General features: G+C 61.0%; 116 protein-coding genes, 1 tRNA gene and 1 pseudogene (1 of these 118 cut by a window edge). 78 read left to right on the top strand and 40 right to left on the bottom strand.

Translation table 11 applies throughout. The features are described 5' to 3' along the window. On the bottom strand, nt 1-363 hold the 5' end (the start) of the coding sequence (locus tag RA24_RS04160; RefSeq protein WP_039190045.1) for an NAD(P)/FAD-dependent oxidoreductase. 987 nt of this gene lie to the left of the window's left edge; only the first 363 of its 1350 coding nucleotides appear in the window; it begins with the start codon at nt 361-363; its stop codon lies beyond the left edge, outside the window. Nucleotides 364-487: 124 nt separating this feature from the next. Here RA24_RS04160 and RA24_RS04155 point away from each other — a divergent pair, with 124 nt between their 5' ends. Continuing rightward, nucleotides 488-1258: a DUF1365 domain-containing protein gene (locus RA24_RS04155; RefSeq protein WP_039151798.1), complete on the top strand. Its 771-nt coding sequence runs from the start codon at nt 488-490 to the stop codon at nt 1256-1258. Continuing rightward, nucleotides 1255-1980: an SDR family NAD(P)-dependent oxidoreductase gene (locus RA24_RS04150; protein ID WP_039190042.1), complete on the top strand. Its 726-nt coding sequence runs from the start codon at nt 1255-1257 to the stop codon at nt 1978-1980. The genes RA24_RS04155 and RA24_RS04150 overlap by 4 nt, the downstream gene beginning before the upstream one ends. Before the next feature lie 25 nt (nt 1981-2005). On the opposite strand, the gene RA24_RS04145 is transcribed toward RA24_RS04150, so the two are convergent. Further along, nucleotides 2006-2641 (bottom strand): ChrR family anti-sigma-E factor, encoded by a 636-nt coding sequence (locus RA24_RS04145; protein ID WP_039190040.1) that lies wholly within the window; start codon nt 2639-2641, stop codon nt 2006-2008. Further along, on the bottom strand, nt 2642-3196 hold the full coding sequence (locus tag RA24_RS04140) for a sigma-70 family RNA polymerase sigma factor (protein ID WP_019295416.1): 555 nt from the start codon (nt 3194-3196) through the stop codon (nt 2642-2644). Between the two features lie 229 nt (nt 3197-3425). On the opposite strand from RA24_RS04140, the gene RA24_RS04135 reads away from it, so the two are divergent. Beyond that, nucleotides 3426-4142, top strand: a complete 717-nt coding sequence (locus RA24_RS04135; protein ID WP_039190038.1) for an SDR family NAD(P)-dependent oxidoreductase — start codon at nt 3426-3428, stop codon at nt 4140-4142. Nucleotides 4143-4226: 84 nt separating this feature from the next. On the opposite strand, the pseudogene RA24_RS04130 reads toward RA24_RS04135, so the two are convergent. After that, nucleotides 4227-5912: pseudogene (locus RA24_RS04130) on the bottom strand (acyl-CoA synthetase). A 302-nt stretch (nt 5913-6214) separates the two neighbouring features. On the opposite strand from RA24_RS04130, the gene dusA reads away from it, so the two are divergent. The 4 genes from dusA (at nt 6215) to RA24_RS04110 (ending at nt 9435) form a co-directional block, all read left to right on the top strand. Then, nucleotides 6215-7210, top strand: a complete 996-nt coding sequence (dusA, locus tag RA24_RS04125) for a tRNA dihydrouridine(20/20a) synthase DusA (RefSeq protein ID WP_446720208.1) — start codon at nt 6215-6217, stop codon at nt 7208-7210. Nucleotides 7211-7297: 87 nt separating this feature from the next. Beyond that, nucleotides 7298-8152 carry a sulfite exporter TauE/SafE family protein gene (locus RA24_RS04120; RefSeq protein WP_039190031.1) on the top strand — a complete coding sequence of 285 codons (855 nt, stop codon included), beginning with the start codon at nt 7298-7300 and terminating at the stop codon, nt 8150-8152. A gap of 3 nt (nt 8153-8155) precedes the next feature. Then, nucleotides 8156-8953: a hypothetical protein gene (locus RA24_RS04115; RefSeq protein WP_039190029.1), complete on the top strand. Its 798-nt coding sequence runs from the start codon at nt 8156-8158 to the stop codon at nt 8951-8953. 41 nt (nt 8954-8994) lie between these two features. After that, a complete protein-coding gene (locus RA24_RS04110) occupies nt 8995-9435 on the top strand; it encodes a DUF4265 domain-containing protein (RefSeq protein WP_039190027.1) in 441 nt (146 codons plus the stop codon). Nucleotides 9436-9608: 173 nt separating this feature from the next. Here the strand turns inward: RA24_RS04110 and RA24_RS04105 are convergent, their stop codons facing one another. From RA24_RS04105 to ccmI, 3 genes are read right to left on the bottom strand one after another with little or no spacing between them, the layout of a single operon-like run. Further along, nucleotides 9609-9842 (bottom strand): DUF1289 domain-containing protein, encoded by a 234-nt coding sequence (locus RA24_RS04105; RefSeq protein ID WP_019295422.1) that lies wholly within the window; start codon nt 9840-9842, stop codon nt 9609-9611. Nucleotides 9843-9846: 4 nt separating this feature from the next. After that, nucleotides 9847-10320, bottom strand: a complete 474-nt coding sequence (ruvX, locus tag RA24_RS04100; protein WP_039190025.1) for a Holliday junction resolvase RuvX — start codon at nt 10318-10320, stop codon at nt 9847-9849. Beyond that, complete coding sequence (ccmI, locus tag RA24_RS04095; RefSeq protein WP_039190019.1) at nt 10317-11555, bottom strand: c-type cytochrome biogenesis protein CcmI; 1239 nt, start codon at nt 11553-11555, stop codon at nt 10317-10319. The genes ruvX and ccmI overlap by 4 nt, the downstream gene beginning before the upstream one ends. Before the next feature lie 188 nt (nt 11556-11743). Here ccmI and RA24_RS04090 point away from each other — a divergent pair, with 188 nt between their 5' ends. The 10 genes from RA24_RS04090 to rarD all read left to right on the top strand — a co-directional run bounded on the left by RA24_RS04090 (nt 11744) and on the right by rarD (nt 20808). Next, a complete protein-coding gene (locus tag RA24_RS04090; RefSeq protein ID WP_019295425.1) occupies nt 11744-12988 on the top strand; it encodes a sarcosine oxidase subunit beta family protein in 1245 nt (414 codons plus the stop codon). Nucleotides 12989-13021: 33 nt separating this feature from the next. Further along, entirely contained in the window at nt 13022-13363 is a 342-nt protein-coding gene (locus tag RA24_RS04085) for a sarcosine oxidase subunit delta (RefSeq protein WP_039190015.1), read from the top strand. 49 nt (nt 13364-13412) lie between these two features. Beyond that, nucleotides 13413-16445: a sarcosine oxidase subunit alpha family protein gene (locus RA24_RS04080; RefSeq protein WP_039190012.1), complete on the top strand. Its 3033-nt coding sequence runs from the start codon at nt 13413-13415 to the stop codon at nt 16443-16445. Continuing rightward, entirely contained in the window at nt 16438-17004 is a 567-nt protein-coding gene (locus tag RA24_RS04075) for a sarcosine oxidase subunit gamma (protein ID WP_039151775.1), read from the top strand. The genes RA24_RS04080 and RA24_RS04075 overlap by 8 nt, the downstream gene beginning before the upstream one ends. Before the next feature lie 185 nt (nt 17005-17189). Next, the gene (locus RA24_RS04070) at nt 17190-17624 is read left to right on the top strand and encodes a hypothetical protein (protein ID WP_039190002.1); all 435 of its coding nucleotides are present in this window, start codon (nt 17190-17192) and stop codon (nt 17622-17624) included. A gap of 81 nt (nt 17625-17705) precedes the next feature. Further along, nucleotides 17706-18182 carry a hypothetical protein gene (locus RA24_RS04065; RefSeq protein WP_152612809.1) on the top strand — a complete coding sequence of 159 codons (477 nt, stop codon included), beginning with the start codon at nt 17706-17708 and terminating at the stop codon, nt 18180-18182. A 260-nt stretch (nt 18183-18442) separates the two neighbouring features. Further along, nucleotides 18443-19042: a superoxide dismutase gene (locus RA24_RS04060; RefSeq protein WP_019295431.1), complete on the top strand. Its 600-nt coding sequence runs from the start codon at nt 18443-18445 to the stop codon at nt 19040-19042. A 137-nt stretch (nt 19043-19179) separates the two neighbouring features. Continuing rightward, entirely contained in the window at nt 19180-19380 is a 201-nt protein-coding gene (locus tag RA24_RS04055) for a hypothetical protein (RefSeq protein ID WP_039190000.1), read from the top strand. Continuing rightward, entirely contained in the window at nt 19380-19835 is a 456-nt protein-coding gene (locus RA24_RS04050; RefSeq protein ID WP_039146387.1) for a host attachment family protein, read from the top strand. Before RA24_RS04055 ends, RA24_RS04050 begins: the two co-directional genes overlap by 1 nt. A gap of 61 nt (nt 19836-19896) precedes the next feature. After that, nucleotides 19897-20808 (top strand): EamA family transporter RarD, encoded by a 912-nt coding sequence (rarD, locus tag RA24_RS04045; RefSeq protein ID WP_039146384.1) that lies wholly within the window; start codon nt 19897-19899, stop codon nt 20806-20808. Here the strand turns inward: rarD and RA24_RS04040 are convergent. Continuing rightward, entirely contained in the window at nt 20745-21296 is a 552-nt protein-coding gene (locus RA24_RS04040) for an LOG family protein (protein ID WP_039169879.1), read from the bottom strand. The two genes, rarD and RA24_RS04040, sit on opposite strands and share 64 nt — an antisense overlap. A 124-nt stretch (nt 21297-21420) precedes the next feature. Here RA24_RS04040 and RA24_RS04035 point away from each other — a divergent pair, with 124 nt between their 5' ends. Together RA24_RS04035 and RA24_RS04030 are read left to right on the top strand one after the other, a co-directional pair. Then, a complete protein-coding gene (locus RA24_RS04035) occupies nt 21421-23055 on the top strand; it encodes a LysM peptidoglycan-binding domain-containing protein (protein ID WP_039189997.1) in 1635 nt (544 codons plus the stop codon). A gap of 96 nt (nt 23056-23151) precedes the next feature. Further along, entirely contained in the window at nt 23152-24981 is a 1830-nt protein-coding gene (locus RA24_RS04030) for an ABCB family ABC transporter ATP-binding protein/permease (protein ID WP_039146376.1), read from the top strand. An 87-nt stretch (nt 24982-25068) separates the two neighbouring features. Here RA24_RS04030 and RA24_RS04025 read toward each other — a convergent pair whose 3' ends face one another. Then, complete coding sequence (locus RA24_RS04025; protein WP_039189994.1) at nt 25069-27243, bottom strand: methyl-accepting chemotaxis protein; 2175 nt, start codon at nt 27241-27243, stop codon at nt 25069-25071. A 520-nt stretch (nt 27244-27763) separates the two neighbouring features. Here RA24_RS04025 and RA24_RS04020 point away from each other — a divergent pair. Continuing rightward, nucleotides 27764-28090, top strand: a complete 327-nt coding sequence (locus tag RA24_RS04020) for a hypothetical protein (protein WP_019295439.1) — start codon at nt 27764-27766, stop codon at nt 28088-28090. 75 nt (nt 28091-28165) lie between these two features. Here the strand turns inward: RA24_RS04020 and RA24_RS04015 are convergent, their stop codons facing one another. Next, nucleotides 28166-32002: an efflux RND transporter permease subunit gene (locus tag RA24_RS04015; protein WP_039189992.1), complete on the bottom strand. Its 3837-nt coding sequence runs from the start codon at nt 32000-32002 to the stop codon at nt 28166-28168. Next, complete coding sequence (locus RA24_RS04010) at nt 31999-33111, bottom strand: efflux RND transporter periplasmic adaptor subunit (protein WP_039169888.1); 1113 nt, start codon at nt 33109-33111, stop codon at nt 31999-32001. Before RA24_RS04010 ends, RA24_RS04015 begins: the two co-directional genes overlap by 4 nt. A gap of 289 nt (nt 33112-33400) precedes the next feature. On the opposite strand from RA24_RS04010, the gene RA24_RS04005 reads away from it, so the two are divergent. The 5 genes from RA24_RS04005 (at nt 33401) to RA24_RS03985 (ending at nt 38782) form a co-directional block, all read left to right on the top strand. Then, nucleotides 33401-34072 carry a hypothetical protein gene (locus tag RA24_RS04005; RefSeq protein WP_039146368.1) on the top strand — a complete coding sequence of 224 codons (672 nt, stop codon included), beginning with the start codon at nt 33401-33403 and terminating at the stop codon, nt 34070-34072. Between the two features lie 53 nt (nt 34073-34125). Beyond that, a complete protein-coding gene (locus RA24_RS04000; RefSeq protein ID WP_039189990.1) occupies nt 34126-35448 on the top strand; it encodes a PQQ-like beta-propeller repeat protein in 1323 nt (440 codons plus the stop codon). A gap of 71 nt (nt 35449-35519) precedes the next feature. Next, nucleotides 35520-36983 (top strand): ribosome biogenesis GTPase Der, encoded by a 1464-nt coding sequence (der, locus tag RA24_RS03995; RefSeq protein ID WP_019295444.1) that lies wholly within the window; start codon nt 35520-35522, stop codon nt 36981-36983. A 317-nt stretch (nt 36984-37300) separates the two neighbouring features. Further along, nucleotides 37301-38254, top strand: coding sequence for a fatty acid desaturase (locus RA24_RS03990; protein ID WP_039189989.1), 954 nt, complete (start codon nt 37301-37303; stop codon nt 38252-38254). Between the two features lie 60 nt (nt 38255-38314). Further along, nucleotides 38315-38782: a helix-hairpin-helix domain-containing protein gene (locus RA24_RS03985; RefSeq protein ID WP_039146363.1), complete on the top strand. Its 468-nt coding sequence runs from the start codon at nt 38315-38317 to the stop codon at nt 38780-38782. Between the two features lie 71 nt (nt 38783-38853). Here RA24_RS03985 and serS read toward each other — a convergent pair whose 3' ends face one another. Next, nucleotides 38854-40146: a serine--tRNA ligase gene (serS, locus tag RA24_RS03980; RefSeq protein WP_039189987.1), complete on the bottom strand. Its 1293-nt coding sequence runs from the start codon at nt 40144-40146 to the stop codon at nt 38854-38856. Between the two features lie 146 nt (nt 40147-40292). Beyond that, nucleotides 40293-40709, bottom strand: a complete 417-nt coding sequence (locus RA24_RS03975) for an SET domain-containing protein (RefSeq protein WP_039189985.1) — start codon at nt 40707-40709, stop codon at nt 40293-40295. A 311-nt stretch (nt 40710-41020) separates the two neighbouring features. Between RA24_RS03975 and yajC the strand changes: the two genes are divergently transcribed. From yajC to RA24_RS03925, 10 genes are all read left to right on the top strand, one after another. Next, nucleotides 41021-41305, top strand: coding sequence for a preprotein translocase subunit YajC (gene yajC, locus RA24_RS03970; RefSeq protein WP_019295449.1), 285 nt, complete (start codon nt 41021-41023; stop codon nt 41303-41305). 33 nt (nt 41306-41338) lie between these two features. Further along, the gene (gene secD, locus RA24_RS03965; protein ID WP_039169903.1) at nt 41339-43000 is read left to right on the top strand and encodes a protein translocase subunit SecD; all 1662 of its coding nucleotides are present in this window, start codon (nt 41339-41341) and stop codon (nt 42998-43000) included. Between the two features lies 1 nt (nt 43001). After that, nucleotides 43002-43970 (top strand): protein translocase subunit SecF, encoded by a 969-nt coding sequence (gene secF / locus RA24_RS03960; RefSeq protein ID WP_019295451.1) that lies wholly within the window; start codon nt 43002-43004, stop codon nt 43968-43970. Continuing rightward, complete coding sequence (locus tag RA24_RS03955; RefSeq protein ID WP_039189984.1) at nt 43963-44715, top strand: TSUP family transporter; 753 nt, start codon at nt 43963-43965, stop codon at nt 44713-44715. The genes secF and RA24_RS03955 overlap by 8 nt, the downstream gene beginning before the upstream one ends. An 11-nt stretch (nt 44716-44726) precedes the next feature. Continuing rightward, nucleotides 44727-45080, top strand: coding sequence for an Mth938-like domain-containing protein (locus RA24_RS03950; protein ID WP_039189982.1), 354 nt, complete (start codon nt 44727-44729; stop codon nt 45078-45080). Between the two features lie 91 nt (nt 45081-45171). Then, nucleotides 45172-45786, top strand: coding sequence for a heme ABC exporter ATP-binding protein CcmA (ccmA, locus tag RA24_RS03945; RefSeq protein ID WP_039146346.1), 615 nt, complete (start codon nt 45172-45174; stop codon nt 45784-45786). Then, nucleotides 45783-46439, top strand: coding sequence for a heme exporter protein CcmB (ccmB, locus tag RA24_RS03940; protein ID WP_039169910.1), 657 nt, complete (start codon nt 45783-45785; stop codon nt 46437-46439). Before ccmA ends, ccmB begins: the two co-directional genes overlap by 4 nt. Nucleotides 46440-46495: 56 nt before the next feature. After that, complete coding sequence (locus tag RA24_RS03935) at nt 46496-47227, top strand: heme ABC transporter permease (RefSeq protein ID WP_039146341.1); 732 nt, start codon at nt 46496-46498, stop codon at nt 47225-47227. Continuing rightward, nucleotides 47227-47382: a heme exporter protein CcmD gene (ccmD, locus tag RA24_RS03930; protein ID WP_020424454.1), complete on the top strand. Its 156-nt coding sequence runs from the start codon at nt 47227-47229 to the stop codon at nt 47380-47382. Before RA24_RS03935 ends, ccmD begins: the two co-directional genes overlap by 1 nt. Next, nucleotides 47375-47914, top strand: a complete 540-nt coding sequence (locus RA24_RS03925) for a DsbE family thiol:disulfide interchange protein (protein WP_039169917.1) — start codon at nt 47375-47377, stop codon at nt 47912-47914. The genes ccmD and RA24_RS03925 overlap by 8 nt, the downstream gene beginning before the upstream one ends. On the opposite strand, the gene RA24_RS03920 is transcribed toward RA24_RS03925, so the two are convergent. The 4 genes from RA24_RS03920 to acnA all read right to left on the bottom strand — a co-directional run bounded on the left by RA24_RS03920 (nt 47908) and on the right by acnA (nt 51927). Then, nucleotides 47908-48222, bottom strand: a complete 315-nt coding sequence (locus RA24_RS03920; protein ID WP_039189980.1) for an antibiotic biosynthesis monooxygenase family protein — start codon at nt 48220-48222, stop codon at nt 47908-47910. The genes RA24_RS03925 and RA24_RS03920 overlap by 7 nt on opposite strands. A gap of 75 nt (nt 48223-48297) precedes the next feature. Beyond that, entirely contained in the window at nt 48298-48636 is a 339-nt protein-coding gene (locus RA24_RS03915; protein WP_039189978.1) for a DOPA 4,5-dioxygenase family protein, read from the bottom strand. A gap of 71 nt (nt 48637-48707) precedes the next feature. Continuing rightward, nucleotides 48708-48992 (bottom strand): antibiotic biosynthesis monooxygenase, encoded by a 285-nt coding sequence (locus RA24_RS03910; RefSeq protein ID WP_039146330.1) that lies wholly within the window; start codon nt 48990-48992, stop codon nt 48708-48710. Between the two features lie 247 nt (nt 48993-49239). Further along, nucleotides 49240-51927 (bottom strand): aconitate hydratase AcnA, encoded by a 2688-nt coding sequence (acnA, locus tag RA24_RS03905; RefSeq protein ID WP_039189976.1) that lies wholly within the window; start codon nt 51925-51927, stop codon nt 49240-49242. A 223-nt stretch (nt 51928-52150) separates the two neighbouring features. Here acnA and RA24_RS03900 point away from each other — a divergent pair, with 223 nt between their 5' ends. After that, nucleotides 52151-52852 (top strand): DUF1223 domain-containing protein, encoded by a 702-nt coding sequence (locus RA24_RS03900; RefSeq protein WP_019295463.1) that lies wholly within the window; start codon nt 52151-52153, stop codon nt 52850-52852. A gap of 9 nt (nt 52853-52861) precedes the next feature. Here RA24_RS03900 and RA24_RS03895 read toward each other — a convergent pair whose 3' ends face one another. The 4 genes from RA24_RS03895 to purB all read right to left on the bottom strand — a co-directional run bounded on the left by RA24_RS03895 (nt 52862) and on the right by purB (nt 57202). Further along, a complete protein-coding gene (locus tag RA24_RS03895; protein WP_019295464.1) occupies nt 52862-53794 on the bottom strand; it encodes a lysophospholipid acyltransferase family protein in 933 nt (310 codons plus the stop codon). A 143-nt stretch (nt 53795-53937) separates the two neighbouring features. Next, nucleotides 53938-55137 carry a flagellar motor switch protein FliG gene (locus RA24_RS03890; RefSeq protein ID WP_029204743.1) on the bottom strand — a complete coding sequence of 400 codons (1200 nt, stop codon included), beginning with the start codon at nt 55135-55137 and terminating at the stop codon, nt 53938-53940. 76 nt (nt 55138-55213) lie between these two features. Further along, nucleotides 55214-55747: a tetratricopeptide repeat protein gene (locus RA24_RS03885; protein ID WP_019295466.1), complete on the bottom strand. Its 534-nt coding sequence runs from the start codon at nt 55745-55747 to the stop codon at nt 55214-55216. Nucleotides 55748-55897: 150 nt separating this feature from the next. Then, nucleotides 55898-57202 (bottom strand): adenylosuccinate lyase, encoded by a 1305-nt coding sequence (gene purB, locus RA24_RS03880; protein ID WP_019295467.1) that lies wholly within the window; start codon nt 57200-57202, stop codon nt 55898-55900. Nucleotides 57203-57288: 86 nt separating this feature from the next. Here purB and RA24_RS03875 point away from each other — a divergent pair, with 86 nt between their 5' ends. Then, nucleotides 57289-57636, top strand: a complete 348-nt coding sequence (locus RA24_RS03875; RefSeq protein ID WP_039189974.1) for a hypothetical protein — start codon at nt 57289-57291, stop codon at nt 57634-57636. Between the two features lie 70 nt (nt 57637-57706). On the opposite strand, the gene RA24_RS03870 is transcribed toward RA24_RS03875, so the two are convergent. Both RA24_RS03870 and RA24_RS03865 read right to left on the bottom strand, forming a co-directional pair. After that, on the bottom strand, nt 57707-57964 hold the full coding sequence (locus tag RA24_RS03870) for a DUF6455 family protein (protein WP_039189973.1): 258 nt from the start codon (nt 57962-57964) through the stop codon (nt 57707-57709). A 246-nt stretch (nt 57965-58210) separates the two neighbouring features. Beyond that, on the bottom strand, nt 58211-59443 hold the full coding sequence (locus tag RA24_RS03865; protein ID WP_039189971.1) for a bifunctional alpha/beta hydrolase/OsmC family protein: 1233 nt from the start codon (nt 59441-59443) through the stop codon (nt 58211-58213). Between the two features lie 95 nt (nt 59444-59538). Here RA24_RS03865 and RA24_RS03860 point away from each other — a divergent pair, with 95 nt between their 5' ends. After that, nucleotides 59539-60087, top strand: a complete 549-nt coding sequence (locus RA24_RS03860; protein WP_039169939.1) for an NUDIX hydrolase — start codon at nt 59539-59541, stop codon at nt 60085-60087. 68 nt (nt 60088-60155) lie between these two features. Here RA24_RS03860 and dddP read toward each other — a convergent pair whose 3' ends face one another. The 6 genes from dddP to RA24_RS03830 form a co-directional block, all read right to left on the bottom strand. Next, nucleotides 60156-61499: a dimethylsulfonioproprionate lyase DddP gene (gene dddP / locus RA24_RS03855; RefSeq protein WP_039189969.1), complete on the bottom strand. Its 1344-nt coding sequence runs from the start codon at nt 61497-61499 to the stop codon at nt 60156-60158. A gap of 155 nt (nt 61500-61654) precedes the next feature. Next, complete coding sequence (locus tag RA24_RS03850) at nt 61655-62503, bottom strand: hypothetical protein (protein ID WP_152612410.1); 849 nt, start codon at nt 62501-62503, stop codon at nt 61655-61657. Nucleotides 62504-62854: 351 nt separating this feature from the next. Continuing rightward, entirely contained in the window at nt 62855-63649 is a 795-nt protein-coding gene (locus tag RA24_RS03845; RefSeq protein WP_019295474.1) for a lytic murein transglycosylase, read from the bottom strand. Nucleotides 63650-63742: 93 nt separating this feature from the next. Next, nucleotides 63743-64990: an Hsp70 family protein gene (locus tag RA24_RS03840; protein ID WP_039189967.1), complete on the bottom strand. Its 1248-nt coding sequence runs from the start codon at nt 64988-64990 to the stop codon at nt 63743-63745. 123 nt (nt 64991-65113) lie between these two features. Further along, nucleotides 65114-66520: a type I glutamate--ammonia ligase gene (gene glnA / locus RA24_RS03835; protein WP_019295476.1), complete on the bottom strand. Its 1407-nt coding sequence runs from the start codon at nt 66518-66520 to the stop codon at nt 65114-65116. A 47-nt stretch (nt 66521-66567) separates the two neighbouring features. Beyond that, the gene (locus RA24_RS03830) at nt 66568-66906 is read right to left on the bottom strand and encodes a P-II family nitrogen regulator (protein WP_008554830.1); all 339 of its coding nucleotides are present in this window, start codon (nt 66904-66906) and stop codon (nt 66568-66570) included. Between the two features lie 169 nt (nt 66907-67075). Here RA24_RS03830 and RA24_RS03825 point away from each other — a divergent pair, with 169 nt between their 5' ends. Beyond that, nucleotides 67076-68707 carry a bifunctional ADP-dependent NAD(P)H-hydrate dehydratase/NAD(P)H-hydrate epimerase gene (locus RA24_RS03825; protein WP_039189966.1) on the top strand — a complete coding sequence of 544 codons (1632 nt, stop codon included), beginning with the start codon at nt 67076-67078 and terminating at the stop codon, nt 68705-68707. A gap of 3 nt (nt 68708-68710) precedes the next feature. Here the strand turns inward: RA24_RS03825 and RA24_RS03820 are convergent, their stop codons facing one another. Then, complete coding sequence (locus RA24_RS03820; protein ID WP_039169950.1) at nt 68711-69238, bottom strand: Hint domain-containing protein; 528 nt, start codon at nt 69236-69238, stop codon at nt 68711-68713. Between the two features lie 219 nt (nt 69239-69457). On the opposite strand from RA24_RS03820, the gene RA24_RS03815 reads away from it, so the two are divergent. Beyond that, nucleotides 69458-69542: transfer RNA gene (locus tag RA24_RS03815), tRNA-Leu, on the top strand. A 96-nt stretch (nt 69543-69638) separates the two neighbouring features. Here RA24_RS03815 and RA24_RS03810 read toward each other — a convergent pair. The 7 genes from RA24_RS03810 to RA24_RS21925 form a co-directional block, all read right to left on the bottom strand. Then, nucleotides 69639-70622, bottom strand: a complete 984-nt coding sequence (locus RA24_RS03810; protein ID WP_241480897.1) for a site-specific integrase — start codon at nt 70620-70622, stop codon at nt 69639-69641. 20 nt (nt 70623-70642) lie between these two features. Next, nucleotides 70643-70846, bottom strand: coding sequence for a helix-turn-helix transcriptional regulator (locus RA24_RS03805; protein ID WP_039190106.1), 204 nt, complete (start codon nt 70844-70846; stop codon nt 70643-70645). Nucleotides 70847-70863: 17 nt separating this feature from the next. Next, complete coding sequence (locus tag RA24_RS03800; RefSeq protein ID WP_039189961.1) at nt 70864-71136, bottom strand: hypothetical protein; 273 nt, start codon at nt 71134-71136, stop codon at nt 70864-70866. Between the two features lie 11 nt (nt 71137-71147). Further along, nucleotides 71148-71426: a hypothetical protein gene (locus RA24_RS03795; RefSeq protein WP_039169960.1), complete on the bottom strand. Its 279-nt coding sequence runs from the start codon at nt 71424-71426 to the stop codon at nt 71148-71150. A 147-nt stretch (nt 71427-71573) separates the two neighbouring features. Continuing rightward, nucleotides 71574-71933 carry a hypothetical protein gene (locus RA24_RS03790; RefSeq protein WP_039189959.1) on the bottom strand — a complete coding sequence of 120 codons (360 nt, stop codon included), beginning with the start codon at nt 71931-71933 and terminating at the stop codon, nt 71574-71576. A 225-nt stretch (nt 71934-72158) separates the two neighbouring features. Next, nucleotides 72159-72428, bottom strand: coding sequence for a hypothetical protein (locus RA24_RS03785; protein WP_039189954.1), 270 nt, complete (start codon nt 72426-72428; stop codon nt 72159-72161). Between the two features lie 322 nt (nt 72429-72750). Next, a complete protein-coding gene (locus RA24_RS21925) occupies nt 72751-73011 on the bottom strand; it encodes a helix-turn-helix transcriptional regulator (RefSeq protein ID WP_082020144.1) in 261 nt (86 codons plus the stop codon). A gap of 319 nt (nt 73012-73330) precedes the next feature. Here RA24_RS21925 and RA24_RS03775 point away from each other — a divergent pair, with 319 nt between their 5' ends. Beyond that, nucleotides 73331-73654 carry a hypothetical protein gene (locus tag RA24_RS03775; RefSeq protein ID WP_039189949.1) on the top strand — a complete coding sequence of 108 codons (324 nt, stop codon included), beginning with the start codon at nt 73331-73333 and terminating at the stop codon, nt 73652-73654. Nucleotides 73655-73755: 101 nt separating this feature from the next. Here the strand turns inward: RA24_RS03775 and RA24_RS03770 are convergent, their stop codons facing one another. Then, nucleotides 73756-73956: a hypothetical protein gene (locus RA24_RS03770; RefSeq protein ID WP_019295488.1), complete on the bottom strand. Its 201-nt coding sequence runs from the start codon at nt 73954-73956 to the stop codon at nt 73756-73758. 280 nt (nt 73957-74236) lie between these two features. On the opposite strand from RA24_RS03770, the gene RA24_RS03765 reads away from it, so the two are divergent. The 5 genes from RA24_RS03765 (at nt 74237) to RA24_RS03745 (ending at nt 78423) form a co-directional block, all read left to right on the top strand. After that, entirely contained in the window at nt 74237-75019 is a 783-nt protein-coding gene (locus RA24_RS03765; protein WP_039189947.1) for a hypothetical protein, read from the top strand. Further along, on the top strand, nt 75016-76152 hold the full coding sequence (locus RA24_RS21690) for a DNA cytosine methyltransferase (protein ID WP_152612808.1): 1137 nt from the start codon (nt 75016-75018) through the stop codon (nt 76150-76152). Before RA24_RS03765 ends, RA24_RS21690 begins: the two co-directional genes overlap by 4 nt. Before the next feature lie 19 nt (nt 76153-76171). Next, nucleotides 76172-76792, top strand: a complete 621-nt coding sequence (locus RA24_RS03755) for a hypothetical protein (protein ID WP_039189944.1) — start codon at nt 76172-76174, stop codon at nt 76790-76792. 249 nt (nt 76793-77041) lie between these two features. Beyond that, nucleotides 77042-77656: a hypothetical protein gene (locus RA24_RS03750; RefSeq protein WP_052269528.1), complete on the top strand. Its 615-nt coding sequence runs from the start codon at nt 77042-77044 to the stop codon at nt 77654-77656. Beyond that, on the top strand, nt 77653-78423 hold the full coding sequence (locus RA24_RS03745; protein ID WP_241480896.1) for a hypothetical protein: 771 nt from the start codon (nt 77653-77655) through the stop codon (nt 78421-78423). Before RA24_RS03750 ends, RA24_RS03745 begins: the two co-directional genes overlap by 4 nt. On the opposite strand, the gene RA24_RS03740 is transcribed toward RA24_RS03745, so the two are convergent. Next, complete coding sequence (locus RA24_RS03740) at nt 78382-79287, bottom strand: hypothetical protein (RefSeq protein WP_039189941.1); 906 nt, start codon at nt 79285-79287, stop codon at nt 78382-78384. The two genes, RA24_RS03745 and RA24_RS03740, sit on opposite strands and share 42 nt — an antisense overlap. Before the next feature lie 197 nt (nt 79288-79484). Between RA24_RS03740 and RA24_RS03735 the strand changes: the two genes are divergently transcribed. The 32 genes from RA24_RS03735 (at nt 79485) to tig (ending at nt 110429) form a co-directional block, all read left to right on the top strand. Next, the gene (locus RA24_RS03735) at nt 79485-79865 is read left to right on the top strand and encodes an HNH endonuclease (protein WP_039189938.1); all 381 of its coding nucleotides are present in this window, start codon (nt 79485-79487) and stop codon (nt 79863-79865) included. Between the two features lie 124 nt (nt 79866-79989). Then, nucleotides 79990-80433, top strand: a complete 444-nt coding sequence (locus RA24_RS03730; protein ID WP_019295495.1) for a P27 family phage terminase small subunit — start codon at nt 79990-79992, stop codon at nt 80431-80433. Beyond that, nucleotides 80420-82087 carry a terminase large subunit gene (locus RA24_RS03725; RefSeq protein ID WP_039189935.1) on the top strand — a complete coding sequence of 556 codons (1668 nt, stop codon included), beginning with the start codon at nt 80420-80422 and terminating at the stop codon, nt 82085-82087. Before RA24_RS03730 ends, RA24_RS03725 begins: the two co-directional genes overlap by 14 nt. Continuing rightward, nucleotides 82084-83367 carry a phage portal protein gene (locus tag RA24_RS03720; RefSeq protein ID WP_039189932.1) on the top strand — a complete coding sequence of 428 codons (1284 nt, stop codon included), beginning with the start codon at nt 82084-82086 and terminating at the stop codon, nt 83365-83367. Before RA24_RS03725 ends, RA24_RS03720 begins: the two co-directional genes overlap by 4 nt. After that, nucleotides 83364-84287, top strand: coding sequence for a S49 family peptidase (locus tag RA24_RS03715; RefSeq protein ID WP_052269527.1), 924 nt, complete (start codon nt 83364-83366; stop codon nt 84285-84287). Before RA24_RS03720 ends, RA24_RS03715 begins: the two co-directional genes overlap by 4 nt. A gap of 95 nt (nt 84288-84382) precedes the next feature. After that, nucleotides 84383-85699: a phage major capsid protein gene (locus tag RA24_RS03710; RefSeq protein ID WP_152610473.1), complete on the top strand. Its 1317-nt coding sequence runs from the start codon at nt 84383-84385 to the stop codon at nt 85697-85699. A gap of 71 nt (nt 85700-85770) precedes the next feature. Next, a complete protein-coding gene (locus RA24_RS03705; RefSeq protein ID WP_019295500.1) occupies nt 85771-86133 on the top strand; it encodes a hypothetical protein in 363 nt (120 codons plus the stop codon). A 12-nt stretch (nt 86134-86145) separates the two neighbouring features. After that, nucleotides 86146-86721, top strand: coding sequence for a hypothetical protein (locus RA24_RS03700; RefSeq protein WP_052269526.1), 576 nt, complete (start codon nt 86146-86148; stop codon nt 86719-86721). Nucleotide 86722: 1 nt separating this feature from the next. Continuing rightward, the gene (locus RA24_RS21685) at nt 86723-87058 is read left to right on the top strand and encodes a phage head closure protein (RefSeq protein WP_052269525.1); all 336 of its coding nucleotides are present in this window, start codon (nt 86723-86725) and stop codon (nt 87056-87058) included. A gap of 1 nt (nt 87059) precedes the next feature. Next, nucleotides 87060-87524 carry a hypothetical protein gene (locus RA24_RS03690; protein WP_039189929.1) on the top strand — a complete coding sequence of 155 codons (465 nt, stop codon included), beginning with the start codon at nt 87060-87062 and terminating at the stop codon, nt 87522-87524. After that, on the top strand, nt 87524-87880 hold the full coding sequence (locus tag RA24_RS03685; RefSeq protein ID WP_039189926.1) for a DUF3168 domain-containing protein: 357 nt from the start codon (nt 87524-87526) through the stop codon (nt 87878-87880). Before RA24_RS03690 ends, RA24_RS03685 begins: the two co-directional genes overlap by 1 nt. Before the next feature lie 48 nt (nt 87881-87928). Further along, entirely contained in the window at nt 87929-88384 is a 456-nt protein-coding gene (locus RA24_RS03680; protein WP_039189923.1) for a hypothetical protein, read from the top strand. Further along, nucleotides 88384-88761, top strand: coding sequence for a hypothetical protein (locus tag RA24_RS03675; RefSeq protein ID WP_039189920.1), 378 nt, complete (start codon nt 88384-88386; stop codon nt 88759-88761). The genes RA24_RS03680 and RA24_RS03675 overlap by 1 nt, the downstream gene beginning before the upstream one ends. Before the next feature lie 116 nt (nt 88762-88877). Then, entirely contained in the window at nt 88878-89069 is a 192-nt protein-coding gene (locus RA24_RS03670; protein WP_152612807.1) for a hypothetical protein, read from the top strand. An 8-nt stretch (nt 89070-89077) separates the two neighbouring features. Further along, nucleotides 89078-93763 carry a hypothetical protein gene (locus RA24_RS21680; protein ID WP_052269524.1) on the top strand — a complete coding sequence of 1562 codons (4686 nt, stop codon included), beginning with the start codon at nt 89078-89080 and terminating at the stop codon, nt 93761-93763. Beyond that, nucleotides 93763-94668, top strand: coding sequence for a hypothetical protein (locus tag RA24_RS03660; protein ID WP_039146275.1), 906 nt, complete (start codon nt 93763-93765; stop codon nt 94666-94668). The genes RA24_RS21680 and RA24_RS03660 overlap by 1 nt, the downstream gene beginning before the upstream one ends. Before the next feature lie 10 nt (nt 94669-94678). Continuing rightward, the gene (locus RA24_RS03655) at nt 94679-95890 is read left to right on the top strand and encodes a hypothetical protein (RefSeq protein ID WP_039189914.1); all 1212 of its coding nucleotides are present in this window, start codon (nt 94679-94681) and stop codon (nt 95888-95890) included. Nucleotides 95891-95918: 28 nt separating this feature from the next. Then, on the top strand, nt 95919-96284 hold the full coding sequence (locus RA24_RS03650; protein WP_039189910.1) for a hypothetical protein: 366 nt from the start codon (nt 95919-95921) through the stop codon (nt 96282-96284). Between the two features lie 158 nt (nt 96285-96442). Then, complete coding sequence (locus tag RA24_RS03645; RefSeq protein WP_052269523.1) at nt 96443-97216, top strand: glycoside hydrolase family 19 protein; 774 nt, start codon at nt 96443-96445, stop codon at nt 97214-97216. Nucleotides 97217-97253: 37 nt separating this feature from the next. Next, nucleotides 97254-97601 carry a hypothetical protein gene (locus RA24_RS03640; protein ID WP_039189907.1) on the top strand — a complete coding sequence of 116 codons (348 nt, stop codon included), beginning with the start codon at nt 97254-97256 and terminating at the stop codon, nt 97599-97601. A 73-nt stretch (nt 97602-97674) separates the two neighbouring features. After that, the gene (locus RA24_RS03635) at nt 97675-97938 is read left to right on the top strand and encodes a spike base protein, RCAP_Rcc01079 family (RefSeq protein WP_019295515.1); all 264 of its coding nucleotides are present in this window, start codon (nt 97675-97677) and stop codon (nt 97936-97938) included. Between the two features lie 131 nt (nt 97939-98069). After that, complete coding sequence (locus RA24_RS03630; protein ID WP_241480895.1) at nt 98070-98639, top strand: hypothetical protein; 570 nt, start codon at nt 98070-98072, stop codon at nt 98637-98639. A 187-nt stretch (nt 98640-98826) separates the two neighbouring features. Beyond that, nucleotides 98827-99855, top strand: a complete 1029-nt coding sequence (locus tag RA24_RS03625; RefSeq protein ID WP_039189902.1) for a hypothetical protein — start codon at nt 98827-98829, stop codon at nt 99853-99855. Nucleotides 99856-100032: 177 nt separating this feature from the next. Continuing rightward, entirely contained in the window at nt 100033-100680 is a 648-nt protein-coding gene (locus tag RA24_RS03620; protein ID WP_039189900.1) for a recombinase family protein, read from the top strand. Between the two features lie 30 nt (nt 100681-100710). Further along, a complete protein-coding gene (locus RA24_RS03615; RefSeq protein ID WP_152612806.1) occupies nt 100711-101253 on the top strand; it encodes a hypothetical protein in 543 nt (180 codons plus the stop codon). A gap of 1394 nt (nt 101254-102647) precedes the next feature. Then, entirely contained in the window at nt 102648-103097 is a 450-nt protein-coding gene (locus tag RA24_RS03610; RefSeq protein ID WP_206540659.1) for a hypothetical protein, read from the top strand. A 35-nt stretch (nt 103098-103132) separates the two neighbouring features. Beyond that, on the top strand, nt 103133-103774 hold the full coding sequence (locus RA24_RS03605) for a hypothetical protein (protein ID WP_039189892.1): 642 nt from the start codon (nt 103133-103135) through the stop codon (nt 103772-103774). A 23-nt stretch (nt 103775-103797) separates the two neighbouring features. After that, nucleotides 103798-104199 (top strand): 4-fold beta flower protein, encoded by a 402-nt coding sequence (locus tag RA24_RS22950; protein ID WP_446720207.1) that lies wholly within the window; start codon nt 103798-103800, stop codon nt 104197-104199. Between the two features lie 545 nt (nt 104200-104744). Continuing rightward, nucleotides 104745-105557: a hypothetical protein gene (locus RA24_RS03595; RefSeq protein ID WP_039189886.1), complete on the top strand. Its 813-nt coding sequence runs from the start codon at nt 104745-104747 to the stop codon at nt 105555-105557. A 753-nt stretch (nt 105558-106310) separates the two neighbouring features. Continuing rightward, nucleotides 106311-107429, top strand: a complete 1119-nt coding sequence (locus tag RA24_RS03590; RefSeq protein ID WP_241480894.1) for a porin — start codon at nt 106311-106313, stop codon at nt 107427-107429. A 353-nt stretch (nt 107430-107782) separates the two neighbouring features. Then, a complete protein-coding gene (locus RA24_RS03585) occupies nt 107783-108901 on the top strand; it encodes a hypothetical protein (protein ID WP_039189884.1) in 1119 nt (372 codons plus the stop codon). 196 nt (nt 108902-109097) lie between these two features. Further along, on the top strand, nt 109098-110429 hold the full coding sequence (gene tig, locus RA24_RS03580) for a trigger factor (protein ID WP_039189883.1): 1332 nt from the start codon (nt 109098-109100) through the stop codon (nt 110427-110429). 93 nt (nt 110430-110522) lie between these two features. Here tig and RA24_RS03575 read toward each other — a convergent pair whose 3' ends face one another. After that, the gene (locus tag RA24_RS03575) at nt 110523-110966 is read right to left on the bottom strand and encodes a hypothetical protein (protein ID WP_241480893.1); all 444 of its coding nucleotides are present in this window, start codon (nt 110964-110966) and stop codon (nt 110523-110525) included. Nucleotides 110967-111247 lie beyond the last annotated feature (281 nt).

The raw sequence follows: 111247 nt of genomic DNA, 5'->3' as shown, positions 1-111247 counted from the left end.
CCGCACCAGATTGCGTTTCTGTGCCGCCAGCATTCGCAGATTGTTCAGCCCGTATTCCAGACGGCCGTCGTCGATGCTGGCGCAAAAGCTCATCTCGCTTTTGATCACAGGCACATCCAGCTCGCGGAACAGCCGGGTCAGGTAGGGGTAGGTGGCATAGTTGAACACGATGAAGCCGGTATCCACCGGCTGATCGCCATTCTTGCCCGCCAGCACGGTGCGCGCGTGGCCGCCCAGTCGGGGGGCGGCCTCAAACAAGGTAACGTCATGTCTTTCAGACAGGTAATACGCCGCGGAGAGCCCGGAAATACCGCCTCCCACGATGGCGATCTTGCGGCGCGGTCCCTGAGTTTGATCCAGCATGCGTCGGTTTTCCCTTGCTGATGTTTGGACCTGATACGCCGGGAGCAAGAATGCGGATCACTTCTTTCCCGATAAAACTGTGCTTGCGGGTGATCCGGGGCGGCAGCGGCTGCGTAACCACTGCATGATCGAACATGTTGCAGCACAGACCTTTCATGCGCGCCGGGGCCGCTTGAAGAATGCCTTCCGCTACGGCGTGGACTTCATTCTGACCGACATGACTGATGGCGCGCCGCCGCTGCTGTCGCGCAACTGCTTCAACCTGTTCTCGATCCACGACCGCCGCCACGGCGGCCCCCTCGGCAACGGGCGCGGCGCCGCCTGGTTCCGAGAGGAGCTGGAGCGGCGCGGGTTTCCCTTGCAAGGCGCTCAGCTGCTGCTGCTGACCCAGCCGAGTTTCCTGTGGTTTCATTTCAACCCTGTCAGCTTCTGGATCGCGGTCAAGGATGGCAGCCCGCGGGCCTTTATAGCCGAGGTGAACAACACCTTCGGCGACCGCCATTGTTATTTTGCGGCCCATCCTGATTTCCGTCCGATCCAGCGCAGCGAGGTGATCGAAGCGGAGAAGCTGATGCATGTCTCGCCGTTTCAACAGGTGGCGGGGCGCTACCGGTTCAATTTCGAGATGACGGAGCGGGCGTTCAACATCCGGATTTCCTACACCAATGGACGCGAGGGCGTGCTGGCGACGCTGAATGGCCTGCGCCGTCCGGTGACCACCGGCGGGCTGCTGCGCGCCGCCCTGCGCAGGCCGCTGGGAGCTGCCCGTGTGGTGGCGTTGATCTACTGGCAGGCGCTTAAGCTTTGGGTAAAGCGCGCGCCGTTTCTGAAGAAGCCGGAGCCGCCGGAACCGTTGATCTCCGACAGCTCGACCTTCTCGGGCGGCAAGGCGTGACGCAGTTTGAAGGCAAGACCTTCTGGCTGGTCGGGGCGAGCCACGGGCTGGGGCGCGAGATTGCCCGGCAGCTGGACCGGACCGGCGCCCGGCTGATCCTTTCGGCGCGGTCAGAGGATGCGCTGGAAGCGCTGGCACATGAGCTGTGCCGGGCAAAGCCGGTGCCTGTGGATGTGACCGATATGCACTCGGTCAGAAAGGCTGCCCGTCTTGCCGGGCCGCTGGATGGCGTCATCTACAACGCAGGCGCCTATGAGCCGATGCGCACTCAGGACTGGGATAGCGAGGCTGCGCTGGGGATGAGCGATGTGAATTTCACAGGCGCGCTGCGGGTTCTGGGACAAGTGGTGCCTGAATTTGTGAAGGCGGGCCGGGGCGATATCACGCTGGTCGGCTCCTTGGCCGGATACCGGGGGCTGCCCGCCTCCATCGGCTATGGCGCCAGCAAATCTGCGCTGATCAGCCTTGCGGAAACCATGCGGCATGATCTGAAGGACAGCGGCGTCACCGTGCGCGTGGTCAACCCGGGTTTCATCAAAACCCGGCTGACGGACAAGAACAGTTTCAAGATGCCGCAGCTGATGGAACCGGAGGACGCCGCCGGACATTTGGTGGCCGCCATGCAATCGCGCCGGTTCAGAACGGACTTCCCCCGGCCTTTTTCTTACGCAATCAAGGCGTTCAACCTTTTGCCCGACTGGCTGGTTTACCGCGGCAAGTGAGGCTGGCAGCCCTCGGCCGCATGCTTCAAATCCGGAACAGGGGCTGCAGCAGACGCGGCATGAACGCCTTGAAACGCAGCGGCGCATCGGTGGCGGCCAGGCAAATGCAGGGATCGCCGGCATCCGCAACTGGCGTGTGCTCCAGGGTTTCATCGCCGATTTCGACATCCCCGACACCAAACCGCCCGGTCTCGTCGCTGAAACTGCCCTGCAGCACCAGCGTCAGCTCCAGCCCGTTGTGGCTGTGATCCGGCACCGCCTGGCCCGCAGGGATATACAGCAGCCGGGCAGATCCGCCCTGACCCTCAAACAGAATGTTCTGCTTGACCCCCATGCCCAGCGTTTTCCAGCGTAGCGGCTGCCCCTTCAGGGACTGCATCACCGGCCCCGGGTAGATCCCCTTGGCGTCATAGAGCGGCTCCGGCGCGGCAGGCTCATCCAGCTGCGCCATGAGGTTTGATTTCGCGTCCTGCGACACCGCCACGCAAGAAGCCTCTTCCAGCAGCGCACCGCCGACGGCTTGATGCGCGCCAAGCGCTGCCTGGCAGTCGTGGCACAGCGACAGGTGGCTTGCAACAACCATGGAAAAGGCGTGCGGCAGGCTGCCCGAGGCATAGGCCGCGATCATCGGGGCGGGGATGTGATGTGTGATTGCAGGCATTCAACGCAATCCTTTTAGTTCCTTGCGCAGCCGCCCGAGGCCAAGGCGGATACGTGACTTTACTGTACCCAGCGGCAAGCCTGTCTGGGTGCTGATCTCTTGATGGGTCAAATCCCCGATATAGGCCTTCTCGATCATTTCTTTCTGATCGGGGTGCAGTTGCTCGATGGCCTGTTTCAATTGCAGGGTTTCCTGCTCCAGGGCCAGGATCTGGCTGGCATCGGGTTCCGTTCCGGGGTCCTCGCCCAATTCATCGGGGACGGGCCGGTTTTCCTTGCGGACGATATCGATATGGCGGTTGCGGGCGATCTGGTAAATCCAGGCCGACGCCTGCGCCTTGTGCGGATCGAACATCCCCGCCTTGCGCCAGATGGTGAGCATGACGTCCTGAACAATCTCTTCAGCCAGCGCCGGCTGCGCGCCGCAGCGGATGACAAATCCCTTCAGGCGCGGTGCCAGGTAGTCAAACATGTCACCGAACGCCGCGCGGTCACGGTGATCACGCACCGCCAGCAGCCAGACGGTGAGCTGCGAATAGGTTTGCTCGTTTGACACTACTGCTTTGCCCTCAGGGGAAGCCCGAAGCACGGTGAAATTATCGGGCGGCCTGTCCAAGTTTAGTGTCAGCATAGTCCGGATACGGACTGGTGTGGAAGTTGGATCATGGGCCGCCGCAATTTTTGCACGCCCGGAAACCCCGCTGGGCGGCCAGGGCACCAAGACCTGATCCGCCTCCGGCTGCGCGGCGTAACACATGAAACCTTCTGCAAGAAAGTGTTCAGCGATGCGCAATGTAGTTGTCAGCGGCGGGTCCGGAGCGATCGGGTCGGCCTTCCTCAACGAACTGGCCCGGAAATACCCGCAGGCCAGCATTCACAGCCTGTCCCGTCGCCCGAAAGCCTCAGCGCCGCCCGGCGTGCAGACTTTGCAGGTGGACTACCTGGATGAAGACAGCCTGCAAGCCGCAGCGGGGCAGGCCGCGGGGAAAGGCGCAGTTGACCTGATAATCTTGGCCGGCGGGATCCTGCACCAAGGGGATATCACGCCGGAGAAAACCCTGAGAGAGCTGAGCGCCGAGAAACTCCTGGAGCTCTTCTCGGCCAACACGGTGGCCCCGGCCCTGACCGCAAAGCACTTTCTGCCCTTGCTGCCGCGTGACAGGCGCGGGGTCTTTGCCGCTCTGTCCGCCCGCGTCGGCAGCATCTCCGACAATCATCTGGGCGGCTGGTATTCCTACCGGGCGTCCAAGGCAGCCCTGAACATGTTCATCCGCAATGCCGCGATAGAAATCCGCCGCCGCAATCCAGAGGCCATTGCCGTCGGGCTGCATCCCGGCACGGTGGAAAGCGGCCTGTCCCAGCCGTTTCTGCGCAACGTTGCCCCGGACAAGCGCTTTTCACCGCAATACTCGGTTTCCCGGATGATGGCTGTAGTCCAGACTCTGACGCCATCGCAGAGCGGACACTGCTTCGCTTGGGACGGAAGCTGCATCGATCCCTGAACCGAAATGTGGAGCAAGAAGGCGGCGTAAGTGGAAGCCGCACCTCTGTAGCGTATCGAATGCACACGCCCCGTGCTTGAGTGGTCAGGTCGTGATTTCCCCTGCCTGCTCGCGCAGCGCAAATTTCTGGATCTTGCCGGTCGAGGTTCTTGGAATATTCATGAACACGAACCTGCCCGGAACCTTGTAGGGCGCCAGACGGTCGCGGCACCAGCTGCGCGGGACCTCCGCGTCGGCCTCCTGGCCCTGAACCAGTTCGACAAAGGCGCAGGGAGTTTCGCCCCATTTTTTGTGCGGCATTGCCACCACGGCAGCCTCCACAACAGCCGGGTGGCAGTAAAGTGCTTCCTCGACCTCGATCGAGGAGATGTTCTCACCACCCGAGATAATGATGTCTTTCGACCTATCCTTGAGCTGGATGTAGCCGTCAGGGTGCATGACACCCAGATCGCCGGAGTGGAACCAGCCGCCGGCAAAGGCTTCCTCGGTGGCCTTGGGATTGCGGAAATAGCCCTTCATCACGACGTTGCCGCGGAACATGACCTCACCCATGGTCTGGCCGTCGCGCGGCACCGGCTGCATGGTCTCCGGGTCCAGTACGTCCAGCTGCTCCAGCGGCAGGTAGCGCACGCCCTGGCGCGCTTTCAGCGCGGCCTGTTCGGCAGGCGGCAGGTCCGACCAGCTGTGGTGCCAGTCATTGACCACCGCAGGACCGTAGGTTTCCGTCGGCCATAAAGGTGGGTCACCTCAAAGCCTGCGGCCTTCATGTCCGCCAGCAGGCTTGCCGGCGGCGGCGCGGCGGCGGTAAAGAACTGCACCGGCTGGGAAAGTTCACGCTTGGCTTCTGCGGGTGCCGAGATCAGCAGCGACATCACGATGGGGGCGCCGCACAGGTGGGTCACGCCCTCGTCCGCCAGGGCGTTCCAGATCGGTTCGGCCCGCACCTGCCGCAAGCACACATGGGTGCCTGCGATGGCGGACAGTGTCCATGGGAAGCACCAGCCGTTGCAGTGGAACATCGGCAGGGTCCAGAGATAGACCGCGTGTTTCTGCATCGACGTGGTCAGCGCGTTGCCCTGCGCCAGCAGATAGGCGCCCCGGTGGTGCGAAACCACGCCCTTGGGGTCGCCGGTGGTGCCGGAGGTGTAGTTGATCGAGATCGCATCCCATTTGTCCTCCGGCATCAGCCAGGCGAATTCCGGGTTGCCGCGGGTCAGAAACACCTCGTAGTCGGCGGCCTCCGAATCTGCCGGCACACCGTCATACTCTGGGTCATCATACTGGATCAGAACCGGCGAGACTGTGGCAAGCGCCAGCGCCTCTTGCATCAGCGGCATGAATTCCCGGTCCACGATTACCAATTTCGACATCGCGTAGTCGAGCTGGAACGCAATCACCGCTGCATCCAGCCTTGTCTTGATCGAATGCAGCACCGCGCCGCACATAGACACGCCGTAATGGCACTCAAGCATCGCCGGGGTATTTGGTAGCAGCGCCGACACGGTATCGCCGCGGCGGATGCCGTTCTTGGCCAAGGCCGAGGCCAGCCGCCGCGACCGCGCAAAAAACTCCGCGTAGCTGCGCCGCAGGGACTCATGCAAAATCGCCGTGCGGTCCGGAAAGGCGCTGGCTGCGCGTTCCAGGAAGGTCAGCGGCGTCAGCGGCTGATAGTTTGCGGGGGGGGCGGTCCAGACCGGTGTTGTACGGGTTGTCCGTCCTTATCTTATAGCTCCTGCCATTGGGCAAGTTCTGCAACAAAGCCGAGCACATCCATCGAGCTGTTCTTGCTACTGGTCATGGAATTCATCCCATCTTGATTTCGATGATAAGGAATTCGGTTCGCGCGCACGAAAAGTTTTTGGGGTTTGATAGCCGAATTCCGAAGGAAACACGGAAGATGGAACCGGAGGTGCCCGGGCCAGGAACCAGCTGCATTGGCGCCGCTGTTTGTAAGCCTCGGATGTGCTACACCGTAGCACGCTCGAATCGAGAACTCCCGAAAATCCGCGGAAAACCGGCGAAATCGGGGGAATAGTGCTACGGGGCCAAAAAAGTCATATGGAGTTAACGTGTTGAAAAATAATGCACAAAAATCAGCGCGTTTGAGCGTGGCACCCATGATGGACTGGACCGACCGGCACTGTCGCTATCTGCACCGGCTGTTGAGCCGGGAGACGCTGCTGTATACCGAGATGGTTACGGCGCCGGCGCTGGTCCGGGGCCAGGCGCTGCATTTGCTGGAGTTCAACCCTGAGGAGCATCCTGTGGCGCTGCAGCTGGGCGGCTCCGATCCGCAGGAACTGGCAGAGGCGGCGCGGCTGGGGGCTGATGCGGGGTATGACGAAATCAACCTCAACTGCGGCTGCCCTAGCGACCGGGTGCAATCCGGGGCCTTTGGTGCGGTGCTGATGCAGACGCCGGAACTGGTGGCCGATTGTGTGGCTGCCATGCGCGAAGCGGTGGATGTGGAAGTCACCGTCAAATGCCGTATTGGCGTGGATGAGCAGGAGCCGGAACAGGTATTGCCGGATTTCCTGGAGAAGATCCGCGCGGCGGGCTGCCAGCGCGTGACCATCCATGCCCGCAAGGCCTGGCTGCAGGGGTTGTCGCCGAAGGAGAACCGGGACATCCCGCCGTTGGACTATGATCTGGTGCACCGGATGAAGGCGGCGTTTCCGGACCTGCATATCTCGATCAACGGCGGCATTGCCACGTTGGCTGAGGCCAAGGCGCATCTGGAGCGCGGGTTGGACGGGGTGATGGTAGGCCGTGCGGCCTATCACCAGCCTGCGGGTGTATTGTGCGCGGCAGATCCTGAGATTTACGGCACCGGTGCAGTAAGCGATGCGGGCGAGGCGGTGCGGCAGATGCTGCCCTATATCGAGGCGCGGCTGAGTGAAGGCGCCAAGCTGAACCAGATCACCCGGCACATGCTGGGGCTGTTTGCTGGCAAGCCCGGGGCACGGCAGTGGCGGCGGATGCTGTCCGAGGGTGCCTGCCGGGCGGATGCCGGGCCGGAGCTGGTGATGGACGCGCTGGCGCAAGTGGAGAACCGCGCCGCAGCGTGACGGAACGCCTCACGCGTGAGTGTCTTGTGCATTCCGGGTCCGGCGGCTAACCCTTTGCCGCAAACGCAAAAGCCCGAGGTGCCCCGCATGACCGATCCTGCCATGACCGCCGCCCTGTGGCCTGAGCCCGCGTTGCTGATACAGATGGCTGGGCTTTTGGTGGTGATCGGTGCCTTTGCCGGCGTGCTGGCGGGGCTGTTGGGCGTGGGCGGCGGCATCGTGCTGGTGCCTGCGTTTTTCTATGCTTTCCAGACCCTTGGCTATGGCGGCGACCAGCTGATGCAGATTTGCCTGGCGACCTCTTTGGCGACCATCATCGTGACCTCGCTGCGTTCTGTCATGAGCCACAACAAGAAGGGCGCGGTGGATTGGGAGATCTTGCGCAGCTGGGGGATTGGCATTGCGCTTGGCGCCATTGTCGGCGTGCTGGCGGCCTCCGCCCTGCGCTCCACCGTGCTGCAAGGCGTCTTTGGCGGACTGGCGCTGGTGATTGGCTGCTATCTGGGGCTGGGCCGGTCGGAGTGGAGGCTGGCCGAGGAAATGCCCAAAGGGGGCAAGCGCGCTGTGCTGTCTCCGGCATTGGGTTTCCTGTCGGTGCTGATGGGGATTGGCGGCGGCAGCTTCGGGGTGCCGCTGATGACGCTGCACGGGGTTGCCGTGCACCGGGCGGTGGCGACCGCCGCTGGCTTTGGCGTGATCATCGCGGTACCTTCTGTGGCGGGCTTTCTGCTGCTGAACGTCGACCCTGCAACCAAGCCGCCCTTCACCATCGGCGCGGTCAATCTGGTGGCGTTCTTCATCGTTATCGCCATGACGCTGATTACAGCGCCGTGGGGCGTGAAACTGGCCCATGCGATGGATCCCAAGCCGTTGAAGCGGGTGTTCGGGGCGTTTCTGGTGCTGGTGGCACTGAACATGCTGCGCAAAGCTTTCGGGTACTAGAAAATGAATGAGCAGTTCGAACAGTTTCAGGACAGGGGCTGGGTGCGTTTTGCCCATGACCCGCAGGTGGCCGCCTGGGCGGCGGATGCATTGCGTCACGGCATCCGGTCGCTGGACGACCCGGCCTGCGCCGAGTGGTTCCAGTGCGAACGGACCTGGTTCATTGGCGTCGACGCGCTGCCCAACGATGCCGCCGGGCGTTTGCCGGACGGGCCGCCGCTGGCGGGGGCGCCGGTGGAGTTCATCACGCAGAACCTTGGCCCGATCCCCGAGTTGCACCGGGCGCAGGTGTCCTCGGTCTTTCCCGGCTATCCGCGTCCGCGCCCGGGCGAGGGCGAGGCCGCCTTCCGCTACCGCGTCAAACGCGATGCGGCGCATGTGGATGGGGTCAAGATGTACGGTGAGCACCGCCGCCGCAAGGTGGAGGAGCCGCATGCCTGGGTGCTGGGCCTCCCGCTGAATGAAAGCAGCCCCGATGCCTCGCCGCTGGTGATCTGGGAGGGCAGCCACCGGATCATGCGCCGCGCCTTTGCCGCTGCCTTTGAGGGGGTGCCGCAGTCGGGCTGGGCGGATGTGGATGTGACCGATGCCTACACGGCAGCCCGCGCCGAAGTGTTCGAGACCTGCCCGCGGATCACGGTGCATGCCAAACCCGGCGAGTCCTATCTGATGCACCGGCTGTGCCTGCACGGGGTTGCACCCTGGGGCGAGGAGGCAAGCGCGCCGGAAGAGGGCCGGATGATTGCGTACTTCCGGCCAGAGCTCGCGGATTGGACCAAGGGATGGCTGGCGGAGGGCTAGGTGTCGGCTTGTCCGAAACTTGGATGCGGATGGAGTAATCGTTGGAAAAGGCAACCATTGAACTCGATCAAGACGACTGGCACAGCCATTCCACGGAGAGCGTTTGGCTGTCCGAGGTTTCCGCGGGAAAATACAGAGTCGAGAATATCCCCTTTTTTGCGAGAGGGCTGAGTTTCCGTGACATCGTTTCAGTGAGAGAGATAGACGGCCAGCTTGTCATTACGAAACGTCTTAGAAGCGCAAAAGGCTCGACTTACCGTATCATTCCGGCCAAAGGCGGCTCTAAGAACGTTCTGAACCAGTTCTTAACCGCATTGAACGAAGCCGGGTGTTCCTATGAGCACGGTGATTTTGGATTCGACCTTTATGCTCTGAACGTTCCCGCGGGTGTGGATGTGCATAAGGTTTATGCGTTGCTCGAAGACGGCGAACAAAGCAAGGTCTGGGACTTTGAAGAAGGTGATTGTTCCCACGACATCTGAAGTCAATTGTGTCCCCGATTACTCATTCGCACTTGGGGTACCTTCTGCCGAGGAAGGTGAACAGCGCTTCTTCAAGAAAGGTCAGCAGTTCTGCCTAAATGTTTCGCGCGCGAAACATTGGGTCAGTGCTTATTCCGCATGATTGACAAGCGGTTACCTCACCGCGCGCCGCGTTAGCTGCGTTTTAACCTCGCGCCGCGGCCGCCGCGGCGCTTGACCAGTTTGCTGGCGCGCTCCGGCAAGTCGTTCATGATACCGGCGCGCTCCTCGTTGGTCATTTTCGACCAGTCGCGGATTTCGTCGATGGAGCGGTAGCATCCGGTGCAGATGCGGGCCTCGGGGTGGACGACGCAGATCTTGATGCAGGGGGACTGGATTTCGTCCCGTTTCCAAACGTCGTCAGTCATCAGTTCACCTGTTCTTCAAATGCCGCATCCGGTCCAATGCGCCTTGCAAGATATAGGAGGCCGCGACGTGGTCGATAACCTCTGCGCGGCGTTTGCGTGTCGTATCTGCTTCAAGAAGCGCTTTTTCTGCTGCCACAGTGCTGAGGCGCTCATCCCAGAAGGAGATTGGCAGATCGGTGAGCTGGCCCAGATTGCGGGCAAAGGCGCGGGTGGATTGGCAGCGCGGCCCCTCTGTGCCGTCCATGTTGCGGGGCAGGCCGAGGAGGATGCCGCTGATGTCGCGGGCTTGGATGATTTCCAGCAGGCGGGCAGCGTCTGCCGAGAACTTCTTGCGCTTCACGGTTTCCAAAGGTGTTGCGACCGCGCCGATGCGGTCGGAGACAGCGACGCCGATGGTCTTGGTGCCCAGATCAAGCCCCATCAGCGCGTGCATCGGCGGCAGGGCGGCGGCAAAATCTTCAAAGGCGTCGTGGATCATTCTGTCAGTCCTGCCTGGGCGGCGATGGTTTCCAAGAGCGCCAGCGCCTCTGCGTCGGCCTCAAAGGCGCCGCGGGCCTCGTCATAGACGGTGCGGGCGCGCTCGGTTTCGCCCAGCACCGACAGGGCGCCGATCAGGCGAGCCCATTCCTCGGCACTGCCGCCTTCGGTTGCCAGCCGTTCCGACAGGCGGGTGACCATGCCGCGGATCATTTCCTGCTGCTCTTCAGGGCTGAGTTCGCTGGCGCCGGCCATGTCTTCAGCACTGGGGCCGGGCAGGGCGGGGGAAGTTCCTCCGCCGGGGGTGATCGGACGGTATTCGACACCGGCGCGGAAGGCCATTTCCTCGATCTGGCCCTGAATTCCTTTGACCCACAGGGCATCCGCAGGGCCGTCGCGCAGGGTTGCGGCCCATTCGCGGTAGGCAAGGTCCGGGCGGCCGATCTGGCCCAGCATCAGGCCCCAGTAATAGCGGGCAGGCCCGTGGCTGGGATCAATGGCGCGGGCTTTTTGCAAGTCTGTCTGCGCCTCTGGCGACACGTAGCCGCCGGCCGCCATGATCTTCAATTCGGCCAGTTCGGTGAAGTCGCGGGCGTTCACTTTGCCTTCGGCGAGGCGGATGTAGTTGGTCTTGGCCTCGTAAGCGGCTTTGAAGTTTCCGAGGTTGGCCTCGTGCTGGGCCAGCAGGGCCTGGCCGCGGGCGTCATCTTCGCGCTCGCCTGCGGTTTTGCGCAGCTGTTCGACCAGCTTGAGGTAACCCTCTTCCACTTCAGGGCGCTCGATTGCCGGCACATCGGCCTCCGCCTCAGCCTGAGAGGTACGGTTTTCGGCGCGCTCGCCTGCCAGACGGATACGGTCCTGCAGGCCGAGGTCAGCGTAGCCCGGCGCGCCCAGCTGCCAGTAAAGGCCCAGGGTGCCGCCGGTGATCAGCAGTGCTGTGGCGATGGCAAAGCCCAGCGACAGGGCGCGGGGCTGGGCGGGGCCGGACTTGCGCTTTTGCAGCTGCGTGTCAGCGGCCAGAATGCGGCGCGATATCTCGGTGCGGATGCGCTCTGCGTCACTTTCGGCGATGACGCCGCGGGCCAGATCCTTGTCAACCTCGCGCAATTGCTGGCGGTAGACACGCAGGTCGTAAGCCGCGGCAGGTTCGCCTTGCTCACGGGCGCGAATGATGATCATTGCCAGCAGCAGCGCGGCCGCAAAGGCGATGAGGGCGGTGACTGTCCAGAAAATCATGCCGTCTCCGAAGTTTGGTTTTCATCTATATGCGGGGCGGGGCGAACAAAAGAGCCAATCTGCCGCGGGATGCTGCAATGCGTCATTTCGATATGTCGCAATAACGCAGAAACAGGGCGATAAACGGCACTGGTCAGCCATGCGTTTCGGGCATACCCGCTATCAGACACGAACCATCGGATTCGCTCATGAAACGCTATTCAGTCTTTGCTGTCGCGCGGGAAGCCCTGCGCTATCACACCGGATGGGAGCGCGCCTGGCGCTCGCCGGAACCCAAACGCCACTACGATGTCGTCATCGTGGGCGCGGGCGGGCATGGCCTCGCCACTGCCTACTACCTGGGTAAAAACTTCGGCATTACCAATGTCGCAATCATCGAGAAAGGCTGGCTGGGTGGCGGCAATACGGGCCGGAACACCACCATCATCCGCTCGAACTACCTGCAGGATCCCTCGGCTGCGATCTATGAAAAGGCGCGCAGCCTGTATGAGACCATGTCGCAGGACCTGAACTACAACGTGATGTTCAGCCCGCGCGGCGTGATCATGCTGGCCCAGACCGAGCATGAGATCCGCGGCTACAAGCGCACCGCGCATGCCAACCAGCAGCAGGGCGTTCAGACCGAGTGGATCACCCCGGAGCGGGTGAAAGAGATCGTGCCGATCATCAACCTGCACGGCCCGCGTTACCCCGTGCTGGGCGGCCTCTATCAGGAACGCGGCGGCACTGCCCGTCACGATGCCGTGGCCTGGGGCTATGCGCGTGCGTGCTCCGACATGGGCATGGACATCATCCAGAAATGCGAAGTCACCGGTGTGCGCACCGAGAACGGCCGCACCGTGGGTGTCGATACAACCAAAGGCCCGATCGACTGCGACAAGATCGGCATGATCGTTGCCGGCAACGCCTCTGTTCTGTCGGAAATGGCGGGCTTCCGTCTGCCGATGGAATCCGTGGCCCTGCAGGCGATGGTGTCCGAGCCGATCAAACCCTGCATGGACGTGGTTGTGATGGCCAACACCGTGCACGGCTACATGTCCCAGTCCGACAAAGGCGAGATGGTCATCGGCGGCGGCACCGACGGGTTCAACAACTACACCCAGCGCGGTTCGTTCCACCATATCGAGGAAACCGTGCGCGCCCTGGTCGAAACCTTCCCGATGGTCAGCCGCCTGAAGATGCTGCGCCAGTGGGGCGGTATCGTGGATGTGACCGGCGACCGCTCGCCGATCATCTCCAAGACCCCGGTTCAGAACTGCTTCATCAACTGCGGCTGGGGCACCGGCGGCTTTAAGTCGATCCCGGGCTCGGGCTGGGCGATGGCAGAGCTGATGGCCACCGGCCACTCGCCGCTGACCGAGGAGTTCTCGATCAACCGCTTCAAAGAAGGCAAGTTCATCGACGAGAGCGTCGCCGCCGGTGTGGCGCACTAACGCCGCAAAATTCAATACTGTGGAGCAAGCACAATGCTGATCCTTGAATGCCCCTATTGCGGCGTCAAAGCCGAAGAAACCGAACTGGCCGCGGGCGGCGAAGCGCATCTGAAGCGCTATGGCCCCGGCTCCTCGGACGATGAGTTCCATGACTACCTGTTCATGCGCGAAAACCCCAAAGGCGTTCATTTTGAACGCTGGCGCCATGCCAACGGCTGCGGCAAGTGGTTCCACGCCGCCCGCTGCACCATGACGCTGGAGGTCTTTGGCACCTATACCGCACAGACCAGCGTTCCGACGCAGGAGATCCTGGAAAAGATCGCTGCCAAACGCCCGGGCTGGACCTGGCGCGAATTTGCGGACGGCAAGAAATGAACCGCCGCCTGACTGAAACACCCGCTTTTCTCTTGAAAGGTCTGCGCCCATGAGCACGCGTCTTGCCAAACACGGCCGGCTGATCGACCGCTCCAAACAGATCGCCTTCACCTTCAACGGTAAATCCATGCAGGGTTTTGCCGGCGATACCCTGGCGTCCGCACTGCTGGCCAACGGCCAGGTTATGATGGGCCGCTCGTTCAAATACCACCGCCCGCGCGGCGTTGTCGCATCCGGCTCGGAAGAACCCAATGCGCTGATGCAGCTGGGTGTGGGCGACCGTTACGAGCCGAACCAGCGCGCCACCACCACCGAGCTGTTCTCGGGCCTGACCGCGCAGTCGCAGAACCACTGGCCGAGCCTGGAGTTCGACGTCCTGGCGGTGAACAACAAGCTCAGCCGTTTCCTGACCGCCGGTTTCTACTACAAGATGTTCATCCACCCGCGTCCGCTGTGGAAACACGTCTATGAGCCGATCATCCGCAAGTCCGCAGGCCTGGGCGCAGCCCCAGACAAGGAACTGAAAGACGCCGACACTTACGAGCACTTCTACTTCTTTGCAGATGTGCTGGTCATCGGCGGCGGCGTTGCCGGCATGCAGGCGGCCAAGGCGGCTGCGGCCTCCGGCGCCAAGGTTCTGGTGCTGGAGCAGAACAGCCACTGGGGCGGCCGTGCGCCGGTTGACGGCGGCACCATCGACGGCGAAGCGCCCGAGGTCTGGATCGAAAAGACCCTGGAAGAGCTGCGCGGCATGGACAACGTTACGCTCCGCGACCGCTGCATGGGTTCCGGCGTCTATGACCACGGCTATGCCCTGGGCTATGAGCGCCTGACCGACCACGCACCGGGCCAGGGCGGCCCGCGCCACCGTCTGTGGCGGATCCGCGCCTCTCAGATCGTCACCGCAACCGGTGCGATCGAGCGTCCGCTGTCCTTTGCCGGCAACGATGTTCCCGGCGTGATGCTGGCGGCCTCAATGCGCGACTATGTGGTGAACTGGGGCATCAACCCGGGCCAGAAGGTGGTGGTTGCCACCAACAACGACGACGCCTACCGCACCGCGCTGGTGCTGCATGACGCCGGCGTCGAAGTGGTCCGCGTGGTCGACACCCGCGAAACCGGCGGCGGCGCGCTGATGGAAGCTGTCCGCGAAAGGGGCATCCGGGTCGAACTGGGCCGTGCCATCGCCAAGGTGAAGGACGGCAAATGCGTGACTGAGGTCGCCATCTGCGCCCAGAACGGCGAAGGCGGCGCGCGCGAGACCGTGCAGGCCGATGCAGTTGCCATGTCCGGCGGCTGGTCTCCTGTGGTCCACCTGTGGTCCCATTGCGGCGGCAAGCTGATCTGGGACGAAGTGAACGCCAATTTCCGCCCCGATGCCTCCCGTCCGCCGCTGGGCCACGACGGCAACGGCTTTGTGGTGCCTGCTGGTGCCGCAAACGGCGAGTTCGGCCTGGGCGCGCTGCTGGAAGATGCAGCTGCGGCTGGCGCGAAAGCAGCTGAAGCGGCCGGATTCCCGGCGAAATCCGTGGCAGCTGCCAAAGGCGAGTCCGAGGCGGAAGCGCAAATGGAAGCAGTCTGGCTGATGCCTGCCAAGGCAGATATCAAGCTGCGCATGAAGTCCTGGCTGGACTATCAGAACGACGTGAAAGTGTCGGACGTGCAGCTGGCGGCCCGCGAAGGCTATGAAAGCGTCGAGCACACCAAGCGTTACACCACGCTGGGCATGGCCACCGACCAGGGCAAACTGTCCAACATCAACGGCCTGGCCATTCTGGCCGACAGCCTGAACTCGGAAATCCCGCAGGTGGGCACCACCACCTTCCGTCCGCCGTACCACCCGATCTCGCTGGGCGCGATCGCTGGTGAGGCACGGGCCGAGATCTTCCAGCCTGTGCGCAAGACACCGATTGCCGACTGGCTGGAGAAGAACGGCGCGGATTGGGAACCGGTTGGCCAGTGGCGCCGCCCGTTTGCCATCACCAAACCCGGTGAGGACCGTCATGCCGCGGTGAACCGCGAGGTGAAGAACACCCGCGAGAACCTCGGTCTGCTGGATGCCTCGACCCTGGGCAAGCTGGTGGTCAAAGGCCCCGACGCAGGCAAGTTCCTGGACATGATGTACACCAACATGATGTCCACGCTGAAGGTCGGCAAATGCCGTTATGGCCTGATGTGCACCGAAAACGGTTTCCTGATGGACGACGGTGTGGTTGCCCGCATCGACGAGGACACTTTCCTGTGCCACACCACCACCGGCGGCGCCGAGCGCATCCACGGCTGGATGGAAGAGTGGCTGCAGACCGAATGGTGGGACATGAAGGTCTATGTCGCCAACGTGACCGAACAGTACGCCCAGATCGCTGTGGTCGGCCCCAACGCCCGCAAGGTGCTGGAGAAGCTGAATGCGGCAGCAGGCGGCGGCATGGATGTCTCGAAAGAGGCGCTGCCGTTCATGGAATGGCGTGACGGCAAGATCGGCGAGTTTGACGCCCGGGCTTACCGGATCTCCTTCTCGGGTGAGCTGTCCTACGAGATCGCGGTTGCGGCCTCCGAAGGCCAGGCGTTCTGGGATGCGCTGATGGAAGCAGGCAAGGAATTCGGCGTCATGCCGTACGGCACCGAGACCCTGCACATCCTGCGCGCCGAGAAGGGCTTCATCATGATCGGCGACGAGACCGATGGCACCGTGATCCCGCAGGATCTGGGTTTGCACTGGGCGCTGTCGAAGAAGAAGGAAGACTACCTGGGCAAACGCGCGCAGCAGCGTTCGCACATGGTCGATCCGGAGCGCTGGCAGCTGGTTGGCCTGGAAACCGTTGACGGTTCGGTGCTGCCTGATGGCGCCTATGCACTGGGTGAAGGCGTCAACGCCAACGGCCAGCGCAACATGATCGGCCGGGTGACCTCGACCTACCACTCCGCGACCCTGGGCCGCGGCATCGCCATGGGCCTGGTCAAGCATGGTCCCAAGCGGATGGGCGAAGTGATCGAGTTCCCCGGCACTGACGGCAAGACCTACAAAGCCAAGATCGTTGATCCGGTCTTCTACGATAAGGATGGAGAGAAGCAGAATGTCTAAGGCTGTTTCCGTACTAAGCGGCGCCCGTTTCTCGGGTCTGGCCACCGTCGAGGATGCCGGTCTGCAGGGTATGATCACCCTGCGCGGCGATCTGGGTTCATCGGCGCTGAAGGCGGCTGTCAAAGCCGCCACCGGCGCCGAGGTTCCGGCACAGGGCTCCATCTCGGTTGCCGAAAACGGCGCCGCTGCGTGGATGTCCCCGGACGAACTGCTGCTGCTGGTTCCCTATGAGGATGCAGTTGCCAAGACCGCGGAAGTGGCCGAGGCGCTGAAAGGCGAGCATGCTCTGGCTGTAAACGTCTCCGACGCCCGTGCCTTCTTCCGCCTGTCGGGCGAGGGTGCGCGCGAGGTTCTGGGCAAGGTGAGCCCGGTGGACTTTGACGCTGCGGCCTTCAAACCGGGCCAGTTCCGCCGCTCGCGCCTGGCCCAGGTGGCAGGCGCCTTCTGGTTGAACGACGACGGCAACTTCTACATCGTCTGCTTCCGCTCGGTTGGTGAATATGTGTTCAAACTGCTGAGCGCAGGGGCGCATCCGCAAAGTAAAGTGGGTGTTTACTAAAATTATCACTCGCTTTCTGCTTGTGACGCCTTTGCGCGTCATTTACGGTGTCCTGGAGACCTTCCAGGGCACCTTTTTTTTGCCCGTTCCCGGAATGTCTCCTTTTGCGCATTTTGCAAGCGGTTGAACTCTGGCTGTTTCCTTGGGGGGAGGTGGCTGCGTGACGATGTTTCGGGGGGCTGCCCATGGGTCTGCGGTTTTGCGGGTTCTTTGCACTTGTACTAACGCTTGGAGGTGCCGCGGCTATCGCGGGGCCCGGCTTTCGCTGCAGCCTGAAACCGATTTCCGGAACAGAGTGGATTCCCAGCCGTTTCAGCCTGAAGTTCGCGGATGACTTCAGCGGCGCTGTGATCACCGATATGGTCTTTGGCGTGACGGTCAATGCCAGGGTGATGCAGCACAGTGAAACCTCTTATATGCTGAATTGGGCGTTGCCGAAACTGGCTGTCGGTGGAGACGCTGGACGGCCCAAGCCTCGATTCCGGGCGATTTTGAACACTGCGAACCACAAAATGAGCATCAAGGCAGAGCGCAGCGGTCAGGATGGGGTACTGCCACGTGGACAGGGTCAGTGCGAAATGGTCCGCAGCCTGTCTTTGCTGGCTCAGAACGAAGGCTGACCTGCTGGCTTAGCTGGCACGCATGTATTGCGTCGCATTGAAATCGCAATAGTAGAAAACGTGTTCTTTTGACGTTGGAATTTGCTTGCCTTTCTTTTCTTCGGCTGCAAACAACTCCGGGATGAATTTGGAGAAAAACAGATGCTACGTTTTGCACTTTCCGGGATAGCAGCTTCCGTCAGCTTCGCGGGGCAGGTGGCCTTTGCCGAGACGGTTTATGATTGTGAGATCAAAGCCTTCACCAACAATGGCTGGATTGCACCTAGGGTCATCGTGATGTGGAACGATGAGGATGAGTCGGCAAAGATTTATGATGGTTTCATTCACGAACTTGTTGGTGAGCCTCTTGAGGCACGCGTTGAACGGCGCAATGAGATTTCCTACAACTTGGACTGGCGTGTAAATGATATCCCGGTCGGCAACGCCAGAACCAAAGTGGATGGTTTGTACACCGGGGTTCTCAATATGAAGCAGAACACCCTGTCGATCCGTGGCGTGATCACCGGCTACGAAAACCTGCCGCGCGGGCGGGGTAAGTGCAAGGTCAAGAAGGGCTGAACAGTTCGGAACCAGAGTTGCAAGGTCCGCGGATAGTGTTGCACGGCAATGCGAGCTCATCCTTTGGTGGTCAATATGCGCACTAACAAGGTCTGTTGCTGCTTGAAGACTGTTCAGCATTGAGACCTGGAATTCTTGGTAACCACTAGTTTTTTGCACATGGGTCCTGCGGTGTTTTCACGCCTAGGCCCCTTGACCTGATAGCGCGCACACCGCATGTATCTGCGCAGGAACGCAAACTTATTTCACAGGGGGCCAAAATGGCTTTTGAACTTCCCGATCTTCCTTATGCACACGACGCCCTGGCCGCCAAAGGCATGTCGGCGGAAACCCTGGAATACCACCACGATCTGCACCACAAGGCCTATGTCGACAACGGCAACAAGCTGATTGCCGGCACTGAGTGGGACGGCAAGTCGATGGAAGAGATCATCAAAGGCACTTATGACGCCGGCGCGGTTGCCCAGAACGGCATCTTCAACAACATCTCCCAGCTGTGGAACCACAACCAGTTCTGGGAAATGATGGGCCCGGGTGAAAGCAAAATGCCGGGTGAACTGGAGAAAGCTCTGGTGGAATCCTTCGGCTCGGTCGATGAGTTCAAATCGCAGTTCTCCGCCGCTGGCGCGGGCCAGTTCGGCTCCGGCTGGGCCTGGCTGGTCAAGAACGCTGACGGCTCGCTGGCAGTGACCAAGACCGAAAACGGCGTCAACCCGCTGTGCTTCAACCAGACCGCGCTGCTGGGCTGCGATGTGTGGGAGCACTCCTACTACATCGATTTCCGCAACAAGCGCCCGGCTTATCTGTCGAACTTCCTCGACAACCTGGTGAACTGGGAAAACGTCGCCTCGCGCATGTAAGGCACATGCCGCATATTGGCTTATTCAGGCCCGCCGGAGATCTCCGGCGGGCTTTTTCGTGTGGCTTCGACGCGTTTTTTACCCGGAACGCGGGCGGGGTTTCGTGCGTTGGTCCGGTGTACGAGAGGAGGACCATTATGGCTGAACGCAAGAGGTCCATGGACGGACACCAGGAAACCAAAGGCATACTGGGCGAAAAGGGCAGCGTCTCTCATGGCGGGCGCACCGGCGGGCGGCTGGCCCGGGAAATTGGCAGCGAAGACGAGGAAAAGCGCGCCAAGGAGCGTCCGGCAGGGGCGACACGGGTGTGTAAGTCCAATGAGCAGGAGGAGAAGTAATGACCCGGCTTTCCTACGGCACCTATGTCCTGGTGGCTGACAGTGAGAAGGCGCTGTTCCTGGAAAACACCGTCGATGGTGACGACCCCTTCCTGCAGGTGCGCCGCAAGGATGAGCAGGAAAACCCGCCGGACCGGGAGCAATCCGCCAACCGTCCGGGACGGTTCAACGACGGCCCTAGCGTCCACCGCTCTGCCGTGGACGACACCGATTGGCACCAATTGGCCAAGGAGCGGTTTGCAAAGGATCTGTCGGACAAGCTGTATGAGATGGCCCGCCGCGGTGAATTCGCGAAGCTGGTTCTGGTCGCCGCACCGGAAGTTCTGGGCGAACTGCGCAAGACCCTGCACAAGGAAGTTTCCGACCGCGTGATCGGGGAGATCAGCAAGAACCTGACCGGACATGAGATCACCAGGATCGAAGAATTGGTGAAAGATGCGCTGCGTAACAGCTGAGCAGGGTTGACCCGCGCTTCTGCCCGGTGTCTGTGAAACGGCAGCCGGGCGGGAGCATGTCATGGGAGAGGCACAAAAAGGGGTTCTGGCACTCTGTGCCTCCTGCACCGTTTGGGGGCTTTCCGGTATTTATTACAAGGCATTGTCGCATGTGCCGCCGGAGCAGGTGCTGTCGCACCGGGCGCTGTGGTCGTTTGTGTTTTTTGCCATCGTGCTGCTGTGTCAGGGGCGTATCAGCGCGCTGGGGACGGCGTTGTCCACCCGCCGCAGTGCCTTGCTGCTGGTGTTTGCCTCGGCAATGATTTCATTGAATTGGTTTATCTTCATCACTGCGGTGCAGGTGGGCTATGCGACCGAAGCGAGCCTTGGCTATTACATTTTTCCGCTGCTGAGCGTTCTGCTGGGGAGGCTTGCCTTCGGTGAGCAGCTGACGCGGGCCCAAGGCGCCGCGGTAGGGCTGGCGGCGCTGGCTGTGGCGGTGCTGTCGTTCGGGCTGGGGGCCGCGCCCTGGATTCCGCTGGCGCTGAGCTTCAGCTTTGCCCTGTATGGTGTTGTTAAGAAACAACTGCCATTGGGGCCGGTGGTATCTGTCACTGCGGAAGTTGCTCTGCTGTTGCCGGTTGCGTTGGCGATCATCTGGATGACCGGTGGGGCTGGTTTTCTGGGAGGGTTCCAGGATGCGCTGATGCTGATGTTCTCCGGCATCCTGACCGGGCTGCCGCTGATCCTGTTTGCCTATGCGGCCCGCCGGGTGCGGCTGGGAACAGTCGGGGTACTGCAATACCTGAACCCGACGCTGCAATTCCTGGTCGCGGTGCTGGTCTTTGCCGAGCCGTTCACCCCCTGGCATGGCACCGCCTTTGCGCTGATCTGGAGCGCGGTGGCGGTGTTTTCGGTCTCGGCGCTGCGTCAGGAACGGGCGTCGCGCAGGGCGGCGATTGCAGCCACCGGGGTGTCGGCCCAAATCAGGTGATCTGCGGTTTCCCGACCGGCAAATCCCTGGCTGACCACTTGCTCCAGCAGATCGCGCAGCTTGTCCCAGTAGCCTTCGGTATTGAGGATCACAATCGGCTTGGAATGCAGGCCCAGCTGGCGCCAGGTGAGGGCTTCGAAAAGTTCGTCAAGCGATCCCGCTCCGCCGGGCAGCACAACCACCGCATCGGCGTTCCACAGCATCACCTTTTTGCGCTCGTGCATGGTCTCGGTGACAACATAGGTTGTGAGGTCTGATTTCCCCACCTCGCGCCGTTCCAGGTGGCCGGGGATAACCCCGAAGGTTTTGCCGCCGGCCTTTTGCGCTGCGCGCGCCACTTCGCCCATCAGGCCGACATCGCCGGCGCCATAGACCAGCCGCATGCCGTTATCGGCCAGCGCGGTGCCGAATGCGCGGGCAGCCTCGGCGTAGGCGGGCAGAACACCCGCGCGCGATCCGCAGTAGACACAGACGGATTTGATGCTCATCGGCCAGCCTTTCCGTGGAATATCAAGGTGAAAACCAATTGGTGTTTTGACCCGTGATAGCGGGGTTGTTAGATTCCCTCAACTAAGCGGAAGGTCACATTCCGCAATTGCCGAAGGGAAAGACATGGCGGATGCATCTGGAAGCGGGGGTCTGGGGGCCCTCACACTTGGCGGTATTGCCGGCACGGTTGTGGTCGTGGGCGGCGTGGTGCTGTACCAGCTTGGGATGTTTGGCACGGTTGCGCCCGATGGCGCGGTGGTGAGCGAACAGGCGGCCGGGCAGGCTGCTGACGGCGGCGGCGCGTTTTCCGGCGAGGGTCAGGAATCGGGACAGCCGCTGCAGAACCGGGCCATTGAGGAGGCTGCGGGCAATCAGGTTGAAGCGGTTGAAGCTGTTGACGGTGTTCAGCAGCCGGAGGACTTGATTGCGGAAGATGCCAGCGGTGCGGAACCGGAGGTTTCAGATCAGGTTGCAGCCGCAACTGACGCGCCTGATACAGAAACTTCTGTAGAGGCAGCCGCCGTTGCGGAGACTGGCACCGGTGAAGGTGCAGAGGAAGCATCAGATCAGACCACCGAATTGGCAGTGCTGTCCGAGCCTGAGGGGATTGCGGAGCAATCCCAACCGGCACCCGAAACATCCAAAGAAGATGTCTTTGTCCTGCAGGCGCCGGAGCTGGATCTGGTGCGTGTGGATAGCGACGGGGCCGCGGTGATTGCCGGCCGGGCACAGGAAGGCGTGCAGGTTTCGGTGCTGCTGGACGGCGTGGTGCTGGAACAGCTGGAGGTGCCGGCGGGTGGCGAGTTTGTTGCACTAACCTCCATTGCGTCGAGTTCGGAGGCCCGAGTTGTGTCGTTGTTGGCAGAACATGAGGGCGCGCAAAGCACCTCTGGCGCGTCCTTTATTCTGGCGCCAGTCGCCCCTGCGGAAACTGCAACGGAGCGTGCGGTTGAGCAAACTGAAGAGCAGGTAGCGTCACTGATTCCAGACGAACCGGCTGCAGACGAGCAGCTGACTGGACAAGCAGATGAAACTGAGGCCGCGGCTGAGCCGGCAGCGGTTGAGCAGGGCGGCCAGGACGCGGAAAGCACTGCGGCAACCGGGCAAGGTGATCAAAACACTGTTGAGACCGCGGCAGCGGAACCTGTTCCGGCAGAGACAGAGCCTGGGGCCGAACCCGAGCCGCCTCAGCCGCAAGGGCAGGCTGTGGCCGTGCTGCGTGCCGATCAGGACGGGGTAGAAGTGGTGCAGCCCGCAGTTCCCGCCGATCCGGACCTGAACAAGGAAGTGGCGCTGGACGCCATCAGCTACAATGGCACTGGCGGGGTTGAACTGTCCGGGCGCGCGCGCCCGAAGTCGCGGGTCAGGGTTTATGTGGACAATCAGGTGGTCGCGGAACTGGACGCAGCCCAGGACGGCCGCTGGAACGGTCGGCTGGCGGATGTGGCACCGGGTGTCTACACCCTGCGCCTGGATGAGATCGAAACCTCCTCAGGCAAGGTGGTGAGCCGTCTGGAAACCCCCTTCAAACGGGAATCGCCGGAGGTGCTGCCGCAGCCGGAGCGCGATGCGGACCCGGACCTGCCAGCGCCGCTTGTGCGCGCAGTGACGATCCAGAAGGGCGATACGCTTTGGGCCATCTCGCAAGAGAAATATGGCAGTGGTTTCCTCTATGTGAGGCTTTTCGAGGCCAACAAGGACGCGATCCGCAACCCGGATCTGATCTACCCGGGGCAAGTCTTCACCATCCCCGAATAACCCTGGGAAACGCGCCCTTGCGGCGCGTTTTTTCTGTTCGCCCCTCGCAAAACCGTGAACAGGTGAATATCTGGAGGTGTCTAGCCAGGAACAGCCATGACCCAGACTGATCAGGCCGCCGCGCCGCCGCAAGCAGACATCGCACAGGACGAACGCCGCTCCGGCCTGCGCACTTTGCGCAAGGTGGGCCCGTATCTGTGGCCCGAGGGCAATCGCGCGGTGAAAGTGCGGGTGGTGCTGGCTCTGGCAGTTCTGGTTTTGGCCAAATTTATCGCGGTCTATACCCCGATGCTCTACAAGGGCGCGGTGGACAGCCTGGCGGGCGAAGGCGTGCCGCCGCTGGCGCTTGGGGCTGTGGGACTGACGGTGGCCTATGGTATGGCGCGGATCCTGACCATCGGCTTCCAGCAGCTGCGGGATGCGGTCTTTGCGCCTGTGGGGCAACGCGCCCTGCGGCGGCTGGCTCTGGAGACTTTCACCCACATTCACCGCCTGTCGATGCGCTATCACATCACCCGCAAGACCGGCGGCCTCAGCCGGATCATCGAGCGCGGGGTGAAGGGCGTCGAGTTCCTTTTGCGCTTCATGCTGTTTTCCATCGGCCCGCTGATCCTGGAGCTGACCCTGGTCGCGGTGATCCTGACGGTGCTGTTCGACGCCTGGTACCTGGTCGTCGTGGCCGTCACCATCGGGCTTTATGTCTGGTTCACCTTCGCAGTCACAGAATGGCGGGTGAAGCTGCGCCGGGAGATGAACAAGCAGGACACCGACGCCAACCAGAAGGCCATTGACAGCCTGCTGAACTTTGAAACCGTCAAGTATTTCGTTGCCGAGGAACGCGAGGCAGAACGTTATGACGGCGCCATGCGGGGGTATGCGCAGGCGGCGCTCAAGACAGCCTATTCGCTGGCGGCGCTGAATTTCGGCCAGAGCGTGATCATCACCGCAGGTCTGGTCGGGGTGATGGTGATGGCCGCCATCGGGGTGGAGCAGGGCAACCTAACCGTGGGCGATTTTGTCATGGTCAACGCTTACATGATTCAGATCACTGTGCCGTTGAACTTCCTTGGCACCGTCTACCGAGAAATCCGCCAGAGCCTGGTAGACATGGGAGAGATGTTCGACCTTCTCGAACAGCCCGCTGATGTGAGCGACAGGCCGGGCGCCGGCGAGCTGAAGGTCAATGGCGGGCGCATCACGCTCGAGAATGTGCAGTTTTCATACGATGCCGGGCGCGAGATCCTGAAGGGCATCTCGCTGGAGGCGGAGCCGGGCCAGACCGTGGCGATTGTCGGCTCCACCGGCTCGGGGAAATCGACCATCGGCCGGCTGCTGTTTCGTTTTTATGATGTGACCGGCGGGGCGCTGAAGATCGACGGTCAGGACGTGCGGGAGGTGACTCAGCAAAGTCTGCATCACGCCATCGGCGTAGTGCCGCAGGACACTGTGCTGTTCAACGACACGATCCGCTACAACATCGCCTATGGCCGCGACGGGGCCACCCAGGAGGATGTCGAACAGGCGGCGCGGGACGCACAGATCCACGACTTCATCATGGCGCTGCCGGAGGGCTATGACACCCAGGTCGGTGAACGAGGGCTGAAACTTTCCGGCGGTGAGAAGCAGCGGGTGGGGATTGCCCGGACACTGTTGAAGAACCCGCCGGTGCTCTTGCTGGATGAGGCAACTTCGGCGCTGGACACCGACACAGAGCAGGAGATCAAAGAGGCGCTGGCACGGGCCGGGCAGGGGCGAACGGTGATCACCATTGCCCACCGTCTGTCGACCATCGCCGAGGCTGACAGGATCGTGGTGCTGGAGCAGGGCGAGATTGCGGAGACCGGCACCCATGAGGACCTGCTGGCGCAGGATGGCCGTTACGCCCGGTTGTGGCAACGCCAGCAGGCGGATCAGGACGCAGCCTGACAGCAGACGCCAAGGTTACGGCGGGGTTTCCGGCAGAAAAGGCCAGTTCGTGGAACTGGCCTTTTCCAATTGTAATACGGTGCGGCTTCAGAAGTCTTCCCACCCCCCGTTGGCCGCTTTGGCAGGAACCGGAACCACGTCGCCAAAGTCTATGTCAACGCCGTGGGCGGTGGCGGAGGCCGGTGCAGCGGCCGCCGCAGGTTTGCTGGGGACGGCGCTCCCGGCGGAACCTGAGATTTTGAATTTGGCCATCAGCTCTGCCAGTTTGCCTGCATCGCTGTGCAGCATGTGGCCTGCGGCTGTGGCCTCCTCCACCATGGCAGCGTTTTGCTGGGTGACCTGATCCAGCTGGCCGACGCCGGTGTTGATCTCGGTCAGCCCAGTGGACTGTTCCGCGGCGCCTTCGGCGATGCTGGAAACCAGCTGCGAGATGTCGTTGACCCTGCCGACGATACTGGTCAGCGCCTCGCCTGTTTCACCGACCAGATCGACGCCCTGCTTCACATGTTTGGAGCTGTCGCCAATCAGCGCCTTGATCTCGGTTGCGGCGTCGGCAGAACGCTGCGCCAGCGCCCGCACTTCGCTGGCAACCACGGCGAATCCCTTGCCGGCTTCTCCGGCCCGCGCAGCTTCCACTCCGGCGTTGAGCGCCAGCAGGTTGGTCTGAAAGGCGATGTCGTCAATCACGGAGATGATCTGCGAGATCCTGACCGAAGATTGCTCAATCTCATTCATCGCGGTCACCGCTTTGCGGACAACCTCGCCGCTGGCCTCGGCCTCGCTGCGGGCTTCCTGCATCGTCTGCTCCACACCGCGGGCGCCGTCTGCAGAAGATTTGACTGATGCCGTCAGCTGCTCAAGCGCAGCGGCGGTCTCTTCAAGGGTGGCAGCCTGGCTTTCGGTTCGGCTCGACAGGTCGTCGGAGGCGGTGCTGATTTCGGTTGCGCCGTTGTGGATGCTGCTGGCCGCGGAAATCACCTGTTCAATGGTTTCCTTCAGGGTTGCCACCGTGGTGTTGAAGCTTTGCCGGAGCTGCTCGTATTCCTCCGGAAAGGCCTCATCAATGGTGCATTCCAGATCGCGGCCGGACAGTCGGGCGAGGTGGTCGTCCAGCTTGCCTACAACCGCTCCGCGGTCGGCGATCCGGCTCGCCTCGATATTCGCGAGCTTCTCGTCAGCGGCTGCCAGAGCGGCGCGGGTTTTCTCCATCGCGCGGCTGAGCTTGCCGATTTCCGTTTTCGCCTCCAGATGTGCCGGTTCGAAATCGAATTCCTTGCGGGCCAGCCGGTCCAGGTCCGTCTGCAGCGCGCCGAACTGGCGGGTGAAGGCGGTGATCAGGCGCAGGCCGATGGCACCGCTGACAATCAGCGAAGCGGCGACCGCTGCCAGCGTCACAATAAGGGCCTGCCGGGATTGGGCGGCCTCAAACGCGGAGATTGCAATCATTTGATCCGTTACGGTCATTTCCGAGTCGCGAAGCGAACCGACCCATTGGGTTGCCCGGTCAAACCACTCCTTGGCGGCATAGCCCGGCGCCAGTGCGCCTGGGCCCGCTTCCAGCACCTCGTCGCGTATGCCGGGCAGACCCGCAGGCGCGAGCCCTGCGCGCAGGTCCTGGCCAGCCAGCACTTCTCGTAAGGCAAGGCCCGCAATATCCAGCAACTGGTGTTCCACTGCGCCGGTACGGGTGAACCAGCGGTATAGGGTCAGGTTGAAGCTGCCCAGGCCGAACCCGGCTGCGCCTGCCGCCCGCTGCTGGCCTGCGGCCTCCTTGGCGTAGGCAAGACTGACAAGCCCGGCGCCGAGCTGTGCAAGGCGGGCATCCTTCTGGTGCAGCAACTGCAGGCTAGCGTCCTTTAGCAAAGCGCCGATCATTGCGGAGTAGCGCGCGCCCATCTGGCCGGGTTCGAGAGCCAGATCGCTGACTGCCTGCCGAAGGCTGGTCAGCTCGGACAGATGCTGCAGTGAGGCGCCCGCAGTGTCCGGTACCCTCTGCATGGCGGTGTCCACTTTGATCCGGGTATCGTTCAGCCCGGCAGCGGCGGAATTGCCGCCGGAGGACAGGAAGGCAGCTGACAGGCCTCGTTCAACCTGCAGATGGTGGATAGCTTCCATCAGCGCGACAGAGCTTCGGGTTTCGGCCTGCGTGGCCCGCGCGTTTTGAAAGCGCTCCCAGTCTGCGGCAGCCTTTAGTCCGCCAATCGCTGCCAGGGCGATGAAGGGGACCGTGATCAGCGCCAGGATTTGCGCGCGTAGTGACATCGTCTTCTTCCTTAAACAAAAAACACGCCAAGCGGGAAAAGTCCCGTTGCTATTGCTGATAAGCATGTAAAGAATAACGGTTTGTGAATGGAACAATTGGACAGTCTTGAGAAAATTTGACCGGGCGGCCGAGCCATCCGCCACATGCGGCAAGGTCCGGCTGCTCGTGACGCATTTGCCCAAAAAAATGCGCCTTCCATGCATGATTTTGACTGGAAATAATCAAGTTGCCGTGTGAAAAATGTAGCAATAACAATAATTTGCGATGATTTTCCATTGCTGCATTGCCGCCGCGTAAGACTATTTAAGATTCAATCTTACTGGCCGTCTGCCCCAGAGGGTTTTCTTGCTTTTGCAATGAACCCTGCAAAGCAGTTGACTGAAACGCCCGCAACTGAGGCCCCGAAGGGGAGCGTTGTGACTCATTTCCCGTTGACCGATGTTACTGCTGGCTTAATGTTCGCGCACTTCGGGCTGAGGCAGCGCTAACGACTGCCTGCCCGCATACAAGGACATGTAGATGAAGACCTTTCTGACCGCAGCCTCCGCGGCTGCACTGCTTGCCTTTCAGGCGCCCGCCCATGCTGAAGACCTTGAGTTCCTGCTGGTAAACGACAGCAGTGCTGATCTTGTGGAGTTCAATGTGTCGCCCGCGTCTTCCGACGATTGGGAAGGAAACCTGATGGAAGGCGGCTATCTGGCGCCGGGCTATGAGATCGGCGTGCTGATTGCCGATGGCGCAACCACCTGCGTCTACGACATCCGAGGCAGTTTCGCTGATGGCTCCGAGGCAGAGGATTATGGCCTCGATCTGTGTGATCTGGGTGAGTACACCTTTACCGACTGATCTTTGCGGAGCGTCTGAAACGGCGGCACGCAGAATTGAAAAGCCCCGCCGGAGCGGGGCTTTTTGTTTGTCTTGTTATTCCGCTGCGCGCAGGCGGCCGCGCGGGGCAGGCGGCTGCGGTTCGTCCTCTTCGGTATCCGCTTGGCCTTCGCTTGTCTCTGGCGCTGCATCTTCCACCCATTGGATCTCAGTGGTCGGCAGCTGACGCGCCTTCTTGAACAGCTTGGAGTCCTGCGCGATGCGGCTGGAGCGGCCGCGGGTGATCCGCGACAACATCCGGCCAAGCGCATGCATATAGGTGGAGAACCACACCCGGATCGACAGCAGTGACGGCGTGACCACCAGGGTCAGCACGGTGGCGATCCCCAGGCCAAAGACCACGGCGGTCGCCAGTTGCTTCCACCACAGCGCGGTGGGGCTGTCGATAGAGTAGCCGCCGTTGATGAAGTCCAGGCTGACGCCGAACATCATCGGCGTCAGGCCCGCCATCGTGGTGATGGTGGTCAGCAGCACCGGGCGGATACGCGCCTCGGCGGTGCGGATGATCGCCTCAATCCGCGGCATCTGCTGGCTGAACTCCTGATAGGTGTCGATCAGCACGATGTTGTTGTTCACCACGATACCCGCCAGCGCCACGATGCCGGTGCCGGTCATGATGATCGAGAACGGCTGCTGCATCACCATCATGCCGATCAGCACGCCGGTGGTGGACAGCACGACGGCCAGCAGCACCAGCACCGAGTTGTAGAAGCTGTTGAACTGGGCCAGCAGGATCACGAACATCAGCGCCAGCGCGCCGGCAAAGGCCTTGGACAGGAAGGCACCGGATTCCTCCTGCTCCTCCTGGTCGCCGGTCCACTCCCAGCCGATGCTGCGCGGCAGCGGGTCACTTTCCAGCCATTCGGTGAGGATGGCGATCCGCTCGTTCGGGTTCACCGGGCTGATCTTGGCGCCGTCGTCCAGCGCAGCCAGCACCGCGTCAAAGCTCTCAGCACCCGTCAGCTGCAGCAGCTGCATGGTCTTGCCATTGGGCGCAATCAACGTTTCACCAGTTGCGGCGGCACCTTCCGGCAGTTCCTTCAGGACTGCCAGGCGAGTCAGATCGCCGCTGTCCGCATCCTCGATCACCACCTTGTTCAGGCCCGGTTCCACGTCTGCCTTGACATCATAGAACCGTTCCTGGCCGATGCGGTTGATCTGGGCGAGTTTCGGCACCGGCTGGCGGGTCACGAAGTTCGACAGCGGCACCAGCCCGTCCGAGGTGCGGACCTTGAGGTTGTCGAGCGTTGACAGCACCCGGTCCTGTTCCGGCAGACGGACGCGGATCTCGATCTCCTCGTCGGAGCTGTCGACCCGCATGGTATCCAGCAGGATGCCGCGGGTGACCAGCTGCACCATCGCGCCCACGGTCGCCACATCGGCGCCGTAGCGGCCGGCCTTCTCGACGTCCACGTCGATCTGCCAGTCGATGCCGGGCAGGGGCAGGCTGTCCTCAATCAGGATCAGGCCGGGGGTGTTCTCGAACTGCTCCCGTGCGGTCAACGCTGCTGCGGTCAGGTCTTCCCAGCCATCGCCGCGCAGGCGCAGATGCACCGGCTTGCCGGAGGCGGGGCCCTGCGCTAGTGCGCGGACTTCCACCTCAAAGCCGGGCAGTTTGCCGAGAATGGCATTCAACTCGTCGATCACGGTGTTGCCGTCGTATTCCTCGGCGATCACCTTTTTCTCAAAGCCCAGGTATTTGCTCAGCAGTCCGCCGAACCAGCCGTCCAGCGGCTCGCTCTCGGTGGGGCGTTCCTCCCAGGGGATGATCTCAAACTGAACCTGGCCGATCGTGTCCGGCGGCAGCTGGGCGCCGGAACTGTCGGTGTTGAGGCCGCCGTCGCCAGCAAAGGAGAACACGTTGATCACTGCGTGGTGGTCCAGAATGACCTCCTCGGCCGCGCGCACCATCTCGTCCTTTTCATGCAGAGAGATGTTGCCGCGGGCGCGGATATAGGCGGTGGCCTGTTCCGGTTCCGAGTCAACGAAGAATTCAACGCCGTAGTTGTTCTCGCTGAACGTCGAGAAGACGGTCATGATGGCAAAGCCTACGGCGGCGATGGTCACCACCGGCATTACCGGGTTGCCCGCGATGAACTTAATCACATGGCCGAACGGGGTGTGATGGTAGCCGGGGGCAACTTCCTGCTCCTCGCGCTCTACTTTGACTGAGCTAAGCGTGATCGAGGCGGCAAAGGACGCCAGCGTAAACACCAGCCCGCCGAACAGCACGCCTGCCATCGGTCCGGTGTCCTCACCCAGCAGGTAGGAGGGGTTCAGCATCTGCATGGCGCCTGCAAACATGCCCCACATGGCGACCGGCACCAGCACCGCACGCAGCCACCAGGGTGCAACCATCCGCAGCGCGCGCGAAGCGCCCTCAAACGTGCGGCTGATGCGGCCGGTGACGCCGCCCATGACGGGCAGGTAGATCAGCGCCACCACCAGCGAGGCGGACAGCACGAAGATCAGGGTCACGGGCAGCATGCCCATGAACTCACCCGGAACGCCGGGCCAGAACAGCATCGGCAGGAAGGCGCAAAGCGTGGTCGCGGTGGACGACACAATCGGCCAGAACATCCGCTGCGCCGCCTCGACATAGGCGTGCATCGGGCCGGTGCCTTCCTTGATCCGCTTGTCGGCGTATTCCACCACCACAATGGCGCCATCAACCAGCATCCCCACGGCGAGGATCAGGCCGAACATCACGATATTGGAGATAGAGATGCCCATCAGCGCCAGCAGCGCAAAGCACAAGAGGAAGGATGTCGGGATCGCAAAACCAACGAGCAGCGCGGCCCGGCTGCCAAGCGCCGACAGCACCACGATCATCACAAGCGCGATGGCGGTCAGCACCGAGCCTTCCAGCTGGCTGACCATGGAGCCGACCACGCGGCTCTGGTCGTTGGAGGTGCCGACCTCGACAGCGGCCTGCAGTTCCGGCGGCCATTTGGATTTGGAGACCTCGATGGTTTCCTTCACCAGGTTCACGGTGTCGATCAGGTTGTAGCCCTTGCGCTTGACCACCTGGAGGGCAACCGTGTCCTCGCCGTTGAAGCGGGCGGTGCCTTCGCGGTCCTCGAAGGTGAAGTTGATCTGTGCAAGTTCGCCCAGCTTGACCACCCGGTCGCCGTTGGTCTTGACCGGCAGCTGATAGATGTCCTTCACATCGTCAAAGGAAGAGGGGATCTTGACTGAGAACGCGCCCTGGGTGGTTTCGACCTCACCGGCCGCAATCAGCTGGTTGTTGTTTTGCACAACATTGATCAGCTCCAGCGCGGTGACGTTATAGGCTTCCAGCCGCAGCGGGTCGATCAGTACCTCGACCATCTCGTCGCGGTTGCCGGCGATCCCGGCTTCCAACACCGCATCCAGTGCCTCAAGGTCGTCCTGCAAGTCCTTGGCTATGCGCGCCATCGTGCGTTCCGGCACCGCGCCGGTCAGGTTCACGATGACAATCGGGAATTCGGAGAAGTTGATCTCTGTGATCGAGTATTTCTCGGCGCCTTCCGGGAATTCCGCCTCGGCCTTGTCCATTGCGTCGCGGACGTCGGCCATGATGGCGGTCTTGTCCCAGCCGAATTCGAACTCCAGCGCCACCCCGGCATAGCCCTCGGCCGCGGTGGAGGTCATCTTGTCGAGCCCGTCAAGGTCGGCAAGCTCGGTCTCCATCACCTTGACCATCAGGGATTCGGCGTCCTCGGCAGAGATGCCGGGGAAGGGGACGGAGATGAACAGGGCCGGAATTTCGATGTCCGGCTCGCCCTCCTTGGGCAGCATCGAATAGGCAAATCCGCCGACAAGCAGAGAGATTGCGATGAACGCTAGGACCATCCGGGCGCGGCCGGCGGCCCAATCGACGATGCCAATCACTGTTCAGTCTCCCGGTAGGTGGCCGCCACTGCGACGCCTTCGGTTACGAAATCCTGTCCCACCACGATCACATCCGCGTTCTCAGGCAGGCCGCCAAGCCAGACGCCATCCGCCTCATCCCGCAGAAGCTGCACGGGGTAGAATACCACGGTGCTGTCGGGTCCGACAACGCGCACACCCAGCTGGCCTTCGTTGTTCAGCGTCAGTGCCGATTGCGGCAGCTTGTGCGCCAGCGAGCCGGCTGAGGAAATTGCGATATCTGCGGTCTGGCCGTCACGGATGCTCAAGTCCGGGTTCGGCACCGTAATCTCGACCTCAAAGGTGCGGGTGGTCGGATCGGCAGAGCGGCTGAGGAAGGTGACCTCGCCCTGGACCTGCTGGCCGGTGGAGAGTTCTGCGCCGGCAATGGCGCCCAGTTCCACTTTGTTGACTTCCGCTTCCGGCACATAGCCAACCAGTTTGATGGTATCGAGCTGGATCACCGTGCTGCACAGGCTGCCGGGTTGCAGCAGGCTGCCCAGTTCCGCGGTGTCGCTTTCGAGCAGGCCGTCAAAGGGCGCGGTGATGGTCAGGTGACCGATTTCCCGCTCTGCCGCGGCCACTGCGGCCTGCGCGGACCGCTCCGCAGCCTCAGCTGAGGCCAGACGGGTTTCAGAGGCATAGCCGCCCTCTGACAGTTTGGCGGCGGCGGTCAGGTTAATCTTGGCTTCCTTCAGCTGCGCCTGCGCCTGCAGCAGCGATGCGGGCCGTGTGCCGGGATCCAGCTCGCACAACAGATCGCCCTTCTTGACATGGGCGCCCTTGCGCAGCGGCTCAGAAATCACGGTGGAGGTGGTTTCGGCCCGTACTTCCACCTGTCGGATAGCCTGGGTCTGGCCGCGCAGGATCACTGCGTTGCCAATGGTCCGTGCTTTGCTTTGGATGGCGACAACGCCGACGCGCGAATCTTCCGCCTCCGTCAGCTTCTGGCCTTCGGCGGCAGTTTCGGCCCCGGCCGCCTCATTTGCGTCTTCCCCGCGGGCAAAGGCCATCAGATCGTCACGCTCGAAAACCACCAGATAGAGGCTGGCGGATACCGCCACTGCAGTCAGTATCGGTACAATGCGCATGTCGGGCCTTTCCTATTCTCTGTCTTCTTCCACGTGCACCTTACCTATGTCCGTCGGACGGCAGGGCCGGTTCACAGGGGAGTCGCGCGTATGTGATAGGGCTGATATAGGAGATGTCCATTCTAAACTAAGTGGTTTAGTTCACATTTCTTGCTTTTCTGGCCCATTTGCCGAAGTTTCTGGTGCAAACGGGCCACTTGGCTTGGCCTTTGAGCCGGGGTAAGAGGGGCGCAACGCATTCAATACAGGTGCGGGCGCCAGCCCGGGCCGCGCATATCAGGGGCTTTTCATGAGCGACACCGACAGCTTTATCGACGAAGTGACAGAAGAGGTCCGCCGTGACCGGCTTTTCCTGATGCTGAAACGCTATGGCTGGATCGGCGGCGCAGCCGTGGTGCTGATCGTCGGCGGTGCCGCGTTCCGCGAATACAACAAGGCCAAGGAACAGGCAGCAGCTGAAACGCTGGGGGACGATATTACCGCGGCGCTGAAAATCGACGGCAGTGAAAAACAGGCAGAGGCATTGGCTGCCGTGCCGGCAGAGAGCGCCGGCGGTGCAGCCATTCTGAACATGCTTGAAGCTGCGGCGCTGTCAGAGGCCGGCAAGACTGCCGAAGCAGTGGCGCAGCTTGAGGCGGTGGCCGTGGATGGCGATCTGCCGCTGATCTACCGGCACGTCGCCAGCTTCAAGGCGCTGGCGCTGCAGGCCGAAACGTTGAGCGCCGCGGACCGCCGTGTGCAATACGAGGCGCTGGCCCAGCCCGGCGCGCCGCTGGCATTGCTGGCGTCAGAACAGCTGGCTCTGCTGGATGTGGAGGAAGACAACACAGAGGCTGCCATTAGCCGCCTGCGGGACATTGTTGCGGATGCGACTGTCACTGCAGACTTGAAAGACCGCGCGTCTCAGGTGATTGTGGCGCTTGGCGGCTCGGTCAACGGGGACGCCGCGCCTGAGGGGTAAGGCGCTCCGCGGATGGAAACTTGCGGAACAAGAACGGCAGACAGGGCAGGGCAATGGCAATAATCAAATCAATCTCCCGGGCACGGGTTCTTCTTTGCACAACCGCTGTTGCGGCTCTTCTGGCGGCCTGCTCGGAGGAAGAGGTTATCCTGCGCGGCGAGCGCGAGGACATCCGCCCCGATGCCGCAGTAGAGATCGTCAATCAGTCCCGCGCCATTTCCCTGCCGCAGCAGGCGGCCAATGCCAGCTGGGAACAGGGCCACGGCGCTGAGGACGGGCGCACCGCGCATCCGGCACTGGCGGCCGCCCCGCAGCGCATCTGGTCTGCCTCGATCGGCGCCGGCGACAGCCGCCGCCAGCGCATCACCGCAACCCCGGTTGTGGGCGGCGGCCGTATCTACACCCTGGACAGCGCCGCGCGGGTGTCTGCGGTATCTCCGCAAGGCCAGCTCCTGTGGCAAAGCGAACTGATTCCGGCCGCCGATGACGAGGGTCAGGCCACAGGCGGCGGTTTGGCCTTTGCTGACGGCGTGCTGTATGTGTCCTCCGGCTTTGGTGTGCTGACCGCACTGAACGCAGCGGACGGCAACCTGGTCTGGCGGCAGGAACTGGATGCCACAGGGTCCGGCCAGCCGCGGGTCAGCGGCGGGCTGGTCTATCTGGTGGCAGGCGACGACACCGGCTGGGCTGTGAACACCAAGGACGGCCGCATCGCCTGGCAAATTGATGCTGCGCCGTCTCCGGCAAATGTCCTGGGCGCCCCGGCGCCGGTTGTGACAAATGACCTTGCAGTATTTGCCTTCGGGTCCGGCGATCTGATTGCAACCTTCCGCCGCGGTGGTCTGCGCCGCTGGAGCGCCTCCGTTGCGGGCAAGCGCACCGGCCAGACCTTGTCGCGGATCAGCGATGTGACCGGCGCGCCGGTGGTGTCCGGTAACCGTCTTTATGCCGGTAACAACTCCGGCCGGACCGTGGCCATCGATCTCGAAACCGGCGACCGTCTTTGGACCGCGCGTGAAGGCGCATCCGGCACCGCCTGGCCTGCGGGCGGCAGCCTGTTCCAGGTCAGCGACCTGAACCAGCTGTTGCGGCTGGATGCCAGCAGCGGCGAGGTTATCTGGGCCGTGGACCTGCCAGGCTACCTGAAAGACAAGCCACGCAAACGCGGCCAGATCCATGTGCATCACGGCCCCGTTGTGGCCGGCGGTCAGGTGGTTCTTGCCTCCAACGACGGGTTGCTTCGTTTCTTCAACCCCGTCGACGGCAGCTTGTCTCGCACCGCGGAAGTGCCTGGCGGCGCCACCACGGCACCGGTTGTCGCCGGGCGCACGCTGTATGTAGTTTCCACCAAGGGCGATTTGCTGGCATACCGCTGACAGTGTTTCCGGGTGGCACAAGCCGCGCGGATGCGCTATGAGCCGCGTCTGAATCGCAGAAAGCTGGTCTGATGTCCTTTACCCTCGCCATCGTGGGCCGTCCCAATGTGGGCAAGTCCACCCTGTTCAACCGCCTTGTGGGCAAGAAGCTGGCCTTGGTCGACGACCAGCCGGGCGTGACGCGTGACCTGCGCGAAGGCGCGGCACGGCTGGGCGACCTGCGCTTCACGGTGATTGACACTGCGGGTCTGGAAGATGCCACCGACAACTCGCTGGAAGGCCGAATGCGCCGGCTGACCGAGCGGGCGGTGGACATGGCCGACATCTGCCTGTTCATGATCGACGCCCGCACCGGCGTTACCCCGACCGACGAGATCTTTGCCGATATCCTGCGCCGCAGGTCCGCGCATGTGATCCTCGCCGCCAACAAGGCTGAGGGCAATGCCGCCGAGGCCGGTGTGCTGGAAGCCTACGGCCTAGGCCTAGGTGAGCCGCTGCGGCTGTCGGGCGAGCATGGCGAAGGGATGCCGGACCTTTACGGCATCCTGCAGCCGCTGGCCGAGAAGTTCGAGGCCCAGGCCGAAGAGCATGCCCCGGTCACCGATGTCGAACTATATGAAGAGATCGGCGAGGACGAAGAAGAGGTCATCCCGGTTCCGACCGACGCCAAGCCCCTGCAGGTTGCCGTGGTGGGCCGTCCCAATGCGGGCAAGTCGACACTGATCAACAAGATCCTGGGCGAGGACCGGCTGCTGACAGGGCCCGAGGCCGGGATCACCCGCGATGCGATCTCGCTCAAGATCAACTGGAAAGACACGCCTATGCGGGTGTTTGACACCGCCGGCATGCGCAAAAAGGCAAAGGTGCAGGAGAAGCTGGAGAAGCTTTCGGTCTCCGACGGCCTGCGCGCGGTGAAATTTGCCGAGGTTGTGGTGGTGCTGCTGGACGCCAGCATCCCGTTTGAGCAACAGGACCTGCGGATTGCCGACCTGGCCGAGCGCGAGGGGCGTGCGGTTGTGGTTGCGGTCAACAAATGGGACGCCGAAGAGCACAAGCAAGAAAAGCTGCGCGACCTCAAGGAAGCCTTCGGCCGGTTGCTGCCGCAGCTGCGCGGCGCGCCGCTGGTCACCGTTTCGGCCAAGACCGGCAAGGGGCTGGACCGGCTGCATGAGGCGATCATGCGGGCCTATGGCACCTGGAACCGGCGGGTGCCGACCGCAGCGCTGAACCGCTGGCTGGTTGGCATGCTGGAGCAGCACCCGCCGCCCGCGCCGCAGGGCAAGCGGATCAAGCTGCGCTACATGACCCAGGCCAAGAGCCGCCCGCCGGGGTTCGTGGTGATGTGCTCGCACCCTGACAAGCTACCGGAAAGCTATACCCGCTATCTGGTGAACGGGTTGCGCGAGGATTTCGACATGCCCGGCACCCCGATCCGCCTGTATATGCGCGGGCAGGGCGACAAGAACCCCTATAGAGGCAAGCGGGCAAAGAACGCAGGCGCGCTGGAAAAGCACCTGAAGAAACGCGGCAGCTGATCTCCGGCGGCGAGCGCTCCCGCCCGGCTTCGCGGCATTCAAAGAATACCTTGGCCCGTTTGGCCCGGCACCGCCCCACGGGGCGGCGTTTTCGCGTTCTGCAACGGAGGTCTGTTGTACCTTCGGCAGGCATCCGCCGTACTGACTTGGCCAGCACCCGGCTATTCCATCCAGAGTGGCGCGGTGATATCCCTTGGGTTGAGGCGCTTTGCCTCAGCCGGCTTGCCTTTGGCAAAGCTGGAATTATCTGAGGTTTATCTTGGGCGGGCTGCGCCCATTTCGCATGCCTGTCACATCGCGCATTTATGGAAGAATTCATGGATCTGAGGGCACACACGCGCAAGTTCACAGAAAAGGATAACCGGCTGGCATCGCTCAGCTATTTCGGGACATTTGCGTTCTATTTCCTGTCGCTCTATCTGGCCATCACCCATGCCGACCGCTGGTATGTGATGCTGCCCGCAGGGGTGGTCTTTTCCTTTGCTGCGGTACGCCTCTACGTGCTGCAGCATGACACCGGCCACCATTCGCTGTTCGAGACCCGCCTGCAGAACGAGATCGCTGGCCATGTGCTGTCGCCCTTCACCTTTGCGCCCTTTGAGGTGATGAAGCAGAACCACAACCTGCATCATTCCAATATCGGCAATCTAGAGCACCGCGAGACTGGCGAGATCCACACCATGACTCTGCGGGAATGGAAAGCGGCCGGTTTCTGGGAGCGGCTGGGCTACCGGCTCTACCGCAATCCGTTTGTGCTGGTGCCGCTGGGTTCGGCCTTCACCTATTTCATCCGCTACCGCTGGCCCAAGAACACGGTGCGGTTCGGCGCTGCCGGGGTGATCCTGCACAATCTGGTGATCGTAGCCATGCTGGGACTGCTCTATTGGGTTGCAGGGGTGACCGGCATTCTGATCTGGCTGGCGTTCTCTTTCCTCGGCGGCATGATCGGCGTATTTCTGGTCTATCTGCAGCATAATTTCGAGGACACCTACTGGGACCGCCGCCCGGACCTGAACCCGCAGGTGGCGGCGTTGCAGGGATCGTCTTGCCTGGATTTCGGCTGGTTCTTCGACATGGCAGTGGCAAATATCACCCTGCATGACATCCACCACTACAACGCCCGGATCCCCTCCTACCGGCTGCGCCAGTGCCATTACAGCCTGCCGCCTGAACTGGGGCTGCGCCGGATCAAGTTCCCGGAAGCGGTCCGGGCGCTGACGCTAAAGCTTTGGGATGAAGAGAAGAAATGCCTGGTGCCCTTTCCTGGATGAACATTTCCTGCGAAGGTTGCCGGAGAGCCAAGTGAATTAGAGGGGGAGGCTGACAGCGGCATGACGTCGATTTCAGAACTAAAAGGTGTGGGTCCGGCACTGGAACGGATCCTTCAGGAAAACGGGGTAAAGTCCGTCGAGGCGCTGGCCGGGATGGAGGAGCAGCAGCTGCGCAGCATTCCCGGGATTGGCGCCAGCCGGGCGGGCCTGCTGCAGGATGCCGCCCGGGCGCACAATGGGGCCGCAGAGGTGGACGGCGCGGATCTGAGCACCAAGCTGGCCGCTGCGGAAGCTGCGCTTCAGGCGGCGGAGGAGAAGGCCGCCAAGGCACAGGCCAAGGCAAAGAAGGCCAAACGTCAAGCTGCGCAATTGATGGAGGAATTTGCCGAGGCCAAGGAAAAGGCCAAGAAGAAGGCCAAGAAAGTGAAGGCCAAGGCAAAAAAGGCCATCGAGAAGGAAAAGGCCAAGGCCAAGGCCATTCTGGAAGGCAACGTCACAGAAAAGAAAAAGAAGAAGTCGAAGAAGTAGCTTCAAGCCATTGCTTCAAGAGTAAACCGGCGCCAAGGGCGCCGGTTTCTGTTTCCGGGACGCGGTCTGGATCAGACCAGCTCACCCTCTGCTGTCAGGGTCAGTTTGCCGCCCAGATAAGGGGCAAGCACCTCGGGCAGCTTAACCGAGCCATCCGCCTGCTGGCCGTTTTCCAGCACCGCAATCAGGCAGCGGCCCACCGCCAGGCCGGAGCCGTTCAGCGTGTGCACGAACTGCGGTTTGCCGCCGTCGGCCGGCTTGAAACGCGCGTTCATCCGGCGGGCCTGGAAATCGCCGCAGACCGAAACCGAGGAGATCTCGCGGTAGGTGTTCTGTCCGGGCACCCAGACCTCGATGTCATGGGTCTTGCGGGCGCCAAAACCCATGTCGCCGGTGCACAGGACAATGGTGCGGTAGGGCAGGCCCAGGCGCTCCAAGATGTCCTCGGCGCAGCGGGTCATGCGCTCATGCTCCTCGATGCTCTTGTCCGGATGCGTGACCGAGACCATCTCGACCTTCTCGAACTGGTGCTGGCGCAGCATGCCGGCGGTGTCCTTGCCAGCCGAGCCCGCCTCGGAGCGGAAACATTGGGTGTGCGCAACGTAACGGCGCGGCAGGTAGCCTTCCTCGACCGTCAGGCCGTTGACGATATTGGTCAGCGTGACCTCAGCCGTCGGCACCAGCCACCAGCCATTGGTGGTCTTGTAGCTGTCCTCGCCGAACTTGGGCAGCTGGCCGGTGCCGTACATCATTTCTTCGCGCACAAGCACCGGGGTCCAGGTTTCCGTCAGGCCGTTTTCGTCCACATGAGTGTTGATCATGAACTGGGCCAGCGCACGGTGGATGCGCGCCACCGCGCCGGACAGCACCACAAAACGGCTGCCCGACAGTTTGGCCGCAACTTCAAAATCCATGCCGGGCTTCACGCCTTCGATCTCGAAATGCTCCTTGGCCTCGAAATCCAGTGCTTTCGGCTCGCCCCAGCGGCGGATTTCGACGTTGTCGTCTTCATCCGCGCCGTCCGGCACATCGTCGAACGCCAGGTTGGGGATGGTCATCAGCATGTCGCTAAGCTGCTGGTCCAGCGCCTTGGCCTCGGTGTTCATCGCCGACACTTCAGCCTTCTTCTCGGCCACCAGCGCGCGCAGGCGCTCAAACTCGGCCTCATCGCCGCGGCCCTTGGCGGCGCCAACTTCCTTGGAGGCTTTGTTCTGCTCGGCCTGCGCGGTCTCCGCGGCCAGGATCTTGGCGCGGCGCGCCTCATCCAGCGCCAGGATCTCGGATGACACGCCCGCATCCCCGCGCCGCGCCACAGCGGCGTCGAATGCGGCAGGGTTTTCGCGGATAGCGCGGATGTCATGCATGAGAGTCTCTCCTAGCGTTGAATGGTGTTTGAATCAGTAGGCCCATCCTATGACGCAAGGGTGAACAAAGGGGAAGGGGGCGGGCACCTCAGCGCCTGACAGTGTGAAAAGAAATAGGCCGGGTGTTGCGCCCGGCCTGTTTTGGTTCATTCCGCGGCCATTGACATTATGTGCACCTGATGCCGCGGTGGCTGCATGCGGATCTCGCCGGTCAGGAAGTCGGCATAGTCAAAGGTGAGTTCCGTGCCTGCCGGTATGCTGGTCAACGCCCGGCCCCAGGCCCCGTCGGAAAAATCGAGGTTCGGATACATGGAGTGGTTCAGGAACCGCCCTTCGTCGCATTGCAGGATCATGTAGCCTGGGCGGCAGGGATCCGGGAAGCTGTAGCGCTCCAGAAACTCCTTTATGTGGAGTTCAACATTGTCCAGCTTGCTCTCCGGGAAGGTGGTGTCGAGCATTCTGTCATAGCGCCAGACAATGTCGCCTTTGGTGATGTTGTCGTGGCAAAAAACGCCCAGCCCTTCGATAGCCGAGGGGGCGAGATAGCAGCGCACCATCATCATGCGCCTGTTCCTTCTTTCAGGAATGGCCGGGCCGCCATCCGGACCGGAAAGAGGGGGCAAAGGCCCCGCGCCTGGCGGCTTGCGCAAGGGAAAGCAAAGCGCCGAATCGCACTGTTTTGCAATCAGTTTCCGCACGCCTGCAGGTCGTGTTTGCACTTTCTTTCACTGCTGGCTGCCTGGCAACTGGCTACGGCCTGAAATCCGCCCCTTTGGGACTGCAGGGTTCCCTTGCAAACCCCCTGTCCAGCGCATAGGTTCCGCTGCAAATTTCCGGCATGAAAACCATGCCGCTTTGACAGAAGGAATATCCCATGGACGCTGGCGCAATCGGCCAATTTCTCCCGCTTATCCTGATCTTCGCGATCATGTACTTCCTGCTGATCCGCCCGCAGCAGAAGAAGATGAAACAGCATCAGGCGATGGTGGACGGCCTGCGCCGCGGCGACCAGGTGGTGACCCAGGGCGGTGTGATCGGCAAGGTGGCCAAGGTCAAGGAAGACGGCGAGATCGAGGTCGAAATCGCGGATGGCGTCAAGGTGCGCGTGGTCAAGGCGACCATTGCCCAGGTTCTGAGCAAAACCGAGCCGGCAGCTTAAGCACCCTTCGCAACCATCTGAAAAGGCAGGGCAATGCTGCAAATTGATCTCTGGAAGAGGGTGCTGATCTGGCTGGTTTGTGCAGCTGGCATCATGCTTGCCCTGCCAAACGGTTTTTATACCCGCGTCGAACAGGCCAACGACGCGGCCGCCGATATCATCGCCAAGGGTGAAACGCCGGAACGGCTGGAAACAGCAGGCCAGTGGCCGTCTTTCCTGCCGTCGGGTCTGGTGAACCTTGGCCTCGATCTGCGGGGCGGCGCGCATCTGCTGGCCGAAGTGCAGGTCGAGGATGTCTATGAGGCGCGGATGGATGCGCTGTGGCCGGAGGTCCGCGATGCACTGCGGCCCGAGCGCTCCACTGTCGGCACCTTCAGGCGCCAGCCTGGCCCGGTGGATCAGATTCGCCTGAAGATTTCCAAACCGGACGGTATGGCCCGCGCGCTGGAAGTGGTGCGCGGCCTGGCTAGCCCGGTCACCAGCCTGACCGGCGCCGGAGCAACTGACATTGAGGTCGCTGCCGAAGGCGACATCCTTGTGGTGCAGCTGAGCGAGGCGGAAAAGCTGGCCTCTGACGACCGGACCGTGCGCCAGTCGCTGGAAATCGTGCGCCGCCGGATCGACGAGGTCGGCACCCGTGAGCCGACCATCCAGCGCCAGGGGGCCGACCGGATCCTGATCCAGGTGCCGGGCATCGGTTCCGCTTCTGAACTGAAGGCGATCATCGGCACCACCGCACAGCTGACCTTCAACCCGGTAGTGGGCCGCGGCAGCGACGCGGACGCAGCACCGGGCATCGGCAACAAGGTTGTGCCGTCGCTGGACGAAGAGGGATTCTATTACACCATCGAGGCCGCCGCGGTTGTCACCGGCGAGGACCTGGTGGATGCGCAGCCGTCGTTCGACCAGAACGGCCGACCGGCTGTGACCTTCCGCTTCAACACCTCCGGCGCACGCCGGTTCGGCGACTACACGGCCGAAAACATCGGCTCGCCCTTCGCCATCGTGCTGGATGACGAGGTGGTCTCCGCGCCTGTAATCCAGTCGCACATCCCGGGCGGCTCCGGCATCATCACCGGCAACTTCACCGTTGAGGAAAGCACCAACCTTGCCGTGCTGCTGCGCGCTGGCGCGCTGCCTGCGGGGCTGGACTTCCTGGAAGAGCGGACCATCGGCCCCGAATTGGGCCAGGACAGCATCGACGCGGGCAAGATTGCCACCATCGTGGCCTTTGTCGCGGTGCTGGTGTTCATGGGCCTCAGCTATGGCCTGTTTGGCCTTTTTGCCAATGTGGCACTGATCCTGAACATCGCGCTGATCTTCGGTATGCTCAGCCTGATCGGCGGCACCCTGACGCTGCCGGGTATCGCAGGCATCGTGCTGACGGTTGGTATGGCGGTGGACGCCAACGTGCTGATCTTTGAACGTATCCGCGAAGAGCTGAAGGCGGGCCGCGGTCCGGCCAAGGCCATCGACGAAGGCTACTCCAAGGCGCTCAGCGCCATTCTCGACGCCAATATCACCACCTTCATCACTGCGGTGATCCTGTTCGCCATGGGCTCCGGCCCGGTGCGCGGCTTCGCGATTACCCTGGGCTTGGGCATTCTGACCTCGGTGTTCACCGCGATCTTTGTGACCCGCCTGATGATCGTCATGTGGTTTGAACGGCGCCGTCCGAAAACGATTGAGGTGTGATATGCGGCTGAGACTTGTTCCCCAGGAAACCTCATTCGATTTCTTCAAACGCGCCAAGCTGTGGCTGGGCATCTCAGCCTTGATGATGGTGGTGGGCTTTGCCTCCTTCCTGTTTCAGGGGCTGAACTTCGGCATCGACTTCCGCGGCGGCACCACAATCCGCACCGAGGCGTCGGAGACTGTGGACGTTGGCGCCTACCGCGATGCACTGGCGGTGCACGGCCTGGGTGACGTGTCGATCACCGAGGTGTTCGATCCGGCCTTCGAGGAAGACCAGCACGTCGCCATGATCCGCATTCAGGCACAGGACGACGGCGAGGCGATCTCCGGTGAGATGATCGAGACGCTGAAGGCCTCCCTGGACGCGGTGGCGCCGGGCATCAAATTCGTCTCGGTCGAGTCCGTTGGCCCCAAGGTCTCGGGCGAGCTGATCACCACCGCGATTATTGCGGTCGCCTTGGCGATTGCCGCGGTTCTGGTTTACATCTGGCTGCGGTTCGAATGGCAGTTCGCCCTCGGCGCGGTGGCGGCGCTGGTGCATGACGTGGTGCTGACCATCGGTGTGTTCTCGGAATTGCAGATCCGGTTCGACCTGGCGATCATTGCAGCGCTGCTGACCATCGTTGGCTACTCGCTGAACGATACCGTGGTTGTTTTCGATCGGGTGCGGGAGAACCTGCGCCGTTACAAGAAGAAGGACCTCTCTGAGGTTCTGAACATCTCGATCAACGAGACGCTGAGCCGGACGATGATGACCTCCGTCACCACGCTTCTGGCGCTGATCTCGCTCTATGTGCTGGGCGGCGACGTGATCCGCGGCTTCGTGTTTGCGATGATCTGGGGCGTTATTGTCGGGACCTACTCCTCGGTCTTCGTCGCCTCCACCATCCTGTTGAAACTGGGGGTGAAGCGCGACTGGTCGAAGCAGGCCAACACCACCGGCAACCAGTTCGGCAACATCGATGCCTGAGGCGTTTCAGGCAGCCCTGCAGACGCCGGGGCTGGTCTGGCTGCTGATAACCATTGGAGCCGCGGGTCTTGTCCGCGGCTTCACTGGTTTTGGCACCGCGATGATCTTTGTTCCCGTCGGCGCGCAGTTCCTGCCCTCGGCGGATGTGGTGTTCCTGATGGTGCTGATGGGGGTGTTTTCCACCATCACCCTGTTCCCGCAGGCCTGGAGCAAGGCGGACAGGGCGGAAGTCGGGGCCTTGTCCATGGCCGCTGCGGTCACCGTGCCGGCCGGATTGTGGCTGATGTCGCAGATGGATCCGCTGACGCTGCGTTGGGTGGCTGCCGGGGTAATCGGCGTGACCTTAGCCGCGGTGGTCTCCGGCTGGCGCTGGCAGGGCAAACTCGGCTGGCCAGGGCGGTTCGCCATCGGCGGAGCGGCCGGCATCGTGGGCGGCATGACCGGCCTCACCGGGCCGGTGGTCATCGTTTTCTACCTCGCCAACGTGCGTGATGTCGCGCGGGTCCGGGCCAACACCATCGTGTTCCTAGCTGCACTGGATGTGGTGATCGCGGCCAACCTGATCTTCGGTGGCATGGCCAGCCTCAAGGCCGTCATTCTGGCCTGCCTTCTCGGCATCCCCTACATAGTCACCACGCTGACCGGTAAAGCGCTGTTTGATCCCAAGCTCGAGAAGATCTACCGCTTAGCCTCCTATTCCGTGATTGCGCTGGCCGTGTTATCCAGCCTCCCGGTATTTGACTGAAAGGACCGCCCATGCGCCTGAACGAAGTGAGCTTTTCCGATGCGCTGCCCATCGACGGCTATGGCGACGGGTTCTTCCGCATCGGCGGCAAGGTGCATCAGGGCGGCGTGCTGACTTCGGCTGCTGGTACTGCGGGCTGGGACGGCATGGGGGACGCTGCGCCTCTGCTGGCGCTTGCCGGAGAAATTGATGTGCTGTTCATCGGCACCGGGCCTGAGATCGCCCATATCCCTGCAGACCTGCGCAAGGCGCTGGAGGATGCAGGGCTGGGTGTTGAGGCGATGAATTCGCCCGCCGCCTGCCGGACTTACAATGTGCTGTTGTCCGAAGGCCGCCGGATTGCCTTGGCCGCCTTGCCAGTCTGAAGGTGAATTTCCGATGTATTTGACCTGCCGCAAAGCGGGCATTTTCTGAATAGTCTTTTCATGCGCCGGAGCAATGGGATAAGCGAACTTCATGACATTGACTGTGACGGATCTGGGCGTGGCCCGCGGCGGCATCCCGGTGCTGGAGGGCCTGAGCTTTGCGCTGGAGCCCGGCAAGGCACTGATCCTGCGCGGTCCCAATGGCATCGGTAAGACCACGCTGCTGCGCACTGTTGCAGGCCTGCAGCCGCCGCTGAAAGGGCGGGTTGAAGGCGCTGAGGACCAGATTGCCTATGCCGCCCATTCCGACGGTCTGAAGCCAACGCTGAGTGTGGCGGAAAACTTGATGTTCTGGGCCAGCGTCTTTGGCCGCAACGGCATTGAACAGGCGCTGGACGGATTCGACCTGCAAACTCTGCGCGACCGGCAGGCCGGTGCGCTGTCTGCAGGCCAGAAACGCCGCCTTGGCCTCAGCCGGATGCTGGTTACTGGCCGTCCCATCTGGATCATGGATGAGCCGACAGTGAGCCTCGATGTAAACTCCGTTGCAATGTTCGCAGAAGCTGTGCGCGCGCATCTGGGGCAGGGCGGTTCTGCCCTGATTGCCACCCACATCGACCTGGGACTGGAGGCAGAGGTGCTGGATGTCGGCCCCTACAAGGCCAAGCCGCCGGAGATCGACGATTTTGACGGAGGCTTCCTGTGATTGCGCTTCTCCTGCGGGATCTTAAGCTCGCCTTCCGGGCGGGCGGCGGTTTTGGCCTTGGCCTTGCGTTCTTTCTGATCGTGACCGTGATGGTGCCGTTCTCTGTCGGGCCGCAATCAGAGCTGCTGGCCCGCATCGCCCCCGGCGTTTTGTGGCTGGGCGCGCTGCTGGCCTGCCTTCTGTCGCTCGACCGCCTGCTGGCGCTGGATTGGGAGGACGGCTCGCTCGACCTGCTGGCCACCGCGCCGCTGCCGCTGGAAAGCACCGTCACCATCAAGGCTCTGGCCCATTGGATCACCACCGGCCTGCCGCTGGTGCTGGCCGCACCTGTGCTTGGCGTGCTGCTGAACCTGCCGGTGCAGGGCTTCCAGTGGCTGGTGATCTCCCTGCTGCTGGGTACGCCTGCGCTTTCTGTTATCGGCACCTTTGGCGCCGCACTGACCGTGGGGCTGAAGCGCGGCGGCCTGCTGATGTCCTTGCTGGTGATGCCGCTCTACGTGCCGACGCTGATCTTCGGCTCCGAGGTCGCCCGCCGCGGTGCGGAGGGCATGGCAGTGCAGACGCCACTGCTGCTGCTGGCCGGCATCTCCGCCGCCTCCATCGCCCTGCTGCCCTTTGCCAGCGCTGCTGTCCTGCGCGTCAATTTGCGCTAGGACATTTGCCGGACCCGTGAATTGAGAAACCCGAGAACAAGAGCTAAATAGCCACCATGTCGATCTGGGAATACGCCAACCCGAAGAAGTTTCTGGCCACCTCCGAGAAGGTGATGCCGGCCCTCTGGGTCAGCTCAGCGGTGCTGATCACCGTTGGCCTTGTCTGGGGTTTCTTCTTTACGCCGGATGACTACCGGCAGGGCTCCACCGTCAAGATCATCTTCCTGCATGTGCCCTCGGCGCTGATGGCGATCAATGCCTGGTTCATGATGCTGGTCGCTTCGCTGGTCTGGGTGATCCGCCGGCACCATGTCAGCGCATTGGCTGCCCGCGCGGCAGCCCCCATTGGCGTGGTAATGACCGTGATTGCACTGATCACCGGCGCAATCTGGGGGCAGCCGATGTGGGGCACCTGGTGGGCCTGGGACCCGCGGCTGACTTCCTTCCTGGTGCTGTTCCTGTTCTACCTCGGCTATATCGCCCTGTGGGAGGCGATCGACAACCCGGACACCGCCGCGGATTTGACCTCGATCCTGTGCCTGGTGGGCTCGGTCTTTGCCGTGCTCAGCCGCTATGCGGTGAACTTCTGGAACCAGGGGCTGCATCAGGGCGCGTCGCTGTCGCTTGATGAAAAAGAGAATGTGCATGATGCCTTCTCCTCGCCGCTCTATGTCTGCATGGCGGGCTTTGTGCTCTTGTTCCTTGCGCTGGTGCTTTACCGCACCGGAACTGAAATCCGCGCCCGCCGCATCAAGGCTTTGATGGCGCGCGAACGGCTGGAGGCGTGATGCCTGATCTTGGAAAATACGCCGACACGGTGCTATCGGCCTATGGCGCCTCGCTGCTGCTGCTGGTTGCGCTGGTGGTGCTGACAATCCTACGCGGCCGCAAGGTCCGCCGGGAGATGGAAAACCTGGAAACCCGGATGAAGCGCAATGGCTAAGATTTCACCGCTGATGGCGGTTCCCGGAGTGGTGTTTGCAGGTTTCGTCGGCCTGGCACTGGTGGGCATGTTCCGCGAGGATCCGAACAGCCTGCCGTCTGCCCGCGAAGGCCAGCCCGCGCCACCGGTGGTGCTGGACGAATTTCCCGGCAAGGAAATGTTCAGCGACGAAACCCTGCGCGACGGCACCGTGAAACTGGTGAACTACTGGGCCAGCTGGTGTGCACCCTGCCGGGCAGAGCATCCGAACCTCGAAGCACTGTCCAAGGAGGGCATCCCGGTCTACGGCATCAACTACAAGGACCAGCTGGCCAATGCCGAGGCTTTCCTGAACGAACTGGGCGACCCCTACACCGCGATCGGCCGGGACGAAAAGGGCCGGATGGCAATTGACTGGGGCCTCTACGGCGTGCCGGAGACCTATGTGGTGGACGGCAACGGCAAGATCGTCTTGCGCTTTGCAGGCCCGATCACCCAGCGGGTGATCGACAGCACCCTGCGCCCCGCGATGGAGAAGGCCGCAGCTCAGTAAGCGGTCTGCGGGCTTTCAACAGGGGCGGCCAAGGTGAAACTGCTCAGTTCAGGCTCAATGGCGCACATTTCATAGACCCGATCCAGCTGCTCCTGCTTGGACCGCCAAATCAGGTAGTCGCTGAAAGAGTCGTTATCTTTCCATTTTTGGAAGACTGCGATTTCGTTCCGGTCCTGAGCCAGCAGGATCTCGGCCTGCAAGCATCCCGCGTGCCTGCGGACTTGTTCCACCATCTGTTGGACAAGCGCAGCCAGCTCTTCGAATTTACCGGACCGGGGGTGCAATCCAATGATTACCGCTTCAGTCATTGAAGCCTCCGGTGTTTGTGAGTGCCGGAATGGTCCCAGCAACTTGGAAATTTTTGGTAAATTTACGGAATCAGCTCAGGCGAAGATGCTGAAATTCAGGTCCAATCCAGTGCCCAGCCATATGCCGTGATCGCGGTGATCGGCCAGGTCGTCGCCGGTTTCCGGGTGGGCAAAGACGATCAACCCATCCCGGTTCAGCGCCAGCCACGGCAGCAACCCGCTGAATTGCTCCGGCGTTGCTGCCAGCTGGCAGGACCACATCGGATGCGGGCCAACGGTCTTCTCATGCACGCGGCCCATTTGCACGCCAAACTCGTCTTCAGCTTGCTGGCACAGGCGGCGGGCCTGATCCACTGTGGCAGCGTCAAAATAGATGTGGGCGTGGTAACCAGTGATGCTGTTTGTCTGTTTCATAGCTGCAATTTTCCAGTGATTTGCACCGCTGGCAATGCGGTGTATCCGAACAATGTCTGTGCAGCAGTCAGCTATGGAACAGAGTAGGTGCGGAAGTCCTGTTCCCGGCGCATGGTGGCGCTGCGAGCGTCCAAATCACCCCGCTCGGCGCGCCAGTTGAGGTAACGCTCCAGATGCTCCGATGTTTCCCATAAATGGAACACCGCGATTTCGAAGCGGTCCCGGTTGATGCCGGCATAGGCTTCTATGCAGCCGGGATATTCCCGGGTGCCCGGCAGCATTGCTAGGACAGCCGCTGCATGGTCATCAAAAGTGTCTATGTCCGGATAGACGACTAGGAAAGCGGCCTCTTTCATTCTCGGGGCATCAGCCTTTCCTCGCCTGCGTTTTGTTTAAACATGTATTTAAAATATAGGTTTGCACAAGCAAGCACGGCCACACAACCAGTAAAGATCCTGCTGATCTCACGTTAAGATTGTATCCGGGATACTGGATTCCGCAAGCCGGAAACCTGTCATCGCAAACGGGTTTTCCGGCAGTCTATGGCACAAAAAAACATGCACCCCGCGGGGTGCATGTTCAAAAGCTCGGGTCTGGCAGGTCTTACGACTTGGCCAGATTGCGCAGCACGTAGTGCAGAACGCCGCCGTGTTCGATGTATTCGATCTCCGGAGCGGTATCGATGCGGCACTTCAGGGTGATCTCCTTCACCGAGCCGTCGGCAAAGGTGATCGAGCAAGGCACTTCCTGCAGCGGCTGGATGGTGTCCAGGCCGCTGATCGAGACGGTTTCCTCGCCGGTCAGCCCCAGCGACTTGCGGGTGTCGCCAGCGGTGAACTCGAACGGGATTACGCCCATGCCAACCAGGTTGGAGCGATGGATGCGTTCAAACGACTCGGCGATCACCGCCTTGACGCCCAGCAGCGCGGTGCCCTTGGCCGCCCAGTCGCGCGAGGAGCCCGCGCCATACTGTTCGCCGCCGAACACCACCAGCGGGGTGCCATTGGCCTGATGCGCCATCGAGGCGTCGTAGATCGAGGTCTGTTCGCCGTCGGGGCCTTTGGTGTAGCCGCCCTCGACGCCGTCCAGCATCTCGTTCTTGATGCGGATGTTGGCGAAGGTGCCGCGCATCATGATCTCGTGGTTGCCGCGGCGGGAGCCGTAAGAGTTGAACTCACGCGGCTGCACCTGGCGCTCCAGCAGATACTGGCCTGCCGGCGTGGTGGTGGCAAAGGAGCCGGCGGGGGAGATGTGGTCGGTGGTAACCATGTCGCCCAGAACCGCCAGAACCTTGGCGTTCTCGATGTTCGAGATGGTGCCCGGTTCATGCCCCATGCCCTGGAAGTAGGGCGGGTTCTGAATGTAGGTCGAGGTCGCGGGCCAGTCATAGGTTTCCGCGTCTGTGGTCTCAACCGCCTGCCATTTCTCGTCGCCCTTGAAGACGTCGGCGTATTTCGACTGGAACGCCTCGCGGGTGACGGTGGAGGCCACCAGATCGGCAACTTCCTGGGTCGAGGGCCAGATGTCTTTCAGGTAGACATCGTTGCCGTCCTTGTCCTGTGCGATCACGTCGGTTGCCAGGTCGATGTCCATGGTGCCGGCAAGCGCATAAGCGACCACCAGCGGCGGCGAGGCCAGGTAGTTGGCGCGGACGTCAGGCGAAATGCGGCCTTCGAAGTTGCGGTTGCCCGACAGCACAGAGGTCGCCACCAGATCACCCTCGGCAATCGCCTCGGAGATCTCCTGCTGGATCGGGCCGGAGTTGCCGATACAAGTGGTGCAGCCGTAGCCCACCAGGTTGAAGCCGACCTTGTCCAGGTCCTCCTGCAGGCCTGCGGCCTCCAGATAGGCGGACACCACCTGCGAACCCGGTGCCAGCGAGGTCTTGACCCAGGGCTTGCGGTCAAGGCCCAGGGCGGCCGCCTTGCGCGCGACCAGGCCGGCGCCGATCATCACATAGGGGTTGGAGGTGTTGGTGCAGGAGGTGATCGAGGCGATCACGACCTTGCCCGATTCCATGGTGTAGTCTTCGCCCTTGACGGCGACTTCCTTGCCCATCGGACGCTTGAAGGTCTCTTCCATCTCCTGGCGGAAAGCGGCCTTGGCGTTGGTCAGCGGCACATAGTCCTGAGGGCGTTTCGGGCCGGAGATGGCCGGAACGATGCTGCTCATGTCCAGCGACAGGGTGTCGGTGTAGACCGGCGCATAATCGGCGCCGCGCCAGAAACCGTTTTCCTTGGCGTAGGCTTCGACCAGTGCGATGCGGTCTTCGTCACGGCCGGTATTGCGCAGGTAGCGCAGGGTTTCGTCGTCGATCGGGAAGAAGCCGCAGGTGGCGCCGTATTCCGGCGCCATGTTGGCGATGGTCGCACGGTCTGCCAGCGGCAGACGGTCCAGGCCCTCGCCGTAGAATTCGACGAATTTACCGACCACGCCCTTGGCGCGCAGCATTTCGACGACCTTCAGAACCAGGTCGGTGCCGGTGGTACCTTCGACCATCTGGCCGGTCAGTTCAAAGCCGATGACCTCGGGGATCAGCATGGAGATCGGCTGGCCCAGCATTGCGGCCTCAGCCTCGATGCCGCCAACGCCCCAGCCCAGAACGGCAGCGCCGTTGACCATGGTGGTGTGGGAGTCGGTGCCGACCAGCGTGTCCGGGTAGGCGACTTCGTCACCGTTCTGGTCCACGTCGGTCCAGACGGTCTGCGCCAGGTATTCCAGGTTCACCTGGTGGCAGATGCCGGTGCCCGGCGGCACAACGCGGAAGTTGTTGAACGCGTTCTGGCCCCACTTCAGGAACTGGTAACGCTCCATGTTGCGCTCATACTCGCGGTCCACGTTCATCTGGAACGCGCGCGGGTTGCCAAACTCGTCGATCATCACCGAATGGTCGATGACCAGGTCAACCGGGACCAGCGGGTTGATCTTGGCAGCAGAGCCTTTCAGGCCGACGATGCCGTCGCGCATGGCGGCCAGGTCGACAACGGCGGGAACGCCGGTGAAATCCTGCATCAGCACGCGGGCAGGGCGGTAGGCGATCTCACGCGGGTTCTTGCCGCCGTTGGCGCCCCATTCGGCAAAGGCCTTGATGTCGTCGGTGGAGACGGAGAAACCGCCGTCCTCGAACCGCAGCATGTTTTCCAGCACCACTTTCAGCGCGGCAGGCAGCTTGGAAAAGTCGCCAAAGCCGGCCTCGGTGGCGGCGGGAATGGAGTAATAGGAGATCGACTTGCCATTGACGCTGAGCGTTTTGCGCGCCTTGGCATTGTCCTGTCCGACGGTGATAGGCATGGTTGGCCTCCCTCAAGAATTTGTAACCGGGGAATTCGCTGCCTGCTAAATGCATGAGGAAGATGAAGCATTCAATAGCCCAAACGCCGCAGGGGCCACTTTTGTATGCAATAGTACACATTTTTTGATTTAAGCTGCCTCGCGCCACGCTCAAAAATGATTGATTGGCCTGTTTGCCGGCACATCTTTAGACCTGAAGCCTACCAAACAGAGAAAGCGATTCATGAGATTCCTGGCGCCGATCGCGGCTGTAGTTGCACTTGCCTTGCCCGTTTACGGCCAATCCGCAGATGAGCCTGTGGTGGTTGAGCTGTACACCTCGCAAGGCTGTTCTTCCTGCCCGCCCGCCGATGCGCTGCTGCATGAGCTTGCCGCACGCGAAGATGTGCTGCCGCTGGCGCTGCATGTGGACTACTGGGATTACATCGGCTGGAAGGACGAATTCGCAAAACCCTCCCACACAAAACGGCAGAAAGGCTATGCCCACCAGGGCGGCCGCCGGATGATCTATACGCCGCAAATGATCATCATGGGGCAGGACGATGTGGTCGGGGCTGATGCGATGAAGGTGGAGGATGCAATCATCCGCCACCAGAAACAGCCGCGGCCCGTTGCGCTGACTGTGGCCCGCAGCGGCGGGGACGTGGTGATCCGGCTGCAACCAAAGGTGCAGATGCCCGAAGGCCGCCTGCTGGTGCAACTGGTGCGCTACACACCGAAGCGGACCGTCAGCATCAAGCGTGGAGAGCTGGCCGGGCGGACGCTCAGCTATGCCAATGTGGTCGAAGACTGGCAGGTCGTGGCAGAGTGGGACGGGGCAGGCGGCCTTGAGGTCGCGGTCCCTGCGCCCGTCGGCAAGCCAGCTGCGGTTCTGGTGCAGGCTGCTCCGTTTGGCCCGGTCATCGCGGCGGCGCGAGTGGACTGACGTTCCGCGTCAGTCCGCAGCAGAGCTGGTCTGCCTGGCGGCTTTACCTACAGGCACATAAGGTTTCCAGCGGCGGTGGATCCAGAACCACTGGCCGGTATGCTTGCGCACAATCGCTTCCAGATCCGCGCTCAGCGCCTTGCTCATCGTCAGCGGGTCAGAAGGCGGCACTTCGGCATTCATCACGATCTCGAAGTCCAGACCGTTTTCCTGCCGCACCGCATAGACCGGGATTAGCGCCGCGCCGAATTTCAGTGCCAGTTCCGCAGGCACGGTGGAGGTGACGGCAGGCTTGCCGAAGAAGTCGATCAGTTCGCCGCCCTGGGCGTGCAGGTCGGTGACGATGGCGGCAATGCCGCCCTTCTTCAAATGACGCACCAGCTCCACCATGCCGCGCTTGCCCTGTTCGAACATCAGGTCGTGATTGGCCTTCATGGCTTCGACATAATGTTCGTTGAAATAGGGGTTGGCCATGCGCCGGTAAAGCGACCCCATCTCGTGGCCGCGGGCGACCAGGGCCGCGCGGGCGGCATCGTAATTGCCGAAATGAGCGGTCGCCAGCAGCACCGGGCGGCCTGCTGCGCGGGCGTCTTCCAGCGCCTTCAGGCCCGGCCCGGTGATCGGCGCCTTGCGGGCACGCTCAAAGAATTCCTTGCCAGCGTAAAGCTCTGCAATCATGCGCCCGGCATTGTTGCTGACGTCCCTGTACAACTGGTCTGCGTCCAGTTCTGACAGTTCCGGGCTGACCAGTTTCAGATTGTCGCGCACCCTTTTGTGAAATCCGGCGGCACGCCCCATGGCGGTGACCAGCCGGCCCATCATCGGCACCCGAAGCCGGTAGGGCACCAGCCCGGCACCCAGAAGAAGGCCGCGCAGAAACAGGTTGCTGCCAAAGTATTTGACATGGCTCCAGGTGGAGAGCTCGGAAGGATCTGCGGGCATGGCGTCTGGATGGCTGCGGCGCGGAACTGCGCCTGGAAGCCTGCATCATACGCAGTGGCGCCGGCAGGCACAAGCAGCTCCAGCGGGCTGAAAGGCTGCGCAACTGCCAAGGCCGGCTTGCAAAGCTGTAGCCGTGCGAGGTGTCAGCCGTTGTCTTCCTCGTCTTCTTCCACCGATTTCAGCTCGATCTCTCCCGTCGCGACCAGATCGCGCATGGCACCGATTATCAGGCTGAAGGCGGCTTCGCCGTCGCTGCGCTTGACCCTGCCGCGCTCTGCAACTTCCTCGCGGATGTTGTCTGCCATCCGGCTCGACATGTTCTTGAGCAGGAATTCCGAGGTGGCCACGTCTTCCTCGTCGGTAGCAAAGGCGATTGCGGTCACCAGATCGGGCTGCGACAGCACCCGGATCAGCTTTGGCACGTCCAGCGGCTTCATCCGTTCGGCAATCAGCGCATAGGTAAAGATAGCCTTGCGCACCGAGACAGCGAAATCCTCGTCCTCTTCGTCCAGCGCGGTCAGCACCTCGTCGCGCTTGGCGGCGGCGGCTTCGGTCAGGACAGCGCCCAGGCGCTGGCCAGGGGTTTGGTCAAAGGCGAGATCAGGCCGTGCCTCGACCTGGGCGGCCAGCGACAGGCCGATGCGGTCCACGGTGTCCGGCGTTACATTGGCGGTTTGGCTGACGGCATAGGTGATGCGGCGGGCCACTGGTCCGGGCAGGTGGATCAGCATCTGCGCGGCCTTGGCAGTGTCGAGTTTGGACAGCAGAACTGCAGCCACCTCGGTGCTTTCGGCCTCTGCCAGCCCGGCCAGATCTTCGGGCGGCAGCTGTTTCAGCCGTTCCCAGGGGTCGCCGAACTGGCGCACCCCGGCTTCGCGGCGCAGGCGGCTGTGGGTGTGGCGGCTGATCTTGCCTTCCATCGCGTTCAATGCGCCGGCCAGGCCGTTGGGGAAATGCAGGCCGACATTGTCCAGCAGATCGGCAAACTCGCCCGCCACCGCATTCAGCGTTTCGCGGTCGACAATACGCATCCGGCCCATCTGTTGGGTCAGCTCCAGCTGCAGGTCGTCGGGCAGTTCTTCCAGCGGGATCTCGGCGCCTTCATTCAGCAGCAGCCGGACGATGATGGCAGCCTTGGCCTTGCCGCTGAGGCTGGCAGCCGCGGCCGGGTTTGCGACCGCGCCGCCGCCCATTCCACCACCCATGCCGCCGCCGAGGCCGCCTGCATCCAGGCCGCCCATCGGGGCGGGCGCGGCGAAATCGCCCATGTCCAGGCCGCCCATTCCGCCCATGTCGCCCCCGCCCAGATCCATCGGAAGCGCCAGCATATCGTCTTGAGGCATTCTCGCACCCTAACAAAAGATTCTTCTCAATCGTTGTGGGCAGGATAGGCCGCAAGCCGTAAAGAAAGACTGAAGCCTAGTAGCTGTAAGAGGTGCCCGTCTCCAGCGCGCTGCGCAAGGAGGCCTCAGCCCAGCTGCCGTCACCGCCGCGGGCGCGGATTTCCTTCCACTGTGCAAGAGCTGCGCCGTATTTTCCCTGTACGACAAAGCCTTGGCCCATGTAGGAACGTGCCAGGATATTGTCCGGGTCCTGCGCCAAGGCCTGATCATAATAGGCCTGCGCCAGATCCAGGTTGCCAAGTTTGCGGTGGGTGAAGCCCCAGTAGGTCAGCACCATGCTGTCGGTCTGATCGGCCATCGCGCTCAGCACTGCCTGGGCATCTTCCTGACGGCCGGCATAGGCAAGCTCGCGCGCCGCACCCAGCAGCCCTTCCTGGTTCAGCGACGACTTCCGCGGCCGAACACAGCGTTTCTTCTCCTCATCCCAGACGCGTTTGCCCTTGCAGGTCTTGGTGGTCTCGGAAGGTTTCGGAGGGTTCCAGTCGTTGCCGCTGGCGGCAAGGGCTGCAACCGGCAGGGTCAGGGCGGCGGCCAGGGCGAAAATACGCATGTCTCGTGCTCCAAATGCAAAGTTTGGCCCAGTTTAGCCGCAGAACCCGGGTTTGGATCTGTATTTTTGTTCACAAAGGCGTTTGTGTCCGCGGAACAAAAACGCCCCGCCGGAAAGGCGGGGCGTCTGGAGTTTTCAGGTCAGAACGTCTTACTCGCCGAAAACACGCTTGAAGATCGTGTCGACATGTTTGGTGTGGTAGCCCATGTCGAATTTCTCGTTGATCGCCTCTTCGCCAAGGGCGGCAACCACATCCGCATCAGCCAGCAGCAGCTCGCGGAAATCGACGCGCTCCTCCCAGACCTTCAGGGCGTTGCGTTGCACCATGGCATAGGCGTCCTCGCGGCTGACGCCGGCTTGGGTCAGCGCCAGCAGCACCCGCTGCGACATCACCAGGCCCGGGAATTTGTTCATGTTGTCCAGCATGTTCTCCGGGAACACCAGCATCTTGTCGACAACACCGGCCAGACGGTGCAGGGCGAAGTCGAGGGTGATGGTCGCATCCGGGCCGATGCCGCGCTCGACGGAGGAGTGGGAGATGTCCCGCTCATGCCACAGCGCCACGTTCTCCATCGCCGGGATCACCGCCATGCGCACCAGGCGCGCAAGGCCGGTCAGGTTCTCGGTCAGTACCGGGTTCTTCTTGTGCGGCATCGCCGAGGAGCCCTTCTGGCCCATCGAGAAGAATTCCGCGCCTTCCAGCACCTCGGTGCGCTGCATGTGGCGGATTTCAACAGCGACGTTCTCGATCGAGGAGGCAATCACGCCGAGGGTGGCAAAGAACATCGCGTGGCGGTCGCGCGGGATCACCTGGGTGGAGATCGGCTCCGGGCGCAGGCCCAGCTGCTCGCAGACGTGCTCTTCAACCGCCGGGTCGATGTTGGCGAAGGTGCCCACCGCGCCGGAGATCGCGCCGGTGGCAACTTCCCAGCGGGCCTTTTCCAGGCGGTTCTTGTTGCGGTCCATTTCCGCATAGAAGCGGGCAAAGGTCAGGCCCATGGTGGTCGGCTCTGCGTGAATGCCGTGGCTGCGGCCGACTCGCACGGTGTTCTTGTGCTCCAGCGCGCGTTTTTTCAGCGCCGCCAGCACCTTGTCCATGCCCTCCAGCAGAATATCGGCGGCGCGCACCAGCTGCACGTTCAGGCAGGTGTCCAGAACGTCCGACGACGTCATGCCCTGGTGCACGAAGCGCGCTTCCTCAGAACCGACATGCTCCGCCAGATGGGTCAGGAAGGCGATGACGTCATGCTTGGTGACGGCCTCGATCTCGTCGATGCGGGCGACGTCGAATTCCACGTCCTTGGCTTTCCACACCGCGTCGGCGTTCTCGCGCGGGATCACGCCAAGGTTGGCCATGGCTTCGCAGGCATGCGCCTCGATCTCGTACCAGATCTTGAATTTGGTCTCGGGCGACCAGATTGCGACCATCTCGGGGCGGGAATAGCGGGGGATCATGGGCGGAGGCACCTTTATGTGATTGCGCAGCAGATGCCCGGCCTCTTAGATCAGCAAAGGCAGGACAGCAAGGCTGGGAGAGGGACATGAGGCAGATTGCCCTGATGATTGCGTTATCATCTGCGGTTTCGCCGGTTTGGGGCGGAGAATGGCGGGTTTTGAACGGTGAAGAAGCGCAGGCGGCGCTGGAAGGCCGACGGCTGGTCTATGGCAGCGGCGCCTGGCAGGAATTCCACGTCTCGGGCCGGACGCTTTATAATGCGGGCCATGACAGCTGGGGCTACTGGGGTGTGCGGGACGGCAAATACTGCTCCACCTGGCCGCCCTCGGACCTGTGGGCCTGTTATGCGCTGGAAAGTGACGGCGAGGCCATTCGGTTTGTTGGGGAAGGCGGTGACATCACCACCGGACGGTACGCTGAGACTGCAGAGTGAGCCAGCGCGCTGATCCGCACGCTGCAAACCGGATAGTACACAGCGGATGCGAGCAGCCGTATAGAAGGGATTAGCTGCCCCGTAAATGCGCCAGCAACTGCGCGTTGCGGCAGTAGGATGGCGCCTTCGCCAGCTCTGTTGTCTCCCGCTGCAAGTCACTGCAACCGTCCTGATTGCGGCAGGTGCTGCAGCGCAGGACCGCGCGCATGTATTTTTGGCCCTGCACTTGCGGATCGCCAGCAACCATTTCACCGTAGTCGATGCCCAGCCGGCTGGCCATGCCCTGCACCAGATCACTGCTGCGCCCGAGTTTTGCAAAAAGTCCCATGTATCTCCTCCCATGCCCGGCAGCCGCCAGGGTGGACACAGCATGAAGGGGAACGCGGGGCGGAACTTTGATGTGGCGCAAATTCAGAAGCAGCGAGGCTCTCCCGCCTGCGCTGCGGTCTTCGTGCGAAGAGCTGCCGCAGTTGGGCCCGGCACCGCGCATGGCGCGGTGCCGGGCCCAAGGCCGCTGATGGGGCAGGTTTCCTGCACCGTTCGGGCGCGGGAGGCCCGCCGGCGGTCCGGTATGTCAGATCGCAGGCTGCTCCGTCGCCTCCAGCCGGGTCACAACCTCGGCGCCGCTTTCCAGTGTCCGGTGCACCGGGCATTTGTCTGCAATTTCCAGCAGCCTCGTGCGCTGCTCGGCGCTCAACGGGCCGCAAAGGCGCACTACCCTGGTGAACTGATCGATCTTGGCAGGCCCCGAAGGTAAAGCATCCTGCGCATGCACCTTGTCATGGCACACATCAACGCTGATCCCTTCCAGCGGCCAGCCCTTGCGGCGGGCATACATGCGAAGGGTCATCGAGGTGCAGGCGCCCAGGCCCGCAGCGACAAACCCGTAGGGCGACATGCCGCGGTTGGTTCCGCCGTAGGCCAGCGGCTCATCTGCAAATGCGTGGTGGTAGGGGCCGGATTGCACGTCCTGCAGGAAACCCTCCGGGTCCGCCTCTGTCACCCTCAGGATGCCCTCCGGCGCACCGGGCGGCGGCGCGGGCGGCGCCATTTTGACATAGCGCCCGGCCCAGGCGGCGATGACTTCGGCGGCATATTCGGCGTCCGCCGCGCGGGAGATCAAGTGGTCGGCGTCATCCAGGGTGACAAAACTCTTGGGATGTTTCGCGGCGGTGAAGATCGATGCGGCATTGTCGATGCTTACGGTCTCATCCCGCGGCGCATGCAGAACCAGCAGCGCGGCCTTCAGCTCCGCAATTGCAGGCGCCAGCGCCTCAGCGTGGATATCGTCGACAAACTCCTTGCCGATCACAAACGGCCGCCCGCCAAGGCAGACCTCGGCGCGGCCCTTGGCCTCGATTTCCGGCAGGGCGGCATCGAAGTGGTGCGAGACATGGCCTGGATCAAACGGCGCCCCCAGCGTTACCACGCCTTTGACCGAAGGGATGCCCGCCCGCGCCCGCAGCACTGCAGCACCGCCCAGCGAATGGCCGATCAGCAGCGCAGGTGCCATGCTGCGCGCCGCCAGATACTGCGCCGCCTTGATCAGATCCGCCACGTTGGAGCTGAAGGTGGTGTTTTCAAACTCGCCCTCGGAATGCCCCAGCCCGGTGAAATCAAACCGCAAGACCGCAATCCCCATTGCCGCCAGCCGTCCGGCAATCCGCCGCGCTGCGGGAATGTCCTTGGAACAGGTAAAACAATGGGCAAACAGCGCGGTCGCCAGCACCGGCCCCTCAGGCAGGTCGAGGCGGGCAGCAAGAGTGTTTCCGGCGTGGCCGGTGAAAGTGATCCGTTCCGTGGGCATGGGCGTGGCCTTTGTTAGGTGTTCCGCATAGATTGAGCGCTTGGATGGCCACTAACAAGGCAGCAAGCCGGAACGTCACGGGAAGGTGAAGGCAGATGAGCAGCAGCGTCCTCTCAGGTATCGGATGTTACAGCCCGCAAACCGCGCGCGACCGCAGCATGTGGCAGCGCCTGACGGATTTCTGCACGGGCGAGCCGCAAGCCTTTGACCGCAATCCGGAAACCGGGCACGTGACCGGTTCGGCCTTTGTGCTGTCAGCGGACAGAAGCAGCGTACTTCTGACCCATCACAGGAAGCTCAACCGATGGTTCCAGCTGGGCGGCCATTGCGACGGCATCGCCGACGTGCCGTTTGTAGCGCTGAAGGAAGCTTATGAGGAAAGCGGGCTTGTGCGCATCAGGCCGCTATCGGCGCAGGTGTTCGACGTCGATATTCACGAAATCCCTCAGAACGCAAATGAATGCGCGCATTTGCACTACGATGTGCGTTACCTGTTTCACGCTGAGGCGGGAGAGATTGCTGCCAGCGGAGAATCCCACGCTCTGGCCTGGGTGCCGCTCAGCCAGCTGGAAGAAGTCACAGATTCGCCCGGCGTTCTGGTGCTGCGGGACAAGCTGGAGCCTTTCCTCTCCGCGTACTGCTGAAAGGAGGCGCCTGACGGCGCCGCAGGCTGTCCCGGGCCCTCCTTGCGGGAGGGACCGGCTGTTTGGGGTCAGGCTTCGCCCAAGAGCGCCTTGTCGAACGGGTAGCTGGTCAGGTTCTCATAGCCGTCCTCGGTGATCAGCACCTGGTCTTCCAGCTTGATCGAGAAATCGCCGCCCTCAGGCGAGACCAGCGCCTCGACACACAGCACCATGCCCGGTTCCAGCTCATAGTCAAAGGCGCCCTCGACCATCTGGTCCGGATAGGCCACCAGAGGCCATTCATCGCACAGGCCGACGCCGTGCATCATGCAGCCGTATTTCTGCTTCTGGAACTGGTCGTCCAAGGGGTGGCAGCCGCGCGACAGCTCCTGAATGTTCACACCGGGCTTCAGCATCTCCATGTTGTGGCGGATATGCTCCAGCCCGTGCTGCATGGCATAGATCATGTCGGGCCGCGGCTTTTCATCGCCGACCCACCAGCTGCGCGAGATGTCGATACAGATCCCGTAGGAGCCGACCAGATCGGTGTCAAAACTGATCATCTCGTTGTTCTGGATGATCCGGGGGCCGCATTCCTGGAACCACGGGTTGGTGCGCGGGCCGGATGCCAGCAGCCGGGTCTCAATCCATTCACCGCCGCGGCGGATGTTTTCCGCGTGCAGCACCGCCCAGACGTCATCCTCTGAGATATTGCCGCCAGGCACTTGTTCACGCGCGAATTTTTCCATTGCGGCCACCGCGGTTTCGCAGGCGTGATGGGCGCAGCGCATCGCCAGGATCTCGTCCGGGCCTTTCACCGCGCGGCATTTCTCAGTCAGTTCCTCACCGGGGAAGATCTCCAGGCCCTGCGCCTCAAGTGCGCGCAGTCCGTGCAGCATCACCTTGTCCACCGCCAGCCGCTTGTTGCTGCCGCTGTGCTCTTCTATCAGGATGCGCACTTCGTTGGAGAACTTGTCGGCGGCCACGTCGATCTTGTCGCCGCGGTCGAAGTAGAACAGATCGGCGCCCGCACGCTGTTCGCGCACCAGCGGGTTGAATTCGCTGAGAAACGGCGACTGCTTGTAGTCCCACAGCACCATGTAACCGTCAGCGCAGATCAAAAGCGCCCGGAACGGGTTGTGGGTGTTCCACAGCTGCATGTTGGTGCTGTCTGTGGCGTAGCGGATGTTCAGTGGATCGAACACCAGGAGGCCGCCATAGCCGCGGTCATTGATGAAACGCGTCAGCCGCTCCCAGCGGAAACTGCGCAGCGCCTGCAGGTCGGGCAGCTGCAGCCCGGCTTCGGCCCATTCGCCAAAAGCCAGCTGAGTCGGGCCGATCTCCACCCGGTCATTGTCGTTCGGGGTGTTGTCGCCCAATTTGGCGCCGCGGGTCGGGTCGATCTTGCGGATGTCGCGGTAATGCTCGTTCATGCCGGGAAGTCCTTGCTGCACAGTCCTGTACAATGTGCAGCAAGGGGCAGGGCGGATTCGCCGCTGAAAGCGACGGATTCAACCGTCGTTTCTGACCAAACAAGGGGGGACGCGGACCGCAACGGGCCTTTGTCAGCTAAGCGGCTGCTCAGGTCCTACGGCACCAGCGGCCGGGCGGCCTGCACCATTCCGGCGCTCTCCAAGAACAGGAACAGGGCGGTCAGAAGCAGCAGGTGGCTGATGAAACGCAGGCGGCGCGGGCCGGTCAGCGACAGCGCTGCCAAGGCCGAGGCCTGCAGCTGGCGCCCCCAGTTGCTGCGCAGGCCCGAGGCCGAAACAGAGGCGCGCAAACCTGCCCAGGACTTGCCGGATGCCGCCGCAACAGCATGAGCTGCCTTGCGCATTCTCGCTTCCTGAAAGGCAAGGTCGCAATGGGCATCCAGTGCGCGCGCTGTCTGGTCCACCGGGGTAAAGCAGTCTCTGCCGCGGGGCCGGGGCTGCACGCTCCGGGCCATCTGCGGAACCGACGCAGCTGCATCGGACGCGGCAGCCGGCACCGCGGCAACAGGCTGCTCAGCGCTGCGGGATTGGGGATCAAAGGCGCTCAGAAACTGTTCGCAGGTCAGGGCAACTTCGGTGTCGAGCCATTCGACAAAAGCAGCCTCTACCCTATCCAGGAGCCGCCGCAATGTTTCTGCCAAGAGCAGTTCAGAAATCTCCTGATCGCAGTAGCCGGGGTAAACCGGGGACAGCGACAATTCCAGCAGCGCCGAGGGCTGCATGACGCTGCCTGGCAGCTTGGCTGTCCGGCGCAGGGGAACCCGGCGCAGGCGCACGGTCACCAGGTAGTGATCGCTTTGCAGCCTCGCGGTGTTTTCCGCACGGGCCTCAATCGTTTCTGCCGGGTGGCCGAAGTCATCCAGCGTGTCGACAACTGCTGTCACCGCATCCGAAAGGGTTTTGCTGTCGCGGCTTTCCAGCCCAAGCCGTCCTGTATATTGCACGTTCTCTGCCACTGTCCGGATCCTCCATTCAGGGTGCCGTCAGAGAAACAATAAAATTTGAACTAGTTAAAAGTGGGGCGGGCCTGGACAATATTCTGAGCCCGGGCGCGCCGGACCGCGTTGAATTGCGGCAGGATGCATCGCTCTGAATTTAAACAAATAATTTGGAAATTCCCCGTGTCCGGTGGCTGGATTGCGGCTCAACTGTGGCGGCTTGCGGTCACATTGATGCCCCAAGGCCTACAATGACGCGGGAATCGCACCGACTGTTTTTCACCCTTGGGACGGAAACGCCCAGCGCCCGCCAAAGGGCGGGCGCTGAAACTTACAACCGTTGCTGGCCAGGTGTGCTCAGCCGTCGATCTGGCGACCCATGATCGCCAGCGACTGCTGGTACACGGTGGCGGCATTCCACTCCTTCAGAACCCGGTAGTTCGGCTCGCCCTGCTGGTAGCCCTTGCCGGGTTTCCAGCCCTTCTGGCGCAGGTAGTTGGCGGTGGAGGCGAGCGCATCGCCCATGTTGTAGAAATCGACCCTGCCGTTGCCGTCCCAGTCGACCCCATACTGCAGCGCATTGCCGGGCAGGAACTGTGTATGGCCCAGTTCGCCGTGTTTGGCGCCAAGCGTGCCCGGCGTGATGGCACCCTGATCCACCAGCTTCAGCGCCCCCAATGCGTGCGGGCGGAAGAAATCGGAGCGGCGGCAGTCATAGGTCAGCGTGACGATGGCGGACACCACCTGGCTGTCACCCATGTAATTGCCAAAGGCGGTTTCCATTCCGTGGATGGCAATCAGCACACCTGCCGGCACACCGTATTTGCGTTCAAGCGCGGCATAGAAATCCCGATTGCGCGCCTTGCGCTTGCGGCCCTGCGCCACGATGGTGGCGGAGCCGCGGATCTGCATGAATTTTTCCAGCGAGTATTTGAAGCTCTTTTGATTGCGGTCAGCCGAAATGGTGCGTCGCGCATATTGCGCATTGGCTAGCGCCTGCAGTCCCGCCTTGCGCACGCCCGCCCGCTGGGCCTCGGCGCTGAACGCCTGTTTCCAGGCATCAAACCCGGCAGAGGTATTGCCGCAGGTGGCGGCAATAGCAGGGGAAGCAAGCAGGACGGAAATCAGGGCAGGGGCCAGCAGACGGCGCATGAAGTAATCTCTCGAAATGTGACTCGTGACTTGCAGCCTAACGCGCCGGCAGCGCATGTCTAACGGGAAAAGCCGTGATTGCTTCCCAGTTGCCTAGGCAAAGGCCGTTCCCGCGGCCAGAGCCAGCCCGTCCGCAACCGCGGTCATCGCATTTCCCGTTTCCAGCCGGGCATTTGGGCACAGCGCGCGCATTTCCGCCTGCACCGCGGCCAACAGCGAAGAGCCGCCGACCAGAACAATCCGCTCCACGTTCATCGCTTCAATCCCGGCCTGCGCCAGGGTCTCAGCCGCGCAGGTGCCAATGGCCGCGGTCTGCTCCATCAGCGTCTGGGTCATTCCAGCGGCATCCAGCGGCACAGACAACCCGCGCTCCAGCAGCTTCAGGTCAATTTGAGCCGCCGCATCAGTGCCATTGGCCCGGATCTTGCCGTGCTCAACGGCAAAGGCCAGCTCGTGGCCCAGCTCATCCTCCAGAACGTCCACCAGCCGCGCCAGTTTCTCCGGCTCCACTGCATTGGCGGCCAGATCCTTTGCTGCGCGGCGGCTTTCCGGCGCATAGAGAAAGGGGATCATCTGCCAAGTGGCCAGATCGTTGAACAGCCGGTTCGGCGCGGGCAGGGTTCCGCCGCCGAAGCTGTTTCGGATCTGGCTGCCCCGGCCCAGCAGAGGCATCACATGGCGAATGCTCAGCTGCCGGTCGAAATCTGTGCCCCCCAGCCGGACCCCGTGCGAGGCGAGGATGCGGGTTGCCCCACCTTTCCCCTGTTCAAACGCGGTGAAGTCAGAGGTGCCGCCACCGATATCAACAATCAGCCCCAGACCCGGCGCCGGTGCAGCGGCGCGCAACGCTGCCTCGGGCTCATGCATGAACAGAACATCCTGAAATCCGGCTGCCAGATAGCAGGCGCGCAGGTCCTTTTCTGCCTGAACGTTGCGGTCTTCATCCTTGGAATGAAACCGCACCGGCCGCCCCGACAGCGCGTGGGTGAACTCCATATGCGTTGCTGCTTCGGCCCGCCGTTTCATCTCCGCCAGGAACCGCGCGATCAGGGTGGCAAAGCTCAGACGCTCGCCGCCCAGCCGCCGCTCTTCTTGCAGCAGCGGCGTGCCCAGCAGGCTTTTCAGCGCCCGCATGAAGCGGCCCTCGTCGCCATTGATCAGCGCCCGCGTGGCGCTGTGGCCGATCCGCATAGTGCGGCTGCCCTCCTCAAAGAACACCGCGGTGGGCAGCGTCTGCTCGCCCGGCTCCATCTCCACCAGCCAGGGGCGGCCCGCAACCGCAATGCCGGCGGCGGAATTGGAGGTGCCAAAGTCGATGCCAAGGGTGTTCGGGGCGGTCATGTGAAGGCTCCTGTCTGCCAAGCTGAGCCGCGCTGGATAGGGAATGCCTGCCCCAAGAGCAAGGCCGGCAATTGAAAAGGGCGCCCCTGAGGGACGCCCTTTCCGTGTCTGGTCTGCAGCAGCTTAGCAGCTGTAGTACATGCCGAACTCAACCGGGTGCGGGGTGTGCTCGTACTTGTGGACCTCTTCCATCTTCAGCTCGATGTAGCCGTCGATCTGGTCTTTGGTGAACACGTCGCCCTGCAGCAGGAAGTCGTGGTCGGCGGCCAGCGCGTCCATGGCTTCGCGCAGGGAACCGCAGACGGTCGGGATGCCTTCCAGCTCTTCGGCCGGCAGATCGTACAGGTTCTTGTCCATGGCTTCGCCCGGATCGATCTTGTTCTTGATGCCGTCCAGGCCGGCCATCAGCAGCGCGGCAAAGCACAGGTAGGGGTTCGCCGCCGGATCGGGGAAGCGGGCCTCGACGCGCTTGGCTTTCGGGCTTTCGGTCCACGGAATACGCACGCAGCCCGAACGGTTGCGGGCGGAGTAAGCGCGCAGAACCGGTGCTTCAAAGCCCGGGATCAGGCGCTTGTAGGAGTTGGTGGACGGGTTGGTGAAGGCATTCAGGGTCTTGGAATGCTTCAGGATGCCGCCGATGAAATACAGGGCTTCCTGGGACAGGTCGGCGTATTTGTCGCCTGCAAACAGCGGCTTGCCGTCTTTCCAGATTGACATGTTGACGTGCATGCCGGAGCCGTTGTCGCCATAGATCGGCTTCGGCATGAAGGTTGCCGACTTGCCATAGGCGTGCGCCACGTTGTGGATCACGTATTTGTACTTCTGCAGCTCGTCCGCCTGTTTGGTCAGGCTGTCGAAGATCAGGCCCAGCTCGTGCTGGCAGGACGCCACTTCGTGGTGGTGCTTGTCGACCTTCATGCCCAGACGCTTCATGGTCGACAGCATCTCGGACCGCAGGTCCTGCGCTTCGTCGGTCGGGTTCACCGGGAAGTAGCCGCCCTTCAGGCCCGGGCGGTGGCCCATGTTGCCCATTTCGAACTCAGCGTCGGTGTTCCAGGAGCCGTCGGTTGCGTCAACCTCGTAGGACACCTTGTTGATGGTGTTGGAGTAGCGCACGTCGTCGAACAGGAAGAATTCCGCTTCCGGGCCCATGTAGGCCACGTCGCCGATGCCGGAGGATTTCAGATAGGCTTCCGCCTTCTGAGCGGTGCCGCGCGGATCGCGCTCGTAGCTCTCGCCGGTGTCAGGCTCAACGATGGAGCAATGGATGCAGAGGGTCTTCTCGGCATAGAACGGATCGATATAGGCGGAAGTTGTGTCCGGCATCAGTTTCATGTCGGAGTTTTCGATCGACTTCCAGCCGGCGATCGAGGAGCCGTCGAACATGAAGCCTTCTTCCAGGAAGTCTTCGTCCACCAGGTCCACGTCCACGGTCACGTGCTGCAGCTTGCCGCGCACGTCGGTGAAACGGATGTCGACATAGGCGATGTCTTCGTCTTTGAGTTGCTTGAGAACTGCGTCTGCGCTCATTCCCTCGGTCCTTCTGATTTAGATGTCAGGATATTCGTTGAATTCGTTTACAGCGCGTCCGGGCCGGTCTCGCCGGTACGGATGCGGATCGCTTGCTCGACGGGCGAGACAAAGATCTTGCCGTCGCCGATCTTGTCGGTCTTGGCGGCATCGACAATGGCCTCGATTGCCTGGTCGACCTGATCGTCGTCCAGCACCACCTCGACCTTTACCTTGGGCAGGAAGTCGACCACATATTCGGCGCCGCGGTAGAGCTCGGTGTGGCCCTTCTGGCGGCCAAAGCCCTTGACCTCGATAACAGAAAGACCCTGGACGCCAACGTCCTGCAACGCTTCCTTCACCTCATCCAGTTTAAAAGGCTTGATGATGGCTTCGATCTTTTTCATGCCTGGGCTCCTCGCAAGCTTGTTGGGGGTGTCATTTCACTTCTAAATGAAGGCAGCAATGCAGGAGGCTGCGGCTGCGGCAATTGCGGGCAGGATTTGATCGGGTCTGCCTAAAAATTAAGCACTGCGCCCGAAAAATGCGCAGAATTGAATCGGGGAAGGGCAAAATATGACCGAACTGCTGACCGCAGCCCAGATGCGGGCGATTGAGCAGGCCGCCATCGCATCCGGCGAGGTGACCGGGCTGGAGCTGATGGAGCGGGCCGGGCAGGGGGTGGTCGAGGCCATCTTCGAGGAATGGCCGGAACTGGCGGAGTCTGTTGAAGCTGGGCGAGGGGCCAGCCCCTCGCGCGCTCCGGAGTATTTGGAGAAAGATGAAATGGCGCGCCGGGCCGTGGTGCTGTGCGGGCCTGGCAACAACGGCGGTGACGGTTTTGTGGTGGCGCGGCTCTTGAAGGAGCGTGGCTGGGATGTGGAGGTTTTCCTTTACGGAGACCCGGACAAGCTGCCGCCTGATGCGAAGGCGAATTATGAGCGGTGGGGGAAGTTGGAGAGCATAGGCGAGTGGCCGGATGCTCCCGATTCAATAGAGCGGCTCCCGGATGTCGTCGTGGACGCTGTTTTTGGAACAGGCTGTGTCAGGCCATTGGGGCAGGAAGTTCTGGACGTGCTGCGCTGCTTTCAACAGCAGTTCATCGTTGCCGTGGACGTTCTAAGCGGAGTCGATACTGACTCTGGAAAGCTACTGCATCCCGAGACGTTTGATTTCGAGTGGACGGCTGCCTTAACGGTGTCATTCCACAGGCCAAAACTGGCTCACTACACGGGCGATTTCTTAGATAACGATCGCTTGAAAGTGGCTGATATTGGTTTGCCCGTAAGAGCGAAGGGGAAGCAGAGCGTCATTTTTGGAAGGGAGCCGGCAACTTTTGCAGTGGAAGAAGTAGCTTGTCTTTCGTCTGCTTGCCCAGTTAGCAAGCGGCCAGTTGGCCACAAATACACCCACGGCCACGCCCTTGTCCTCTCCGGCGGCCATGGCAAAACCGGTGCCGCCCGGCTGGCCGCCCGTGGCGCTTTGCGGATCGGGGCAGGGCTGGTCACTGTCGGCTCGCCGCGCTCAGCGATGTTTGAAAATGCGGCCAACCTGACCGCCATCATGCTGCAGCAGATCGACGGGGCGCATGGGGTCAGCGAATTGCTGGAGGACAGACGTTTCAACGCAGTCTGTCTTGGCCCGGGCCTGGGGCGCGGCGCCGACACCCAGGCAGTGGTGATGGCGGTCCTGAAGGAAAACCGCGCTACCGTGCTGGATGCTGATGCGCTGACAAGGTTCGAGCTGAAGCCGCAAGCGCTGTTTGACCTGCTGCACGAAAACTGCGTCCTCACCCCGCATGGCGGCGAATTTGCCAAGCTGTTCCCGGACTTGGCAGAAAAACTGAACGCGCCCGCCACCACCGGCCCCGCCTATTCCAAGGTCGACGCCACCCGTGAGGCCGCCAAACGCGCAGGCTGCGTGGTATTGTTCAAGGGACCAGATACGGTGATTGCCGCGCCGGACGGGCGCTGTTCTGTCAATTCCGCTCATTACGAGCGCTCCGCGCCCTGGCTCGCCACCGCTGGTTCAGGTGACGTGCTGGCAGGCTTCATCACCGGGCTGATGGCACGCGGTTTCGGTCCGATGCAGGCAGCAGAGACCGCCACCTATATCCACGTCGAATGCGCGCTGGAGTTTGGCCCCGGCCTGATCGCCGAGGACCTGCCAGAGCAGATCCCCGCCGTATTCCGCAAACTGGGCCTCTAAGGCTCAGGCCGCCGGGCGCAGGTTTTCCTGCGGCGCGGCGGCTGCGGCCAGTTCCAATCCGCCTGCATAAATCACATGCGGGCGGGAGAACTCCAGCACCGTCAGATCCATCATCTGCAGGCCCAGGTCGCGGATGAATTCGCCATCCACCAGCTCATAGGCCGGCACCACAGCCTGCGGCTGGCCGAACATCGCCTTGGCGCGCCAGTCGCGCACCAGGATGCGCTGATCCCAGGGTACCACCAGATCGCTGTCGGCGCGCATGTCGCCCAAAGACCCGGCCGCAAAACACACCGCCTGCAGCATTGCGCGGCGGGTCCGCACCCCTTCCACCTGCGCCATTCCTTGCGTGCGGGTGATCAGGCTGTCGCCGGATTTGAGCTCCTCAGCCGCGCGCTCGCCCTCGCGGGTCAGCACGATGGTGCCGCGCAAAAGGCTGATGTTCTGGCTGCCTTGATACAGCCGCCGGGGCTGTGCCTGGACACGCATCGCCAATTGCGCGCGCAGGGCCGCATTTCCAAAAGGTTTCATATTGTTGCTCGCTGTGTCTGCCTCAGACTTTTTTCCCAAACTACCGCACAAGCGGATTCCACGCCCAGCCCTTTTGCGCGAAAACCCGCCGATTGTTGCGATATTCCGGACGGATTGTTGCCGTTTTGCACAATGGCATTTCAGGCACGATTTCCCCTCGCATCCCCCGCCAAGCTTTGCTATTCAGCGCGTCACGCGGCGGGCTTGCCCGGCGCAAGTGCGGGTGTGGCGGAATTGGTAGACGCACCAGATTTAGGTTCTGGCGCCGCAAGGCGTGGGGGTTCAAGTCCCTTCACCCGCACCACATTGATTTTAAATGGAAATTTGGATTGGTGCGGGGCGGCGCTGCGCCCTTGATCCAGAGTGTTTTACACTTTGTTTTACACTCTGGAATCTGTTCTTATTCTGTTTTTGTTCTGTTCCGGCGCAGCTGTGCTGTTTTTGAGAGCTGTTTTTGCCTGGCTTGCTGTCGGTACTTCTTCACCATTTCCAGCGACTTGTGGCCGGTCACGGACTGGATTTCCGTGTCTGAGCAGCCTGCCTCTGCCAGCTCTTTCGCGGCGGTGTAGCGCCAGCCGTGGATAACAAAGCCCTCGGCCTCGATCTTCTTGCGGACTTCGGCCACAAGGCTTTGCGCGCGCCGCTTGCTGATGTGCTGCGTCAGGTTCTTTGCCAGGATGTGTTTCCCGTTGCGTGGCAAACGCTCCAGGAAGGTCTGCAGGCGCTCTGGGCAGAAGATCGAAAGCCGGGCGCCGGTTTTCTCCTGCACAACGTCCATGTAACCGCCCTGGAAGTGCGCCCATTCCATGGCGACCACATCACCAATACGCTGCCCCGTGCCGATGCACAGCTCATAAATCGCGCGCTCAATCGTCAGCCCGTGCTGTTCACAGTAGCGCTCATACGCGGTCAGCTTTGGCTCCGGCCAGGATTCATAGCTTCCGCCCTTCAGCTTTTCGACGCCTTGGGCGGGGTTGGCGGTGATCCATTCCAGATCAATGGCGTGGCGGGCCAGAATCGAAAGCTGTTCGACCATGGCATTCGCCTTGCGCCATTGGTCTGCATACTTGTCTCGCGCTGCGATAACGTGTTTGCGGCGCAGTTTGGTGAAGTCCTTCGGGCCATTCTTTTCGCGGAGTAGCTCCAGCGTGCGGCGGTATTCTGCCTTTGTGCCTGGCTTCAGCCCCTTGAAGCGTGGCGTTTGGTAGTAGCTGGTGATCAGTGCTTCAAAGGTGGTTTTAACCGTCGCCTTGTGCTGGCCGGACCTGATGGCCCAGTATTCCCGGTCAAATTCCTCGCTGTCCGGATCGTCGGGCAGACGGATCAGGGTCTTGCCCTTGCGAAAATACCAGTAGTCCTTTCCGCCGCGCAGGATCCGGGCCAAGTAAGGTTTTGAGTTCTTCTTTACCATTCGAAATCTTCACTCAGCATGGCGCCTGAGCTAATCGCCTCAAGCTGTTTCACAGACCAGCGCTCCACCTTGCCGCCGATCTTGACCGGCCTGGGCAGGCTTCCCGCTGCCACCAGGGCGCGGAATTCCTTGAGCGGCATATCCAGCATCTTAGCCGCCGTGCTTTCTCGCGCTAGGATTTGGTTTGCTGCTGCCACGGAATCAGCCTCCTGCTTCAGTTCTTGCGTTGGGCGCGCTGCATCCGGCGGGTGCATTTGCGCATGATCTGGCGGCGTTCTTCTTTCAGGTCGTGCAAGGCGCGTTCTTTCACCCGGATGCGGACGTGAAGCTTGGCGAGGCGGCGCAGGTCCATTTCATCCGCGAAGTGCAGCCACAGCGCCTTGAGGCCGAAAAGCTCAACCTTTGCCAGCGGCTTGCGGGCCTTCTTTGATCCGTTCTGTGTATCTGTGCCAGCTACACGGGCGGCGGCATCTGTTGCGGTTTGCATGAGTATTCCAATCACCGGAAGGGGGCTGCTTGCTTGCCGGTCCATGCGTCGAATTCCGTGCGCAGGGCCTGAAAGCGGTCGGCGGCGGGTTTGTCGTGCAGAAGCTCACAACGGCTGCTGACTTTGCAGACCTGGCGGACGTATTCCGCCGCGCCGCCCTGGGTCAGCTGCTTATCCGGATAGCCGCAGCGTTGGGCTGCGAAGGTCTGAAACCGCGGATCATTGCAGAGGATGCCTGCCTGAGTTGATGGCGGCAGATCGTCAAAGCGCTGTTTCTGTTCCGTGGTCATTGGGTTGCCTTTCTGCGGGTGGGGCGCGGCGCGGTGCCGTGAGTGGTGGTCTTCGCCGCGCCCGGCGGATCTGGCGGGGTTCGTTTTCTGGAAAGAGCCGGGGGCGGCTTGAAGTGCGCCCCCGGCCAGTGTGCTTAGGCGCAGGTTTCAAGTGGCCTCGGCAACTCGTGTGCTGTCAGGCGGCAGCATTGCCGCGCCGTTGTAAGGACAATCCGGTCGGCCATCAGTGGCGCGGCGGGTGAAGTCGTTTCTTAGGCGCCTCTGGGCGGCTCGCATCCATGCGTTCAACGTTTCGGACAGGTCATTTCCTGAGGCGCAAACGCCCAGCAGCGAAGCGTGCCAGCGCGTGGTTTCGTAATCGAAGCGATCGCTGGCGTCAGTGCTGGCCGGAGTGATCTTGCCGCCGAGTTCCTGCAGCAGCATCGCCTGGCCGAACCGGCAGCGGGCGCGCATGTTGCGTTCAACGGAGTAGAGTTCCTGAGAGGTGCGGGGGCCGGAGTTGTGCATGGGGTGTCCTGGGAAAAGGTGCGCGGGCAGCGGATTGTTTGGAGGACTGCGCCGCCCGCGCTGATCCGCGCCGCAAGACGGGCGCGAAACCTCAAGGAAAAGCGGCGCGTCAATCCTCCGTCACGCGCCGCTCTTGGCTATTTGGTGGTGGGTGGTGCCCTTGGGTGCGATCTGCCGGATCTTCCGGTTTCGGTCGGTGTTCCGGTGGCGGAGGCGGCCTGTGCGTCAGGCAGCATTGCGGCGCTGCACCGGGATGTTCTTCTCCGCAATGAGTGCGCGCACCTTGGCGCCGACGCGCGCAAGGGTTTGGTCGGTCGGTTCCGGCGCAGGTTCGGGGCGGTCGATCAAGTGGGCTGCGCGCAGTCGTGCCGGGTCAAAGCCCTGGCCGCGGGCGGCCTTCATGGCGGCCCAGGCCTGGGTGAACAAGCTGGTATCGTCCAGGTAGTGTTCCGGTGAACCGACGATCTGTCGGGCGGTGTTGTTCATGTCTTGCATTCAATCCTCCATCGGTTGATAGGGATACCGATAAACTAAGCAAATTGCGTAGGTCAAGTGTAAAACTAAGCAATATGCATAGTTAGTGTTAGCGCGGGATTTACCATTGTGTATGGCTATTGCCTGCGGGGGATTCTGAGGTTGGGGATTCTGCCGTGCTGACGAGGGCTTCATTTGATGAAGTCCCCCAACTTTCGCGCAATTTATGCGGACTTAGGCAAATGAATATGAACGAAGAAAAGTTATTGCGGTTGTTAAAAGAGGCGCGAGCCAAGTCGGGCCTGCCGTTGGACTTCTGGGCAGACGTCACGGAAGGACTGGATTACAGTTCCCTCGAGATCCTGGTGGGCAAATCTTCGATCTTTCCAAAGTACATGAACTCAAGTGGTAAGCTGTAGCACTTTCGAAGTTTTTTTGCGGCGCTTAGGGAAAGTTCGCGCCGCGCATTTTCAAACGGTCCGTACGTCTGTTCGGTCATGCCTGCGCGTTCTGCGAACTCTTTCTTAGTGAGTCCCAGAATTTCGCGCACGCGTTTCAGCCGGGCTGCGACTGCTTCAATGTTGTCTTCTTGATCTTCAAGCATGATCAATTTCTACCGTTGAAGCTGAATTGCGGCACTGAGCAATTTGCGTATTTACTTCCTACGCAAAATGCGTAGTTACTTGGCGCATGAGTGCTGAGAGCAGAACAGAAACAGTTGCCAACTTTCTTGATGTCGCCGACCGGGGGCAGTTTCAAAAGGAAACTGGGTTCTCGGTGCAGTTGGTGACACGCGCGAAACGTGTGGGGCTTTTTCCCGCGCACTGGTTTTGGGCTGTTCGAAGCTACTGTGAAAAGCATGGAATTGAGGTCCCTGAACATCTTTTTAAGGGGCACCCGGACGCAAGCGGAAAGGACGCCGCATGAGCCGCCCCCGCCTGACTTTGATTGTGAACAATGATGTGCCATGCGGTGAGCCTGGCGCGGCAGCCGGTCAAAAGTCTTGGTCAAATCAGTTTGACCCTTATGCGCTGAAGGCTGCTGCGCCTGACTTGTGGTCGGCCTACTTCCGCGCTCGGTTCCGCAGCCCGCGCGAGGTTGCGCTGTTTTGCGATGTGAGCTTTCAGACGGCGCTGAACTGGTGGGGGGCGGTGACCGCCCCGGCTAGCCATATCGCGCTGTTGATCATGCTGACCGATCCGGGCGTGGCTGAGTTTTTCGGTAATGAACTGGCGAGGGCGGCGTGATGCCGAGCCAAGGTTCGTTCCTCCGAAGCCAGAAAAAAGATCGAGCGGCGAATTCCTCCGCCGCTCGACAGGTCACCCCCTCCCTGGTGAAACATGCCAGTTTACCTGGCGGTCAGAAGCCTGATGGCTTCGTCTACTGCCTCGGGGTGCTCATCGCCCCTAAAAACCTCGCCAATTCTGTTGGCGTTGGTTCCGAGTCTGTGAACGATATCCGTATAGGAAACGCCTTGCAGGCGCATCACATGGGCTGTAACAGCCTCAGCGAACGAGAGTGCGCGTCGCTTGAGTGTGATGACGTTCATTTTGACACCTGTGATAGGGTGTCTTTCGTATGGGGGTCCTTCCCCAAACAAATCAGCCATGGCTTAACCTCGCTAGTGGCTGGTGGGACCGCATTGGGCAGGAGTGGTATTTTGCCCGCGGTCCGGTGGTACCGCGCTTTGCTTAAGGGTGCGGTTTCCTCAGCTGGGGTGGCGACTGCGAATCGCCGCCCCGGCATTCATAATTCTGAGTATGTAACCGCCGCAGGGCAACCCTCTCTATGGGGTGAAAGCCGCAAGTATTTGTGGATGAAATGTGGGAATGTCCCACATATCGTTGCATTCGCAGGGGAATTTTCTGGGTTTCATTGCGGTGTGGGGAACTGCTTTGTTAGCACTCCGCAGTCCGGTGTGCCAAAAATTTCAGAATTTGCATCTTGTTGGCGTCAGCTTGCGGCTCTCTTCGCCGACCTCATTTTATACGGAAATGCTGCAGGAGCGGGGGCGTGGCAGCGCCCCTGGACACGCCTACCGGGGGCAGGTGTACCTGCAAGCAGCCCCCAAATCCCTCCCTGTTGGTCTAGGGCGCACGGCGGATGTTTCGCTGTGCGCCCCTTTTTCTGCGGGGGCGGTTTTGCGTGATCTAGCGGAAATCGCAGCTGACTTTCCTGCGGAGCCGGATTGGCTTTGGCTGGGGTGGTTCTGGAAGCCTGTCGGCCAGTTGCGCCGCCGGGCTGGGTTGGCCGAGGTCGCTACAGAAGCGCGCGGCAAGCTGGCTTGTGTTGCTACACCTTTTGCCAATGTCTGCGGCGGTCCCGGACTGGCGTCCGATGCAGCCATGATCTGGATGGACCGGGCTGCGGCAGCTGGTTTGCTGCCTTTGGCTCCAGCCTATCTGGCCTTCGAGGCCGGGCGGGACGTGCCGGAGCCGGAAAAGGTGCTGCGTTATTCTGATTTGGTGATCGTTCCACCGGTTCCGGGTTGGCAGCGGTCTGCGTGTGTGTGGCGCACGGTGTGCCTGGCGTTGAGGGATCACAAGCCTGTCTATCTGCTGGATGGGGTTCCGATGGCTGACCCTTGGCAGCGGGAAGGGGCGGGGTGTTGACCGATGGGTTGGATCTACGTCCCCGGAACGGATTGTCGCTCTTCGCTGGCGGCGGTGGCCTTGATATGGGGCTCATGCTCGCCGAGCCGGGTTTCCACACCCGCTGTTTTGTCGAGTGGGAAGAGTACCCGCAAAGCATCCTCATCGCCGCGCAGGAAGCCGGATACTTCGCGCCCGCCCCGATCTGGGACGACGTCACCAGCTTTGACGGGCGCCCCTTGCGCAGGGCAGTCGACACGATCCTTGCCGGATATCCCTGTCAGGGGGAGAGCTACGCCGGAAAGCGGATGCTCGACAACGACCCGCGATGGATGTGGCCCCAGGTCGAGCGGCTCGCGAAGGAAGTCCAGCCCCGTTGGCTATTTCTCGAAAACGTCAGGGGGCACGTTACAGGTGGGGCTGAAACCGTGCTGCGAAGACTACACGACATGGGCTTCAAGACTTCAACTGGCCTCTTCACAGCGGCAGAAACAGGCGCGCCGCATGAGCGATGCCGGTGGTTCACTGTCGCTTACAGCCGGGAAAACTGCCGGGAGTTGGCCAACGCCAGCAGCGCACGAGGCCCGGCTGGGTGTCCAGAACAGGACTCCTGGAGCCAAAGGCAGTCAGATCAGCCTGAGTACAGTCGCGGACCGTTGGCCGGCGCCTTCCAGCCGGGATGGGAAGGACACACCTGGAATGTCCTATCACCGTGTGAATCCGGATGGGTCAACACGGGTACGCTTGGATCAGTTGCCGAGGGTGGCGCAGGTCTTTTCCCGCCCGCGCCAAGCGACATGCCAGGCTGGTCTTCCGTCTTGGCAATGGCGCCCGACCTCGCGCCGACTGTTGCGTTCGGTGACTTCGTGCTTCGCGCTGCGGAGCTTGCGAAGATGGCTGAAGCGGGGCGCGTGGCGGAGGCGGAAGCTGAACGTTCTCTTTGTCGAATGGTTGATGGGCTGGCCCAGAGGACACGCGCTCTCAAGCTGCTCGGCAACGGAGTTTTTCCACTGGCAGCGGCGCATGCGTGGCGCACTCTCAGCGCTGCCCACGGCCTGCGGCCCGTGGATCTGGCAGCCGCCAGCGAAAGTGCCGGCGGTGCCGGAACAGGTGAGTTTTTTGACGGTCTTCTGCAAGGCGGGCCGGAACAATAACAAGAGGAAGGGCAGGGCAATGAATGCATTCGCAAGGCATCTTCAGCCGGTCGATGCCGAGGATTTGGAGGAATACCCGATTTCAGCCAGTGATCGGCTGGACTCGCACTACTTCCTGCAATGGAACCTCAAGCGCTGGCGGGCCAGCGAGTTCCGGCGGAAGGCCGATCCTGATGTTGGCTGGTACGGCATGCAGCTCTTTTTCATTGCACAGGATGAGACGCCCATTGGCACGTTGCCCTGCGATGATGAGCAATTGGCCTATGAACTGCGGTTGCCGTTGGAAAAGTGGCAAAAGCTGAATGAGCGCAAGATTACCCCGCTGCACAACTGGCGCCGGGTGAGGTGCGACAACGGGGAAATCCGCTGGGCGCATCCGGTGGTGATGGAAGTGGCCGCCGAGGCGCTGAAATCGAACCGGAAGAACAAGAGCAATCAGGAAGAGCGAAAGCGCGCCAAGCGGCTCAAGGATCTGCAGGACATGATCGAAAGCCGGATCGGCGCGGGCCAGCTTCTGCGGGCGCCGGGCTTCCTGGACCGTTTCAATGACTGGATCGAGGAACGTTACCCGGAGGTGCAGCGGCGCGAGGCGTTTGTGCGCTCGGCCTTGGACGAATTCCAGACGGAGTGCGCGCCGTGATCGGCACTGGTGCAATCTGTGCATTCTGTGACGGTCACAGAATATTCCGGGAAAGTTACGGAACCTGCCCGGAAAAACACGGAATTTCCCGTGTTCTGTTCCGGTTGTCCCTTTTTTTGCGCGGCTTCTGTAACCGCCGAAAAGAGAAGAAACGAAATTAAACGAAAAGATATTCACGGGTCGCTCCATCGGGAACGGGCTGCCTGTGGATAGGTCGGACAGGCTTAGAAAAAGGAGCGGTGAAGGCAGATGTGCAGTGACCAAACCGAAAGCAAGCGCGCCCGGGTGCGGAGGCTGGTGATACAGCCGCTGCAGGATATGGGCTTCAGGTTTCCGAAGGGAACGCCAGAGGACAAACAGCAGGCCATGCTGGACCGGCTGGCCGACTCCATCACCTACATGAGCGACAAGGGGCTGATAGCCCTGCAGCAGTCCTTGCAGACCAAGGGAGAAGGTTCGGCGAAATGCTTTTGGCCGTGCCGGGCAACGGTGATGGGTTGGGCTGAAGCGCTGGAATACCGCCCGCTTGATGAGCTGCCGGAGCTGCTGGGGTGGTTCCGGTCCCGTGCCGGGGCGGAGGCAATGCGGGACGGTGTGCTGCTGGCGGAGTACCTTTTCTGGCGTGATAACAAGCGCCCCCCGGCAAAGGGGCCGGAAAGAGACCGGGTGCGGCGGCAGGCTGCCGAGTTCAACAGCGAATATCAGAAGGTCATGGAGCGGCGCGCGCGCGGGTTCCCGGATATCCACGACCAGGGGGAATTCGTCCGCTGGTATGAGCGCACGCTGAAGAAGTGCGAGGCGTGGGTGATGGAAGGCAAGTCGGCCCGCAATGGGGCTGGAACAAAGGAAAGGGTGCAAGCGTGAGCGAGCAGGTAGCAGTAGTGGCCGCAGATGGTGAGGCGGTCATGACGCCCGTACAGGAATACCTGGCGGCGCGCAGACTTCGCGAAGAGGAAGAGGCGGCGCGGATCGAGGCGGTGAAGGCCCGCGGGAACGTGCCGGCGGAATGCGGTGACCGGATACCGGAGGCTCCCGCGCGCGGCGCGTTCCGAGTGTTTGAGCCGATGGATCTCTATCCCGCGGGGGAAGATGGGTTCGAGGTCAAACCTGCAGGGTTTCGGGGGCGCATGGCGATGCAGATGGCTGACTCCTTCGACGTGATGGCAGCCAAGGCTGCGCGCCACAAGAAAGGCTCGCCGTTCACCGCCTCGCAGATCAGCATGGGCCGCCACTACCGCGACCTAGTGGAGCGTCACGCCTGCGCGGGCGTCAAGTGTTCTTCGGTTGAGGCGCTGGGGTCCGGCGGCAGCGGGCAGGGCGGCGAGTTCATGGACGCGGTATTGCGCGACCGTGAAGAGATTGAGCGCCTGCGCCGCCGCATCGGTACGGGCACGGCAATGGCTGTGCGCCGCATCCGGCCGTCAAAGCGGGGTTCGCGTGCCTCGATTACTGATCGTCGGCTGGTTGATATGGTGTGCTTGGAGGATCGAACGATCAGCGATGTCCTCAAAGCGCACGGATGGTCTGTCAAAGGCGGAACGGTGACTGACGTACGCCGGGCCCTCGCCGAGGCCTTAGAGCGTATGGGTTCAGGCGGCTACCCCTTGTCGAAGATTGTCTGCCATCGCTGACACCGTTCTTCTACCAGCAAGGTACACTTCAATTCTCCGAGCTGGTATGTCCTCAGTGCGAGAAAGGATTTTCTCGAATGCGTCAAAGGGGTTGAGCGCCTTCTTCTTTCCCAACCTTTCGGGGTTGGTGATCTGTTCGTGATAGTATTTCAGTTCCTTTTCTAGGAAATAGGTCGCGTATATTGGGAAGGCGTCAAGGTTAGCTGCGTTTATTAGAATTGGACAAATCTCATCGTCCAGGGATGCAAAATGAATTGATTCCAGTGCTGCATGTAGCTCGGGGCACATGTGCCCCCGGATTCTTCGTACAGTGTTTTCGTTTCCGAATAACTCAAGAAGACTATTCATGCTTTCTTGACTGCCTGGGTCGAGAAGGGCTTCTTCAAGCTTAGCGTGTTGAAGGCGACCGATGTTCTCGACATTTACGACGCCAAGTTCATCGTACTTTCTGCGAATTGTTTCGATCATCCTGAAAGCTCTGTCTTCCAAGGATCGTTTGAAGAGCTCATCTCGAGCTTCGTTCGCCTGTTCTATCTGCGAACTAAGGGTTGCCTGCGCGGTTCTCCTTTCGTCTCGGATGTCAGAGAGCTCGATGCGCTGCATCCTCATAGTAATCAGCAATCCAAGGAAAGCGGCCCCAGTAAAAATAGAAGTGGCGAAGCCAAAGGCGTCACCGAAAACTCCGCTGCCGAGGCCGCCCTTGATCGCCTTGGCGGCAAAAAGCTCGGCTCGGTACATCGTGGTAATGAATACAACCACACCGATTCCCACAACCCACCAAAGCACGAATGATAGCCCATCGATAACACGATCCCCGGTCTTCAAGTTGGTTTTGGGCTGGGTCTCTGCTTCGGGCTCTTTCATTGGGGATTCTCTCTCTACGATTTAGGTGCTTTGTTTAGGTGTTTATTCTCTTGACCACTAGTCCATCAGTGTGCCAATGAATATGCATCATCACCAAATGCGCCCACGGGAAACCGGCGGGCGCATTTTCTTTGGTATTCTTTAAAATCGGAGGTTGTCATGCGGCCAGGCAGAGAAAGCCCGGCGATGGGGTTCCTGTGGCGCGTCTGAAGGTTTGCGTGGCGTCGGGCTGCGAAGATTTAGCGCTGCCCGGACTGTCTTTTTGTGAGCGGCATGAGGCAGAGCGGCAGGAGAAGCTGAAGGTGCGGCGGGCAAAGGCGCAGACCTCGCCCGCTGCACTGGCTGCCCGCAAGCTCTATGCAAATCCAAGATGGGTGAAGGCGTCCAAGGCTTACCTGCGGGATAACCCGCTGTGTGTCGACTGTCAGGAATTGGGGGTGGTTGAGCCTGCAACGGACGTTGACCACATCGAGCCGCACAAGGGTGATCGGAAACTGTTCTGGGACCGGAGCAATTGGCAGTCGCTCTGCCATCGGTGCCATAGCCGGAAGACTGCGCGCGAGGTGTTCCACCAATAGGGGGGTACCTCGAAAATAACCGCCGACGTTCCCAAACCGGCGGTGATACCTCTCTTTTTGCGCGGGGGAATTTGGAACTTTTTCACCACGGTTTCAGTGGGAAGGCAGGTGTAAGGAGAAGGATATGAAGGGCGCAAAACCAAGCCTTGATAACGTCATTCCGATGAAAGGTGATGCGCCGTTTCATGTGCCGGATGCCCCGGACTTTATGAGTTCTGAGGGGCGCGAAGTCTGGGAACGCCTGGCGCCGGTTGTCGCTCAAAAGGGACGGCTGGAGCCACATCATGTGGATCTGTTTGCCGCCTACTGCGAGGCGTGCGCTGACTTCATCCGGTTCACTGGCGATATCGCAATGATGGGTTCCTACTTCGAGACCACAGGCCGCCACGGCAAGCAGGAAAAGAGGCGGGTTGTTTGGTCCCAGCGCAACGATGCCCTAGCGACCATGCAGCGGATATCCTCGTTGTTTGGCATGTCGCCGGTCGATGAAAAGCGTTTGGGTGCAGGCGGGCAGGGTGACCTTCTGGCCGACCTTGAACGCATGCTGAGCGGCAATGCATCCGCTTGACCATCCTGTCAGCCGCTACGCTGCCGAGGTTGTAGAGGGTGATATCATAGCCGGAGATCTGGTGCGGCTCGCTTGCGAGCGCCACCTGATGGATTTGGAAACCGGTGAAGAGCGCGGGCTGTTCTTCGATTGCGAGGCTGCCAACCGCGTTTTGAACTTCTCGGGGCTGATTCAGCACACAACTGGAGAGCTGGCAGGGAAGCCGCTTGAGCTGCAGCCCTGGCAGCAGTTCCGGCACGGCTCTGTCTTCGGGTGGAAGCACCGGGAAACAGGCTTGCGCCGCTTCAAGTCAACCTATCACCAGGTGGGCAAGAAAAACGGGAAGACCACGGACACGGCTATCCCGATGCTTTATACCCAGACCTTTGACGGGGAAGGGGCGCCGCAAGGATACTGCGCCGCGACAACGCGGGATCAGGCAAAGCTGCTGTTCAATGAACTGAAGCGCATGGTCCGGGCATCGCCGATGCTGGCCCAGCTTATGAAAGTCTGGTCGCACTCAATCTCGACTGCGCACAGCAACGGCGTGATTTCCTGCCTTAGCCGCGACGGCAATTCCGCGGATGGTATCAACCCGCATTTCGCTGCCCGCGATGAGGTCCACCGCTGGACTGACCGTGAGCTGGCGGAGGTGGTTGTGAACTCGATGATCGCACGGGCGCAGCCGATCGATTGGGCAATTACGACGGCAGGCGCAGACCGCAACACGATCTGCGGTGAAACGCGGGACTACTCGGAAAAGGTGCTGCGCGGTGACGTGCAGGATGATGCGTTCTTTGCCTATGTCGCTGAGCCGCCGGAGGATTGCGACCCCGCCGACCCGGCAGCCTGGGCGATGGGCAATCCGAACTTGGGCGTGAGTTTCAAACACGAGGCGTTCAAGCGGATCTATGATGAGGCGACGGTGATACAGGCAAAGATGCCGAACTTCCGGCGCCTGCACCTGAACCTCTGGACTGAAGGCTCTCAGACCTGGATCTCCCGCGATGTTTGGGACAAGGGCGAGGCGTGCGCGCCCTTTGACCCGGAAATGCTCTACGGTCGCAAGGCGTGGATCGGCCTGGATCTTAGCCGCACCACAGACTTGACCTCGATCGTGGTGGCAGTGCCGCTGAATGGGCTGATCTACCTCATCACGTATTCGTTCATCGCCGAGGGGCCAAAGGGTTTCGTGGTCAGGGCGCAGACCGAAAACCGGGCCTATGTGAGCTGGCGAGATCTGCACTGGCTGGAAGTTCACCGCGGCGGCGTGATCGATGAAGATCAGATCATTGAGCGCATGAAATGGCTGCGGGAGCGGTTCGACATTCAGGAAGTCGCCTATGACCGCTGGGGCATGAAATATGTGGCCGGTGAGCTGGATCGGCTGCGCTTCCCGCTTCTGGAGCACGGCCAGGGCTACGCCTCCATGTCGGCGCCGACCAAGCGTTTTGAGAACTGCATCATGACCAATCGCATCCGTCACGGCGGCAACCCTGTTCTGGCTTGGGCCGTCGGCAATGTGATGCTGGATCAGGACGCAGCCGAGAACGTGAAGCCGAACAAGAAAAAATCAACCGGCCGGATCGATCCGGCTGTTGCTGCCATCATGGCACTGGGTCGTGCCGAGGTGGGCGAAGAGAAACGCAAAGCACAGGATATCCTGATCGTATGAAACTGCTGGGGTTCAATATTTCGCGTGCGTCCAGCGAGGCGGCGCCGGTATCTGAGCGCGTCGAACCGCCTATGGTGTCGGCGCAAGCGGAAACCTCTGGCACGTCCAAGCCTGAATCCTGGCTGACGGATATAGGGTTCGGCGGCAGCGCTCCGTCAAACAAGCGGCTGCCGCGAGTCACGCCGCAGCGCGGGGAGCAGCACGGTACGGTATTTGCCTGCTGCAACAACCTCGGCGGGGATCTGTCCAAGGTGCCGCTGAAGCTGTGGCAGCGCATGCCCGATGGGCAGGAGGTCCGCGTGCGGGAGCATCCGGCGAATTACCTGCTGAACGTTGAGTCCTCACCGGGTGTGCCGGCCAAATTGATGCGGTATGGCCTTGTTTACGCTTGGGCACTGCGCGGCAACTCCTACGCCTACGGCCCGCGCGATGGGGGCGGTGAGCTGGAAATGATCGAACTGGCATTGCAGGACAGTTGCTCTGTCCTGCGCGCTGGCCGGGAACGCTTCTATGATTTCACCGACGGGGCGGGTGTTCTGCGCCGGGTGCCAAGCCGGTCCATGGTGCATATGCGGTACATGGCGCTGGACGGCTGGACAGGCCGCAGCCCATTGCAGGTCGCAAGCGAAACCGTTGGCCTGGCCTTTGCCGGGCAGGAATCGGCGGCGCGGTCTGTTTCCGGCGGACATACCAAGGCCGTGATCAAGCTTGCCGATAATTATGAAAACGCTGAAGACCGTGAGCGGAACGCCCGCGCTATCAAAGCACATGTCACAAAGCCGGGCGCAGATGGCATCCCGGTTCTCGGCCCTGATGACGATATCAAAAGCTTGGATCTGACCGCAGCGGATCAGGAGCTGCTGGCAAGCCGCAAGTTTGACCGCGAGCAGCTTGCCGCGATTTACCGGATGCCGCCGTCCAAGCTGCAAATGCTGGAATACGGTGTAAAGGCAAACGGGGAACAGCAGGCGATCGACTACCTGACTGACTGCCTGCTGCATTGGTCGGTGCTGGCCGAGTCCACGCTTGCGCTGTCGGTGCTGACCCGCGGTGAGCGCCAGAGCGGGCTGTTTCTGCGCCATGATTTCGGGGTGCTGCTGCAACCGACGATCAAGGATCAGTATGAGGCCATGGGCAAAGCCATTGGCGGTCCTTTCATGACGCCAAACCACGGCCAGAAAATTCTCGGGCTTCCGATCACGCCAGACGGCGACAAGCTGAACCCGGCACCGAACATGACCCGCGACGATAGCAATCAGAAGAAGGGGAAAGAGGAATGAGCCAGCCGAAAATTGGCGCCTTGGTCGGAAGCGGCCCGCTTGCCATCCATGAGTCCGCCTTACCCTCGCTGCAGATGGATCTGCCGAAAGAGGCGGCGGAACTGTCCGCAGCTATGACCGCCCTCGCAGCAGAGGGGGTTTCGATCGAGCGCGGCCAGCGCTACGCCGTTCACCGCGGGATTGCCTTTGTTCCGGTGCGGGGGGTTCTGACGCCCAATTCCGCCCTCCTGGAGCGTTACCTGGGCTGGACCACTTACCACGGCATTGCGGAAATCATGGCTGAGGTCACTGCCAGCGATGAGGTGCAGGCAACCGTAATGATCTATGACACGCCGGGCGGTTCGGTCATGGGCATTCAGGCGGCTGTTGAAGCCGTCAAGGCCGCAGCGAAAGTGAAACCCGTGCACGGGATCGTGCATCCCCTGGCCGCCTCGGCGGGGTATTGGGTGGTCAGCCAGTGTACCGATATTAGCCTGACGCCGGGTTCCTGGGTTGGATCTGTCGGCACAATGATGACTGCGGATCAGCCGGTGCAGCCGGGCATGGGCGGCTTTCAGTATTTCATTCTGACCTCTGAGCACGCCGGGGCCAAGCGCCCGGACCTTTCCACGGAAGAAGGGCAGAAGCTGGCGCAGACGCGGCTTGATACCATGGAGGCGGATTTCCTGGCAGCGGTGGCCGAGGGCCGCGGCATTGCTGCCGCTGATGTGCCGGGCCGCATGAGCCGCACAGACAACGACGCCGACGGCGGCGATGTGTTCTGGGGGCCGGATGCGATCGAGCGCGGCCTTGCCGATGCAATCGAAACCGTGCCGGAGTTCATGGCGCGCATCGGCGGGCTGTACGCGCCCAAGCCGCGCCAGAAATCCCGCGCCTACCTGGCGCAGGCAGAGGCTGCAAAGGCCGCAGCTTCCCACTGAAATTCGCTGGCAGTTTTGCCTGTGATCACCCTGCGCATTCGCGGCGGGGATAGCTGGCTGCGTGCCTGCAGCCTTCCATGACAAGGAGAAACAACATGGACCTGAACGATCTGCGCCGCGTTATGAAGGCGGCGGCGGAAGACATGGAAACCAAGGCCAAGGCGATCGAGGCTTTGGAGTCCGCCGACGATACGAAGGCCGAAGACTTTGACGCCGCGGTCGCTGCTTTCAACGCTTCCAAAGCCGAATTCGAGAAGGCGCAGGCGAGTGTCCAGCGTGCCGAGGCGGTGGAAGCGGCCAAGGCGGCAACTGCGACCTCGGAAGTCGAAACCGGCGCCGCTGCAGGTGGTTCGTCTCCCGCAGCTCCTGCCCGCCCCAAGCAGCCGGGCCAGGAGGCCATCGAAGTTGGCTTCATGGCTCATGCGCTGATCAACGCCAAGGGTGACCGCGACAAGGCGGTGGAGCGCTTGGAGAAGGACGGCCACACCGCCATTTCTGCTGCGCTGTCCGGTGCCACCGAAAGTGCCGGCGGTGTGACCCTGCCGCGCCCGCAGGGCGAGGCGGTGATCGGCCTGCTGCGCCCGCGCGTGACTGTCCGCAACTCGGGGGCCGTGGTGCATGACCTGCCCGCGGGTGAGCTGCGCAATGCGCGTCTGGCAACGCCGCCGACGGCCAGCTATGGCGCTGAGAATGCTGCGATCACCGAAAGCGAACCGACTTTCGACAAGGTTGAAGAGAAGTTCCGTAAGTTGACCTCGCTGGTGCCGGTTGGCAACTCGCTGCTGCGCCATTCCAGCGCGTCGATCGCGCTGATGGTGCGCGATGCGATCCTCAAGGAAATGGGCTTGAAAAACGACTTGGCCTTCCTGCGCTTCGACGGAACCGGCGATTTGCCGAAAGGCCTGCGGCAGTGGGCGCTGGCGGATCACTGGCAGGATGCGGTTGCAAGCGATGTTGCGGCTGTTGAAGCCGCGATCCGGCGGTGTGTGAGCAAGGTGGAAGATGCAGATGTCGGCCTGGTCAACCCGGGCTGGATTATGCGGGCTTCGACCAAGAATTTCCTCGGCAGCCTTGTGCGCGCCAATGGCTTCAAGGTGTTCCCGTCGATCGACGAAAAGGGCACTCTGCACGGTGCGCCGATCAAGACCACCTCGCAGATCCCGGACAACCTGGGCGGCGGTGGCGACGAAACCGAGATTTATTTCGCGGAATTCAGCGAAATCATGATCGGCGACTCCATGGATATCACCCTGGGTTCGAGCACTGAGGCCTCTTACGTGGATACCGGCGGCAACACCATTTCGGCATTCCAGAACGACCTGACGCTGATGCGGGCGATTGCGGAGCATGACATGGCCCCGGCTCATGATGAGGCAATCGCGGGCCTGAACGGCGTCGGCTGGTCTCTGTAATCCCGGCTTGAAAACCTGCCCTGGCGGTTGCCGCCAGGGTGAAACCTTCTCTCAGAAACGGAAGTTCTGACATGTCAAAGCAAATCGTGAAATTCCTGAAAACCCATGGCCGCTACGTCAAAGGCGACGTTGCCGGTTTTGAACCGGCGACCATCGCGAAGTGGCCCAAGGGCACCTGCAAACCCTTTGACCCGGAAGAGGTTGATTCCGCGCCGAATGCGGACGGCGAGGCGGGCGCTGATGTGTCCGCGAAGCTGGCCGAGCTGGCGCAGCGCGAAGCTGATCTGAAGGCCCGCGAAGAAGCCCTGGCCGAGAAAGAGCAGGCGGCGGAAGAGGCGGGCAAAGCTGGTGGCGAACCGGCAGGCGCGGCTGAGGCCGCCAGCAAGGGTGCCAAGGCTTCCGGCGAGCCGCCGAAGCAGGGCGCGAGCAAGTAAGGGGCGCGTGCGATGCGGGTAATCGAACAGGCGGAAATCGTTGCTGGTGTCGACCTGGAGGACTTCAAGAAGTCCGTTCATATGGCTGCAGGCGATCTGGACAACGACGCCGCCTTGCAGCTTGCGCTGGAGTCTGCAGAGGCTGCGATTTCCACTGCTACAGGTTACCCGCTGACGCCCCGCGAAGTTGAATTTGTGGTTACCCGCGGGAGCTGGTGCCGCTGGTGGTTCCCGGTTCTTCCTGTGGTGGAGTTGACTGGCCTTGCCTTGGATGACGGGGCAGGCGGTTGGACTGATCAGCCGCTGGCAGGCGCCTGGGTCCAGCAGGGGTATGATGAGCCTCAGCTAGTGCTTGGGGCGTCCTGGGCCGGTCATGCCGCTTCAGGTGACATTCTGCGGGTGCAAGCGCGTGTCGGCGGTCCGGATCAGCCTACAGTCAACAGGTTGCGGCAGGCCATCTTTCTGCTGGCAAAGGAATGGTTCGAGGCGGGAATTGCGATCGAGGCCGAAGATGCGCCGCGCATGTCCTTCGGTGTTCATCGCCTGATCCGGCAAGCGCGTTACCGTCGCCCATGCGAGGTCGCTTGAAATGGCAAGGCGTCTGGATCGGAAGGTGATTTTCCTGGAAGCGGTGGCGGGCAAGAATGGCCTGGGTGAAAAAAGGCGCGATGATTGGCAAGAGCTGTTTACGGTCCCGGCCGGTTTCGAGCCGGTCAACGACAGCGAGCGCTGGCAGGCGGGTGCTGTTGAGCAAAAGGCAGACGCGCGGTTTACCGTTGGTTACACGGCGCGCACCGCAGCGATAACAGGAGAAAACCGGCTGCGTTTCGAGGGCAGAGATTGGCGGATAACCGGCGTCAAAGAAATCGGCCGGCGGCGTTGGCTTGAGTTCACGGCCTGGAAGATCCGGCAGCCGGAGACGTAACATGTCCATGAAGTTGAAGATTGAAGGGGCGGGCGACATAGAGCGCGCTCTGGCGCAATTCGCGCGCGGAACATCAAAGGGCATCGGGCGGCGGGCAATGAAGAAAGCCCTGAAGCCGGTGCAGCGCAGTGCTGAAAACTCGGCCTTTGAAATTGCCATCACAAGCAAACTTTCCCCGCGTCAGCGCAGCCGGGCGCGAGGGGATCAGACGCGAAGTAAAGTGTCGCTTTATGTCGGGCCGGTGGAAAGTGACGGCTCTCATGCGCCGCATGCGCACCTGATCGAGTTCGGAACAGGTCCGCGCCGCCATGCCAGCGGCAAGTATGTGGGCGCCGTTTTGGCGGACCCGTTCCTGCGGCCAGCTTGGGAGGCCAACAGGCAGGTAATGCTGCAGATCCTGCGGCAACAGATATGGGCGGAGATTGAAAAGGCGGTGGAGCGCGCAGCCAGAAAGGCGGCAAGCTGATGGAATACGATCTGATTGGCGCTTTGGAGCCTCTGGGGCATGCAGTGGTATGGGGCGGGTTTGAAGACGCTGAGGGGTTTCCCCGGATAACCCTGCAGCGCGTCGGCAGCGCGACCGGCTACACTCTCAAGGGCCGCGTGAAAAATGAAACGGCACGCGTTCAAGTGAACGTCTATGCCGAAAACTACGAGTCGATGTTGCTGACCGCACGGCAGGTAACTGAGACGCTTACGAGTTTCCGCGGGGGGTCTGTGATCCGCTGCAGGGAAGTGTCCCGTCAGGACGGCAAGACCGGCACCGGCGGCGATGAAATCCGGCTGCAAATGCTGGATTTTCGGGTGCGCTACCGCGCCTGATCCATGGCCGGGTTTCCGGCTTTTCCTCAAAACTGAAAGGATTGTCTGATGACCGGTATGATTGTCGGTGTCGATGAAGTCACGCTGGAATACTCCGTGGATGACGGCACCACCTGGGGCGAGGTTCTGGAAGCCAAGAATGTGGTTATTCCGGAAGAGCAGCCGGAGTGGCGCAAGCGCACCACGCTGAGCGTGACGGACCGCCGCCACCGCTATGGCCGCGGCATGGTCGATGTGGCCGAAAACGCGATCACCTGTTTCTATACCACCGAAGCCTACAAAGCTGCCAAAGCGATGGAGGCTCGCCCGGATACCTCGCCGGTTCTGTTCCGTGTCACCTTCCCGGTGAACACCGAAACCCAGTCGACTGGCGACGTTTTCCAGTGGGGCGCGCTGGTCCAGGTCGGCGGCGGCGGCGAACAGGACGTTGAATCGGATCTTGAATTCAAGATCAACATGCGGACGCAGGGTGGTGTCACCTTCACCGAAGGGGCCGCAATCTGATGATCAGCTCCGTTCCGTATAAGTTGGGCAAAAAGACCCACAAGCTGAAATTCAGCACCCGCGCCCTGATCCGCTTGGAGGCGGAACATGATGGGCGGGCGTTCAGCAGCATCTTGGAGGATATCCTGATTGGCACCGGTGTGACGCTGGTTGCATCCGTTCTGGCTGCTGTTCTGGACGATGGTAAGGGCGTGGACCAGGAAGAGGCTCTGGACCTGATCGACCAGGCTGGTGGCTACCGCAACCTGATGGCGCCCCTGTCGGAAGCGATCAATGTGGCGTTCCCGGAGGTCAAAAAGGCGATCGAGGCGGCGCAGGAAAAAGCTGACGCGGATGCTGATGATCAGGGAAAGGCGGAACCTCCCGCAGACGCGTAGACTGGGAATCCCTGTTTTCGTCGTGGTGTGAGCTGGGCTTGCATCACGGCGATTTCTGGGATGCCTCGTTGCGGGAGTTCGACTTGATCACCCGGGCCAGGATCAAGGCCAAGGATGTGGAATTCAAGGCCCGGCGGATTCTGAACCAAGAGATGGGCGTGCTGGTTCAGTTTGCCTTTCATGCTCCGCAGAAAATGCCGGATTTCACCAAGGAAAAGGCTGAAAAGCAGCCCGGCGTGATCACTGGGAAGGCGGGTGCTGCGCGTCTGCATCAGTACCTCCTGGGTCAAAGTCTCAAGAAAAAGTAGGTGGATATATGAGCGCAATCATTGGCGCGCTGCGGGGGCTGTTGTCCCTCGACACAGCGGCGTTTGACAGCGGTGCCCGTCGCGGCATCGCAACAATGGGCAAGGTTGAGCGGAGCATGGTCCGGATGGGCGATGTGGCGCAGCGCCAAGGGCGCCGCCTGTCCGTTGGTCTGACGCTCCCCATTGTCGGCGCGGCTGCGGCAATGGTCAAATCCAGCCTGTCAATCATCGATTCACAGGCCAAGATGGCGCAATCTCTGGATACGTCTGTGCGCTCGATGCAGGTTCTGCAGCGGGCCGCAGACCTGTCCGGGGTGTCGATGGGGGAGGCGCAGCAGGCGACCCTGCAATTCACCAAGCGCCTAAGCCAGGCGTCTGGTGGCACTGGCGCCGCGGCAAAGGCTCTGGACCGGCTCAACCTGTCGGCAGAGGATCTGCTGCGCTTGCCGCTCGATGAGCGATTGACGCGGGTTCAGAACGCCTTGTCACGCTATGTGCCGGAAGCAGAGCGCGCCGCCGTTGCTTCTGACTTGTTCGGCAGCCGAGCAGGTCTGGTGTTTTCCCGGATTGATGGTGCGGCCCTGCGCTTGGCAACGGATGATGTCACCCGGTTTGGTGTGGCGGTTTCTGAGGTCGATGCGGATCAGATCGAGCGAACCAATGACGCGATCTCGCGCATGGGTCTGGTCGGGCGTGGCATCGCCAATCAGTTGACAGTTGCCCTGGCGCCAGCGCTGGAAGGCATCAGCGACAAGATGGCGGGGCTGGCTGAGTGGTTCAATGGCCTTTCCGATGGCAGCAAAGAGCTTGTCGCCGTCAGCGCTGCCTTGACTGCAGCCCTGGGGCCGGTGGCGCTTGGGCTGGGGCTTGTGCTGAAGCTGGCGGCGCCTCTGGTCGGGGTGGTTGCGGCGTTGGCGTCTCCGATTGGCCTAGCAGTGGCAGGTTTCACTGCTCTCGCCGTTGCAGGTACGGCCCTTGCTGGCAGTACGTCGAACTCAGTTTCATTCGCTGAAGCGCATGAAATCGCGATGGACAATGTGACCATTGCGATGGGGGATCAGTTCAGGGCCACCAAACGCCTGGCTGATGCTCTGCGGGAAGGCGGGCCTGTCACTCTGGCCGCTGTTGAAGCCGAAATGGCTGAGGCCGAAGCGTTGCGGGCGACAACCACAGAGTTGGTGCGCAAGCGCCAGGAAAAGGAGCTGGAGGTTCTGGGCTACTTCCGGGTGCTTGAGGCCATCGGCCAGTACCAGGAACAGTTGTCCAATCTGCGGACGCCGGGCGACGACTTGGAGCAAATGCCATTGAAGCTGCGCTCCGCCTATGAAGAGGCAGAGCAGGGTTTGGTGGCGCTTCTCGCTGAGCAGCAGCGCCTGCTGGATGGAGTGCGCAGCCAGAACCATCTGACCAGGGAAGAGCAGGCAAATCTTGAGCTGATTGAGGCGAATATCGCTGAGCTGAAGCGCCGCTGGAATGAGCTGAACGGGATTACCTCGGAGAACGTGTCGCTCACCGATCGCGGTGCGGCTTCTGCCCGTGATCTGGCTCTTGGGCTTGGGGAAGCGGCGGGGCAGGCTGCTGCAGTGAAATCGTATCTTTCAGGGCTGCCTGGGGCGCTGTCGGGGGCGGACGCTAAGATTGCGGGGCTGAAGGCCGGTATTGCGGCTCTTTCCGGTGGCGGAACAGAGCTTTCGGCCAATGTTGCGAAGTACCGGGCAGAGCTGGAGGCCACTTTGGGGCCTCTGGACAAATTGCAGGATGGGCATCGAGAGGCGGCCCTGGAGGGTATCAATCAGCAGGTTCAGCAATTCGAGATGCAGCAGCGTTTGAACAGCGAGTTCCAGAAGGGACTTACTGCTTTGAACAAGGTCAGTTCGGCTGGTGGTTCGGCTTCAAAAGGTGCATTGGCCCAGTTGCGAAAAGAGATCCAGCAGCGCCGATCTCTGATCGGTCTGACGGATGAGCAGCGCAAGCGTCTGGAAGCGGTACGTGCTGTGCAGCAGCGTCTGGGGAAAGAGGCGCAGGGGGGGAGCAAGGCTCAGGTTTCCGGTATGGCTGATCAGCTCATTGCCCTTGATGATGCGGAGCAGGCCACCCGCCGGATTGCCGATCAGCAGGAACGCTGGGCGGAGAACATCACCCGCACCGCATTTGAGGGCGGCAGCCTCACCGACACGATCGAAGGCATGCTGCGGGATATCGCCTATCAGTTTGCGCATACGAAAATTGTGCTGCCGATAATCGGGCAAATTACGGGGTTGCTTGGTCTCGACAAGCTGGTGCTTGGCGGTGGCGGTCAGGCTGCCGTAGGGGCGGCTGGGGGCGGCGGTGGTGGCCTGTTGGGCATCTTGAATGGTGCCTCCGGTCTGGCCGGGCTTGCTGGATCTGGCGGGATCCTGGGCGGCCTCGGTGGTCTGGCTTCCGGCTTTGGAGGCATCCTTAGCGGCGGTGGGCTTGGTGCCAGCTTCGCAAATGTCGGCGGTTTGCTTACAGGTGCTTCCGGCTTTACCGCGGGCGCAATAGGCGCAGCCCTTCCAGCTATCGGCGTGATCGTTGCTGGCGCGGCCTTCCTGAAAAAGGCTTTCAGCCGGAAGTTCGCCTATTCGGCTTTGGAGGGCACGATTGGCGCGGATGGTTTCGACGGCTACGCCCGGGATCACTTCAAGGGCGGGCTGTTCCGGAGCGACAAGGATGTCCGCAAGGCGCTTGATTACGACCTGAAAACAGGCCTCAACAGTCAGGCAAAAGGTCTGACGGAAACCCTGCTGGGAATGTCGGAGGCCTTGGGGCGTGGCCGGGATGCCCTGAAGGATTACAAGGGGCATTTCGTCTCGATCCTGACCAGCGGGCGCAGTCAGGAGCAGATCCAGAAAGACTTGGCGCGGGGCTTCGAAACAGCCTCAAATCAAATGTCCGAATTGATCCTTGGCACGTCCAAGTGGTCAAAGGCTGGTGAGAGTGCCACGGAGACCCTGACGCGGCTGTCGACAAGCCTGCTGCAGGTCAATGATGCCTTTGACCTGCTGGGCCTGTCCGGCTTCAAGAAGTCGCTCCAGGGCTCGGATATGGCGTCTGGCCTGGTGGATGATTTCGGCGGCTCTGAGGCTATGACAAACGCCGTTTCCGCCTATTGGACCGGGTTTTATTCCGACGCCGAACGGCAGGAGACCACCATCCGCCGCCTGTCCGCGGAGTTCAAAAAACTTGGCTTGGCAATGCCGCAGAGCCGGGAAGAATTCCGCAGCCTGGTCGAGGGAATTGACCGGACCTCAGCGTCCGGGCGGAAGCTCTATGCTGATCTTCTGAAGCTGTCAGGCGGGCTTGGCCAGGTGCTCGATCCGCGGGCGGGGATCAGCCAGGGCGTGGCAAAGCAGCTTGAGGCGATCGGCAAGACCGTTGCGGATCAGATCGAGGTTTCGCGCAGCATGGCGGCTGATGCCCGGGCATCCGCTGAGCTGTGGCATCGGACGGCTGCCAAGTTGCGGGACTTCCAGGACGGGCTGCTGAATTCCGGTCTGTCCGGTGCAAGTTCGGCCCAGACAGCCGCAGCGCTGCGGGGCCGCTACCTGAGTGCCATGGAGCGCGCCCGTGGGGGCGATACTGATGCCGCGGCTGAACTGCCCGGGCTGGCGCGGGAATACCTGCAGAGCGCGCGGGACAGCGCCGGATCTGCGCTGGAGTTCAACCGTATCGCGGCCCAGGTGCAGGCGGAGATCCACCAGATGACTGCGCTGGCCGATGCTGCGGGTGATGCGGACGAACGGCTTGCGGATCTTCTGGATGAGCAGACCAGCGTCCTCACGGAACTGGGCGAATACCTGCAGACCGCAAATGCCAGCTCTAAGAAATTCGGTGAGGATGTTGCCCAATATCAGGACCGGTTGAAGGCGCTGGGATCTGACATCGTGGAAGCCAGCAAAAACCCCGGCATTGCGGAAGTCAGCCCGACTGGATCTATGTCTAAGCTGTTCGGTGCGCTGACCGGCGGGTTGAGCGGTGTGAAGGCGCCAATGAACTCGCTGACCAGTATGCTGGGCAAGCTCCGGGATGCCGTCAATGCGGATCGCCGGGACAGGAACCGGAACGCAAAGATTGCGGGCCTTCAGGTGAAGGGGGGCGATGCAGCCGCGACGGCTAAGAGGCCGCAGGAGATTGCCGACAAGTTCAATGCCCTGCGCGAAAAATACGGGGTCAGCCTGCACGGGCAAAAGCGCTCGATTTCCGTCAATAAGGACGGCCAGCTTGTTACCTCCTTTGACTACTATGGCGGAACTCCCAGCAAGCTCGCGGCATTCAAGAAAGCCCTCAAGGATGAATTCGGCACGGCCTCTTTTGGCAATGTCGTCAGCTCGGCCAATTCGAAGGCCAGCAAGGCGGCGGTGCAGGCCGAAAGCCTCCGCAAGCAAATCCGCTCGATGGGCGGTATTCCGCAGTTTGCAGAAGGCGGCGCCCATCTGGGCGGATGGCGGATTGTCGGGGAACGCGGCTGGGAACTGGAAAACACCGGCCCCAGCCGGGTTGTGAGCCATTCGGATTCGGTTGCCATGCTGGATAACCGCCAGGTGGTCCGGAGTGTCGAGGGGCTTGCAAAGCAAGTCGCCGTGCAGGGGCAGCGGATGGAAATGATGGTGCGCAAGGTCGCGCAGTACCTGGAAGGTTGGGACGAGGATGGTTGGCCGGAGGTGCGTGTCTGATGGATTTCAACATTATCGCGCCGATGACTGTCACCGATGCGGAGCTGACGGCCTCGAACATTCCGGAGAATGATCATGCGGTATGGGATGCCGGCACATCCTTCGGCCTCGGCGCAAAGGTGATCTCGACCACCTCGCACCGGATCTATGAGAGCATGCAGGCCGGAAACCAGGGCAATGATCCGGTTTCGGACGATGGCACCTGGTGGCTCGATCTGAAGGCCACGAACCGCTGGAGCGCGTTTGATCAGCGCCGGTCAAACCGGGCCAGCTACGCGGAGGAAATCACCTATTCGATCGTGCCCAGCCAGGACTGCGATGCAATCTCGCTGTTCGGCCTGTCGGCGGGGTCGGTTCAGATAGAGGTCTTTGACGGTGCAACACTGATCTATGATCAGACCTTTGCGATGGCCGATACCGGGCATGTTGTCAGCATGTATACCTATTTCTTTGGCGGGGTGGTCTTTCAGCGTCAGAAGGTGCTGAACGGCTTCCCGGGCTACATAGGCCACCGGATTGATATCACCATCTCAGCACCGGGTTCCGTGGCTGAGGTGGGGCATATCGTTCTTGGCAGGAATCACATCCTGGGGGAGGTGATGAACCTTCCCAATATCCAGCACGTCAGCCACAGCCGGAAAGGGTATGACGATTTTGGTGATGAGATCCTGGTGAAGCGCGGATCCACGCGCCGGGTTGAGGTGGATCTCATTGTGCAGACGCTGCAGGCGCCGCGCGTGATGGACATTATCGCAGAGGTCGATGGGGTAGCCACGGCCTTCTACCTGTCCGGTGATGCTCCAAGCTACGGGATCGAGGGGCTGGGGTTTGTCGATGACCACAGCCAGCCGATCGATATCGCAGGGGACAGTGTTTTTCCCCTGGTTATGAAAACTCTCAAATAGGGCAAAACTCATGGATTTTCCTGCTCAACCGGCCAAGCCGGATATTCCTCTGCGCTCATCGCCGGAGGCCGACTTTGATGCAAAGATGGTGCTGCTGTTTCAGTGGGCGGTGAATGATTTCTTCAGCTTCGTGGATGCCTGGGCGACCTGGCTGACCGAAAACAGCACTGTCATTGGCGGCGAGCTGAATGATACGGATATCGGGCAAACGACCCCGGCGGCGGGGGCGTTTACGGCGCTGTCTGCCGCTGCGGTGGCCTACTTTGCCGACAAACTGGGCGTCGGTACAGCATCCCCGTCTCATCTGATCGATGTGCTGGGCACCGGGGGCGAGGTGGCGATCCGCGTGAAGAACACCGACGCGGCAGGTGCTGACCCGGATGTAAACTTCTATCTTGATGCGGGGAACGCCAGTGGCGAGGCCGCGATTGAATTTATGAAGGGGGGCCTTCCGGAGGCCCGGGTGATTGCGCTGCTGGATAAGCTGCGGCTTGTTCACGATGTGGGGCCAATCGAGCTGCATGCTGCGGGCCAGGCTGCTCTAAGCGTATCGAGCACGGCAATCGAGCCGGGTTCAGACAACACCCACACAGGCGGTTCCGCAAGCAAGCGCCTGAAAGAGATCTTCTCGGTTGATGGAGCTATCAACACGTCGGACATCTTCGAAAAGGTCAATTACCGTCTTTTAGGTGAGGCTGAAAAGCGGGTTGCTGTGGCAATGTCGGGCGACTTCCGCATCTTTCAGTGGATTTCCGCGGTGGAAGAGAAGGGGGAGGAGGCTGCCCGTCTCCATTGCGGCCAGATGGCGCAGTGGGTCAAGAAAAGGTTCGCAGATGAGGGGCTGGATGCAGACCGCTACGGCATGTTCACCCGCGACAAGAAGTTCCGCACTGTGACCGACACGAAAATGGTGCAGGTTCAGAAAGTCGAGAAGTCAACGCAAAGCCGGACGATCATTGAAGTGATCGACGGGCGGGCGACTGAAAAGACCGTTTCCGAAGAAATCTCGGTGCCTGTCTATGAGGTGCTGCCGGTCTTTGATGAAGCCGGGCAGCCGGTGATGGTGCCTGGCCCGGGTGGCCCCGTCCAGAAGACAGCGCGGGTTCCGGTGCTGGTCGAAGAGGAGCGGGAGTTCACCGAAGAGGTCGAGGACGGCGAGCGCCTGGGGCTGCGCTATCCCGAATTGATGTGCTTCATCATGGCCGGAACCTTGGGCGCCTGACGCCGCAGCAAAACGAGCAGGATACCTCATGAAATTTGAAAGCTTCGGCTCCGCCATGGCGGGGTTCTTTGGCGTGGCCGGGGGCTGGCTTGCGCAATACGGATCAAACTGGGAGGTGGTTGTCGTCGCCCTGCTTGGCGTGACGCTGGCGCTTCTGGAGGGCGATGGGCTGCGCCTGAAGCCTGCGGTTGCTGTCGCGGTGTTTAACCTGCTGATCGGCGTTCTGGGCGGCCCCATGGTGGCTCACTGGCTGCGGGAACACTTCGAGATCCAGTACCCGGCCCTGACGCTGATTATCGCCTTTCTGGCGGCATATGTGGCTCATGACGCCTTCAGCCGCTTCCGTGGCCCGTTGATCCACCTGGTGCGGCGCTTGATGGGGGCGGGTTCATGATCCGCTTCCTGCGTTCAAAGACCTGGCGCCGGGTGCGTGTGGCGCTTTCCGTGCTGCTCTGGCTGGCCCTTAGCTGGGCCGTGCTTGGCCCGGCCTGAAACTGAAAAACAACACTGAAACCGGCCCCGCTTGTGCGGGGCTTTTCTTTTGGAGGGCACATGACCCGAATTCTGACGCTTGAAACCTTGCAGAAAATCACCGGGCCGATGCAGGCCGGTGGGGCGCAGGAGCGAAACGCAAAATCCTTTCTGCTGGGGGTGAACACTTTCGGCTTTGACTGCGGGCTGAATCAGCCGCACCGCCTGTCATACCTGCTGGGCCAAACCCTGCTGGAAAGCGGGGCGTTCAAGTATGATCGCGAGCTGTGGGGGCCAACCCCTGCACAATCGCGATATGACACCCGCACGGATCTCGGCAACACGCCTGAAGCCGACGGCGACGGCTACAAGTTCCGGGGTCGCGGGCCGTTCCAGATCACCGGGCGCTGGAACTACCGGAAGTTCCGGGATTGGGCGCGGCGGCTTGATCCTTCCGCTCCTGATTTTGAGGCAGATCCGGACGCTGTGAACCTTGACCCCTGGGAGGGGCTTGGGCCGCTCTGGTACTGGAGCGTGAACGGTCTGAATGTGCCGGCCGATGCTGGGGATGTGCGCGTGATCACCAGGCGGATCAACGGCGGTTACAACCACTTCTTTCAGCGGCAGCAATGGACGGACAAGGCCCAGCTTGTGCTGCTGGGGTTCGCGGCAACAGATGTGATCGGGTTTCAGCGTTCTGTAGGCCTGACCGCAGATGGCCAGATCGGCCCGAAAACTCGCGCCGCGTTGCACCAGGAGTTGCGCGCCCTGCCGCCCATCTCCCCGCCCAAGCCTGCACCGCTGCCGTGGCTGCCTGCCTGGCTGCTGAAATTTCTCACCCTATCCCGCGGCTGATCGCGGGCCGGTTTTCCCCAACTGAAAGGACTTAACAATGGACCTTACAAACCTTCTCCCTGACCTGACGCCGCTGCTGATCGAGGCGCTTGCCCTGATCCTGACCTCAGCGATTGCCGCCGCTGCGTTGATGGTGCGCAAGCATTTCGGGGTCCAGGTCGGCCAGGCGCTGCAGCGTGATCTTCACACCGCTCTGATGAGCGGCATTCGTGCGGCTCTGGAAGATGGCAGGGAAGCTGCTGCAGACGTTCTGATCAATGAAGCGATCCAGCATGCCCGGGAATCCGTGCCTGATGCCATCAAGGCGCTGAAGCCCACGGAGGCGGTCCTGCAGCGGCTGGCGCGCGGCAAGATCGCAGAGGCTGTGCGGCGGGCCCGCGAATAGGTCTGCCTGACGAACTTGTGGCCCTGGCGATCGCTGGGGCCTTTTTGAAAACTGTATCCATAAGGAATGGGATATGCCCCAAATTGATCATTTCGCCCATTTTCAGCGCGGTCTGGAAAGCCCATGCTCCCGACATTTCACTATTGTCCCACAGGATGGCGTTGACCTGCCTGTGAAGCCGCGCGTTCTGCGCGTCCTGACCTCCGGGGATCTGGCTGTCCGTGATGAGGCCGGAGCCGTGATCGTCTACGCGGTCATTGCCGGGGAGACCATTGGGTTCTCCGCCGTGGGCATCGAGGCCTCAGGCACCACGGCATCCGTTGCGGGCTGGTACTGATGCTCGGCGCCGGTCATTCGGTGATGGTAGCAACTCAACAGCAGCGGCATTGTCTTCCCGACCGTTCAAGTCTGATCGGCTGGTACAGCGCGAAGGCTACCGGAACCATCCAGCTTGAAGCTGGTGATGAGGTGTCTGCAATCGACAACCTGGTTGCGGGCTATCTGGGGTTGTCCAAGCTGGCGGATGGTGGTCCGACCTATGTGGCTTCTGAACCGCTCGCTGGCGGGCGTCCTGCGCTGGTCTGGCCGGATCAAAGCAATTCGCGGGGATTGAGCCTGCCTGCTGACGCGATGGTCAGGGAGGTGTTCGTTGTCCTGGCCTACGGCGACGGTGCGCGGGATGCATTCAATAGCTACAATACTCTGATCACTGACTTGGCCGGGCTGGATGCCGGCAGTCCGAACCGGGTGATCGGCCACGAAAACAATTCCGGGGTTTTCACCGGGTCTATACCTGCCGGAATGACCGTTCATGTAAACGGCGGCGCGGCAACCACAGAGCTTTTGCCGCTGCCCTTGTCGGTGGTTCATTTCAGTTCGGCAACGCCATTTCCCCTGGCCGCGATCGGCGGGCGGAACAACGGCTTGAACCGGGCCTGGCGCGGGCCAATGTGCGAGGTTCTGGCCTATACCGAACAATTGGCCCCGGCTGCGGTTGAGCGGAATGTAAGCTACCTGCGGAGCGGCTGGGGGATCTAGGCCGGAAGCGCCAAAGCAAAAAGCCCCGGTTAGCGCCGGGGCTTTTGTCGTTTCAGGGGCGGCGGTTTCTGGACACTCTGCTAGGAAAAGATGATTGCTGAGACGTTCTCCCGATTGAGTCGCATCCACGCTTCACTCTGATCGCATTGGGTGTATGAGTAGGGCAGTCAGCAACCAGGTCCATTTGATGTTTTTTACTACAGCACTTGATGATTCAAGCTTCGTCGCTATCAGGCGTTCCATCCTATTCTATGCGGCTTTGATCGTTGTCGTTCTATACTTTGACCTCTCTATCGCGCCTCCTGAAAAGGTGTTGGGGATTTTTGATATTTCAAGACAGGTCGGTGTTTCAAAGTCTTGGATTCTCTGCTCCGCAATGTTGGCACAATGCTACCTTTTATGGCGTTTGCGTGTAGCGAAACCCATCGCAGCGGTGAAGCTTGTAAAAGCTTGGGGACTTGAAGAATTGCAGGGCGGTGATAACTTTTTAACCAGCGCAAAGAAGATATCGGAAATTGTACAGCGTAGTGGCGAAATAGAGTACCCAAATAAGCAAATTGACTACGAGGTTCGCCAAGAGGTTCGGGAGCTGGCGGATAAGTTTACCTATCATAAGGAAGCAGTTGACGGATTTAAAGGAGCAATTAGTCAGGCGAAAAATGAATCTGCGGCGACCAAAAGGTTTCTTGTGGATTGGAAGGCGCAGTACAGGAAGGTGCAAGAAAGGATACACGTAAAGTACGGGGACTCTGTTGAGCTTGCTGATGGGAAGTATGTCCATGACTACGAAAAGTGGGAAGGTGACAGCCTATCACAATCTATTACCGATTATGCTGACTATATTGATGCGTTTCTTCACTCGAAGGGAAGGGACGAGTTTTCGGAGGCCGCTTCACAGGCGGAAGATTATCTCAAGAGGTTCTCTGTAGACTTGAAAGAGTTCGAAAAGATTCTGGCCCGCTTTGAGGAGCATATTCAATATTGCAAAGAATTTCCTGCACTCTTTGAGGTGAGCGACCTATCAAAAATCATTCAAGGACTTCAAGTTGAGTTGGCTAAAACTAAAGACCTTAGGGAGAGTGAATTTTTACTTTTTGAGATAAGAATACCTACAGCGATCTCTGTGGCTTCAATTGTTGCGGCCATTCTCGGAATGATTGCCAGCTGGGTCCCATTTGATCGTGTGGTCCAATGTCTTACCCTTCATTGCGTTTGATGCAGTCGCTTCTTCTTCGGCAACTGGGCCACGCGGAAGAAGTTTAAGATCTGCATGTGACATGCGCTTGCGCCGCGCCTAAGGTGAAGTCTGGACTGCCAAATAGCGTACAGGTTGCTTTGTCCAGTAATCCTGTCCAGATTGGGCGCGAATGGCAGGATTTTGAGTAAGAAAGCGATGTCCGAATCCGAAAGACAGCCGACCCGCAAGATCGGGTACGCCCGTGTCTCGACCGCAGACCAAAACCCGGACATGCAGATCCAGGCGCTCAAAGACTATGGCGTGCCGGAAGAGCTGATCTTTGTGGACCGGGCCAGCGGCGGCACCTTGGACCGCCCAGCCTTTCTTCAGGCGCTGAGGTTCGCGCAGGTACCCGGGACGGAGTTTGTCGTCTGGAAGCTCGACCGCCTGGGGCGCACGCTTGAGGGCATTCTTGAAGTCCTGAACCTGCTCAGTGACCGCGGCATTTCCTTTTTCAGCCTGACTGAGCGGGTGGACGTGACAACCCCTATGGGCAAAGCCATGCTGCAGATGATGGGCGTGGTGGCGGAGCTGGAGCGCAACCTGATCATTGAGCGCACCAAGGCCGGGATCGAGCGGGCCAAGGCGCGGGGCGAAATGCCCGGCCGCCCGATTTCAATGACCGAGGAGCGTGCCGAGGTCGCCTCAATGATGCTGCAGATGGGCGACCGCGGAATGACCGTGTTTGAAAAGATCAAGGATCTGAAGGGGCCGCCGATCAGCCGGGCCGCATACTATGCCTGGCAGAAGGAATGGGATGCCGGCCGCGCTGGCGGCAGCGCCCCGGATGATGAGTCTGAATAGGAGCGAAGAGAAGGTATGAATTGCATTTGGATGGAAGTCGTTCCAGCGGTGTGCTTCGATGTTACTGGGGTGGGTGTGAACGTCTGGTCTACTGCAATTATTGCCGCCTTTACCGTCCTTCTGTTCGTTTGGCAGTGGCGGCAGTTTCGGCTGTCGAGGACCGTAGCACGGGCGAATTACCGGCTTTCTCTGTACGAGAAGCGGCTTGACGTTTTCTATGCTCTGAAAACTTATTTTGATGAGCATGTCTTCAAGTCGAAGGTCGAAATGGAAAATGCTCGCGCAATGTACAGGTCAACGATTGCTGCTGATTATGTGTTCGGCGAGGAAGTGCGGCAGTTCATTGATCAGCTCTACAAGATCGAAGTTGATCTCAACTACCTGGATGGGAAGTGCGGCCACATAAACAATAAAGTAGAGCTGCAGGTCGAACTTACAGAGGAAGAGGCCGCGGACAGGGCTCAGTACGTCAATGAAAACACAGCGTTATTAACCCGGCGCTTCAAGATGGGTAGTGAAGATCAGTTCTATGCGGTCTTTGAAGACTACCTCAACCTTCCAAATGAGCTGTAGGGTCTGAAGTCCAACAAAGGAGCGCGGGCAGGTTTGTTGACGGGGGTAGGGCGCTCTGTGCGGCAACAGGTACGAGACACGAAAATGGGCGCCTCTCATCCGAGGCGCCCATCTTCTTGTGCAGAATGAGCTTGAGAGTGTAGTTCGCGCTCTCAGTTCTATCTATGCGGTATCTGAGTTAAAATTGTGTATACGCATCGTGAAATTTGCATCAAAGGAGCAAGGCCAGTGCGCGGCACTCGTTACCAGGTCAACATCTGACTGCAGGCGCCACCCCATCGGGCACTGGGGTAAAAGAGTGACGGGCGCCCTTGGGTGTAGGCGCCCGCCTGGGTTTTGGCCTAGTACAAAAAGGGGAGCGGAATGTCCCTTGCTACCCTTATGCGGTAGTTTGGTTAAGGAAGCGTTATCGCTTCGTGATAGGTCCAGAAAAGGAGGCTTCATTTGACTATTAATCAGGCCAGTAGGGGTATGAGGTCATGTGTTTGGGCTGCCTCTCTTGTTTTTGTGCTTCCCTCAGACGCGCAAGCTGAGAAGCAGTTTCAGTGCACATTCTCAACAGTATGCTTGGAAACCAATGCATGCAGTACGCGTGATCTTGTTGTCCAAGTGTCCTACACTGAGGATGACGGAACAATATCGTCTCCAGGGCAAACCTTCCCCGTTACAATCATTCAAAATGGGGGTGACGAGGCTATCACATTCCTTAGCGAGGAAGTGAACGGATCAACTGCTTTCCTGACGGTTTTTGCCAATTCTGCTGCTCGGTTAACATATCATTTTCATAGGCCGGAACCGACAGCCATGACTAATTTTGGTACCTGCGAGTAGGTCCAACAAAGGAGAAAGGCAGCCCGCGGCACTCGTTACCAGGTCAACATCTGACTGCAGGCGCCACCCCATCGGGCACTGGGGTAAAAGAGTGACGGGCGCCCTTGGGTGTAGGCGCCCGCCTGGGTTTTGGCCTAGTACAAAAAGGGGAGCGGAATGTCCCTTGCTACCCTTATGCGGTAGTTTGGTTAAGGAAGCGTTATCGCTTCGTGATAGGTCCAGAAAAGGAGGCCGCCGGGTAGGGGGCTATGACATCATATCTATTTGCAGCATTGATCGGGCTGGGAGCTCTTTTTTTTCGGCCTAGTCACGGAGCTGTCTATTGCATGGTTTTGGCGGCCTTGTCGGTCGGATTTTTCGCCCAGGCCATTCTGATCGATCATGACGTGGGCTCCGCACTTTGGTTTTTTTTCTCGCTGCATGCCTTTGTTGCATGTTTGGTCGCAGCGCTATGTTTGGTTATTCGGGGCTTTTTTTGAAATGCAAACTTGTGTCCAACTAAGGAGTGGAGCTCATTGTTAGTCAGGTATTTTATCGTTTTCAGCTTGATGCTGTCTGCGAGCTTGCATGCAGAAGAAACCGCAGTGGAAGAGTTGGCACCAGCTGAGCTGGTTGAGCTTTGTGTGCGGGCTTTTGAGCAGAACAACACTGCTAAGGGCTCCTATGCTGAAGCTTTGGCTGCCCAGGAGGGGATGACGCTAATTCCCGAGGTCCGGTTCCAGGGAATGAAATGTTTAAAGCAGCACTTCGGGGAGCGATTCTTTTTCGATCCTGACCGCGGGGTGTTCATTTCGGAATCTGAAGAGCAGAGAGTACTAAACGAAAATGCCGCGCGACGAGCCGCTTTAGATGAACTAAGGGAGGAGGCTGAGGTGCAACGCGCTCTACGGCGTGCAAAGTATGAGAAGCGGTTGCGAGCGGCGTGCTATGACAAACTTCAAGAAGACGAGTTCATTGCGCTAACTCAACCGCTTTGCGCGGAGATTTTCACTATTCACGGGTTTCGGGATTAGAAAATAACCCGATCCAGAAAAGGAGCGGTGATCCTATGATCCTGCAAAAGAGAACTGGCGGGTTTAGTCTCTGGTGTTTGACTTTACTGCTTTACAGTTTTTTGGGCGGAGAAGTTTTCGGGCTTGCGCAAGATTCTGATGTTGCTCAGCAAAACTTGAAGTCCTCATTGTCTGAAATGGGATACGTGGAAGTGCATCTTGAAGGGTGCAAGGTTTCGTTCTCCAGGCTGGTTCAGCCTTCTCAAAGGAACGGAGGGCTTCACCGCTATGACAGGGTGATTAAGCTCGGAACTCTAAATTTTGATGGCGAGATCGATGTTCGTTCGACTGAGGCTGGCGGGAAGACGTACTACTATTTTATTGCTCCCCCGAATGAAGCGCTCAGTGACCTTCATCACGACGCTGAAGTTTTTCGACAGTGGGTGAATGTGAAATTTCCAGGCGTCAATTGGCCCGACTACTTTCCGGCTCAGCACGACTTTCGCACTGAAGCAGTCGAACAGTTCCTGCATGATCAGTTCCCCAATTTTGCAAAACTGAACTTGTGGGCCAATTTTACCAAGTTTGGGAGATCGTCATTGGCAACGATTGATTTTCGGATGTACTCGGAAAGTAAGCCAAAACTCGAGAGATTTAAGACAGCCTTGCAAGCCTACTCAAGGCAGTTTGAGTGCTAACCGGACGATACGCGCGGGACCTGATGGGGGGCGATGCTCCACCATGGTCCATAGTCCAACAAAGGAGAGAGCTAATGATACCGCTTTTTGACAAAAATGCCGATTTGGTCGCTTGGCTTGATCCTGGCAGAAGCATTTTCGACCTGAATATGAACTGGGTTGCTTTCCTTGCTAACGGCCACGCATGGCGATCCGAAACCCAAGAGTGGATAGGCCCTGTCCAGGGTTCAAATATCCTCGACCAAACTGGACGCGTCATGGCTTGGAACCCCAACAGTCCTGTTTTGGGTGCTGGACGTCCTGGCCGACCTGGAACGCCAGGCCGACCTGGTCGACCTGGCAGACCCGGGCGTCCTGGAACTCCCGGCAGACCGGGTAGGCCTGCTACCCCAGCAGGTGGTTGGTCGAGCGAGAAGCTCTGCTGACAGTCCATCAAGGGAGTAAGGCAAATGCAGGCGTATTTTGAGTGGGCGGCTATCGGGTTCGGAGCCTTGTCGGCTGTCCTGTGGGCCTGGGCTGCATTTAAGCGAGTACCTCGGCTGTCGGTTCCCTATGGTGGCGTTTTTCGTGATGACCATCCTTGGGTTGTGGCGACCGAAAAGGTTGCGAAAGTCTCGCGGTTGGCATCCGCGGTTACGGCATTGGCGGTGACATTTCAAACTGTCGCCGCTGTGCTGGATAAACTGTCCAGCTAAGGAGCAAGGTTAGGCAATGCCATATTACAAACGAAGCCAGGACCCAGTTCTGCCGTTCATTGATCAAGATAAGCGGGTCTGCCAGAACTGTGAAAAGCGCTTCTTGTCGGGTGTTGCCGTAATTGAGCGCGGGTTCCCTGTTCGGATGCTGTGCATGGACTGTGCCCACCTGCATGATGAGCGGGATTGGGATGAAGAGGTATCCAAGTAAGGAGCGAAGCGGCAACAGAAGTCGCTTTACATGAGGAATTGTAGAACAAAGTGATTGAGAGAATATGCATAGAACATACTTGGGTGGCCTGGCGTTAGGTCTATCAGTTGGAGCGATCTCTATTGCTATCCTGAACTTGGCGTTGGATCTTACTAAGCCTGAAGTCGATGATGTTATTTTTGCCTATTTGTCCGTTATTTTGCCCGTCGTTGGAGCGACGATAGCCGTTTTAGGTGTGTCTTATCAGATTCACCAAGCAGCCGTATTTAGAGAGCGGGAGAGGCTCGACAGGTTGGACGCTGCTGTGACCGTTTTGCCTCTGGTTCTCAAGGAGTTCCATGGTGTTTGTGATCACCGAGTATTTGCGTCTGCGACTGGGAAGCGTGAACCCATTTTGGAAGGCTATGAGTGGGAAATTTCCGCTAACGCTATCGAGACAATTAAGGAATGCGTTCAATTTGCTGAAGGTGAACCGAAACAGCGGCTGCAGCAGATTGTCCGAATTTATCAAGTTCTGACGTCGCGGTGGGGTTGCGAAGATTGGAAGCGAGTGGATTTGTTTTCCGTGTCCTCTGCTGACTGGATGGACAGGCAAAAGAAGATGTGGCGCGCGGAACAGTACCGTGAAATTGAGAACTGGCTGGATCTTAAACACCTTAGCGGCAGTTTGTTCCGGTTTGCTAGAAATGGCAAAGAACCAACGGCCTTGGAGGATGTAAAGAGAGTTGTTGTCTCCGACTTAAGGTTCATAGGTGACAAGGGGCCAGAGTTTGGTGCGGGGACCTTGTTATCCAGCTTCGAAGAGTACAACAGCTTTATTGAAACCTTAGAGGCCTCAAACGTGCTCGGCATGATTGCCGACAATTGGGAACGTTAGCGGCAAGCAAATCTGTAGTCCAGCAAAGGAGCGAGCGGCCCGCCGGGCATATGCACCGTTGTCGGCGATACAGCGGGCCGCTCTGACCCACCCCAGATTTCTGGGATCTCTGCAGTGTAGAGCTGAAGGTGCAAACTTCCAGTAAAGGTGGCCGGGCAGGCTATCTCGCCCGCCTACCGGTGTTCCACCAGTCTTGAGCGTAGAACGGCCGACAGTTCCCGCGCATGTTGCCCGGTGAAACGCGATCCTCTGGACAGTCCGCCGCTATAACCCCAAGCGCCTGGGGCAGCTCAGTATCGGCGCCGACGATCTCCACAAACCGCTGTTTCCTATAGCGCCCATATCGGCTGCAATAGTTGCAGCAGATTTCAACCGTTGGAAGGGGGTAGTCTTTGGCGCGCATTCGGGAGGGTAGGATTTGTGCTTGGTTTGTTCCGTTTTACGCTTTCGCGTTTCGTTCTGGCAATGTCCTGTAAAACTTTCGGGCTAGGTGCGCTGAAATCATTGATTGTTCGTTAGTTTTAGGTTCTGGCGCCGCAAGGCGTGGGGGTTCAAGTCCCTTCACCCGCACCAGCTTTCAATCTCATCAGAGGCAGACAGGATGCTGGCCGTGGCGGTTGCTGGCCGGTTTAACCTTTCCGGTCAATAATTTCACTGGAACCAGCCGCGATGTGCTATACTTCTATCTGGCCGGCCAGCGGCCTTTGGCTGGCCCAAGTGTTTATCAGTACATTGTTAAAAAGGGGGATGGCCATGACACGTCTTCTGAAAATTTCCACGGCAGCTGCAGGGGTCTGCGCCATCGCGTTTCCGGCCTACGCCGAGCTGCGGTATGACAACAATTCCGGCGGCTATGTTGAAATCTACGGACAGTTCAATCCGGCCATCATCTCGGTTGATGACGGCCAGCAGACTGAGACCAACGTGCTTGACTACGACCTGTCCCGCTCCCGCGTCGGGTTGCGGCTGATGCAGCCGATCGGGGCCAACACCTTTGGCTTCCGGTTTGAGACCGGGCTGGGCTTTCCGAACTCGACCGAAGTGAACCAGTTCGGCTCCAACTACAGCGGCTGGACCCGCGCCGACCTGCGCCACGTGGACTTCTGGCTCGAAGGCAGCTGGGGCAGGTTCTCCGCCGGGCAGGGCAGCATGGTGGCCGATGGCGCGGCTGAAACCGACCTGTCTTATGTCGGCACCGCGCTTTATTCCTATACAGCTGATGCAAATGCAGGTTTCCTGTTCCGCGACACCGCAGGCGCGCTGAGCGGGCCTGCCGTGGCCTCTGCCTTTGACAATCTGGATGGCTCCCGCCGCGGCCGGATCCGCTATGACACCCCGGATTTGAACGGGTTCACCGCCGGTATCGCCTGGGGGCAGAATATCCTGTCGTCCGGCGACGATGCCGACTATTACGACATCGGCCTGCGCTACGGGCAGGAATTCGGCTCCACCAACTTTGCCGCCTCACTGGCCTATCAGGTGCGTGACGACGCCGGGGCAGAGCGCTCGGATGTGATCGGCTCGGCCTCGGTGCTGCTGGACAGCGGCATCAGCTTTACTGTGGCGGGCGGCAGCCGGGACAACGATGCGGCGGGCTCCAGCGATCCCAGTTACTACTATGCCAAGATCGGCTATGAGACCGACCGCTGGCTGCCCTGGGGCAAGACCGGGCTTGGGGTGCATTATTACGACGGCGATGATTTCAACGTCACCGGTTCCAGCACCAAGGGCTGGGGCATTGGTGCGGTGCAAAAGGTCGACAGCATCAACACCGACATCTACCTGACCTACCAGGAATATGAGTATGAGGATGCCGCCGCGACTTACCAGGATCTGACAACCTGGGTGCTGGGCGCCCGCTGGCGTTTCTGACGGGCGGCAGATATCTGGACCATAATGAAACGCTCCGGTCAGCCGGAGCGTTTCTTTGCTGAGGGCTGGACCGGGCAGGTTTCCGAATCCGCCCGCCCGGCTGATTCCCGCCTCAGGGTTGCACGGGCGGCATAGCTGCTTTGCATGAGGCGGGCTGTAAACGTAATCGTCTTCACATCTCCGGTCCCGTGGCGGCGCTACGGTGCAGGTGATTTTTTGCCACGGGCAGATTTTCACAATTGCCGCAGCGGTCATCTGACCCGGAATTCATGCCACGCGCCCAGAGGCTCCCTCGGCTCCTGCGCTGGCTTGTGCCGGACAGCGGCCGTAAGCGGCGGAACAGGAGACAGGACATGAAAACCAAGTTTGCAGCCCGCGCCGGCGCAGCCACCCTCGCAGCCGCAGTTGCGGCCCCGGCATTTGCAGGCCCCACTTACACCAACGACACCGGTGGCAGCTTCCGCTGGTACGGCCAGTTCAACCCCGCCTATCAGTCGTTTGATGATGGCGAACAGGACTTCAACCGCCTGACCGACAACGCCGCCTCCAACTCCCGCATCGGTTTCTGGCTGGAGCAGGCGTACGGCGAGAACACCCTGCGGTTCAATTTTGAAACTGCCTTCGGTTTCCGCTCCTCGGACGGGGTCAGCCAAACCTCGACCGGCGACAACCTGAGCTGGGACCGCACCAACATCCGCCACGTCGACTTCCAGTTCGACACCGCGCGCTATGGCCGCTTCTCGGCCGGTCAGGGTTCGATGGCAACCGATGGCATTACCGGCGCGGATTTCTCCGGCACCGGTCTTGGCGCCTCCAACTCGGTTGCCGACTCCGCGGGCGGCTATGCCTTCCGCACCGGCGCAGGCGCGCTCAGCAGCGTCGAGATCGGCGATGTGTTCTCAGACCTGGACGGCAGCCGCCTGGGCCGTGTCCGCTACGATTCGCCGGAACTGGCGGGTTTCACCCTGTCGACCTCCTGGGGCACCGACATCCTGAAGGACGCCAACGACCGCGAAAGCTATGACGTGGCAGTCCGCTGGGCCAATGACGACGCTGCGGCCTTTGCCATCGACACCGGCATCGGCGCCTCCTGGACCGAGGAAACCGGCGAGCAGGACTACCGCGACATCTCCGGCTCCTTTGCGGTGCTGCACAAGGCCACCGGCCTGTCGCTGAACATCGCCGCAGGCGAGCGCGACATCGCAGGCACCTATGCTTACGCCAAGCTGGGTTATTCGGCAGATCTGATTGCGGCCGGCTCCACCTCCTTCTCGGTCGACTATTATGACGGCTCCGACATGGTCAGCACCGGCGACAGCGCTGAATCCTGGGGTGTCGCCGCGGTCCAGAAAATCGACGCCTATAACGTCGAAACCTACCTGGCCTACCGCGACTATTCCTATGCCGACAACAGCGCCACCACCTACCAGGACGCAAACGTCATCCTGGCTGGTGCCCGCTGGAAGTTCTGAACCGCAACGCTCTCGGTTTCAGGAACACAAACACGCTCCTCTGGGGGCGTGTTTTTCGTTTTGGGCGGCTGGAAATCCGCGCGATTGCGCAGGAAAGGGGCAATCCCCCTTGCGCCGCCGCGCCGGGGGAAATAGAAGACCGCAAATTGTCTGGGGGCACCTCGCACAGGGGCCCCGAATCTCTATGGGGAATAGGATGCAGGTCACCGAGACGCTGAACGAAGGTCTGAAACGCGGCTACGCCATCACCGTCACCGCCGCCGAGCTGGACGAGAAGGTCAACGAAAAGCTGGTCGAAGCCCAGCCGGAAATCGAAATGAAAGGTTTCCGTAAGGGCAAGGTGCCGATGGCGCTGCTGAAAAAGCAGTTCGGCCAGCGCCTGATGGGCGAAGCGATGCAGGAAGCCGTCGACGGCGCCATGAACAAGCATTTCGAGGACAGCGGCGACCGTCCGGCGCTGCAGCCCGACGTCAAGATGACCAACGAAGACTGGAAAGAAGGCGACGACGTCAACGTCGAGATGTCCTACGAGGCACTGCCGGAAATCCCCGAAGTCGACTTCTCCGGCGTCGAGCTGGAAAAGCTGGTTGTGAAGGCTGAAGACGAAGCCGTCACCGAGGCGCTGGCCAACCTGGCCGAAACCGCCAAGGAATTCGAAGCCCGCGAAGAGGGCGCAGCAGCCGAAGACGGCGACCAGGTCGTGATCGACTTCGTAGGCCGCATCGACGGCGAAGCCTTTGAAGGCGGCGCAGGCGACGACTACCCGCTGACCCTGGGCTCCAACTCCTTCATCCCCGGCTTCGAAGAGCAGCTGGTCGGCACCAAAGCCGGTGAAGAAAAAGACGTGACCGTGTCCTTCCCCGAGGAATACGGCGCAGAGCACCTGGCCGGCAAAGAGGCCGTGTTCTCCTGCACCGTCAAGGAAGTCAAAGCCCCGAAGGCGGCTGAGATCGACGACGAGCTGGCCAAGAAATTCGGCGCCGACGACCTGGACGCGCTGAAAGCCCAGATCACCGAGCGCCTGGAAGCCGAATACGCCGGTGCCGCCCGCGCGGTGCTGAAGCGCGGCCTGCTGGACAAGCTGGACACCCTGGTCTCCTTCGACCTGCCGCCGTCGCTGGTCGACGCCGAAGCCAAGCAGATCGCGCACCAGCTGTGGCACGAGGACAACCCGGAAGTGCAAGGCCACGACCACGGTGAAATCGAAACCACCGAAGAGCACACCAAACTGGCCGAGCGCCGCGTCCGTCTGGGCCTGCTGCTGGCCGAGCTGGGCCAGAAAGCCGAGGTCGAAGTGACCGACGCCGAGATGACCCAGGCAATCATGGCGCAAGCCCGCCAGTACCCGGGCCAGGAACGCCAGTTCTTCGAGTTCATCCAGCAGAACGCCCAGATGCAGCAGCAGCTGCGCGCGCCGATCTTCGAGGACAAGGTTGTCGACCACATCGTCGGCCAGGCCAAAGTCACCGAGAAAGAGATCTCCAAGGACGACCTGCAAAAGGCTGTTGAGGAGCTGGAAGAGGAATAATCCTCTCTCCACGACTTACGGAAAGGCCGCCCATCGGGCGGCCTTTTTCGTTGGATAGGATAAGACGGCGCCGGGCGTCCGGTGATCCGGTTTCTATCGGTGCGCGTCCGGCACCCAGTCCTCGGGGGCGCTGTTCCAGAACCTGTTGGGATTGTCTTCATCCATGCCGCGGATATGGAGGGTCCGAAGGCTGGGGGCCACATAGATCACCGGCTCCTCGTAAGGGTGGGACGCATAGACGCTTTCCAGAACCTGCGCCGCCCCGGCGTCCTCCCGGCCCAGAAAGAAGGACAGTTCCACGCAAGGCACCTCAACGGCAGCCTCCGTCGCCGCGTTCCGCCCGCTCCCCAGCGAGCGGAAGCTCTGTGTGCCCGCCGATGTCTGAAAGGTCACGCGGTCATAGTCGCCGTATTTCAGGGTGGAGACGGCAAGAACCGCATCAACGATCCTCTGCACGTGGGTTTCGGGAACCTGGACGGTGACCCGCAAACCGTCTTCGGGAATAAACCTGCCAGTCTTCAATTCAGGCGTTTTCATAAGGGACTCCAGTGATGATTGGGACTGGATACCCCAGGCAGGCGGCACTGCGGGAAAGGACGCTTCGCTGCGGGCCGAAGCGTTTGGCCTTGCGGTCAGGCGGTGCTGGTCAGGAAAACAAATGCTCCCGCCCGTCCTTGGCGCCGTCCTGCGGACAGCGCCGCGGCATGCTGGTGGAAACCGGCCTGCGTCCGGCGCCTTCTGACGGCTGAAGCCTGCCCGTCAGCAGCGCTCCGCAGGGGCGCTGCCTGGCCCCAACGGGCCGCGGCGCTGTCCGCAGG

The sequence above is a fragment of the Leisingera sp. ANG-M6 genome (assembly GCF_000813905.1).
Lineage (GTDB): Bacteria > Pseudomonadota > Alphaproteobacteria > Rhodobacterales > Rhodobacteraceae > Leisingera.
This window is presented reverse-complemented; position numbering and strand designations above follow the sequence as displayed.

Coding starts and splice junctions, on each gene's coding strand:
- der (WP_019295444.1), top strand. CDS start 35,520: ATGTCCTTTACCCTCGCCATCGTGGGCCGTCCCAATGTGGGCAAGTCC.
- RA24_RS04055 (WP_039190000.1), top strand. CDS start 19,180: ATGGCTGAACGCAAGAGGTCCATGGACGGACACCAGGAAACCAAAGGC.
- RA24_RS03750 (WP_052269528.1), top strand. CDS start 77,042: ATGTGCAGTGACCAAACCGAAAGCAAGCGCGCCCGGGTGCGGAGGCTG.
- RA24_RS04010 (WP_039169888.1), bottom strand. CDS start 33,111: ATGCGCATTGTACCGATACTGACTGCAGTGGCGGTATCCGCCAGCCTC.
- ruvX (WP_039190025.1), bottom strand. CDS start 10,320: ATGATCCACGACGCCTTTGAAGATTTTGCCGCCGCCCTGCCGCCGATG.
- RA24_RS03870 (WP_039189973.1), bottom strand. CDS start 57,964: ATGGGACTTTTTGCAAAACTCGGGCGCAGCAGTGATCTGGTGCAGGGC.
- RA24_RS04050 (WP_039146387.1), top strand. CDS start 19,380: ATGACCCGGCTTTCCTACGGCACCTATGTCCTGGTGGCTGACAGTGAG.
- RA24_RS03770 (WP_019295488.1), bottom strand. CDS start 73,956: ATGAACGTCATCACACTCAAGCGACGCGCACTCTCGTTCGCTGAGGCT.
- RA24_RS03915 (WP_039189978.1), bottom strand. CDS start 48,636: ATGAAACAGACAAACAGCATCACTGGTTACCACGCCCACATCTATTTT.
- RA24_RS03860 (WP_039169939.1), top strand. CDS start 59,539: ATGAGCAGCAGCGTCCTCTCAGGTATCGGATGTTACAGCCCGCAAACC.
- secD (WP_039169903.1), top strand. CDS start 41,339: ATGCTGCAAATTGATCTCTGGAAGAGGGTGCTGATCTGGCTGGTTTGT.
- RA24_RS03925 (WP_039169917.1), top strand. CDS start 47,375: ATGGCTAAGATTTCACCGCTGATGGCGGTTCCCGGAGTGGTGTTTGCA.
- RA24_RS03635 (WP_019295515.1), top strand. CDS start 97,675: ATGCCCCAAATTGATCATTTCGCCCATTTTCAGCGCGGTCTGGAAAGC.
- RA24_RS04025 (WP_039189994.1), bottom strand. CDS start 27,243: ATGTCACTACGCGCGCAAATCCTGGCGCTGATCACGGTCCCCTTCATC.
- RA24_RS21680 (WP_052269524.1), top strand. CDS start 89,078: ATGAGCGCAATCATTGGCGCGCTGCGGGGGCTGTTGTCCCTCGACACA.
- RA24_RS03575 (WP_241480893.1), bottom strand. CDS start 110,966: ATGAAAACGCCTGAATTGAAGACTGGCAGGTTTATTCCCGAAGACGGT.
- RA24_RS04000 (WP_039189990.1), top strand. CDS start 34,126: ATGGCAATAATCAAATCAATCTCCCGGGCACGGGTTCTTCTTTGCACA.
- tig (WP_039189883.1), top strand. CDS start 109,098: ATGCAGGTCACCGAGACGCTGAACGAAGGTCTGAAACGCGGCTACGCC.
- RA24_RS03955 (WP_039189984.1), top strand. CDS start 43,963: ATGCCTGAGGCGTTTCAGGCAGCCCTGCAGACGCCGGGGCTGGTCTGG.
- RA24_RS04070 (WP_039190002.1), top strand. CDS start 17,190: ATGGGTCTGCGGTTTTGCGGGTTCTTTGCACTTGTACTAACGCTTGGA.
- RA24_RS03655 (WP_039189914.1), top strand. CDS start 94,679: ATGGATTTTCCTGCTCAACCGGCCAAGCCGGATATTCCTCTGCGCTCA.
- serS (WP_039189987.1), bottom strand. CDS start 40,146: ATGCATGACATCCGCGCTATCCGCGAAAACCCTGCCGCATTCGACGCC.
- RA24_RS03890 (WP_029204743.1), bottom strand. CDS start 55,137: ATGCCTCAAGACGATATGCTGGCGCTTCCGATGGATCTGGGCGGGGGC.
- RA24_RS03730 (WP_019295495.1), top strand. CDS start 79,990: ATGAAGGGCGCAAAACCAAGCCTTGATAACGTCATTCCGATGAAAGGT.
- RA24_RS03725 (WP_039189935.1), top strand. CDS start 80,420: ATGCATCCGCTTGACCATCCTGTCAGCCGCTACGCTGCCGAGGTTGTA.
- RA24_RS04060 (WP_019295431.1), top strand. CDS start 18,443: ATGGCTTTTGAACTTCCCGATCTTCCTTATGCACACGACGCCCTGGCC.
- RA24_RS04085 (WP_039190015.1), top strand. CDS start 13,022: ATGCTGATCCTTGAATGCCCCTATTGCGGCGTCAAAGCCGAAGAAACC.
- RA24_RS04145 (WP_039190040.1), bottom strand. CDS start 2,641: ATGCCTGCAATCACACATCACATCCCCGCCCCGATGATCGCGGCCTAT.
- RA24_RS03715 (WP_052269527.1), top strand. CDS start 83,364: ATGAGCCAGCCGAAAATTGGCGCCTTGGTCGGAAGCGGCCCGCTTGCC.
- RA24_RS04155 (WP_039151798.1), top strand. CDS start 488: ATGATCGAACATGTTGCAGCACAGACCTTTCATGCGCGCCGGGGCCGC.
- RA24_RS03740 (WP_039189941.1), bottom strand. CDS start 79,287: ATGAAAGAGCCCGAAGCAGAGACCCAGCCCAAAACCAACTTGAAGACC.
- RA24_RS03765 (WP_039189947.1), top strand. CDS start 74,237: ATGTCCCACATATCGTTGCATTCGCAGGGGAATTTTCTGGGTTTCATT.
- RA24_RS04090 (WP_019295425.1), top strand. CDS start 11,744: ATGAAACGCTATTCAGTCTTTGCTGTCGCGCGGGAAGCCCTGCGCTAT.
- RA24_RS03975 (WP_039189985.1), bottom strand. CDS start 40,709: ATGATGATGGTGCGCTGCTATCTCGCCCCCTCGGCTATCGAAGGGCTG.
- RA24_RS04075 (WP_039151775.1), top strand. CDS start 16,438: ATGTCTAAGGCTGTTTCCGTACTAAGCGGCGCCCGTTTCTCGGGTCTG.
- RA24_RS03675 (WP_039189920.1), top strand. CDS start 88,384: ATGATCAGCTCCGTTCCGTATAAGTTGGGCAAAAAGACCCACAAGCTG.
- RA24_RS03790 (WP_039189959.1), bottom strand. CDS start 71,933: ATGCACAACTCCGGCCCCCGCACCTCTCAGGAACTCTACTCCGTTGAA.
- ccmD (WP_020424454.1), top strand. CDS start 47,227: ATGCCTGATCTTGGAAAATACGCCGACACGGTGCTATCGGCCTATGGC.
- RA24_RS03820 (WP_039169950.1), bottom strand. CDS start 69,238: ATGAAACCTTTTGGAAATGCGGCCCTGCGCGCGCAATTGGCGATGCGT.
- RA24_RS04105 (WP_019295422.1), bottom strand. CDS start 9,842: ATGACTGACGACGTTTGGAAACGGGACGAAATCCAGTCCCCCTGCATC.
- RA24_RS03910 (WP_039146330.1), bottom strand. CDS start 48,992: ATGAAAGAGGCCGCTTTCCTAGTCGTCTATCCGGACATAGACACTTTT.
- RA24_RS03950 (WP_039189982.1), top strand. CDS start 44,727: ATGCGCCTGAACGAAGTGAGCTTTTCCGATGCGCTGCCCATCGACGGC.
- RA24_RS04005 (WP_039146368.1), top strand. CDS start 33,401: ATGAGCGACACCGACAGCTTTATCGACGAAGTGACAGAAGAGGTCCGC.
- RA24_RS03710 (WP_152610473.1), top strand. CDS start 84,383: ATGGACCTGAACGATCTGCGCCGCGTTATGAAGGCGGCGGCGGAAGAC.
- RA24_RS03660 (WP_039146275.1), top strand. CDS start 93,763: ATGGATTTCAACATTATCGCGCCGATGACTGTCACCGATGCGGAGCTG.
- RA24_RS03990 (WP_039189989.1), top strand. CDS start 37,301: ATGGATCTGAGGGCACACACGCGCAAGTTCACAGAAAAGGATAACCGG.
- RA24_RS03640 (WP_039189907.1), top strand. CDS start 97,254: ATGGACCTTACAAACCTTCTCCCTGACCTGACGCCGCTGCTGATCGAG.
- RA24_RS03800 (WP_039189961.1), bottom strand. CDS start 71,136: ATGCAAACCGCAACAGATGCCGCCGCCCGTGTAGCTGGCACAGATACA.
- RA24_RS22950 (WP_446720207.1), top strand. CDS start 103,798: ATGGGGGGCGATGCTCCACCATGGTCCATAGTCCAACAAAGGAGAGAG.
- glnA (WP_019295476.1), bottom strand. CDS start 66,520: ATGAGCGCAGACGCAGTTCTCAAGCAACTCAAAGACGAAGACATCGCC.
- ccmA (WP_039146346.1), top strand. CDS start 45,172: ATGACATTGACTGTGACGGATCTGGGCGTGGCCCGCGGCGGCATCCCG.
- RA24_RS03755 (WP_039189944.1), top strand. CDS start 76,172: ATGAATGCATTCGCAAGGCATCTTCAGCCGGTCGATGCCGAGGATTTG.
- RA24_RS03650 (WP_039189910.1), top strand. CDS start 95,919: ATGAAATTTGAAAGCTTCGGCTCCGCCATGGCGGGGTTCTTTGGCGTG.
- RA24_RS04030 (WP_039146376.1), top strand. CDS start 23,152: ATGACCCAGACTGATCAGGCCGCCGCGCCGCCGCAAGCAGACATCGCA.
- RA24_RS04120 (WP_039190031.1), top strand. CDS start 7,298: ATGACCGATCCTGCCATGACCGCCGCCCTGTGGCCTGAGCCCGCGTTG.
- RA24_RS03595 (WP_039189886.1), top strand. CDS start 104,745: ATGCATAGAACATACTTGGGTGGCCTGGCGTTAGGTCTATCAGTTGGA.
- yajC (WP_019295449.1), top strand. CDS start 41,021: ATGGACGCTGGCGCAATCGGCCAATTTCTCCCGCTTATCCTGATCTTC.
- RA24_RS04040 (WP_039169879.1), bottom strand. CDS start 21,296: ATGAGCATCAAATCCGTCTGTGTCTACTGCGGATCGCGCGCGGGTGTT.
- purB (WP_019295467.1), bottom strand. CDS start 57,202: ATGATCCCCCGCTATTCCCGCCCCGAGATGGTCGCAATCTGGTCGCCC.
- RA24_RS03935 (WP_039146341.1), top strand. CDS start 46,496: ATGTCGATCTGGGAATACGCCAACCCGAAGAAGTTTCTGGCCACCTCC.
- RA24_RS03690 (WP_039189929.1), top strand. CDS start 87,060: ATGTCCATGAAGTTGAAGATTGAAGGGGCGGGCGACATAGAGCGCGCT.
- RA24_RS21925 (WP_082020144.1), bottom strand. CDS start 73,011: ATGCTTGAAGATCAAGAAGACAACATTGAAGCAGTCGCAGCCCGGCTG.
- RA24_RS03605 (WP_039189892.1), top strand. CDS start 103,133: ATGATCCTGCAAAAGAGAACTGGCGGGTTTAGTCTCTGGTGTTTGACT.
- RA24_RS03865 (WP_039189971.1), bottom strand. CDS start 59,443: ATGCCCACGGAACGGATCACTTTCACCGGCCACGCCGGAAACACTCTT.
- RA24_RS03845 (WP_019295474.1), bottom strand. CDS start 63,649: ATGCGCCGTCTGCTGGCCCCTGCCCTGATTTCCGTCCTGCTTGCTTCC.
- RA24_RS03830 (WP_008554830.1), bottom strand. CDS start 66,906: ATGAAAAAGATCGAAGCCATCATCAAGCCTTTTAAACTGGATGAGGTG.
- RA24_RS03875 (WP_039189974.1), top strand. CDS start 57,289: ATGAGGCAGATTGCCCTGATGATTGCGTTATCATCTGCGGTTTCGCCG.
- RA24_RS03825 (WP_039189966.1), top strand. CDS start 67,076: ATGACCGAACTGCTGACCGCAGCCCAGATGCGGGCGATTGAGCAGGCC.
- RA24_RS04115 (WP_039190029.1), top strand. CDS start 8,156: ATGAATGAGCAGTTCGAACAGTTTCAGGACAGGGGCTGGGTGCGTTTT.
- RA24_RS03785 (WP_039189954.1), bottom strand. CDS start 72,428: ATGCAAGACATGAACAACACCGCCCGACAGATCGTCGGTTCACCGGAA.
- RA24_RS03720 (WP_039189932.1), top strand. CDS start 82,084: ATGAAACTGCTGGGGTTCAATATTTCGCGTGCGTCCAGCGAGGCGGCG.
- RA24_RS03775 (WP_039189949.1), top strand. CDS start 73,331: ATGAGCCGCCCCCGCCTGACTTTGATTGTGAACAATGATGTGCCATGC.
- RA24_RS03700 (WP_052269526.1), top strand. CDS start 86,146: ATGCGGGTAATCGAACAGGCGGAAATCGTTGCTGGTGTCGACCTGGAG.
- dddP (WP_039189969.1), bottom strand. CDS start 61,499: ATGAACGAGCATTACCGCGACATCCGCAAGATCGACCCGACCCGCGGC.
- rarD (WP_039146384.1), top strand. CDS start 19,897: ATGGGAGAGGCACAAAAAGGGGTTCTGGCACTCTGTGCCTCCTGCACC.
- RA24_RS03645 (WP_052269523.1), top strand. CDS start 96,443: ATGACCCGAATTCTGACGCTTGAAACCTTGCAGAAAATCACCGGGCCG.
- RA24_RS03615 (WP_152612806.1), top strand. CDS start 100,711: ATGGAAGTCGTTCCAGCGGTGTGCTTCGATGTTACTGGGGTGGGTGTG.
- acnA (WP_039189976.1), bottom strand. CDS start 51,927: ATGCCTATCACCGTCGGACAGGACAATGCCAAGGCGCGCAAAACGCTC.
- RA24_RS03705 (WP_019295500.1), top strand. CDS start 85,771: ATGTCAAAGCAAATCGTGAAATTCCTGAAAACCCATGGCCGCTACGTC.
- RA24_RS03620 (WP_039189900.1), top strand. CDS start 100,033: ATGTCCGAATCCGAAAGACAGCCGACCCGCAAGATCGGGTACGCCCGT.
- RA24_RS03585 (WP_039189884.1), top strand. CDS start 107,783: ATGAAAACCAAGTTTGCAGCCCGCGCCGGCGCAGCCACCCTCGCAGCC.
- RA24_RS04080 (WP_039190012.1), top strand. CDS start 13,413: ATGAGCACGCGTCTTGCCAAACACGGCCGGCTGATCGACCGCTCCAAA.
- ccmI (WP_039190019.1), bottom strand. CDS start 11,555: ATGATTTTCTGGACAGTCACCGCCCTCATCGCCTTTGCGGCCGCGCTG.
- RA24_RS03590 (WP_241480894.1), top strand. CDS start 106,311: ATGACACGTCTTCTGAAAATTTCCACGGCAGCTGCAGGGGTCTGCGCC.
- RA24_RS04135 (WP_039190038.1), top strand. CDS start 3,426: ATGCGCAATGTAGTTGTCAGCGGCGGGTCCGGAGCGATCGGGTCGGCC.
- RA24_RS03680 (WP_039189923.1), top strand. CDS start 87,929: ATGACCGGTATGATTGTCGGTGTCGATGAAGTCACGCTGGAATACTCC.
- RA24_RS03795 (WP_039169960.1), bottom strand. CDS start 71,426: ATGACCACGGAACAGAAACAGCGCTTTGACGATCTGCCGCCATCAACT.
- RA24_RS03685 (WP_039189926.1), top strand. CDS start 87,524: ATGGAATACGATCTGATTGGCGCTTTGGAGCCTCTGGGGCATGCAGTG.
- RA24_RS03900 (WP_019295463.1), top strand. CDS start 52,151: ATGAGATTCCTGGCGCCGATCGCGGCTGTAGTTGCACTTGCCTTGCCC.
- RA24_RS04020 (WP_019295439.1), top strand. CDS start 27,764: ATGAAGACCTTTCTGACCGCAGCCTCCGCGGCTGCACTGCTTGCCTTT.
- RA24_RS03895 (WP_019295464.1), bottom strand. CDS start 53,794: ATGCCCGCAGATCCTTCCGAGCTCTCCACCTGGAGCCATGTCAAATAC.
- RA24_RS03920 (WP_039189980.1), bottom strand. CDS start 48,222: ATGACTGAAGCGGTAATCATTGGATTGCACCCCCGGTCCGGTAAATTC.
- RA24_RS04035 (WP_039189997.1), top strand. CDS start 21,421: ATGGCGGATGCATCTGGAAGCGGGGGTCTGGGGGCCCTCACACTTGGC.
- RA24_RS03840 (WP_039189967.1), bottom strand. CDS start 64,990: ATGACCGCCCCGAACACCCTTGGCATCGACTTTGGCACCTCCAATTCC.
- RA24_RS03625 (WP_039189902.1), top strand. CDS start 98,827: ATGTTTTTTACTACAGCACTTGATGATTCAAGCTTCGTCGCTATCAGG.
- secF (WP_019295451.1), top strand. CDS start 43,002: ATGCGGCTGAGACTTGTTCCCCAGGAAACCTCATTCGATTTCTTCAAA.
- RA24_RS21685 (WP_052269525.1), top strand. CDS start 86,723: ATGGCAAGGCGTCTGGATCGGAAGGTGATTTTCCTGGAAGCGGTGGCG.
- RA24_RS03985 (WP_039146363.1), top strand. CDS start 38,315: ATGACGTCGATTTCAGAACTAAAAGGTGTGGGTCCGGCACTGGAACGG.
- RA24_RS03885 (WP_019295466.1), bottom strand. CDS start 55,747: ATGCGTATTTTCGCCCTGGCCGCCGCCCTGACCCTGCCGGTTGCAGCC.